Origin of the sequence: Kitasatospora sp. NPDC092039, from assembly GCF_044756065.1 — a bacterium.
GTDB lineage: Bacteria > Actinomycetota > Actinomycetes > Streptomycetales > Streptomycetaceae > Kitasatospora.
Genome location: NZ_JBIVSD010000008.1, coordinates 132,241 through 246,610 on the forward strand (window position 1 = coordinate 132,241; position 114,370 = coordinate 246,610).

The window sequence follows — 114,370 nt, forward strand, 5'->3', positions numbered from 1 at the left end:
TCGAAGAGCATCAGCTTGGGCTTCATGGCCAGCGCGCGGGCGATCGCCACGCGCTGCTGCTGGCCGCCGGAGAGCTGCGAGGGGTAGTTCTTCGCCTTGTCGGCGAGGCCGACCCGCTGCAGCAGGGCCATGCCGCGCTCGCGGGCCTCGGCCTTGCTCTCGCCCTTGACCTGGACCGGCGCCTCCATGACGTTCTCGATGGCGGTCATGTGCGGGAACAGGTTGAAGCGCTGGAAGACCATGCCGATGTCGCGCCGCTTGAGGGCGACCTCGCGGTCCTTGAGCTCGTGCAGCCGGTCGCCCTTCTGGCGGTAGCCGACCAGCTCGCCGTCCACCCAGAGGCGGCCGCCGTTGATCTTCTCCAGGTGGTTGATGCACCGCAGGAAGGTCGACTTGCCGGAGCCCGAGGGGCCGATCAGGCAGAACACCTCGCCCTGCTTGACCTCCAGGTCGATGCCCTTGAGCACCTCGACCAGGCCGTAGGACTTGTGCACGTTCTCGGCGCGCACCATGGGCTCGACGGCCGCCGTGGCGCCGGCGGGGGACTTGGTCAGATCGGTCATACGTGACCACCTCCCTCGAGCCCCGGGACGACGTCGGCGTTCGTCCTGGGGGCGGGCTTCCCGGCGAACAGGCCCCGCAGCCGCTGCAGCGGGGTGGGCGGGAGGGTGCGGTTGGAGCCTCGGGCGTAGTGGCGCTCGATGTAGTACTGGCCGATGGTCAGCACCGAGGTGAAGAACAGGTACCAGAGGCTCACCACGATGAGCAGCGGGATGTTCTGGTAGTTCCGGGAGTAGATGACCTGGCCGGCCCGGAAGATCTCCTCCAGGGAGATCACGGAGACCAGCGAGGTGGTCTTGAGCATCGAGATGGTCTCGTTGCCGGTCGGCGGGATGATCACCCGCATGGCCTGCGGCAGGACGATCCGGCGCATGGTCTGGAACCGGCTCATGCCGAGCGCGTGCGAGGCCTCGCTCTGGCCCTCGTCCACCGACTGGATGCCGCCGCGGACGATCTCCGCCATGTAGGCGGCCTCGTTGAGGCCGAGGCCCAGCAGCGCGGCGACGAAGGTCGGGATCAGCACGTTGGTCTGCTCGGACCAGAACTCCGGCCCCCACGGGACGCCGATCGACAGCTTGGCCCAGATCAGGCCGAGGAAGTTCCAGAACACCAGCTGCACCAGCACCGGGGTGCCGCGGAAGATCCAGATGTAGACCCACGCGACGCCGGCCAGCAGCGGGTTCGGGGACAGGCGCATCACCGCGAGGATGATGCCGCCGACCACACCCATGAGCATGGCGAGCACGGTCAGTTCCAGCGTCACCAGCAGGCCGTGCATGATGCTGTCGTGGAACAGGTACTTCCCGACGACGTCCCACTTGAAGGCGGGGTTGGTGAAGAGGGCGCTCAGCAGCATCGCCGCGAGCAGGGCGATGACGACGGCGCCCGCCCAGCGTCCGGGGTGGCGGACGGGGACGGCCTTGATGGTCTCAGGCCGCCCCTTCTCCGCCGTCCCCTTGTCCAAAGAGTTCACGGTGTGGCCTCGGGGGAGAAGATGAAGCGTACGAGGGTCAGCTGACGGCGCCGTTGACGGCCGACTTTTCGATGGCGCCGGCCTCGACACCCCACTTGGTGAGGATCTGCTTGTAGGTGCCGTCGTCGATCAGCGACTGGACGGCGCCCTGGACGGCCGGGGTGAGCTTGGAGCCCTTGGCCAGGGCGACCCCGTAGGGGGCGGTGCCGTAGGTCTCGCCGACCTTCTCCAGCTGCCCGCCGGACTGCTTGATCGCGTAGTCGACGACCTGGGAGTCGGCCATCAGCGCCTGGTCGCGCCCGGAGACCACCGCGTTGGTGACGTCCGTCTGGAGGTCGAACTTGTCGCCCCCGTTCTGGACGCCCGGCTTGCCGGCCTTGGCGCAGTCCGGGTCGCGGGTGTCCTTGATCTCGTCGGCCTGGGTGGTGCCGGTCTGGACGGCGACCTTCTTGCCGCAGAGGTCCTTCGGGTCGATCTTCTCCGGGTTGCCCTTCTTCACCGCGACGGCGCTGCCGGAGTTGAAGTAGGTGACCATGTCGACGATCTGCTCGCGCTCCTTGTTGTCCGTGAAGGACGACATGCCGAGCTGGAACTTGTTCGCCTGGATGCCGGGGATGATCGCGGTGAAGCCGGAGTCCTGGACCTCGGCCTTCAGCCCGAGCTTGGCGGCGATGGCGTTGGCCAGGTCGACGTCCATGCCGATGATCTTGCCGCTGTCGTCCTTGAACTCGTCCGGCGCGTAGGAGGCGTCCGCGCCGACCACGAGCTTGCCGGCGGCCTTGACGTCGTCCGGAACGAGTGCGGCCAGCTTGGGGTCGGCCTTGACCTCGTTGACGGTGGCGGAGGCGTTGGGCGCGCCGCTCTCGCTCTTGCCGCTGCTGCTGCAACCGGTCAGCACGAGGGAGACGGAGGCGGCGACCACACCGGCTGCGAAGAGCCGGTTGCGCTGCGTACGGGTGGTCATGAGGGGGATCTCCATCCTGGGGGAGAGAGGTCGGGCGGAGCGCGCCGCGGGAGCGGCGCACCGGAACGGCGAGCCGCGCGGCTCGGTACGGGTGCGTGTCGCCGTACGTCGTCGTACGTGCAGGCCGGGTCGTGCAGTGGCCCGGGCGCGGGGGTGAGCCGCCCGGGGTTCTACGAGGTACTGCTTCCGCCACCCTCCGCCGAGGTGGACGTTGACCGAACGACCTCGACCTGTGGCCGGCTCGATCCGAGATGGGGGGAATCCTGCCATCTGATGACAGTCAGATGGCCCTCATCCAGATCAAAATCGGATAACGAGGGGTCGCGCTGTCCGCTATTCGGACTTATCCCGTGCCCCTGTCACTCTGCGCATAAGTATGCAGATCCCTCTGTGCCGGTCCCGGAGGCCCGCCGCCCCGCCGCTCAGATGCCCCCGTTGACCACCGCGTTCTGCGCCGCGCCGGCGTTGACGTTCCACTTGGCCAGGATCTTGTCGTACTCGCCGCTGCGGATCAGCTGGTCGATCGCCTTGGCCAGCGCGTCGCGCAGCTGCTCGTCGTCCTTGCGCAGCGCGATCCCGTACGGGTTGGAGGTGGACTGCCCGCCGGTCACCTCGAAGCGGGCGCCGCCGTCGGTGGTCTTCGCCGCGTAGGCGGCCACCGGGAAGTCGTTCAGCCCGGCCGCGGCCGCGCCGGAGGCGACCTCGGCCAGCGCCTTGGCGTCGGAGTCCAGCTTGCGGGGGGTCAGCGGGCGGCCGGCCCGGGCGCAGACGGCCACCTGGCGGGTGACGACCTCGTCCTGGGTGGTGCCCTGCTGGAGCGAGACGGTCTTGCCGCAGAGGTCGTCCAGGGTCTTGATCCCCTTCGGGTTGCCCTTCGGGACGACGATCGAGGTGCCGGCGATGAAGTAGTCCACGAAGTCCACGCCCGGACCGGTCTTCTTGCCGGCCTCGTCCAGGGCGTCCCGGCGCTGGCGGGTGTCGCTGATCGCCGACATCGCCACGTCGTACTGCTTGGCCTGGAGGTTCGGTATCAGCTTGTCGAAAGGGGTGTCGACGAACTCGACCCGCACGTCGAGGATCCGTCCCAGGGCGGCGGCGAGGTCCGGGTCGAGGCCGGTCGGCTTGCCGTCCGGGCCGCGGAACTCCACCGGGGCGTAGTTGACGTCCATGCCGATCCGCAGCGCGCCGGCCGACCGCTGGGCCTTCGGCAGCTTGTCGCGGAGGTCCTTGACCGGGTCGTCCGAGGCGGCCTGCCCGCCGCCGCAGCCGGTCAGCAGCAGGGCTCCGGCGGTGGCCAGGGCGGCGCCGGCCGGGATCGGACGACGGGCGTGGCGGACGTGAGGCATGAGGGCGACTCCTGTGGGACGGGCGTGCGGCCGCCATGGTGTCGCGCGGGTGTACGCGGCATGGCGGACAAGCGATCCTGCCATCCCGGCCTGCCGGGCCCGGCGGCGGGTGTGTCAGAATTCGTCACCGGGTGACCCCCGAACGCTCGAACCAGACCGACGAGCCCCGACAGGCTCGGGGTGCTCGGGAACGGAAGTCCTCACGCGGCTCCGTATCCGGGGCACCGATTCCCCTTCGATCTGCGTTCACTCCTGTGGGTGCGCGTGCGCTCACGCCGTTGCCGTCGCCGGAGCCCGGTGCTTCCGACGCCGGGCCCTGTGACCCGACAGCGCGGCGATGAACCGTACGTGACGAGGACGAAAAGGCATAGGTGCGATGCCTTTGTCCCACCTACGCTCGGCCCCGAAGCACAACGCGGACAACACAAGACCCCATAAAACCCTCATCCGAGGGCGCCGCCCGACGGCAGCGCCCCGACCCTGACCCCGGGTCCGCTTCGGCGTACCCGGTTTCCGGTTTCCGGCCGGGTCGCCCTGTCCGTCGGCCGCGCGTCCTCGCCAGATCAATGACGAAGAGGTCATCGTGGCAGCGGAGATCATCAGCAGCACCCAGGACACCGACGATCCGGTCGACGCGGTTTTCGCGCTGCACCGCGGCGGCAAGATGGAGATCCGGGCGACCGTCCCGGTGCGCGACGCGGACGACCTGTCCCTCGCCTACACCCCCGGTGTCGCCCGGGTCTGCACGGCCATCGCCGAGCAGCCGGAGCTGGTCAACGACTACACCTGGAAGTCCAACACCGTCGCGGTGGTCACCGACGGCACCGCCGTGCTGGGCCTCGGCGACATCGGCCCGCAGGCTTCGCTGCCCGTCATGGAGGGCAAGGCCATCCTGTTCAAGCAGTTCGGCGGCGTGGACGCGGTGCCGATCGCGCTCGCCTGCACCGGGGTCGACGAGATCGTCGAGACCGTGGTCCGGCTGGCGCCCTCCTTCGGCGGCGTCAACCTGGAGGACATCTCCGCGCCGCGCTGCTTCGAGATCGAGCGCCGGCTCCAGGAGGCCCTGGACATCCCGGTCTTCCACGACGACCAGCACGGCACCGCGATCGTCACCACCGCCGCCCTGTGGAACGCCGCCAAGGTGACCGGCCGTGAGATCGGCTCGCTGCGGGCCGTCATCTCCGGCGCCGGCGCGGCCGGCATCGCCATCGCCAAGATGCTGGTCGCGGCCGGCATCGGCGACGTGGCCGTCTGCGACCGCAAGGGCGTGGTGCACGAGGGCCGCGGCGACCTCACCGACGTCAAGGCCGAGATCGCCGGGCAGACCAACCGCACCGGCCTCAAGGGCTCGCTGGCCGACGCGCTGGCCGGCGCCGACGTGTTCATCGGCGTCTCCGGCGGCACCGTGCCGGAGGAGGTCGTCGCGACCATGGCGGAGGGCGCGTTCGTCTTCGCGATGGCCAACCCCAACCCGGAGATCCACCCCGAGGTCGCGCACAAGTACGCCGCCGTGGTCGCCACCGGCCGCAGCGACTTCCCGAACCAGATCAACAACGTGCTGGCCTTCCCGGGCATCTTCGCGGGCGCCCTCCAGGTCCGCGCCTCCCGGATCACCGAGGGCATGAAGCTGGCCGCCGCCAAGGCGCTGGCCGGCGTCGTGGCCGACGAGCTGACGCCGCAGAAGGTCATCCCCTCGCCGTTCGACGAGCGGGTCGCGCCGGCGGTCACCAAGGCCGTCGCCGAGGCCGCCCGGGCCGAGGGCGTGGCGCGGATCTGACGGTCCGACGGGGGAGCGCGCCGACCTCGTGGCCGCTCCCCCGCGCCTCCCGGCTCCCCCGAGCGCCGGCGACGACGCCCGGCAGCGGGTCGCGGCGCGCGGGGGAAGCGCGGCGGACCCGCGGCCGGGACACGCGTCACACCTTGGCGTGGTTCCCGGTTCCGGCCGTCGCGGCTATCGTCCGGGGCATGTTCGCTGCCTACGCCGCACGTATCGACGCCGCCGACCCGCTGAGCGGGCTGGAGCTGGGCGACCTCCCCGAGCCGCAGGCCCGTCCCGGGTGGAGCGTGGTCACGGTCCGGGCCGCCAGCCTCAACCACCACGACCTCTGGTCGCTGCGCGGGGTCGGCCTGCCCGCCGAGAAGCTGCCGATGATCCTCGGCTGCGACGCCGCCGGCGTCGACGAGCACGGCAACGAGGTGGTGCTGCACTCGGTGATCGGCCAGAGCGGCCACGGGGTCGGCCCGGACGAGCCGCGGTCCATCCTGACCGAGCGCTACCAGGGCACCTTCGCCCAACGGGTCGCGGTGCCCACCTGGAACCTGCTCCCGAAGCCCGCCGAGCTGAGCTTCGAGCAGGCCGCCTGCCTGCCCACCGCCTGGCTGACGGCCTACCGGATGCTGTTCACCAACGCCGGGGTCAAGCCCGGTGACACCGTCCTGGTGCAGGGCGCGGGCGGCGGGGTGGCGACGGCGCTGATCGTCCTCGGCAAGGCGGCCGGCCTGCGGGTCTGGGTCACCGGACGGGACGAGGCCAAGCGCGCCCGGGCGGTGGAGCTCGGCGCCGACGCGGCCTTCGAGAGCGGCGCCCGGCTGCCCGAGCGGGTGGACGCCGTAATGGAGACGGTCGGCGCGGCGACCTGGTCGCACTCGGTGAAGTCGCTGCGCCCGGGCGGCACCATCGTCATCTCCGGGGCCACCTCCGGCGCCGACCCGAGCTCCGTCGAGCTGAACCGGATCTTCTTCCTGGAGCTCAAGGTGGTCGGCTCGACCATGGGCACCAAGGAGGAGCTGGCCGGGCTGCTCGCGTTCTGCGCCAACACCGGCGTCCGGCCGGTGATCGACTCGGTGCTGCCGCTGGCCGAGGCGCGGGACGGCTTCGCCCGGCTCGCCAAGGGCGACGTCTTCGGCAAGATCGTCCTCCAGCCCTGACGCCCCGGCACCCTGACACTGCGGCGAGCTGACGTCCCGGCGAGCTGACGCCCCGACGCGGCCGCACGCGCGGCGGCCCGGCGCCTCCCCCACGGGGGCACCGGGCCGTCACCCGCCGGACCGCCGGTTCAGCCGAGCAGCCGCTTCAGCCGCTCGCCCGCGGCGCCCAGCACCGCGCGGGACTCGGCCAGCTTGTCCGCGCTCACCCCGCCGTCCCGAGCCGCGTCGCGGACCTGGTCGCGGAAGCGGTCGAGCAGCCGCTCCAGCTCGCGGGCCGGGTCCCCGGCCGGGTCGGTACGGGCCCAGGACGGCAGGTCGGCCGGGGTGCCGGTGGCGTCCTCGTCCAGGTCGATCCGGGTCACGGTGACCCGCTCGGCGTTCCCGGCGGGCGGCTCCTGCGCGCCGTGGCCCCAGCGGGCCGCGTCGGCCAGCCCGGCCAGGCCCTTGGTCAGCTCGGACAGGCCCTCGGCCAGCCCGGTCGGCCAGTCGCCCTTCGCGGCGTGCTCGCGCACCTGCTGCTCGACCCGGCGCTTGATCCGCAGCGCCTCCTGCTGGGCGGCGGTGCGGGAGGCCTTGGCCTGCTCGCGCAGCCGGCGGGCCTCCGCCTCGGCGGCCTTCGCCTTGGCCTTGGCGGCCTTCTCCTGCTCCCGGGCGCGCTTGGCCTGCTCCTTGGCCTGCTGCTTGAACTGGGCGAACTCCTCCTTGGCACGCTGCCAGGACTCGTTGTCCCCCCAGGGCCCGGCCCACGGGTCGCCGCCCTCGGCGCGCTCCGGCCGGGGCGCCTGCCGGGCGGCCTGCCACAGCTCCTCGCGCAGGTCCTTGGCGCTGTCCCGGACGTCCTCGCGGATCGCCCCGGCGAGCTGCGCCACGGAGTCGTGGATCTCCACCTCCAGCTCGTCCAACTCGCTCTGCCGGGCTTCGAGTTCGGCGCGCCCGGCGTCGGTCAGCCGGTACACCTTGCGGCCGCCCTCGGTGCTGTGGGTGACCAGGCCCTCCTGCTCCAGCTTGGCCAGCCGGGGGTAGACCGTCCCGGCCGAGGGGGCGTACAGGCCCTGGAACCGCTCCTCCAGCAGCCGGATCACCTCGTAGCCGTGCCGCGGCGCCTCGTCCAGCAGCTTCAGCAGGTACAGGCGGAGCCGGCCGTGGCCGAACACGGGGGTCATCTCAGGCCTCCTTGTTGAAGTTCGGCGTGCCGGGGCCGGCCGGGAGCTCCTTGACGACCACCGGGCCCTCCTCCTCCGAGTCGGGGCGGCGCAGCACCGTGACCGCACCGGAGACGGTGGTGACGTTGAGGCTGCCGCGGCCCTCGCCGAGCCGGCCGGAGATCTTCTTGGCGCCCCAGGTGCTGCTCATCTGCAGCTCCTCGAAGGTGCTGGAGACGTCGCCGCTGGTGGAGCCGGCCTCGACGGTGGCGTCGGCCAGGGAGGGGATCCGGACCACGACCGCGCCGCTGACGGTGTTGACCTTGACGTCGGTCTCGCCGGCCACGTCGAGGTCCAGGGTGACGGCGCCGGTGACGGTGTTGGCCTGGATCCGGTCGGCGGTGCCGGCGATCACGGTGAGCTGCCCGGAGACGGTGTTGACCTTCAGCCGGCCGCCGACGGCCTGGGCGTCCACGTCGCCGGTGACGGTGCCCGCCTCGATCCGGCCGGTCACCCCGGCGAGGGTGGTGTCGCCGTTGGCGCTCTGCACCGAGACGTGCCCGTCGACCCCGCTGACGGTGGCGTCGGCGGACACGGTGCCGACCTTGACCTCGACCGCGGCCGGGACGGTGACCGTCACGCCGGCGATCCGCTTGCGCTTGAAGGAGCCGAAGAGGTCCTTCACCGAGCCGACCGACTTCAGCCGGTCGCCGAACTCGCCCCAGCTGTTGATGTCCTTGTAGGTGACCGTCAGGACGCCGTCCACCAGCGTCACGTGCAGGGGCTCGCCGACCAGTTCGGTGACCTCCAGGCGGGCCGGGCCCTCGGCCGCCACCACGTTCACGGTGCCCTCGATGGTCCGCACGTGCAGCGCGCGCACCGGCTCGTCGAAGGTGATCCTCTCGGTGCCCTCGACCGTCCACTGGCTCATCTCTGCCGCCTCCCGTCGCCGATCGCGATGTATCGCGTTCTCTTCTGAAGACGATATATCGCGTGCTGGCAGAGTCAAGCGTGCCGGCCCCCGATCCCGACCCCGATCCGTCCCCGAGGTCCCCCTACGGGGCTGGGGGGGATCCCGTGCCCGGACACGCGCGAGGCCCGGGAGGCGGTTGCCTCCCGGGCCTCGCGACGGCCGTCACCGGGTCACTCGTCGTCCTCGTCGTCGAGCCGCGCCAGCCAGGTGGCCAGCCGCTCGACCGGGACCTCGAAGTCCGGGTTGAGGTCGACGAACGTGCGCAGCTGTTCGGCCAACCACCCCAGGGTGACCTCCTCCTCGCCGCGCCGGTTCTCCAGCTCCTCGATGCCTCGGTCGGTGAAGTACACGGTTCGCTCCGGTCCGATGGGGATTGACCTGGTCAGGATAGTCCGGTCAGCTGGCCCGCCAGGTGCTGACGGTGACCTTGGCGGCCCCGGTGGTCGGGTCGGCCTGCTCGATCACCAGGACGGCGATGTTGCGGGTGACCCGGTCGCGGACGCACAGCAGGCGGCCGGGCGCGACCCGGTTGTACGAGAGGTCGGTGTCCGGCCGGGAGTCGATCGCGGCGGTGCACTGCTCGGCGGTGACGGACGGCTCGGTGATCACCGCGAAGTCCGACTTGTTGTCGCCGTAGCTGGAGAAGGCGTTGGCCTTGCTGCCGCTGCTGTTGTTGGTGACCCCGAAGCCCCACTTGAGGTCGGTGGAGCGGGGCACCACGGTGCCCGAGTCCAGGTCGATCCGGTAGGCGTCGGAGGAGTACTCGGCGCTGGGGATCGCCAGCGACTTCTTGTCCAGCATCGGGGAGTAGCCGGTCGGCCGGGCCGGGGCCGAGACGGTGCTCTGGCCGGGCTTCGGGGTGGAGGCCGACACCGGGCCCGAGGTGGCGGAGGCGCTGGGACCGGCCGGGGTCTGGGTCGGGGTGGGCGTCGGGGCCGCCGGGCCGCCGGTCGCGGCGTTGTTCTGCGCGGAGGAGTGGCCCTTCTTGTCGCCGTCGTCCAGCTTCTTCACCAGCACCACGCCGCCCGCGGTGCCGCCGACCGCCATCACCAGGGCGACGGTGAGCAGGACCTTCCAGGACACCCCGCCCTTGCGCTTGGGCTCCGGCGCGGGCGTCGGGTCGGCGGTCACCACCGGGCCGGGCGGCGGGGTGTCGTAGGACGGCGGCTCCGGCTGGACCCGGACGGTCGGCGGGGCGGGCAGCACCGGCGCGGTCGGCGACTCGGTGGGCGGCTGCGGGGCGCCGTACGAGCCCACCGGCGGCGGGGTGAAGCCGAGCGGCGGCGCCGGCGGCTGCACCGCGGTGGCCGGGTGCGTCGGGTGCGTCGGGTGAGTCGGCGCGCCGGTCGGTGGCGGGGGAGTGGCCGGCATCGCGGGCAGCGGGGTCGGCGGGGTGGCCGGCGCGGCCGGCAGCGGGGTGGGCGGCGTCTTGGGCAGGTCGGAGCGCCGGGTGATCTCGGTGTTGACCTCGCGCGGCAGCCAGTCGTCGCCGAACCGCAGCTGGCCGCCGACCTCCGGGTGGTTGCGGGCGATCTGGATGATCTCGGCGGGCGTGGGCCGGTCCTCCGGCGACTTGGCCAGGCAGCGCTGGATCAGCTCGCGCAGGTCCGCCGGGACGGCCGTGAGGTCCGCCTCCTCGTGCACCACCCGGTAGAGCACCGCGGTGTCCGGACCGTCGCCGAACGGCGCGGTGCCGCCGGCCACGTACGCGGCCAGGGCGCCGAGCGCGAAGACGTCGGTGGCCGGGGAGACCGGGCGGCCCTGGGCCTGCTCGGGGGACATGAAGGCGGGGGAGCCGATCCGGTAGCCGGTGCCGGTCAGCGCGGTGGCGTCGGCGGCCCGGGCGATGCCGAAGTCGATCACCCGCGGGCCGTCCCCGGCGACCAGCACGTTGGCGGGCTTGAGGTCGCGGTGGACCACCTCGACGCTGTGGATGGCCTGGAGGGCCTCGGCGATGCCGCCCATCAGCAGCAGCACGGTGCGCACCGGCAGCGCGCCGTTCTCGCGCACCACCTGCTGCAGGGACGGGCCGGGGACGTACGCGGTGACCAGCCAGGGGGCGTCGCTGTCCAGGCCGCCGGAGTCGATCACCTGCGCGGTGTAGAGCCCGTGGATGCGCTGGGCGTTGCTGACCTCCTGGGCGAAGCGGCGGCGGAACTCGCCGTCCTCGGCGAACTCCGGGCGCACCACCTTGAGCGCGACCGGGCGCCCGCCCGGGGTGTAGGAGAGGTAGACCCGGCCCATGCCGCCGGCGCCCAGCCGGGCGAACAGCCGGTAGCCGCCGACCTCCCGGGGGTCGTCCGGGAGGAGCGGCTGGAAGACCGGTGGGAGCTTGCCGGCGTCCCTAGGCGTGTCGGCGGTCATGTGGTGATCCCCCTGGGAGTGCGGTGAGGTGGTACGGCCGTGGCGGCCGGACGCGTCGACGGGCGCCGGGCTGCCGGGCGGCGAGGCATAACCTATCGACCCGTCAGGGCCTCGCGCACAGCGGTTCCGGTTTGGTTGCAGAGCTGCGACCTTGGCATGGCAGCGCCGTGGAGCGCGCAACGCCCGCGGCCCCGCCCTCCCGGTGGGGGAGGACGGGGCCGCGGGCGTTACGGGACCGTGGGGCTTCGGCTCGTCAGAGCGCGAAGACCTCCTCGACCAGGGCCTGCTGCTCGGCGGCGTGCCGCTTGGCCGAGCCGACCGCCGGGGACGAGGCCGCCGTGCGGGCGACCCGGCGCAGACGGGCGTCGCCGCCGCTGCGGCCGATGACGACCTGGAGGTGGTCGACCAGGTTCATCGCGATGAACGGCCAGGCGCCCTGGTTGGCCGGCTCCTCCTGCGCCCAGACGAACTGGACGTCGTCGCCGTAGCGGGCCAGCTCCTCCTGGAGCTCGGCCACCGGCAGCGGGTAGAGCCGCTCGACCCGGACGATCGCGGTGTCGGTGACGCCGCGCTCGGTGCGGGCCGCGTCCAGGTCGTAGTAGAACTTGCCGGCGGTGATGACGACCTTGCGGACCTGCGCCGGGTCGACGGTGGTGTCGCCGATGACCGGGCGGAACGAGCCGGACAGGAACTCCTCGGTCGCACTCGCCGCGGCCTTCAGACGCAGCATCGACTTCGGGGTGAAGACGACCAGCGGCTTGTGGTGCGGGTTGTGCGCCTGCCAGCGCAGCAGGTGGAAGTAGTTCGACGGCAGGGTCGGCATGGCGACCGTCATGTTGTTCTGCGCGCACAGCTGGAGGAAGCGCTCCGGGCGGGCGGACGAGTGGTCCGGGCCCTGGCCCTCGTAGCCGTGCGGCAGCAGCAGGGTGACGCCGGAGTGCTGGCCCCACTTCTGCTCGGCGGAGGCGATGTACTCGTCCACCATGGTCTGCGCGCCGTTGACGAAGTCGCCGAACTGCGCCTCCCACATGACCAGCGCGTTCGGGCGGGTCAGCGAGTAGCCGTACTCGAAGCCCATGGCCGCGTACTCCGACAGCAGGCTGTCGTAGACGGTGTAGCGGGCCTGGTCCTCGGTCAGGTACTGCAGCGGGGTGTAGTCCTCGCCGGTCTTGCGGTCGATCAGGACGGCGTGCCGCTGGCCGAAGGTGCCGCGGCGGCTGTCCTGGCCGGCCAGGCGGACCGGGTGGCCCTCCATGAGCAGCGAGCCGATGGCGAGGGTCTCGCCCATCGCCCAGTCGATGGTGTTGTCCTCGACGGAGGCGGCGCGGCGCTGCAGCTGCGGCAGCAGGCGCGGGTGGACGGTCAGCCAGTCCGGCAGGTTGACCTGGGAGGCGGCGATCCGCTTGACCATCTCCTGGGAGATGCCGGTCTGGATGTTGACCGGGAAGTCGGCGACCGGCTTGCCGTTGGTGCCGACGGTCTGCGTCTGGGCCGCGTCGCGGACCTCGGCGAAGACCTTCTCCAGCTGGCCCTGGAAGTCCTGGAGCGCCTGCTCCGCCTCTTCCATGGTGATGTCGCCGCGACCGATCAGGCCCTCGGTGTACAGCTTGCGCACCGAGCGCTTCTTGTCGATCAGGTCGTACATCAGCGGCTGGGTGAACGACGGGTTGTCGGCCTCGTTGTGACCGCGGCGGCGGTAGCAGATGAGGTCGATCACCACGTCCTTGTGGAACTCCTGGCGGAACTCGAAGGCGAGCCGCGCGACGCGGACCACGGCCTCCGGGTCGTCGCCGTTCACGTGGAAGATCGGGGCCTCGATCATGCGGGCCACGTCGGTGCAGTACATCGAGGAGCGCGAGGACGCCGGGGCGGCGGTGAAGCCGACCTGGTTGTTCACGACGACGTGCACGGTGCCGCCGGTGCGGTAGCCGCGCAGCTGCGACATGTTCAGGGTCTCCGCGACGACGCCCTGGCCGGCGAAGGCCGCGTCGCCGTGGATCTGGATCGGCAGCACCGGGAAGGTGGTGCCGCCCTGGTCCAGGATGTCCTGCTTGGCGCGGGCGATGCCCTCGACGACCGGGTCCACGGCCTCCAGGTGGGAGGGGTTCGCGGCGAGCGAGACCTTGATGGTCTCGCCGTCCAGGCCGGTGAAGGTGCCCTCGGCGCCCAGGTGGTACTTGACGTCGCCGGAGCCGTGCATCGACTTCGGGTCGAGGTTGCCCTCGAACTCGCCGAAGATCTTGCCGTACGGCTTGCCGACGATGTTGGCCAGCACGTTCAGGCGGCCGCGGTGGGCCATGCCGATGACGGCCTCGTCGATGCGGTGCTCGGCGGCGGCGTCGATGGTCGCGTCCAGCAGCGCGATCAGCGACTCACCGCCCTCCAGCGAGAAGCGCTTCTGCCCGACGTACTTGGTCTGCAGGAAGGTCTCGAACGCCTCGGCCGAGTTCAGCCGGCGCAGGATCCGCAGCTGCTCCTCCCGCTCGGGCTTCGAGTACGGCTTCTCCAGGCGCTCCTGCAGCCACTTGCGCTGCTTCGGGTCCTGGATGTGCATGTACTCGATGCCGACGGTGCGGCAGTACGTGTTGCGCAGCAGGCCGAGGATGTCGCGGAGCTTCATCATCTTCTGGCCGCCGAAGCCGCCGACCGCGAACTCGCGCTCCAGGTCCCACAGGGTGAGGCCGTGGGTGGTGACGTCCAGGTCGGGGTGCTTGCGCTGCTTGTACTCCAGCGGGTCGGTGTCGGCCATCAGGTGACCGCGGACCCGGTAGGAGTGGATCAGCTCCATGACGCGCGCGGTCTTGTTGACCTCGTCGTCGTGGGTGGTGGCGACGTCGGTGGCCCAGCGGACCGGCTCGTACGGGATCCGCAGCGACTCGAAGATCTCGTCGTAGAAGCCGTTCTCGCCGAGCAGCAGGCGGTGGATCTCGCGCAGGAACTCGCCGGACGCCGCGCCCTGGATGACGCGGTGGTCGTAGGTCGAGGTCAGCGTCATGATCTTGGAGACGCCCAGGCGGGACAGGGTCTCCGGGGCGGAGCCCTGGAACTCGGCCGGGTACTCCATGGCGCCGACGCCGACGATGGTGCCCTGGTTCTGCATCAGGCGCGGCACGGAGTGCACGGTGCCGATGCCGCCGGGGTTGGTCAGCGAGACCGTGACGCCGGTGAAGTCGTCCATGGTCAGCTTGTTGGCGCGGGCCCGGCGGACGATGTCCTCGTAGGCCTGCCAGAAGCCGAAGAAGTCGAGCGTCTCGGCCTTCTTGATGGCCGCGACGACCAGCTGGCGGTCGCCGTTCGGCTTGACCAGGTCGATGGCCAGGCCGAGGTTGACGTGCTCCGGCTTGACCAGGAAGGCCTTGCCGTCCTCCACCTTGTAGCTGTAGTTCATGCCCGGGGCGGCCTTGATGGCCTGGACCAGGGCGTAGCCGATCAGGTGGGTGAAGGAGACCTTGCCACCGCGGGCGCGCTGCAGGTGGTTGTTGATGACGATGCGGTTGTCGATCAACAGCTTCGCCGGCACGGCGCGGACCGAGGTCGCGGTCGGCACCTCCAGCGAGGCGTCCATGTTGGTGGCGACGGCCTTCGCCGGGCCGCGCAGCTGGACCAGCTCGGGGCCGGCGGCGGCGGGCGCGGCCGGCGCCGGGGCGGCGGCCTTGGGGGCCGGAGGCGCGGCGGGCGCGGCGGCGAGCGGAGCCGGAGCGGCAGCCGGGGCCGGGGCCGGAGCGGCCGGGGCGGCGGCGGGCGCGGCCGGAGCGGCAGCGGCGGGCGCGGGGGCAGCGGCAGGGGTCGGCGCGGAGCCGGCCTGGGTCGCGGCCTGGGTCACTGGGGTCACCTCGGTACCGGGCTTGTAGTCGGCGAAAAAGTCCCACCAGGCTCGGTCGACCGAGTTCGGGTCCTGGAGGTACTGCTGGTAGATCTCGTCGACGAGCCACTCATTGGGGCCGAAGCCAGTGGAACTTGCCGAGCTGTTGGGGGTTTCAGGGGACTGTGGCGACACGGCGGCAACCGCCCTCTTCCGCTTCCTTTTGGGATGTTTGGACAGCGGGGATTAAGGCTACGCCCCTGACCAGTGATCGCGCAGTCCCCGGGGCCCAGGCGTCGCCCAGATCACAGTGCTGACCTGCACTTTGGCTGAAAAAGTGCGTTAGAAAGCCGTATCTGAGGGGAACCGATCGACGCCGAACAGGGTCCATACCGGGATCAAACCGGACAAAAGATCGGCCGAATCCTCTAACGATCTTCGTAGGTCGTTGTGTCGGATCTGTGACAAATGTCCTGACCGTCGTCCTGGCGCCACCCGGGCAGCCGGACCTCGATCCGGCAGCCGCGCGGGGACTCGGCCACCGCGATCCGTCCGCCGTGCAGGTCCACCGCCCAGCGGGCGATGGCCAGGCCCAGCCCGGTGCCGCCGTCCGCGCCCGGCCCGGCGGCGGTCGCGGTGCCGCTGCGGCTGAACCGCTCGAAGACCCGGGTGCGGTCGGCCGGCGGGATGCCGGGGCCCTCGTCCTCGACCTCCAGCAGCAGGCCGCCCTCCGCGCCCTCCGGTCTCGCCCGCACCGTCACGGTGCCGCCGGGCGGGGAGTGCTTGCAGGCGTTGTCGACCAGGTTGGCGACCACCTGGTGGAGCCGTTCCGGGTCCGCCACGCCGGTCAGGCCGGTCGGGCTGACCTCCAGGGCCAGCCGGACGTCCCCGCGCCGGGAGAAGGCGCCGCCGGCCGTCGCGCCGTCCACGGTGACCCCGCGCAGCACGCCGTCCAGGAACTCGCGCACCTCGAAGGGGCGGGCGTCCAGGTCGACCACGCCGTCGTCGATCTTGGAGAGGTCGAGCAGGTGGGTGACCAGGCGGCCGAGCCGCTCGGTCTGCTCCAGCGCCGCCCCCAGGGTGGCCGGGTTCGGCTGGACCACGCCGTCCACCACGTTCTCCAGCACGGCGCGCAGCGCGGCGATCGGCGTGCGCAGCTCGTGCGAGACGTTGGCGACCAGCTCGCGGCGGTGCCGGTCGGCGGCCTGGAGGTCGGCGGCCATGGCGTTGAAGGCGGCGGCCAGCTCGCCGATCTCGTCGCGCGAGTTCGCCTCGACCCGGCGGCTGTAGTCGCCGGAGGCCATCGCGCGGGCGGCGGCCGTCATCTCGCGCAGCGGGGCGGTCAGCCCGTGCGCGAGGAACTGCATGAAGAGCAGCGAGGCGATCATGGAGAAGACCATGATGATCCGGATCTGGGTCTCGGACCGGATCGCCACGACCACCATCCCGGTGGCCAGGAAGACGGAGACGATCACGAGCAGGGCGAGTTTGCCCTTGATCGAGCGGACCGGGTCGAGCGGCCGGATGTCGGCCCAGACCCGGCGGGCGGCACGGGTGGCCAGGTTCTGCGGCCGCGCGCCGTCGGATTCCCCGTTGCGTTGCTGTGGAAAGGTCATTGTCCCCTGTGGTCCCCGCGTTGTCCCCCCGCGTGGTGGCACGGCGTCGTCCCGGACACGGGCCCCCCGGTGGCCCGTCGCCCGTGCGGAGCCGGGCCCTAGGAGAGCGGAGCCTCCAGCGCGTAGCCGACGCCGTGGACGGTGCGGATCCAGCTGGCACCGATCTTCCGGCGCAGCGCCTTGACGTGGCTGTCCACGGTGCGCGTACCGGAGGCGTCGGTCCAGTCCCAGACCTCGGCCAGCAGCTGCTCGCGGGTGAGCACGGCGCGCGGCTGGGCGGCCAGGCAGGCGAGCAGGTCGAACTCGGTCGGCGTCAGGTGGACGTCGCCCGAGGCCAGCCGGACCCGGCGCTGCACGTGGTCGATCTCCAGCTCGCCGAACCGCAGGCTGCCCAGCGCGGGCGTGCGGGCGGCCTGCTGGGCGCGCTCGACGCGGCGCAGCAGGACGTTGACGCGGGCGGCCAGTTCGCGCATCGAGAACGGCTTGGTCATGTAGTCGTCGGCGCCCACGCCGAGGCCGACCAGCAGGTCCGTCTCGTCGTCGCGGGCGGTCAGCATCAGCACCGGCACCGGGCGCTGGGCCTGGATCCGGCGGCACACCTCCAGGCCGTCGAATCCGGGCAGCATGATGTCGAGGACCACCAGGTCCGGCTGCCAGGTGTGGAATCCGTCGACCGCGCCGGGGCCGTCGTGGGCCACGGCGACCTTGAAGCCCTCGGCGCCCAGCCGGGCGGCGATCGACTCGGCGATCGTGGGCTCGTCCTCCACCACCAGGACTCTGCGCTGGCTGCTCACAGTGCCACCGGTGTTGTGGTTGTCCTGCTGAATTTCTGTCACGGTCACGCCACCGCCCCCAGGGCTGCGGGCCGGCCACCTGTGGGGATGGCGGGCTCCGCTCGTAGTCTTGTTCCGTCGTGGACTGTGCCGGGTCCGCCGTCCCGTCGCGCGATCGGGAGCCGAGGACGGATGGTCGGCCGCCCACTTCTCCCGCGCACTTCGCAGCGTACGGACAGCGGATGCTTTCCGGCAGGTGGACCGGACGTTTCCGGCCCGCGGGCCGGCTTTCGGGCCGCCCTCGGACCCACTGCACGAGTGGGCACGGGCCGATACCTTACCCGGCGAATTTTCACTGCGTAACGGTACGTATGCAGTCCGGTTCGCACCAAGTCGCCGGTCAGAGGCCCTGTCGCGGCCTTGTCGGGGAGAAGGTCTGGACCAATCCGGGGAATCCCGCAGTCCGCTACGGCGACGGTCTTCACGGGCTTTTCCCAGGTGTCTCCCAGAACCTCGACGTACCGTGGCCACGACAACACCCGACCGGGCGGAATCCGCGGCGCGCGCCGGTACGTTGGGCACCTGGCGGGGAGCCGGTGGCTGCGGCGTGGAGCGGAGGCGGCATGGCGGGACGCGGGCGGGGCGCCGACGGGTTCGGGACCGCGGGGGCGCCGTACGGAATGCTCCGCCTCGGGCTGCGCACCGGGGCCCTGGAGTGGCTGCTGGAACGGGTGCCGACGCCCCGCAGGACGCCCTTCACGCTCGGGTACCTGGCTGTCGTGGGAGCCACCACGACCTTCGCGAGGATCGCCGATCCGGAACTCGTCCAGCGCCTGCAGGAGGCCTCCAGCTCGGACGGGCACAACCTGCTCCAGCACCCTTTGCGCGCCCTTGTGCTGAGCGGGTTCTGGGTGGCCGGCGAGGCGTGGATGCCGTACCTGTGGGGATTCGCCCTCACCATCGCCCCGCTGGAGCGCAGGGTCGGTCCGGCCCGGGCGGCGGCGGTGTTCGCGGCCGGGCACGTCGCGGCGACCCTGCTCTCCCAGGGCGTGGTGATCACCGCGGTGGAGACCGGGCGGATGGCGCCCGAGGTGATGGACCACCTGGACATCGGGGTCAGCTACGGCGTGCTCGCCTGCCTGGGCGCGGTGGCCGGGCTGCTCTCCTGGCGCGGGCGGCTGCTCGCGCTGGGCGGTGCCGGGCTGATGATCGCCGAGCAGATCGCCACCGACAAGGACGTGGTCACCGCGGTGGGGCACCCGGCCGCGGTGCTGGCCGGGGTCGCGCTGTGGCGCTGGCTGCGCCGGGCCGAGCGGCGCCCGCCCCGACCGCGTCCGGCTGCCGTGACGGCCTCCGGCGGTGCGCCCGCGCGGGTGTGGACGGCGCGTTGACGGCGTCGCCCGGTCGGGGGTCTCCCCGGTCCGGCGATCGTTCGCTCAGGATTCTTTAAGGCGCGCTTGGTGTGCTTTTAGGACTCTTTTGACGGGGTCGGTCGAGGCGTCCTTCCGACCGATTCCTGTTCGCTCACAGCGAACTGGGCGTCGGGAACATCCGGCGGCCGTCAGGCCTTAGTCAGGTCGACTCAAGTTCACTGACTAGGGAGAGATCATGGCATCGTCGTCCACACCGCTCACCCTGCCCGTGCTGCCGCTCGACGACGAGGTCGTCCTGCCGGGCATGGTGGTCCCGCTGGACCTGAAGGACACCGAGGTGCGCGCCGCGGTCGAGGCCGCCCGGGCCGCCGCCGGCACCGGCAAGCCGCAGGTCCTGCTGGTTCCGCGGGTGGACGGCTCGTACGCGGCGGCCGGCACGCTGGCCACCGTCGAGCAGGTCGGCCGGCTGGCCGACGGCGACCCGGCCGCGCTGGTGCGCGCCGTGCGCCGGGTCCGGATCGGGGTCGGCACCACCGGCCCCGGCGCCGCCCTCTGGGTGGAGACCACGCCGTTCCGGGAGTCCTCGGTGGGCACCCCGGTGGCCGGCCGGGCCGCCGAGCTGGTCAAGGAGTACAAGGCGCTGTCCACCCAGTGGCTGCGCAGGCGCGGCGCCTGGCAGATCGTCGACCGGGTGGCGCAGATCGAGGGCGTCGGCGAGCTCGCCGACAACATCGGCTACGCGCCCTTCGTCACCGCCGAGCAGAAGCTCAAGGTGCTGCTGGAGGCCGACCAGGTCGCCCGACTGGAGTACGCGCTCACCCTGCTGCGCGACCACCTCGCAGAGGAGGAGGTCAACGACACCATCCGCAAGGACGTCGAGGAGGGCGTGGCCAAGCAGCAGAAGGAGTTCCTGCTCCGCCGCCAGCTGGAGGCCGTCCGCAAGGAGCTGGCCGAGCTGAACGGCGAGGCGGCCGACGAGGAGGGCGACTACCGCGCCCGGGTCGAGGCCGCCGACCTCCCCGAGAAGGTGCGCGAGGCCGCGCTCAAGGAGGTCGACAAGCTGGAGCGGGCCTCCGACCAGTCGCCCGAGGGCTCCTGGATCCGCACCTGGCTGGACACCGTCCTGGAGCTGCCCTGGAACGAGCGCACCGAGGACGAGTACGACATCGCCGGCGCCCGCGCGGTGCTGGACGCCGACCACGCCGGGCTCGCCGACGTGAAGGAGCGGATCGTCGAGTACCTGGCCGTCCGCAAGCGCCGGGCCGACCGGGGGCTCGGGCTGGTCGGCGGCCGCCGGGGCGGCGCGGTGCTGGCCCTGGTCGGCCCGCCCGGCGTCGGCAAGACCTCGCTCGGCGAGTCGGTGGCCCGCGCCATGGGCCGGAAGTTCGTCCGGGTCGCGCTCGGCGGCGTCCGGGACGAGGCGGAGATCCGCGGCCACCGGCGCACCTACGTCGGCGCGCTGCCCGGCCGGCTGGTGCGGGCGGTCAAGGAGGCCGGCTCGATGAACCCGGTCGTCCTGCTGGACGAGATCGACAAGGTCGGCTCCGACTACCGGGGGGACCCGGCCGCGGCCCTGCTGGAGGTGCTGGACCCGGCGCAGAACCACACCTTCCGGGACCACTACCTGGAGGTCGAGCTGGACCTCTCCGACGTCGTCTTCCTCGCCACCGCCAACGTGCTGGAGGCCATCCCCGAGCCGCTGCTCGACCGGATGGAGCTGGTCCGGCTGGACGGCTACACCGAGGACGAGAAGGTCGTCATCGCCCGCGACCACCTGCTCCCGCGCCAGCTGGAGAAGGCCGGCCTGGCCGGGGGAGAGGTCACCGTGGACGAACCGGCGCTGCGCAGGCTCGCCGGGGAGTACACCCGGGAGGCGGGCGTGCGCACCCTGGAGCGCTCGATCGCCCGGGTGCTGCGCAAGATCGCCGCACAGGCCGAGCTGGGCGAGCGCGAGCTGCCCGCCGCGGTCGGCGCGGACGACCTGCGCGCCCTGATCGGCCGCCCGCACCACGTGCCGGAATCCGCCCAGGAGCCGGCCGAGCGCCGCACCGCCGTCCCCGGCGTGGCCACCGGCCTCGCGGTGACGGGCGCCGGCGGCGACGTCCTCTACATCGAGGCCTCGCTGGCCGACGCCGAGACCGGCGGCACCGGGCTGACCCTCACCGGGCAGCTGGGCGACGTGATGAAGGAGTCCGCGCACATCGCGCTCTCCTACTTGCGCTCGCGCGGGGCCGAGCTGGAGCTGCCGGTCACCTCGCTGCGCGACCGCGGCGTGCACCTGCACATCCCGGCCGGGGCCATCCCCAAGGACGGGCCGAGCGCCGGCATCACCATGACCACCGCGCTGGCCTCGCTGCTCTCCGGCCGCAAGGTGCGCACCGACGTGGCGATGACCGGCGAGGTGTCGCTGACCGGGCGGGTGCTGCCGATCGGCGGGGTGAAGCAGAAGCTGCTCGCCGCCGACCGGGCCGGGATCACCACGGTGATCATCCCCAGGCGCAACGAGGCCGACCTGGACGACGTCCCGGCCGAGGTCCTGGAGCGGCTCACCGTCCACCCGGTGGCGGACGTGCGGGAGGTGCTGGAGCTGGCGCTGGAGCCGGCCGCGGCCTCGGTGCTGGTGGCCGCCTGACCGCCGGCTCCGACCGGTTGCCCGGGCCGCCCGCGTGGCGGCCCGGGCGATCCGGCGGCGGTCCGCGGCGCCGGTCCCGGGGCCGGGGACGACCCGCGGGGCCACCGGCGGTCCGCAGGGCCGGCGGCACCCCCGCGTGCGAGACTGCGGAGATGCCGTCCCCCACGCAGCGCGCCCTGGCGCGGGTGCCCGACCGGCTGCGCCCCTTCCTGGTGCGGCACCGCCGGCTGGTGAAGTTCCTGCTGGTCGGGACCGGCTGCTTCGTGCTCACCACGGTGGTCGACTTCGAGCTCAAGTTCACCGTGCTGGAGCACAAACCGGTGGTCGCGCTGACCGTCGCCACCGTGATCGGCACCGCCGTCTCGTACGTGCTGAACCGGCACTGGGCCTTCCGGGCCGCCGGGCGGCAGCGCGAGGCGCTGATGTTCGTCCTGGTCAGCGCGGTGGCGATCGGCGTCAACGACGTACCGCTGGTGGTCTCCCGGTACCTGCTGGACCTGCGCGAGCCGTACGTCGGCGCCTTCCAGCAGGAGGTCGCGGACTTCCTCAGCGGGATGGTCGTCGGCACCTTCACGGCGATGCTGTTCCGCTACTGGGCGATGCGGCGGTGGGTCTTCGCCCCGTCCGCCGGAACGGCCCCGGCCGTTCCGGCACCGACGGCGGCGCCCCCGGAAGCCGGTTACGCTGCACCCGAGATGCCACGGGACGTGCCGTAAAGGGGCGAGGTGAGCCTTATGCACGAGCCGGACCCCGTCCGGACCGGGCCCGCCAGCCAGCAGGGGATGCGCCGGGCCAACCTTGCCCTGGTGCTCGGGACGATCGCCGACGGACCGCGCTCGCGCGCCGAGGTCGCCGCCGGGACCGGGCTGACCAGGGCCGCCGTCTCCTCGCTCGCCGAACAGCTGATCGCCGCCGGCCTGGTGGTCGAGGAGGGCCCCGCCGCGCCCAGCGGCAAGGTCGGCCGTCCCGGCACCGCGCTCGGCCTCAACCCGGCCGGTCCCGGCGGCCTCGGCGCCGAGATCGGGGTGCGGCACCTGGGTGCCTGCGTGGTCGACCTGCGCGGGGAGGTCCGCGCCTGGCGCCGCCGGGAGGTCTCCAACCACGGGCGCGAGCCCGCCGCCGTGCTGGCCGAGCTCGCCGACCTGCTGCACGGGGCCGTCACCGAGTCGGAGCTGCGCCCGGCCGGCCTCACCCTGGCCGTACCCGGGCTGGTCGGCGCCTCCGGCGGGGTGCTCCAGCGGGCCGCCAACCTGGGCTGGCAGGACGTCCCGCTGGCAGCCGTCCTGCGCCCGGCGCTGCGGGCGGCCGGGGGAGGCCTGGGCGAGCTGCCGATCGAGGCGGACAACGAGGCCAACCTCGGCGGACTGGCCGAGCGCTGGCTGGGCGAGGGCCCGGAGGACTTCCTGTACGTCTCCGCCGAGGCCGGGGTCGGAGCCGCGATCGTGGTCGGCGGCCGGCTGCTGCGCGGGGCGGGCGGTTTCGCCGGGGAGTTCGGCCACGTGCCGGTCCACCCCGACGGACCCGGCTGCGCCTGCGGGGCGCGCGGCTGCCTGGAGCAGTACGCGGGCGAGGCGGCGGTGCTGCGGGCGGCCGGCCTGGCCGGCGTTCCGGGCGACTGGGTGACGCTGCTCGCCGAGCGCGCCGGGGCCGGGGACGCGGACGCCCTCTCGGCGCTGGCCGGGGCCGGTGCGGCGCTCGGCACCGCGGCCGCCGGCGCGGTCAACCTGCTGGACCCGGCCCAGGTGGTGCTGGGCGGCGGCTACGCCCGGCTGGCGCCCTGGCTGCTGCCCGCGATGCGGGCCGAGCTGGCCGCCCGGGTGGCGGTGCGCCCGTGGGCCGAGGACCGGCTGACGGTCTCCCGGCTGGGCCGCCGGGGCCCGCTGCTGGGCGCGGCGGTGCGGGTCGTCCGGGCCATCGTGGCCGACCCGGGGCCGCTCGGATAGGGCGTTCCCGCCCGTGCGGCCCCGGGCCGTCCCCACCCGAGCGGCCCCGGAACGCGACCGAGCCCCCGGCCGTGCGGCCGGGGGCTCGGTGACGGTCGGCCGCGGGCGGCCTCAGGCCTCGACGGGGACCGGCTCGCGGTTCTCGGAGCGCCGCATGACGGCCAGCAGGGCGACACCGATGCCGATCAGCGCCCAGACCACCATGACCAGGATCGGCAGCCCCAGGTTGGTGGAGCCGAAGTAGGCGACCGACTTGGCCGCGCTGGTGCCGGCGCCGTTCGGGATCCAGGAGCTGATGGCCCGCCAGAACGGCGGCATCATCGGCGCCGGGTAGACCCCGCCCGCGCTCGGGTTGCCGAGCACGACGAAGACCAGCACCGCGACGCCGATGCCGATGACGTCGAACAGGCACTGGAGCGCCATGGTGAAGGCGCCGACCGAGAACACCACCAGCGCGCCGACGGCGCTCAGGCCGACGATCGAGCCCGGCAGCGCGTCCAGCACCGGCCCGGCGATCAGCGTGCCGAGCAGGCCGGCGCCGACCGAGTACACCGCGAGCACGCCGAGGCGGATCAGCAGGCGGTGGACGTTGGCCGGCTTGGAGCCCGCGCTGATGCCCAGGATGGAGGCGACCAGGTAGCCGCCGACGCACCAGCCGATGACCAGGTAGAACGCGGACAGGCCGTTGGTGTCGCCCTGGGCGAGCGGCACCACGTCCTGGACCTTCACGGTGCGGCCCTGGCCCTGGTCGATCGAGGTGGTGATGGTCTCGGCGGCCTTGGCCGCGGACGGGCCGCGGGCGCCGCCGACCAGCAGGGTGTCCTGAGTGCCGGCCGGGTCCACGACCAGCGCCGCGTAGATCTTCTGGTCCTTGATCTGCCGGGTCGCCGTCTCGGCGTCCGGCGCGGTGACGGCCTTGACGGCGTCCTTCGGCACCGACTCCAGCGCGCCGACCAGCTTGGGGGCGACCTGCGGCGGGGCGACCACCGCGATGGAGAGGTTCTGCGGCGCCGGCTTGTGCAGCGCACCGATGTAGGAGGCGATGAAACCGAGCTGGAGCAGCAGCACGCCGATCACGAGCAGTGCCGCGCGCGGAGTGACCGCGGTCTTCAGTTCGGCGAGGAAACCCTGCTCTGGGGCTGGCATCCACATCTCCTTGCGTATCGGGGAAAAACGGTCCTTCCAGAACCGATACTTCATACCATGAAGTAGTTGGCTTGTCGCACCTTCCGGCAGGGGCCGCGCCGCGTGTCGCTGCGCGATACTGGCGCGGTGAGTGACGAGGAAGCCCTGGTGGCGGTGGAGCGCGAGGTCGCGCTGATGTTCCGGCGGGGCCGGGCCAGAGTGGCGGAACTCTCACGGCGGGTGCACCCCGGGCTGGAGGGGATGGCGTACAGCCTGCTCGGCTACATCGAGCAGGCCGGGCCGGTGCGGGTGACGGACGTAGGCGTGCACTTCTCGGTCGGCAAGGCGACGGTGAGCCGGCAGATCCGGACGCTGGAGGAGCTGGGCCTGGTGGCCCGGGAGACCGACCCGCTGGACCGCCGGGCCGCGCTGGTCTCGCTCACCGAGGACGGCCGGCGGCGCTACCTGGGCGCGCACCACGCCCGGATGCGGCGGGTGCGCGAGGTGATGGGCGGCTGGTCGCCGGACGACGTGACCCGCTTCGCCGAGCTGCTGCACCGCTTCAACGACGTGCTGGAGGAGCCGCCGGCCGAGTGATCCCGGGGGCGTCGGCGGGTGGGCGCGGTCCGCGGGGGGCGGGCTTTACTTTCCCTTGAAGAAAGTTGCCTAATTCAACCATCTGGTCTTATGGTTGCTTACGGCAACGAACTTTCATGATCCGCGTATCCCGCACGCCTCGCCGAAGGACCCAGATGACCGTGACCACCGAGGCCGCGAGCGGAACCGCCGCCGCGACCGACAGTCAACAGATGACGCACCGGCAGGTGATGGAGGCGCTCTCCGGCCTGCTGCTCGGCCTCTTCGTGGCCGTGCTCTCCTCGACCGTCGTCTCCAACGCCCTCCCGCACATCCTGGCCGACCTGCACGGCGGCCAGTCCGCGTACACCTGGGTGATCACCGCCGCCCTGCTCAGCCTCACCGCCTCCACCCCGATCTGGGGCAAGCTCTCCGACCTCGTCAGCAAGAAGCTGCTGCTCCAGATCGCCCTGGTGATCTACATCGGCACCTCGGCGCTGGCCGGCCTGTCGCAGAACACCGGCGAGCTGATCGCCTGCCGCGCGCTCCAGGGCATCGGCGCCGGCGGCGTCGTGGCGCTCGGCCAGATCTGCCTGGCCGCGATGGTCCCGGCGCGCGAGCGCGGCCGGTACAGCGGCTACTTCGGCGCCGTCTTCGCGCTCGCCACCATCGGCGGACCGCTGATCGGCGGCGTCATCGTGGACACCCCCTGGCTGGGCTGGCGCTGGTGCTTCTACGTCGGCATCCCGTTCGCGCTGATCGCGATCCTGGTGGTGCAGCGCACCCTCAAGCTGCCGGTGGTCAAGCGCCGGGCGAAGATCGACTACCTGGGCGCGGTGGTCATCACCGCCTCGGTCAGCCTGCTGATGATCTGGATCACCCTGGCCGGCAAGGACTACGCCTGGCTGTCCTGGCAGACCGCGGCGATGGTCGGCGGCGGCCTGCTGCTGGGCGCCCTGGCCGTCGTGATCGAGCACCGCGCCGCCGAGCCGATCATCCCGCCGGGCCTCTTCAGGTACCGCACCGTCACCCTGGCCGCGCTGGCCAGCGTGCTGGTCGGCGTCGGGATGTACGGCGCGACCACCTTCCTCAGCCAGTACTTCCAGCTGGCCCGCGCCAAGTCCCCGACCGTGGCCGGCCTGATGACCCTGCCGATGATCCTCGGCCTGGCGGTCTCCTCCGCGGTGGCCGGCCGGCTGATCACCAAGTACGGCAAGTGGAAGGCCTACCTGGTCTCCGGCACCGCGCTGCTCGCCGTCGGCTTCGGCCTGCTCGGCACCGCCCGGGCCGACACCGACTACGTGCTGCTCTCCGTCTACATGGCGATCACCGGCGTCGGCCTCGGCCTGACCAGCCAGAACCTGGTGCTCGCGGTGCAGAACACGGTGCCCCGGCACGAGCTCGGCGCGGCCAGCTCGGTGGTCACCTTCTTCCGCACCATGGGCGGCGCGATGGGCGTCTCCGCGCTCGGCGCGCTGATGACCAACAAGGTCGGCCACTACCTGGCCGAGAACCTGGCGGCGGCGCACGTCCCGGCGTCGCCCGCGGCGTCCGGCGGCGGCATCCCGGACCTGTCGAAGCTGCCGGCCCCGATCGTGCCGCTGGTGACGGACGCCTTCGGCCACGGCGTCGGCACCGTCTTCCTGTGGGCCGCCCCGTTCGCGGCGCTGGCCTTCGTCACCGTGCTCTTCATCCGGGAGACCGCGCTGAAGACCACGACCCAGGAGGGCTGACCGGACGGCGAGGCCGGCGGCCGCCGGGATACGCGGAACGGGCCGGGGAGTGTCTCGACACTCCCCGGCCCGTTGCCGTGTGCGCGGTGCGCGGTGCGCGGTGCGCGGTGCGCGGTGCGCGGTGCGCGTGTGGTGCGTGTGGCGTGCGCGGCGGCTACTTGCCGGCGATCAGCGACAGCCCGTAGAGGACGGCCCCGCCGCACAGCGCGAAGCAGACGCAGGCACCGGCCAGGGCGAGCCTGCCGCCGCCCGAGGTGCCGGTGGCGGCCCCGCCCTCGGCGGCGGCGCTCACCGCGGCCTCGCGGCGGGACAGCGCCAGGATGCCGAGCGCGAAGACGGCGACCACGGCGACGGTGACGCCGAAGCTGAGCCCGGCGGTCTGGGCCAGGGCGTTCCACTTGATGTTCATGGTGAGTGCTCCTCAGCCCGCGGTGCTCAGGCCGCGACCGTGGTCGAGGCGGGGGTGGGGGTGTTCGCGGTCCCGGTCGGTGCGACCTCGACCGGGGTGATGTCGACGTCGTTGACGTTGTCCGCGCCGACCGGCTGGCGGCGGGAGATCAGCCACATCGCGGCCGCACCGGCCACCAGCAGGGCGCCGACCAGGGCGACGCCCCAGCTGCCCTGCTCGGCCAGCAGGGCGGCGCCGCCGGAGACCACCGCGGCGGCCGGCAGGGTCAGGCCCCAGGTGTAGACCATGCGGCGGACCAGGCTCCAGCGCAGCTCGCCCTTCGGGCCGCCGAGGCCGGCGCCCATGATGCCGCCGGAGCAGACCTGGGTGGTGGAGAGGCCGAAGCCCATGTGCGAGGACGTCAGGATGACGGTGGCGGCGGCCGACTCGGAGGCGAAGCCCTGCGGCGGGCGGATGTCCGCCAGGCCCTTGCCCATCGAGCGGATGATCCGCCAGCCGCCCATGTAGGTGCCGAGCGCGATCGCGGCGCCTGCGGAGACGATCACCCAGGTGGGCGGCAGCGCGCCGTGCGGCAGGGCGCCGACCGAGACCAGGGTCAGGGTGATGATGCCCATCGTCTTCTGGGCGTCGTTGGTGCCGTGCGCGAGCGAGATCAGCGAGGAGGAGAAGACCTGGCCGGTCTTGAAGCCCTTCTCGGTGGTCGCGGCGTCGCCCTTGCGGGTGATCGCGTAAGCCAGCTTGGTGGCGCCCCAGGAGGCCAGGCCGGCGACGAAGGGGGAGGCGACGGCCGGGATGAGGATCTTGGTGACCACGGTGTCGAAGTTGACGCCGTTCATGCCGACGCCGACGATCGTGGCGCCGATCAGGCCGCCGTACAGCGCGTGCGAGGAGCTGGACGGCAGGCCGCGCAGCCAGGTCAGCAGGTTCCAGAGGATCGCTCCGGCCAGGGCGGCGAAGATGATCTCGGGATGGACGCCGGCCTTCTCGTTGACGATGCCGCCGGAGATGGTGGTGGCGACCTTCACGGACAGGAACGCGCCCGCGAAGTTGAGCAGGGCCGCGATGGTGACCGCGACCTTCGGACGAAGGGCCCCGGTCGCGATCGCGGTGGCGGCCGCGTTGGCGGTGTCGTGGAACCCGTTGGTGAAGTCGAAGGCGAGCGCCGTGATGATCACAACGGCCACCAGGAACGAGATGTGTTCCATACCCAAACAATCGTCGTAGTTGTCGCACGGACGTTGATGACTGTCGCGACCGTAGGTCCGCTTGGTAAACGGAAGGTGAACTGGGCCGGGACTCGTGGTTCCGTTGGTTTACTCGCGGTGACCGTTGTCTTTCATCGGGGTGACTTCGGGCGCTTTGAACTGGACATTAGCGAAGAAGATGACGGTTCGGCCCGGTTTGCTGAGAGCTGTCTCACAGGTCCGTCGAGAATTAACCTCCCGGTCCGCCCGCGCCCTGTTTCCGGCGAGTAACCCGTGGGAGGATCTGCGGGATCCGGGAAGCCGGGACAGGGGCAGTGCGCGGCGGGGAGGACCAGCCATGGGCGGGGCGGTACAGGGAACGGAGACGGCCCGCATACGGCCCTGGGTGCGGGCGGCGCTGCGCTGCGGAGCCGTCCTCGCGGCCGCGGCCCTCGCGCTGCCGGCGGGCGCCCAGGCCGCCTGGGCCGCACCCGACCCGGGCGCCGGCCAGGTCGTCGCGGACCCGCTCGCCGCCGCCAAGGCCACCCTCGGCCCGTTGCTGGACCAGCTGCACGCGCTCTACCAGAGCGCCGAGGCCGCCACCGAGCAGTACAACGGCGCCGTCGCCAAGGCGGCGGACCAGCAGACCTCGCTCACCGACCTCCAGGGCCGGCTGGAGCGCCAGCAGAAGCAGGTCGACGCCGGCACCGACATCGCCTCGCAGCTCGCCGCCGCGCAGTACCGCAACGGCGCCGCCTCGGCCTACGCCGAGCTGCTGCTCTCCAAGGACCCGTACGAGGCGGTCGTCATCGCCGAGCTGCTCGCCTCGGCCAGCCGCTCGCAGTCGGAGTTCCTGGACAAGCTGAAGAGCGACCGGGACGCGCTGGACGGGCTGAAGAAGCAGACCGAGGAGGCGCTGAACACCTCCCGGGCGCTGGTCGCCCAGCAGGACGCGGCCAAGGCCAAGGCGGCTGCCGACCTCGCCGCCGTCGAGCAGGTGGTCTCCTCGCTGACCGGCGCCCAGCGGGCCGAGCTGGAGCAGCTGGAGAAGGCCAAGGCGGACGAGGCGCAGCTCGCGTTCCTCGCCTCCGGAGCGCTCGGCAAGGGGGAGCGCACGCCCTCCCTGCAGGGGCGCGCGGCCATCACCTTCGCGCTGGCGCAGGTGGGCAAGCCGTACCTCTGGGGCGGCACCGGCCCGGACGCCTACGACTGCTCGGGCCTCACCTCCCAGGCCTGGCTGCACGCCGGCAAGCCGATCCCGCGCACCAGCCAGGAGCAGTGGGCGCAGCTGCCGCACGTGGCGCTCGACCAGCTGCGGCCCGGCGACCTGGTGGTGTACTTCCAGGACGCCTCGCACATCGGGATGTACATCGGCGGCGGGCTGATCGTGCAGGCGCCGCGGCCCGGCGCCTTCATCAAGATCTCGCCGATCGGCTCGATGCCGATCCTCGGGGCCGTCCGGCCGGACCCGTCCGGCGCGGCGGACGAGGCCGGCGGCACCTGGAAGGTGCCCGACCTCCCGGCGGGCTGGGACTCCGTCACGCCGATCGCGCCGAGCCCCGCCGGCCAGGTGCCGGCCGCGCCGGCCTCGGGCGGCGCGGTGACGCCGCCGACCGCGCCGGGCACCCCGACCGGGACGCCGGGCACCCCGGAGGGGACCGGCACGCCGACCGGCCCGGGCACGCCGACCGACCCCGGTACGCCGTCCGGCGGCACGCCGAACCCCACCCCGACCGGGACGCCGACCGGGACGCCGACCGGGACGGGCACCCCGACCCCGACCGGCACGCCGGGCACCCCGAGCGGGACCGGCACACCCACCCCGACCGGGACGGGCACCCCGACGCAGGGCCCGAGCGGCACCGGCTCGGCGAGCGCCCCGGCCCCGGGCAGCGCCACGGCCACGCTGCCGCTGGGCACGCCGACGCACTGACCGGGCCCCGCGGAGAACGGGAGGAGGCCGCCCGGCGTCCGGTGACGCGGGGCGGCCTCCGTACTGCCCGGGGGCGGCCGGTCGGCTATTCGCCGCTGTCGGGGGCGAAGCGGATCACGACGGCCTTGGAGGTGGGGGTGTTGCTGATGTCGGCGGTGGAGTCCAGCGGCACCAGGACGTTGGTCTCCGGGTAGTAGGCCGCCGCGCCGCCGCGGGCGACGGGGTAGTGGACGACCCGGAAGTGCGGGGCGCGGCGCTCCACGCCGTCGCTCCACTCGCTGACCAGGTCGACGTACCGGCCGTCGGCGAGCCCGAGCTCGTCGGCGTCCGCGGGGTTGACCAGGACCACCCGGCGCCCGCCCTTGATGCCCCGGTAGCGGTCGTCGAGGCCGTAGACGGTGGTGTTGTACTGGTCGTGCGAGCGCAGGGTCTGGAGCAGCAGCCGGCCCGGCGGGACGTCCGGGGCGGTCAGCGGGTTGACGGTGAAGTTGGCCCGGCCGGTCGCGGTCGGGAAGGTGCGGGTGTCCCGGGGGCCGTGCGGCAGGGTGAAGCCGCCGGGGCGGCGGACCTTCTCGTTGTAGTCCTCGAAGCCCGGGACGACCCGGGCGATCCGGTCCCGCAGGGTGTCGTAGTCGGTGGCGAAGTCCTCCCACGGCACGGTGTCCTGCGGCCCGAGCACGCTGCGGGCGAGCCGGCAGACGATCGCGGTCTCGGAGAGCAGGCCGGGCGCGGGCGGGCGCAGGCCGCCGCGCGAGGCGTGCACCTGGCCCATCGAGTCCTCGACGCTGACGAACTGGGCGCCGCGCGCGGTGACGTCCCGGTCGGTGCGGCCCAGCGTCGGCAGGATCAGGGCGCGGGCGCCGGTGACCACGTGCGAGCGGTTGAGCTTGGTGGAGACGTGGACGGTCAGCCGGCAGCGGCGCATCGCGGCCTCGGTCACCTCGGTGTCCGGGGTGGCGGCGACGAAGTTGCCGCCCATCGCGAAGAACACCCCGATCCTGCCGTCGCGCATCGCGCGGATGGTGTCCACCGAGTCGAGGCCGTGCTCGCGCGGCGGCTCGAAGCCGAACTCCTTGCCCAGCGCGTCCAGGAAGGCGGCGGTGGGGCGCTCGAAGATGCCCATCGTCCGGTCGCCCTGGACGTTGCTGTGCCCGCGCACCGGGCAGACGCCGGCGCCGGGGCGGCCGACGTTGCCGCGCAGCAGCAGGAAGTTGACCACCTCGCGGATGGTCGGCACGGCGTGCTTGTGCTGGGTGAGGCCCATCGCCCAGCAGACGATGATCTTCCTGGAGGCCAGCACCAGCCGGCCGAGCTCCTCGATCTGCTCCCAGGGCAGGCCGGTCGCGGCGAGCACCTCGTCGCGGTCGGTCGCGCGCGCCTGGGCCTCGAACTCCTCGAAGCCGTGGCAGTGTTCGGCGACGAACTCGCGGTCGACGCCGTCCCGCTCCAGGACGATCCGGTTCAGCGCGCGGAACAGCGCGAGGTCGCCGCCGAGCCGGATCTGCAGGAAGAGGTCGGTCAGCTTGGTGCCGTGGCCGACCAGGCCGCGGGCGTGCTGGGGGTTCTTGAACCGCTCCAGGCCCGCCTCCGGCAGCGGGTTGACGCTCACGATGGTGGCGCCGGCCCGCTTGGCCCGCTCCAGCGCGGAGAGCATCCGGGGGTGGTTGGTGCCCGGGTTCTGGCCCGCCACGATGATCAGGTCGGCCTGGTAGAGGTCCTTCAGGCTGACGCTGCCCTTGCCGACGCCGAGCGTCTCGGTGAGCGCCGAGCCGGAGGACTCGTGGCACATGTTGGAGCAGTCCGGCAGGTTGTTGGTGCCGAGCCGGCGGGCGAACAGCTGGTACGCGAAGGCGGCCTCGTTGCTGGTCCGGCCGGAGGTGTAGAAGGCGGCGCCGTCCGGGGTGTCCAGGGCCTTCAGCTCCTCGGCGATCAGCGCGAAGGCGTCGTCCCAGGAGACCGGCGTGTAGTGGGTGGCGCCCTCGTCGAGCAGCATCGGCTGGGTGAGCCGGCCCTGCTGGCCCAGCCAGTAGCCGGAGCGTCCGGCCAGGTCGGCGACCGGGTGGGCGGCGAAGAACTCGGCGCGGACGCGGCGCTCGGTGGCCTCCTCCGCGACGGCCTTGGCGCCGTTCTCGCAGAACTCCGCGGTGTGCGGCCTGTCCGGCTCGGGCCAGGCGCAGCCCGGGCAGTCGAAGCCGTTCTGCTGGTTGACCTTGAGCAGCGTGGCCAGGGTGCGGCGGGCGCCCATCTGCTCGGCGGCCATCCGCAGGCTGTGGCCGACGGCGGGCAGCCCGGCGGCCGCGTGCTGGGGCGCGGACACCTCGGGGGCGTCCTGGGCCGGGTCGCTCTGCGGGGCCTGCTTGGCCATGACCGCTCTCCTCGGGCTCTGCTGGTCCGGGCCGCCGCACCGTCGCGGGGCCCACCCGCCCATCCTTCCACCTGCTCCGTGACGGGGGGAGGGCCGTACCGCGGACGACGGGGAGGCCGGCTCCGCGGCGGCCTTGGCGGTCCCGGCCCCTCCGGCGCTCACGCGGCGAGCGCCGGGACGGCCGGGAGCGCGGCCAGCGCCCGGAGCAGGGCGCGGGCGGCGGCGTCGTTCTGCCGGAAGCCCGGGGCGTCGGTGCGCGGACGGGCGAAGGCGGCGGCCGCGCGCAGGCTGGTGTGCGGGCCGAGGGCGGTGCGGCGCGGGTGCGGGGCGCCGCCGAGGGCCGGGTCGAGCAGCCGGCCGTCGGCGGGGGCGATGGTGACCAGGCCGGAGCGGTGGGTGTAGTCCGGGTCGGTGACCACCTCCTCGACGACCCGTCCGGTGCGGTGCAGCTCCCGCAGCACCGGGTCCAGGGTGCGGGCCAGCGCGTGCGCCGGCTGGTACGCCTCGATCAGCGCCGTCGCGGTGACGCGGTGGCCGGGCACGGTGGCGCCGGAGGCCCGCCAGGTGCCGCTCGCCTCGTCCCGTTCGATCCGTACGTCCGCGCCGAGGAAGCGCACCACCCCGGCCTCGGAGAGGGCGAGCAGCTGGCGCAGCCGGAAGCCGGGCGGGCCGGAGGCGAGGAAGCCGAAGTAGCCGAAGAACCACCCGTCCACCTCCTCGGCGGTCGAACGGGCGGTGAGCCGGCCGCTCGACATCACCCGGGGGAGCTGGCCGAACAGCGAGAGCAGGGCGAGGAAGGCGCCGAGGTCGGCGCTGTGCGCGGGGTCGGCGCGGCGGTCGGCGTCGGCGGCGACGTATGCGCGCAGGTGCGCCTGGAGCTCCTCGTCGGTGCCGAGTTCGAGCCCGGCCAGCGGGCGGTCGAGCCGTTCGAAGTCGAGCCGGTCGGCCGGGTCGGGGACGGCCTCGGCGACCAGGGCGGCGAGGCCGGGGCTGTACCAGCCGTGCCGGTCGTAGCGGGCGAGGAACTCCGGCCACGGCAGGGCGGTGCGCTCGGGGTGGGCGTGGAACAGCTCGTGGTAGTGCCCGAAGCCGACTTCCTTGGCCATCAACGGCCAGAAGTCGCGCCGCAGTTCGAGCGGACCGGGGGTGGCGAGCACGGCGTCCACGGCGGCCTGGTCGAAGTACCGGGGGAGCGGCGCGGGCGGCCCCTGGAGGCGGTAGCCGGTCTTGGAGTGGTACGGGACGCCGCGCCGGGAGCCGAGGTGCAGCACCGGCTCGCGGCCGGACGGGAGGTACCGCAGCGCGGGCCCGTCGCCGGTGGGCTCGAAGCGGCCGCCGCGGCCCTCGGTGAGCAGCGCGACCAGGTCCACCGCGGCGAGGCCGAGGCCGCGCAGCAGCACCGGCTCGCCGGGGGCCGGCCTCGCCAACTCCGCCGCCACGTCGGCGGAGTAGGCGGGCGGCAGGTGGAAGCGGCCGTGCCGGGCGGCGAAGTCGGCGTCGGCGGCGAAGCGCGGGTGCGGGGCGGAGTCGAGGTGGCCGAGGGCGAGCACCACGTGGTCGGCGGTGAGCGTCCGGCCGGTGAGGTGGACGGTCTGCGGGCCGTCGGCCGGGCCCTCGATCCGCCGGACGGTGTCGCGGTGGACGGTGACCGAGACGTGCGGGGGCAGTTCGGCGACGGCGCGGCGGAACACCCAGTCCAGGTAGGCGCTCTGGGCCCGGCGGGTGGGGAAGTCGGTGGGTGCGAGGGTGCGCAGCTCGGCCCGGACGGCCGGGTCGGCGACCTCCCGGTACGGCGCGAACTCCTCCTGCCGCGGCGCCCATTCGGCGAGCGAGGGGCCGGGGCGGACCGGCCCTTCGAGGGTGGAGCGCTCGTCGGTGAACATGGTGACGTCCTCGGCCATCGAGTTCATCCGCAGCAGCGGGGACTGGTCGTGCCGCCAGATCCGGCCCGCGCCCGGCGGGTACGGGTCGACCAGGTGGACCGCCAACGGCCGGTCGGCGGGCAGGAGTTCGGTGGCGTTGGCGGCGATCCGCTCCAGCAGTCCGGTGCCGCGCGGGCCGGCGCCGACGATGACCAGGCGCGTCATGCCCGTACCACCCTGGCGAAGGCCGCGCGGGCCCGTTGCAGCGGGGTGGGCGGCAGGCCGTCGCGGGTGGCGCCCCGGGCGAAGTGCCGCTCCACGTAGTACTGGCCGATGGAGAGCAGGGTGGTGACCACCAGGTACCAGAGGGTGGCGACCATCAGCATCGGGATGACCTGGTACGACTGGAGGTAGACCAGCTGCACCGAGTAGAGCAGGTCGGAGACGGCCAGCACGCTGACGATGCTGGTGCCCTTGAGCGCGCCGATCAGCATGTTCCCGGCGGTCGGCACGATCGCCCGCATCGCCTGCGGCACCACGATCCGGCGCAGCACCCGCCACCGGCCGAGCCCGAGCGCGGACGCCGCCTCCAGCTGGCCGCGGTCCACGGAGAGGATGCCGCCGCGGATCACCTCGGCGGCGTACGCGGTCTCCAGCAGGGTGAGGCCGACGACGGCGGTCAGGGTGGGGCCCATCAGGTTGACGGTCCTGACCGTGACGAACTCGGGGCCGAACGGGATGCCCAGGCCGAGGGTCGGGTAGAGCGCGCCGATGTTGAAGAAGAACAGCAGCTGCACCAGCGGCGGGGTGGAGCGGAACACCCAGACGTAGGCCCAGCTGAGGGTGCGCAGCACCGGGTTGGCGGACAGTCGCATGGTGGCGAGGAGGGTGCCGAACAGGAAGCCGAGGGCGAGGGTGACGGCGGTCAGCCAGAGGGTCAGGGTGAGCCCTTCGAGCACGGACCGGGCGGTGAACCAGTCGGCGACGACGCTCCACTGGAAGGCCCTGTTGCGGACCACCGAGTTGACCGCCATCGCGGCCAGCAGCAGGGCGACGGCGGCGGCCGCCCACTGGCCGGGCTTGCGGCGGGCGACGATCCGGGCCTCGGGAGCGGGTGGCGCGGCGGGCCGGTCGAGTGCGGAGGGGGCGGGCAGGACGTCCTGCGGGGTGGCCATGGCGGCGGCTCCTGGGCGGAGTGCGGGCGGGGAGGGGTACGGCGGTGGTCACGTACGCGGGGCGCGGCCCGTGTCCCTCAACACGGCCGGCGCAGGCACTGCACTCCGCGTCGATCGTACGCATGCGCGATCGACGGCTGTCAAGGGCGACCGGGAGGGCCGGAGCGGTCCTCCGGCGGCCGTCGGAGAAGCGACAGGAGATCGCAACAGTGCGGCAATGATGGATGGTTGACGTACCGATCGGCCGACTGCTCAACTTGAGGCCATGTACGCCGAGCAGCCCCTGGTCAGCCGTGACCACATCGACTTCGGTCGGGTGTGGTCCGCGGCGTGTCGCGGCTGACCCGGCAGCGGGCCGCCCGTCCGGCCTGATCTCCCCGCGGGGAGCCTCCCTCGGTTCGCCCCGTCGCGGCCCGGTCCCGTCCGTCGACGTCCGACGGCACGCCGGGCGTCCGCTGCCGCCGATGACCTCGCACTGCGCTCCGGCAGTCCCCTCCCGCACTCCCCGCGCCCTCACCCCGCTCGACGGCCGCCCCGCCGCGGCCGCCTCCGGGCTGCCCGCCCGCGGCCCGTCGGACTTCCGCCCACCCGAAAGGTTCCGCCATGCCCGTCGAATTCCTCGGCATCGCCGCCACCGGCGACGGTTCGGAGACCACCGCCCGCACCACCGCCGCCTTCGACCGCGACTACACCCTGCGGCTGGCCCGGGCGCACGAGGACCACGGCTGGGACCGGGTGCTCTTCGCGTACGCGGCCGGCGCCCCGGAGCCGGCGGCCGCGGCGGCCTTCCTCGCCTCCCACCTGGACCGGCTGCGGATCCTGCTTGCGCACCGGCCCAACGTCTCGTACCCGACCTTCGCGGCGAAGACCTTCGCGACCCTCGACCGGATCAGCGACGGCCGGCTGACCGTGCACTTCATCACCGGCGGCAACGACCACGAGCAGCAGCGCGAGGGCGACTTCCTGACCAAGGACCAGCGCTACGAGCGCACCCGCGAGTACATCGGCATCGTCAAGAAGGCCTGGACGAGCCGGGAGCCCTTCGACCACGAGGGCCCGTACTACCGCTTCAACGACTTCGTCTCGGACGTCTTCCCGGTCCAGCAGCCGCGTCCGGCGGTGTCCTTCGGCGGCTCCTCGGAGGCGGCGTACGCGGCCGGCGGCGCCGAGGCCGACATCTACTGCCTGTGGGGCGAGCCGCTGGCCCGCACCGCCGAGCAGATCGAGCGGGTGAAGGAGGCGGCCCGGGCCGCCGGGCGCACCGACGTGCCGCGGATCCAGGTGGCGTTCCGGCCGATCATCGCGCCGACCGAGGAACTGGCCTGGGAGAAGGCGCACCGGACGGTGGCCGCGATCCGGGCCCGCCGGGGCGCCGGCCGGCCGGGAGCCGCGCCCGGGGCCGCGCCGCAGACCGCGGCGCCCGAGAACGCCGGCTCCCGGCGGCTGATCGAGATCGCCGAGGCCGGCGAGCGCTACGACCGCGCGCTGTGGACCCCGACCGCCGCGGCCACCGGCGGGGCGGGCAACTCCAACGCGCTGGTCGGCACCCCGGAGACGGTCGCCCAGGCGCTGCTCGACTACTACGACCTCGGCGTGGACATCCTCTCCGCGCGCGGCTACCACCTGCTGGACGACGCGATCGACTTCGGCCGGTACGTCATCCCGATCGTCCGCGAGGAGGTCGCCAAGCGGGACGCCGCCGCGGCCGCCCGGGCCGAGCGGGCCGAGCGCGACCGCCACCAGCTGATCGCGGCGCAGGCGTGAGCGCGGCCGCCCGGTCCGGGTTCCGCACGGTGGCCGCCGACGATCCGCTGGTCGAACCGCTGCTGCGCGAACTCACCCACGAGTACGTCACCCGGTACGGCCCCGAGGGCCGCCAGGAGATGACCCGCTACCCGGCCGAGGCCTTCGCCGAGCCGCACGGAGTGCTGCTGCTCCTGCTGGAGGACGGCGAACCGGTGGCCGGCGGCGCGTACAAGCGCTACGACGGGCACACCGCCGAGGTGAAGCGGATGTGGACCCACTCCGCCCACCGCCGCCGCGGCCTGGCCCGCCGGGTGCTGGCCGAGCTGGAGCGGACGGCGGGCGCGGCCGGCTACACCCGGTTGTACCTCACCACCGGCCCGCGCCAGCCCGAGGCCAGGGGCCTCTACCTGGCGTCCGGCTACACCCCGCTGTTCGACGTCTCGGCCGATCCCCTGACCATCGGCCCGCTCCCGTTCGAGAAGCGGCTGCCCGTGTCCGAGAAGCGCTTGCCCGTGTCCGGGCAGCGGCCGCCCGTGCCCGCGGAGCGCCACCCCGCGAAGCGACCGGCCGCCGGCGGACGGCAGTCGTCCGTTCCGGCCCCGACCTCCTGAAAGGCTCCCCGTGAGAACCAGCACCGCCCGCCGCCTGCTCGCGACCGCCGCCCTGCTGCCGGTCCTGGCCCTGGCCGCCTGCGGCTCGGACCCGAAGATCGCGGGTGCGGCGGGGCCGGCCGGTCCGGCCGCCACCGCCACCGAGGACGTCGTCTCCGGCCTCACCCGCTCGGAGGCCGCCGCCGCACTGCTGCCCGAGGACGTCCGCAGGGCCGGCACGCTGAAGTTCGGCTCGGCCGTCGGCTCGCCGCCCACCGCGTTCCACGCCGACCAGGCGGGCGGGAAGCCGGCCGGGATCGACGTGGACTTCACCGACGCGGTCGCCAGGCTGCTGGGCCTCACCGTGCAGCGCGAGGAGGCCGCCTTCGAGACCATCCTGCCCGCTCTGGACAGCGGGAAGTACGACGTCGGCACCGGCAACTTCGGGGTCACCACGGCCCGGCTGAAGACCATCGACTTCGTCACCTACATCGACGACGGCCAGGGCTTCGCCGTGAAGAAGGACAACACCGCGATCCAGCCGGTCACCGACCTGCTCCAGCTGTGCGGACTGACCATCGGCACCGGCGCCGGCACCACCTTCGAGACCACCCTCAACAGCCGGCGGAACGCCTGCTCCGACGCCGGGCGCAAGCCGTACGAGGTCAAGGCGTTCAGCGAGAGCGGCGCCCTGCTGACCAGCCTCCAGCAGGGCCGGGTGGACGTCGAGATGTCCACCATCAACGGCCTGCGCCACCAGGCCGCGCAGGAGGCCTCCGGCACCCGCTTCCTCGGCGAGTTCCACCGCCTCGACGTCGGCTTCGCCCTGAAGAAGGGCTCCGAGCTCGCCCCGGCCCTCCAGGCGGCGGTCAACCAGCTGATCAAGGACGGGACGTACGAGCGGATCCTGCGCAAGTGGGGGGTCGCCGAGTCGGCGATCAAGGAGTCGCAGATCAGCCCGCCCGAGCACGGCTGAGCGCCGGCCCCTCCGAGGAGACCCGATGACCGTCACCACCGAGACCCCCGCGGCCCCGGCCCGCCGCCCGGCGGCCGTCGCCGCAGACCTCGACCTCGACGCCCTGGACGGCCTGCGGACCGTCCCCGCCCGGCACCCCTGGCGCTGGGCCGCCGGGATCGCCGCCCTGGTCGTGCTCGCCCAGTTCGCCCACGGCCTGGCCACCAACCCCGGCTGGGACTGGGCCACCTTCCGGCTCTACTTCACCGCCGACACCATCCTCCGGGCAATCGGGCGGACCCTCCAACTCACCGTCTACGGCACGGTCCTGGGCTTCCTGCTGGGCACCGTGGTGGCCGCGATGCGGCTGTCCCGCAGCGCGGTCCTGCGGTCCGTCGCCTGGGCCTACGTGTGGGTGTTCCGCTCGATCCCGCTGATCGTCCAGCTGGTGTTCTGGTTCAACCTCTCCTACCTGTACAAGCGGTTCGGGATCGGCGTCCCGTTCGGCCCGACCTTCGGCGACGTCGAGACCGTCGGGGTGCTCGGCGCGCTCGGCGCGGCGGTGCTCGGCCTCGGGCTGCACCAGGCCGCGTTCGCCGCCGAGATCATCCGCGGCGGCGTCATCGCGGTGGACGCCGGCCAGCGGGAGGCCGCCGCCGCGCTCGGCATCCCGCGCTGGCGCCAGGGCTGGCGGATCGTGCTGCCGCAGGCCATGCGGGGCATCCTGCCGGCCGCCGCCAACGAGGTGATCTCGCTGCTCAAGGGCACCTCGGTGGTCTACGTGATGGCCATCGGCGAGCTCTTCTACCAGGCCCAGGTGATCTACGGCCGCACCGGCCGGGTGGTGCCGCTGCTGATGGTCGCCACCGTCTGGTACGTGCTGCTGACCACCCTGCTCTCGATCGGCCAGTACTACGTCGAGCGCCACTTCGCCCGCGGCGCGGAGCGCACCCCGCCGCCCACCCCGTGGCAGCGCGTCCGGGCCTTCGCCCGGAGCCTGTCGGACCGCACCCGGCCCGCCGCCGCCCGTATCCGGCCCGCCGCCGCCCGTACCCCCGGAGGACAGTCGTGACCACCCTGACGAAGCCCGACCCGGCGCCGGCCGGTCCGGCCCCGGCCGCCCCGATGGTGCGGGTCCGCGGCCTGCACAAGAGCTTCGGCCGGCTGGAGGTGCTGCGCGGCGTCGACCTGGACGTCCCGGCCGGCTCGGTGACCGTGGTGCTCGGCCCGTCCGGCTCCGGCAAGTCCACCCTGCTGCGCGCGATCAACCACCTGGAGAAGCTGGACCGCGGCCACGTCGCCATCGACGGCGAGCTGATCGGCTACCGGCGCTCCGGCGACAAGCTGTACGAGCTCAGGGAGCGCGAGGTGCTGCGCCAGCGCACCGGCATCGGCTTCGTGTTCCAGAACTTCAACCTGTTCCCGCACCTCACCGTGATGGAGAACCTGGTCGAGGCGCCGGTCGCCGCGCTGCGCCGCCCCAGGGCCGAGGCCAGGGCGGCGGCGCTGGCGCTGCTGGAGCGGGTCGGGCTGGCCGACAAGGCCGCCGCCTACCCCCGGCAGCTGTCCGGCGGGCAGCAGCAGCGGGTGGCGATCGCCCGGGCGCTGGCGCTGGAGCCCAAGGTGCTGCTGTTCGACGAGCCCACCTCGGCGCTCGACCCGGAGCTGGTCGGCGAGGTGCTGGACGTCATCAAGGACCTGGCCCGCAGCGGCACCACGATGATCGTGGTCACCCACGAGATCGGCTTCGCCCGCGAGGTCGCCGACACCGTGGTCTTCATGGACGGCGGCGTGGTGGTCGAGCAGGGCCCGCCCGCCGAGGTCCTGGACCGGCCGCGGCACGAGCGCACCCGGGCCTTCCTGGCCAAGGTCCTCTGACCCCCGTCTCTCCGAATCCCCTTCACCGAGCAGGAGTTCCGCCATGTCCCTACCCCGTCGTGCCGTCCTGACCGCTGCCGGAGCGCTCGCCGCCGCCCTCGTCCTGGCCGGCTGCGGCAGCGGTGCCACGGGCGCGGCGGCGGAACCCGGCCCGGCCGGGGGCAGCACCGCGCCGGACGGGACGGTGGTGAACCTGTCACCGAACCAGAACCGGGTCACCACGCCCAAAGTCGACGCGATCGCCGCGCTGGTCCCGGAGGAGATCAGGAGGAAGGGGACGCTGAGCGTGGTCGACTCCATCGGCACCACCCCGCCGCTGGACTTCTACGCCGACGACGACCGGACCGTCATCGGCGTCGAACCGGACCTCGCCTCACTGATCGGCGACGTGCTGGGCCTCAGGGTCGAGTTCCACCCGGTCTCCTGGGAGAACATCTTCGTCGGCCTGGACAGCGGCAAGTACGACGTGGGCGTCTCCAACATCACCGTCACCGAGGCGCGCAAGGAGAAGTACGACTTCGCCACCTACCGGCTGGACGTCCTGGGCTTCGAGGCCAGGAAGGGCAGCGGCCTCAGGGTCACCGGCGCCGGGGACCTCGCGGGCCGGTCGGTCGGCGTCGCCACCGGCACCAACCAGGAGAAGCTGCTGGTCTCCTGGAGCGAGGAGAACGTCAGGAAAGGCCTCAAGCCGATCGACATCAAGTACTTCCAGGGCACCGAGTACTACCTGGCGCTCTCTTCCGGCCGGATCGAGGTCTACACCGGCCCCAACCCCAGCGTGGCCTTCCACGCCGTGCGGACCGGCGAGACCGAGGTCGTCGGCACCTACTCGGGCGGCGGCGCGGACGTCCTCGGCAAGATCGCGGCGACCACCAGGAAGGACAACGGGCTGGTCAAGGCGCTGAACGGGGCGATCGACGAGGTGATCCGGAACGGCACGTACGGGCAGGTGCTCAAGCGCTGGGGCCTGGACGGCGAGGCTGTGCGCGGCTCCGAGATCAACCCGCCCGGGCTGCCCAAGCCGTGACGGCGCCGGAGCACACCGGGCCGGGCCCGTTCACCTGTTCGTTCCCGCCCGCCGCTATGGTGACCCGTCCGGCGGCGAACGCCGGGCGGTCGCGGTCGAGTTGGGGGACGGCATGGAGAAGGGCGAGGTGCTCGGCGGTCGCTTCCGGCTGGAGCAGAAGCTGGGCAGGGGCGGTTTCGGCGTGGTCTGGCGGGCGACCGACACGACCATCGACCGGGAGGTCGCGGTCAAGGTGCTGCTCGCGGAGCACGCCACCGACCGGGAGGCGGTCAGCCGGTTCGTCCGCGAGGCCCGGACGGCCGGCGGCCTCAACAACCCGCACATCGTGACCGTGTACGACTACGGCTGGACCGAGACCGGCTCCGGGAGGATCCCGTACCTGGTGATGGAACTGGTCCGCGGCCGGGCGCTGTCCGAAGTGCTCAAGGACAGCCGCCCGGACCATGGGCAGGCGCTGCGCTGGATGCGGCACGTGTGCAAGGCGCTGGAGGCCGCGCACCGCTCGGGGATCGTCCACCGGGACATCAAGCCCGAGAACGTGATGATCGCGGACGAGGGGGAGCGGGCCAAGGTCCTGGACTTCGGCATCGCCCGGCTGGTCACCCAGACCGTCCGGCTCACCTCCACCGGCAACGTGGTCGGCACCGTCCCGTACCTGGCGCCCGAGTGCTGGTCCGGCGGCGCGGTGGACGGCCGGGCCGACCTCTACGCGCTCGGCATCATGCTGTACGAGGTCTGCACCGGCGCGCGCCCGTTCCGCGCCGCCTCGGCCGCCGAGTACATGTACAAGCACCTGGAGGAGGTCCCGTCCCGGGTGCGCAGCAAGGACCCGGCGCTGGCCGGGCTGATCGCCGAACTGCTCGCCAAGCGGCCCGACCGGCGGCCGGCCGGCGCCGCCGAGGTGCTGGAGCGGCTGCGCGGCGTCCGGCCCGGGATGCTGCGTCCGGACGACCCCAGCCCGGAGCAACTGCGCCGGCGGGCCGACCGGGCCTGGCGGCACGGCGAGGCCGGGGAGGCGGCCGAGGCGGTGGAGATCCTCACCGCGCTCGTCCCCGACTTCGCCCGGATCTGCGGCCCGGAGGACCCGCGGACCCTGCGCACCTGCCACGACCTGGCCCTGTGGCTGGCCCGGGACGGCAGCCCGGGCGCGGCCGTCGCCCTGCTGGACGAGCTGGTCCAGGTGCCCGGCGCCAGCCCGGAGGCCCGGGCGGACGCGCGGCGCGACCTCGCGCACTGGCAGCGGGAGGCCGCCCGGCTCGGCCCGGGGCGGGCCCGCGGGGGGCCGACCCTGGCGGTGCTGCTCGGCGGCGGGGCGCAGGGCGACTGAGGCGTCCTCGGCGGCCGGGGCGCCGGGCCGTGCCGCCGTGGTCCCGTGCCGCCGTCGGCCCGCGACGGCGGACGTCCGCCGTCGCCCGACGGGTGTCAACCGTGCGGGCCGCCGAGCCGGCGCCGCGGCCGGCCCGGCAACCGGGAGGATTTCGCCCATCGGGACGGTCTGGTCCCGCCGCCCGGCGCGTTGGTATACCTCGTTGCCGGACTCGGGAGCGGCGTCCGCGCCGCCCCGGTGAGCTGCGACGAAAGGCTGGTGACGGATCGATGAAGCTCCTGCGCGTCGGACCCCGGGGCGCCGAGCGCCCGGTCGTCCTGGGCGAGGACGGCACCGCGTACGACCTCTCGGGGCGGGCCCGCGACCTCGACGGGGCCTTCCTGGCCGGGCTGGACCCGGCCGCGCTGGCCCGGGACGCGGCCGCCGGCCTCCTGCCGGTGGTGGACCTCGACGGCCTGCGGGTCGGCGCACCGGTGCCCCGGCCGGGCAAGGTGGTCGGCATCGGGCTCAACTACCGCGACCACGCGGCCGAGGCCGGGGCCGCGATCCCGGCCGAGCCGGTGGTCTTCCTCAAGCCGGGCTCCACCGTGGTCGGCCCGTACGACGAGGTGCTGGTGCCGCGCGGCGGCGAGAAGACCGACTACGAGGCCGAGCTGGCGGTCGTGATCGGCCGCACCGCCCGCTACCTGGACTCGCACGCCGAGGCGGCGGGGGTGATCGCCGGGTACACGATCGCCAACGACGTCACCGAGCGGGCCTTCCAGTTCGAGCGCGGCGGCCAGTGGGACAAGGGCAAGTCGGCGGAGACCTTCACCCCGCTCGGGCCCTGGCTGGTCACCGCCGACGAGGTGGCCGACCCGCAGGCGCTGACGCTGCGGCTCTGGGTCAACGGCGAGCGGCGGCAGCACGGCAGCACCGCCGAGATGATCTTCCCGGTGCTCGAACTGGTCCGCTACGCGAGCCGGTTCATGGTGCTGGAGCCCGGCGACGTGGTCATCACCGGCACCCCGGCCGGCGTCACCCTGGGCCGCCCCGGCACGCCGTACCTCGCCCCGGGCGACGTGGTCGAGATCGAGATCGACGGGCTCGGCCGCCAGCGCCAGGTGCTCGGCAGGGCCTGACGGCCGAGGCCGCCCCGACCCTTGGCACGGGGGTCGGGAGAGCCTGCGCGGCGCCGCGACGGAGCGCGCCGTTACGACGCGCCGCCCAGCACCGCCCGCAGCCGCGCCGCCCGTTCCGGCCGCGGCCCCTCCAGCGCGAGCACCCCCGCCAGCACCTCCGCCGTCTGCGGGTCGTGCAGCGCCGTCGCCGCCGCCATCGCGGTGAACTGGTCCACCAGCCAGTCGCGCAGCTCCGCCACCGGCAGCGTGCGCCCCTCGTCCAGCCAGCTCAGCGAGGCGCCCTCGACCACCGCGATCCACGAGCGCACCAGCAGCGTCAGCCGCGGCCCGGCCTCCCGCACGCCCAGGTGGCGCAGGGTCCGCCGCAGCGCCGCCCGCCGGACGTCGTCCACGATCGCCGAGGTGCGGGCCGTCTCCACCACCGAACCGCCGCGCAGCAGCGCCGAATAGCCCGCGTCGTGCTCGGCCACGAAGGCGAAGTAGCCGTCCAGCACCGCCGACAGCTGCTCGGATGGCGTCCCGCTCACCGGCACCGCGAAGCGGCTGGTCAGCTCGTCCGCCGCGGTGCGCAGCGCGGCCTCGTACAACTGCTGCTTGCCGCCCGCGAAGTAGCGGTACACCAGCGGGCGGGACGCCCCGGCGGCCTCGGCGACGTCGTCGAGGCCCACCTCCTCCGGCGGCCGGGAGGCGAACAGCTCCAGGGCGACCGCGATCAGCTGCTCGCGCCGCTGCTGGACCGGCAGCCGCCGGTAGCCGGTGCGGCGCGGGCGCAGCTCGGGTACGGCCGGGCCGGGGCCCTGACCGGCGGCCGGAGTGGGGCTGGCTTCCATGGCGGCCAAGCGTAATGGCCGCCGGACGGATCGGATCCTGTCGCGCCGAACGGATTTTCGCAGGCGAACGCCGGTCGCAAAGGGGTTGCAAAGCCGCTGTGCCACGAAATGATGTCCGAATGCGTGAAGAACTGATCACCGCCGACGGCGCCACCCCTCGCCGCATCGCCGACGACCACGTCCGCGAACTGGCCGAGCTCGACCCGCTGACCGCGGTGTACCTCGGCGTCAACCTCGACGACGACCGGCTGCCCGACCTCTCCCCGGCCGGTCCCGAGGCCGTGGCCGACCTCGCCCGCCGCACCCTGGCGAAGCTCGACGAGGCCGAGCGGGCCGGCGCCGCCGAGGACGAGGCGGAGCGCCGCTGCGCCCGCCTGCTGCGCGAGCGGCTGACCGCCGAACTCGCCGTCCACGAGGCGGGGGAGAACTTCCGCTCGCTGCGCAACCTCGGCTCCCCGGTGCACGACCTGCGGGAGTCCTTCACCCTGATGGGCACCGACACCGAGGCCGAGTGGCAGGTGGTCGGCCGCCGCCTGGCGAAGGTCCCGGTGGCGTTCGAGCAGTACCGGCGGACGCTGTCCGAGGGCGTCGAGCGCGGCCTGCTGTCCGGCCCGCGCCAGGTGGCCACCGTGCTCGGGCAGTTCGCCGAGTGGCTGGGCGAGGACGCGCCCGCCGACGAGCGGCTTCCCGGTGCCTGGTTCGGCCAGTTCGTCCAGGGCGCGCCGGAGGCGCTGCACCCCGAGCTGTCGAAGCACGCGGTGGCCGCCGCCGAGGCGCTGGCCGAACTGCGCGACTGGCTGCGCGACGTGTACGGCCCGGCCGCGGCCGGCGCCCCGGACACCGCGGGCCGGGAGCGCTACGTCCGCTGGGTGCGCTACTGGACCGGCGCCGACCTGGACCTGGACGAGGCCTACGCCTGGGCCTGGAGCGAGTTCCACGACCTGCTGGCGCAGATGGAGACCGAGGCCGAGAAGGTCCTGCCGGGCGCGGGCCCGCTGGCGGCGATGCGCTGGCTGGAGACCGAGGGTCCGGCCATCGAGGGCGCCGAGGCCGCCCGGGAGTACCTCCAGGGCCTGATGGACCAGGCCGTCCGGGACCTCCAGGGCACCCACTTCGACCTGGCCGAGCCGGTCACCCGGGTCGAGTCGAAGATCGCCCCGGCCGGCAGCGCCGCCGCGCCGTACTACACCGCGCCCTCGCTGGACTTCAGCCGCCCCGGGCGGACCTGGCTGCCGCTGCTCGGCCGGGACCGCTTCCCGGTCTGGGACCTGGTCTCCACCTGGTACCACGAGGGCGTGCCGGGCCACCACCTCCAGCTCGCGCAGTGGAACTACGTCGCCGACCGGCTCTCCACCTACCAGGTGAGCCTCGGCGGGGTGAGCGCCAACCTGGAGGGCTGGGCGCTGTACGCCGAGCGCCTGATGGACGAGCTCGGCTACCTCACCGACCCGGGCCACCGCCTCGGCTACCTCAACGCGCAGATGATGCGTGCGCTGCGGGTCATCGTCGACATCGGCATGCACGTGGGCATGGAGTTCCCGGCGGACTCCCCGTACAAGCCGGGCGAGCCGGTCAGCCCCGAGTACGCCCGGGAGTTCTTCGGCCTGTACTGCGGGCTGTCCGCGGACTTCCTGGACAGCGAGCTGGTCCGCTACCTGGGCCTGCCCGGCCAGGCGATCGGCTACAAGCTCGGCGAGCGCGCCTGGCTGCGCGGGCGGGCGGCGGCGAAGGCGGCGCACGAGGCGCGCGGCGAGGAGTTCGATCTCAAGGCCTGGCACATGGCGGCGCTCTCGCAGGGCTCGCTGGGGCTGGACGACCTGGTCGAGGAGCTGTCGGCGCTCTGATCCACGACGCGGCGCGGGCCGCGACGAGGGCCGTGGCACCAGGCCCCCGGGACTCGGTCCGGAGTCTCGGGGGCCTGGTCCTTTTGTCCCGGAGGACCGATTTGGTGAGGTTTTTCCTTGCGATCCGTCCGGAGCGGAGTTTCGCTGGAAGGCGACTGCGTGACCTCTCCGCCCCACTCCGGAAAGGCTCCGATCAGTGACTGCGCAAACCGCAACCGGTCACGGTCATGAGGACGCGGACCCTCGCCGCTGGTGGGCGCTGGCGGTCATCGCCACCGCCCAGCTCATGATCGTGCTCGACATCACCATCGTGAACATCGCACTGCCGTCCGCCCAGCGGGACCTGGGCATCTCGGACGCCGACCGGCAGTGGGTGATCACCGCCTACACGCTCGCCTTCGGCGGTCTGCTGCTGCTCGGCGGCCGGCTGGGCGACCTCTTCGGCCGCAAGCGCGTGTTCACCGTCGGCCTGCTGGGCTTCGCCCTCGCCTCCGCCCTCGGCGGCGCGGCGGTAGGCCCGGCCATGCTCTTCGGCGCCCGTGCCCTCCAGGGCGCGTTCGGCGCCCTGCTCGCCCCCTCCGCGTTGGGGCTGCTCTCCACCACCTTCTCCGATCCCCGGGAACGCAGTACGGCCTTCGGCATCTTCGGCGCGATCGCCGGCGGCGGCTCCGCGATCGGCTTCATCGCCGGCGGTCTGCTGACCGAGTACCTGGACTGGCGCTGGTGCCTGTTCGTCAACGTGCCGATCGCCGCCGTCACCGCCTTCGCGGCGTTCACCGTGCTGCACCGCGACCACGTCGGGAAGGGCCGCCGGACCCGGCTGGACCTGCCCGGGGCGCTGCTCGGCTGCGGCGGCCTGCTGGCGATCGTCTACGGCACCTCCGAGGCCGTGACCCGGGGCTGGGGCGACGGCCTGGTGCTCGGCTCCCTGGTCCTGGGCGTGGCGCTGCTCGCGGTGTTCGTGCTGGTCGAGCGGCGCACCGCGCACCCGCTGCTGCCGCTGCACATCGTCGCCGACCGCAACCGCGGCGGCGGCGCGCTCTCGATCGGCCTGGCGATGGTCGGGATGTTCGGCACGTTCCTGTTCCTGACCTACTACCTCCAGGCCATCAAGCACTTCTCGCCGATCATGTCCGGCCTGTCCTTCCTGCCCATGACGGTCGCCATCGTGCTGAGTTCGACGGGCTTCGCGGCCCGGCTGATGACCAGGGTGCCGTCCCGGACCCTGGTCGGCCCGGGTCTGCTGCTCGCCGCGGGCGGCATGGCCTGGCTGACCCAGATGCGGGTGGACAGCCCGTGGGCCGCCATGGTGCTGCCCGCCGAGCTGCTGATCGGCTTCGGCATGGGCCTGGTGTTCATGCCGGCGATGAGCCTGGCCACCCTCGGAGTCGCCCCGAACGAGGCCGGCGCGGCCTCGGCCACCATCAACTCGGCCCAGCAGGTGGGCGGTTCGGTCGGCACCGCGCTGCTGAACACGGTCGCGGCGAGCGCCACCGCGAGCTTCCTGGCCACCCGGGTCGCCGCCGACCCGGCGGTCCAGGCCCAGGGGGCGGTGCACGGCTACGTGGTCGCCACCTGGGTGGCGATGGGCGTGCTGCTGCTGGCCGCGCTGGTCGCGGTGCTGATGATCGACCACCGGCCGGCGCCGGGCGAGGCCACCGGTGTCGAGGGCGGTGCGGCGGAGCCCGAGGCGGCGGCCGTACCCGCCGTGGACGGCCGGCCGACGGGCCTGCGGGAGGCGGCCGCCGCCGACGTCCGGGCCAACGTCCGGCCCGCGAGCGAGGTCCGGGCGGAGACGGGGGCGGAGCGGCCACCGGGCGACTGAGAACGTGCAGCAGGGTCTCGCAGTCAACCTCCGGCGCCTGCTTGATTCCTGGCCACCGTCCGGGGATCAGGCAGGCGCCGCCGTGCAGGCGGTTCTCCTTCTTCGACGGCCGCCACCCCGCAGACCCGCGGCTGCCGCGCGACCTGGCACGTCCACCTGTCCATCACCGGCGTCAACCGGGACGTGTGCGACGGCCTGCACCGCCTCGGCCGCACCACCTCCACCGACCCGCACGACCGGGACGGCGCGGACCCGCGCGGACTGCGCCCGGGCCGGTACGGTGCAGGCGGGGGCGGACGACGGATTTCTCATCGAACTCCGAGGAGCCCGTCACGACCTTTCCAGGCCGAGGCGTCATAGTCGTTGACCGAACGCCGTCCCCGATCGCCCCGGCAGGAGAAACAGGCATGGGCAAGCACCGCCGCCAGAGGTCGCGCCGCCGCGGACTCCTGGCCCCGTCCCTGTTCACCGCGCTGTCCGCGGTGGCGGTCGCCGCCGTGCTGACCGGGACGCACGGGCTGGACCTGTCCGACGCCACGGCCGCCGGGAAGGCGGCCCGCAGCACCCGGGCGGCCGCCGCGCCCGCCCCGGCCGGCGGCCAGGCGGCGGCCACCCCGGTCGCGGCCCCCTCGCCGTCCGCGTCCGCGTCCGCGACCCCGACCGCCGCCCCGGCCGACCCGGCCACCTCGACGGCCACCGCGACGGCCACTCCCGCCGCCCACGACGCGGCCCTCGGCACCACCGGCCCGGCCCCGGCCGGTGACCGCGAGACCGAAACCGTCGGCCCGCTGTTCAGCGGAGCCCTCGCGGCCGGCGACCACTTCTGCACCGCCAGCGTGCTGCACAGCGCCACCGGCAACCTGCTGCTGACCGCCGCGCACTGCCTCGGCGGCACCGACGGCGTCACCTTCGCGCCCGGCTACCGCGACGGCACCGCCCCGTACGGCACCTGGCGGGTGACCGCGATCCACACCACCGACGGCTGGTCCCGCGACGGCGAGGTGGACGAGGACTTCGCGATCCTGGAGACCGCCCCCAGCGACGGCCGCAACGTCGAGGACGTGGTCGGCGGCAACCGGCTGGGCACGGACGAGCCGTTCGACGCGACCGTCCGGCTCTACGGCTACCCCGCCGCCTCCGAGACGCCGCTCCTGTGCACCAACACCACCGCCCGGCAGAGCGAGTACCAGCGGGTCGTCCAGTGCCCGGGCTACCCGTCCGGCACCAGCGGCGGCCCGTGGATCGACACCGCCACCGGCGACGTGATCGGCACGATCGGCGGCTACCAGCAGGGCGGCGACACCGACGACACCTCGTACAGCGCCTTCTTCGACCACACCATCGCGGACCTGTACGCCCAGGCCGAGACGGCCGCCTCCTGAGCCCGCGGGGGCCCGGTCCCGAACCGGGCCCCGACCGGCCGGGACCGGCCCGGCTCCGGTCGGCCCCCATCGGCTCCGACCGGCCCCGGAACATGACGAAGGCCCAGATCCGTGGATCAACTCCACTGATCTGGGCCCTGGTTACACTCTTGCGAAGAGTGCCCCCGGTAGGATTCGAACCTACGCACCCGCCTCCGGAGGGCGGTGCTCTATCCCCTGAGCTACGGGGGCCTGTCGGCCTGTCGGCGGCTCGCGCTTCCGACGTGGAGAACACTACCAGGCTCCGGCCGTGGTCCGTGCACGGGTTTTCCCGGAGACCGCCCGGGCGGTGCCGGCGGGCCTCGGCGGAAGTGCCCAAAGGCCGGACGGGGCGGCGGGGCCGCCGATACCCTCGGTGAGGTGTCGGGAGTGTCCGGGCGGGTCCTCGTGGTGGACGACAGCGAGGTGATCCGCCAGCTGATCAGGGTCAACCTGGAGCTCGAGGGCTTCGAGGTGGTGACCGCCGCCGACGGCGCCGAATGCCTGGAGGTCATCCGCCGGGTGCAGCCCGACGTGGTGACGCTGGACGTGATGATGCCGCGGCTGGACGGCCTGCGGACGGCGGCCCGGCTGCGCGCGACCCCGGACACCAGCCGGCTGCCGATCGCGATCGTGAGTGCCTGCACCCCGGCGGACCTCGACCTGGGGGAGACCGTCGGGGTGGACGGCTACCTCGGCAAGCCCTTCGACCCGGCCGACCTGGTGGCGCTGGTCCGGCGCCTGATGCGGCTCAAGGGCCACCCCGGGGAGCCGTCCGGGGGCCGGGCCGCCGGACACCCCGCCGGGCCGCCCGACGTAGTTCGCCCTGAGCGAACAGAGCGCAGCGATCGCGGCTGAGACCCCGTAACGACGGCGCCCGGGCGTCTCAACCGGTAAACCGGGTGGCGGGCGGGCACCCCGTCTCGCCTACGCTTGGCGTCGTGACCCCCGCAGACCTTTCCCAGGCAATCCAGGCCGCAGTGAGCACCGCCGTCGAGGCGGGCGAGCTGGCCGTCGCCGTGCCCGAGCACGTGACGGTCGAGCGGCCCAAGAACAGGGACCACGGCGACTACGCGACCAACGTGGCCCTCCAGCTCGCCAAGGCGGCCGGCAAGCCGCCGCGAGCCGTTGCCGAGGTGCTGGCCGGCCGTCTGCGAGGGATCACCGGCGTCGCCCGGGTCGACATCGCCGGTCCGGGCTTCCTGAACATCACCCTGGACACCGCCACCGCCGGCGCGCTGGCGCGCACCGTCGTCGAGGCGGGCGAGGCCTACGGCCGAAACGACGCCCTCAAGGGCCTGAAGATCAACCTGGAGTTCGTCTCCGCCAACCCGACCGGCCCGATCCACATCGGCGGCGTCCGCTGGGCGGCCGTCGGCGACTCGCTGGCGCGCGTGCTGCGGGCCTCCGGCGCCGACGTCACCACCGAGTACTACCTCAACGACGCCGGTGTGCAGATCACCAAGTTCGCCGCCTCGCTGCAGGCCGCCGCGAACGGCCGCGAGGTGCCCGAGGGCGGGTACGTCGGCGAGTACATCGTCGACATCGCCAAGACGCTCACCGACGCGATCCCGGGCGTGCTCGACCTGCCCGAGGCCGAGCAGCTGCAGGTCTTCCGCACCGAGGGCCTCAAGCTCATGGTCGCCGAGATCAAGCGCTCGATGGACGAGTTCGGCACCCACTTCGACGTGTGGTTCTCGGAGAAGACGCTGCACGACTCCGGCGCGGTCGAGAAGGCCATCGACCGGCTGCGCGAGCAGGGCCACGTCTTCGAGAACGAGGGCGCGGTCTTCCTGCGCACCACGGACTTCGGCGACGACAAGGACCGCGTCCTGATCAAGGCCGACGGCGACAAGACCTACTTCGCCGCCGACGCCGCGTACTACCTGTCCAAGCGGGACCGCGGCGCCGAGGTCGCGCTCTACATGCTGGGCGCCGACCACCACGGTTACGTCAACCGCCTCAAGGCCATCTCGGCCTGCGCGGGCGACGACATGAACCACAACATCGAGGTGAAGATCGGCCAGTTCGTGAAGATGCTTCGCGACGGCGAAGAGGTCCGCATGTCCAAGCGGGCCGGCAACATCATCACGATCGACGACGTGGTCGAGTGGATCGGCGTGGACGCCGCCCGCTACACCCTGGCGCGCTCCTCCACGGACTCGACGATCACGCTGGACATCAACCTGCTGACCAGCCAGACCAACGAGAACCCGGTCTTCTACGTCCAGTACGCGCACACCCGGATGTGCGGCGTGGCGCGCAAGGCCGCCGAGCTGGGCGTCGACAAGGGCACGGTCGAGCAGTTCAAGCCCGAGCTGCTGGCCACCGAGTGGGAGTCCGACGTGCTCGGCCACCTCGCGGAGTTCCCGCGCGTGCTGGCCACGGCCGGCGAGCTGCGCGAGCCGCACCGGGTCGCGCGCTACCTGGAGGACCTCGCGGGCAAATACCACCGCCTGTACGAGAACTGCATGTTCCTGCCCAAGGGCGACGAGGAGCTCAACGACACGCACCGCGCCCGCCTCTGGCTGGTCGAGGCGACGCGCACCGTGCTCGCCAACGGCCTCACGCTCCTGGGCGTGACGGCGCCCGAGCGGATGTAGGCACCACCCCCAAGCGCACTGCGGGGGCGGCTGACGGTCAACGAGGACCGTCGCCGCCCCTCGCCATAGGTCTCGAAGGAGACTGGGAAGCATGAGTCGTTCCGCACACCCGGCAGGACCCCGGCACGGGGACGTACTGCCGGAGGGCCACTACCAGGCCCCGCCCGCCGACCTGAACGCGCTCGACCCCAAGGTCTGGTCGCGCACCGTCGCCCGGAACGCCGACGGCGTGGCCACCGTCGGCGGCGTCGACGTCCGGCGGCTGGCCGCCGAGTTCGGCACCCCCGCCTACGTGCTGGACGAGGAGGACTTCCGCGGCCGGGCGCGCGCCTGGCGGGACGCCTTCGGCACCGGCGCGGACGTCTACTACGCCGGCAAGGCGTTCCTCTCCAAGGCCGTCGTGCGCTGGCTGCACGAGGAGGGCCTCAACCTCGACGTGTGCAGCGCGGGCGAGTTGGCCGTCGCGCTGGCCGCCGGGATGCCGCCGCAGCGGATCGCGCTGCACGGCAACAACAAGTCGGTGGACGAGCTCGAGCACGCGGTGAAGAGCGGCGTCGGGCACATCGTGGTCGACTCCTACGAGGAGATCGAGCGCCTCGCCTCCATCGCCGCCCACCAGGGCGTGTGCCAGCCGGTGCTGATCCGGATCACCGTCGGCGTGGAGGCGCACACCCACGAGTTCATCGCCACCGCGCACGAGGACCAGAAGTTCGGCCTCTCGCTCAACGGCGGCGCGGCCGCCGAGGCGGTGCGCCGGGTGCTCCGCCACGACAGCCTGGAGCTGCGCGGCATCCACTCGCACATCGGCTCGCAGATCTTCGACATGGCCGGCTTCGAGGTGGCCGCCCGCCGGGTGGTCGGCCTGCTGGCCGGGATCCGCGACGAGCACGGCGTCGAGCTGCCCGAGATCGACCTCGGCGGCGGCCTCGGCATCGCCTACACCAGCGAGGACGACCCGCGCGAGCCGGCCGAGATCGCGGCCGCGCTGGCCGAGATCGTGCGCCGCGAGTGCGCCGCCGCGGACCTGGACACCCCCCGGCTGAGCGTGGAGCCGGGCCGGGCGATCGTCGGCCCGACCGCGTTCACGCTGTACGAGGTCGGCACCGTCAAGCCGCTGGAGGGCCTGCGCACCTACGTCAGCGTGGACGGCGGGATGTCCGACAACATCCGCACCGCGCTGTACGACGCCGAGTACTCGGTGGCCCTGGTGTCCCGCACCAGCGACGCGGAGCCGATGCTGGTGCGGGTGGTCGGCAAGCACTGCGAGTCCGGCGACATCGTCGTCCGGGACGCCTTCCTGCCGGCCGACCTGGCCCCCGGCGACCTGATCGCGGTGCCCGCCACCGGCGCCTACTGCCGCTCGATGGCGAGCAATTACAACCACGCCCTCAAGCCCCCCGTGCTCGCCGTCAGGGACGGTGCGGCGCGGGTGATCGTCCGGCGCGAGACGGGGGAGGATCTCCTGCGTCTGGATATCGGATGACGAAATCCTTGTCTCAGATCATGGAACGACCGTAGATCCGTACGGAAAGTCCCGGAGACTGGTACGGACCGAAGTTCCCGGCGGTCCCGGAAAACCCGCCGGAAATTACCGAAGCAGATGAATGCAGAGCGGAGTCGGATGATGCGTACGCGCCCGCTGAAGGTGGCGTTGCTGGGTTGTGGTGTGGTGGGCTCCGAGGTGGCGCGCATCATGACGACGACGGCCGACGACCTCGCCGCTCGCATCGGTGCTCCGGTCGAGCTGGCCGGGATCGCGGTCCGCCGCGCCGGGCGGACCCGCCCGGGCGTCCCCGAGCACCTGATCACCACCGACGCCGAAGCCCTGGTCAACCGGGGCGACATCGACGTGGTGGTCGAGGTGGTGGGCGGCATCGAGCCGTCCAAATCGCTGATCCTGTCCGCCTTCAAACGGGGTGCGTCGGTGGTCAGCGCCAACAAGGCGCTGCTCGCCAAGGACGGCACCGAGCTGCACGCCGCGGCCGCCGAGGCCGGGGTCGACCTGTACTACGAGGCCGCGGTGGCGGGCGCGATCCCGCTGCTGCGTCCGCTGCGCGAGTCCCTCGCGGGCGACAAGGTCAACCGGGTGCTGGGCATCGTCAACGGCACCACCAACTTCATCCTCGACAAGATGGACACCACCGGCGCCGGCTACTCGGAGGCGCTGGAGGAGGCCACCGCGCTGGGCTACGCCGAGGCCGACCCGACGGCCGACGTCGAGGGCTTCGACGCCGCCGCCAAGGCCGCGATCCTGGCCGGCATCGCCTTCCACACCGAGGTCACCGCGGCCGACGTCTACCGCGAGGGCATCACCGAGGTGACCGCGGCCGACATCGCCTCGGCCAAGGAGATGGGCTGCGTGGTCAAGCTGCTCGCGATCTGCGAGCGGGCCGCCGACGGCGCGTCCGTCACCGCGCGGGTACACCCGGCGATGATCCCGCTGTCGCACCCGCTGGCGTCCGTCCGCGAGGCGTACAACGCGGTGTTCGTCGAGGCCGAGGCGGCCGGCCGGCTGATGTTCTACGGCCCCGGCGCGGGCGGCTCGCCGACCGCCTCCGCGGTGCTCGGCGACCTGGTCGCGGTCTGCCGCAACAAGCTGGCCGGCGCCACCGGCCCCGGTGACTCGCTGTACACGCAGCTGCCGGCCAAGCCGATGGACCAGGTGGTCACCCGCTACCACGTCAGCCTGGACGTGGACGACCGCGCGGGCGTGCTCGCCCAGGTGGCGTCCGTCTTCGCCGAGCACGGCGTCTCCATCGACACCGTGCGCCAGCAGGGCCGCGACGGCGACGCCTCGCTCGTCGTGGTCACCCACCGTGCCACCGACGCCGCGCTGTCGGCGACGGTCGACAAGCTCCGCGCGCTGGACAGCGTGCGGGACGTGGCCAGCATCATGCGGGTCGAAGGGGAATAAGGAACAGCCATGAACGCCGTTGCCGAGAACGTCGTCCGAGGCGCGCACACCCACCAGTGGCGCGGCCTGATCGAGGAGTACCGGGACCGCCTGCCGGTCACCGCGGCCACCCCGGTGGTCACCCTGCTGGAGGGCGGCACGCCCCTGGTCCCGGCCCAGGTGCTCTCCGAGCGCACGGGCTGCGAGGTCTACCTCAAGGTCGAGGGCGCCAACCCGACCGGCTCCTTCAAGGACCGCGGGATGACGATGGCCATCTCCAAGGCCAAGGAGGAGGGCGCGCAGGCGGTCATCTGCGCCTCCACCGGCAACACCTCGGCCTCCGCCGCCGCGTACGCGGTGCGGGCCGGGATGGTCTCCGCGGTGCTCGTCCCGCAGGGCAAGATCGCCCTCGGCAAGATGGGCCAGGCACTGGTGCACGGCGCCAGGATCCTGCAGGTCGACGGGAACTTCGACGACTGCCTCACCCTCGCGCGTGAACTGTCCGAGAAGTACCCGGTGGCGCTGGTCAACTCGGTGAACCCGGTGCGGATCGAGGGCCAGAAGACCGCGGCCTTCGAGATCGTCGACATGCTCGGCGACGCCCCGGACATCCACGTCCTGCCGGTCGGCAACGCGGGCAACATCACCGCGTACTGGAAGGGCTACCGCGAGTACGCCGCCGACGGCATGGCCGCCCGCACCCCGCGGATGTGGGGCTTCCAGGCGTCCGGCTCGGCCCCCATCGTGGACGGCGCGCCGGTGCTCAAGCCGCAGACCATCGCCACCGCGATCCGGATCGGCAACCCGGCCTCCTGGGACTTCGCGCTCGCCGCGCGGGACGACTCGGGCGGCCTCATCGACAAGGTGACGGACCGTCAGATCCTGTCCGCCTACCGGCTGTTGGCCTCGCAGGAGGGCGTCTTCGTGGAGCCCGCCTCGGCCGCCTCGGTGGCCGGCCTGCTGGCCAAGGCGGAGGCCGGCCTGGTCGACCCGGGCCAGCGGATCGTCTGCACTGTGACCGGAAACGGCCTGAAGGACCCGGACTGGGCGGTGGCCGGCGCGCCGCAGCCGCAGGTCGTCCCGATCGACCCGGAGGCGGCCGCCCGCAGCCTCGGACTGCTCGACCGTTAAAAAGGCCTGACGCACCGACGGGCCGACCCTTTCGGGGGTCGGCCCGTCGGAGTTCCCCACTGACACTTTTGTGTCAATCGCGCCGCGCGCGGCAATGCGTTTCCGCCCCCCTCCCCGGCCGGGCGGGGTGTGCATTCCGGCCAGAACGGCAACACACCAGATCGAAGGCCCACGGGGTGTACCGCTCGGGAACCTCTCTTCGATACTCTGGCTTCGGCCGTGTGGCACATGCCCCGGGCCCGGCGGGTCCGGGCCGCGCCGACCGTCGCGACCGCCCGCCCCGGAGGGGCCGCGGTCCGTTCCCCGCCCTCGCACCGACGACGCGCTCCGCGCCGCCCGATTTCCCCAGGAGAGTCCACCGCATGGCCGGTCCCGCGTTCCGTGCCGCCGCCGTCCGGGTCAGGGTTCCCGCGACCAGCGCCAACCTCGGCCCGGGCTTCGACGCCTTCGGGCTCGCGCTGGGTCTGTATGACGACGTGGTCGTCCGGGTCGCCGACTCCGGCCTCTCCGTCGACATCGCCGGCGAGGGTGCCGAGACGCTGCCGCGCGACGAGCGCCACCTGCTGGTCCGCTCGATGCGCGCCGCCTTCGACCGGCTCGGCGGCCAGCCGCGGGGCCTCGAAGTGGTCTGCGCCAACCGGATACCGCACGGCCGCGGCCTCGGCTCCTCCTCGGCCGCCATCTGCGCCGGCATCGTGGCCGCCCGCGCGGTGACCATCGGCGGCCCGTCCGCGCTGGACGACGACGCCCTGCTGGCCCTCGCCTCCGAGCTGGAGGGCCACCCGGACAACGTGGCCGCCTGCCTGCGCGGCAACTTCACCATCGCCTGGACCGACGAGGAGTCGGCCAAGGCCGTCACGCTGGAGCCGTCCGAGCAGGTCGTCCCGGTGGTGTTCGTGCCGGCCGGCGAGGTGCTCACCGAGACCGCGCGCGGACTGCTGCCGAGAACCGTCCCGCTGGCCGACGCGGCCGTCAACGCCGGCCGCTCCGCACTGCTGGTGGAGGCGCTCACCCGGCGCCCCGAGCTGCTCCTCGCCGCCACCGAGGACCGGCTGCACCAGGACTACCGCGCCTCCGCCATGCCGGACAGCGCCGCCCTGGTCGGCGCGCTGCGCGCCGAGGGGTTCCCCGCGGTCATCTCCGGGGCCGGCCCGACCGTCCTGGCGCTCACCGACGAGGCGGGCGCCGACAAGGTTCTGTCCTTCGCCGGGCACCACGGCCACGGCGGCGACCCGGCGTTCGCCGCGCACCGGCTGGACGTCGACCGAGCCGGGGCCGTCGTGCTCCCGCTGGACGTCTGAGCAGCCCGAACGTGCCGTTCGGGGCCCGGCGGCGGCACCCCGCCGAGCCGGCTCCGACGGACACGATTGGCAAGCGCGAGGCTGGGGAATGTCTGAGGGAGTCGGTAGTGTTAACCTCATTGCTGCACCAGGTGCCCTCCGGGGCTAGGTGCGCCGCGTCCCGATCCCAGCGCTCCACGGCAGTGGAGCCCCGGCGATCCACGGGGCGACGATTCTCCGGGAGCCCACCGCAGCGCGTACGCAGCCTGCCTGCGCGACATGCGGCCGCATCCCGAAGCCGTGACGGCACCTGACTCCCACCCGCGGCCTCCCAGCTGGAGGCACAGGACGGGCGGAGCGCGGGCCACCGTCACGCGACGGGGGCCCGGGATTCGCAGGGAGCGTGGGGGTTACGCCCTCAGGGGAGGTCGACACACGACCGGCCCACGCGCCACTCAGCACCACCGTGCTTCACGCACCGCACCTCGTACGTAGCTCTCCCTCGACGGGCTCCCGCCATTCGAGGGACCACCGCCTCGGACCGACGCAGTCGAGCGTTGGTCAGGACAGCACAACCGGTCGCCGAGCCAGACAGGCCGACGTCCGCTCCAGGGAAGGACCCTTAGTGAGCGACTCCACCGATCTGATGGGCGCGCGCCCGGACGCCGATGCGTCGGACGCAGCCGCCGCCCCCGCTGCCCCGGCGCGGCGCCGCCGCAGTGCCGCCGCGGGCCTGGACGGCATGGTCCTGGCCGAGCTCCAGAAGCTCGCCGCGGACCTTGGCATCACCGGTACCGGACGCATGCGCAAGAGCCAGCTGATCGAGACCATCAAGGAGAAGAGCGGCGGGGACCCGCTGCTCGCCGCCGGTGGCGCCGCCCCGGCCGCCAAGCGCGCCGCCGCCAAGGCGGACGCCGAGGCCCCGGCCGAGAAGCCAGCCCGCCGCACCAAGGCCGCCGCCGCCAAGGCGGAGGCCGAGGCCCCGGCAGCCGCCGAGCCGCAGACCCAGATCGAGATCCCGGTCCAGGCCGCCGCCGAGACCGCCGCGCCCGCCCGTGCCGAGCGCACCCGCCGCCGGGCCACCTCGGCCGCCGGAGCGCCCACCGCTCCGGCCGCGGAGGCAGCCACCGAGGCCGCCGGCGTCGCGGTCGCCGAGCCGAAGCAGGCCGAGGGCCGCCCGGCCGAGACCCGCGGCTTCGAGGGCCGTGAGGACGGCCGCGAGAGCCGTCGCGACCGCCGTGAGCGCCGCGAGCGCCGCGACGGCACCGAGCGCACCGACCGCCAGGAGGGCGGCGAGGCCCAGGACGGCGACGGCCGCGAGTCGCGCCGCGACCGCCGCAACCGCCGCGAGCGGACCGACCGCCAGTCCCAGCAGGGCGGCGGCCAGCAGCAGGGCGGCCAGGCCGAGCAGCAGGGCCGCCAGGCCCAGCAGGCCCAGCAGCCGCAGGCCCAGCAGGGCGGCTACGAGGACGACGAGTTCGGCGAGGGCCGCCGCGGCCGGCGCGGGCGCTACCGCGACCGCCGTGGCCGCCGTGGCCGCGACGGCTTCGAGGCCGGCCCCGTCGAGCCGCAGATCGGCGAGGACGACGTCCTGATCCCGGTCGCGGGCATCCTCGACATCCTCGACAACTACGCGTTCGTGCGCACCTCCGGCTACCTGCCGGGCCAGAACGACGTCTACGTCTCGCTCGCCCAGGTCCGCAAGAACGGCCTGCGCAAGGGTGACGCCATCACCGGTGCGGTGCGCCAGCCCCGCGACGGCGAGCGCCGCGAGAAGTTCAACGCCATGGTGCGGCTGGACTCCGTCAACGGCATGGACCCGGAGAGCGGCCGCGGCCGTCCCGAGTTCAACAAGCTCACCCCGCTGTACCCGCAGGAGCGGCTGCGCCTGGAGACCGACCCGGGCGTGCTGACCACCCGGATCATCGACCTGGTGTCGCCGATCGGCAAGGGCCAGCGCGGTCTGATCGTCGCGCCGCCGAAGACCGGCAAGACCATGGTGCTCCAGGCGGTCGCCAACGCGATCACCCACAACAACCCCGAGTGCCACCTGATGGTCGTCCTGGTCGACGAGCGTCCGGAAGAGGTCACCGACATGCAGCGGTCGGTGAAGGGCGAGGTCATCTCCTCGACCTTCGACCGCCCGGCCGAGGACCACACCACCGTCGCCGAACTGGCCATCGAGCGCGCCAAGCGCCTGGTGGAGCTGGGCCACGACGTGGTCATCCTGCTGGACTCGATCACCCGTCTCGGCCGTGCCTACAACCTGGCCGCGCCGGCCTCCGGCCGCATCCTGTCCGGTGGTGTCGACTCGACCGCGCTGTACCCGCCGAAGAAGTTCTTCGGCGCCGCGCGCAACATCGAGAACGGCGGCTCGCTGACCATCCTGGCCACCGCGCTGGTCGAGACCGGCTCGCGCATGGACGAGGTGATCTTCGAGGAGTTCAAGGGCACCGGCAACATGGAGCTCAAGCTCGACCGGAAGCTCTCGGACAAGCGCATCTTCCCGGCCGTCGACGTGGACGCCTCCAGCACCCGCAAGGAGGAGATCCTGCTCGGCAGCGAGGAGTTGGCCATCGTCTGGAAGCTGCGCCGGGTGCTGCACGCGCTCGACTCGCAGCAGGCGATCGAGCTGCTCCTGGACAAGATGAAGCAGACCAAGAGCAACGCCGAGTTCCTGATGCAGATCGCCAAGACCACCCCCGGCTCCGGCGACTGACCGTAGCCGGACGGCTGTCGAAGCACGGAACCCCGGATCGCGCGAGCGGTCCGGGGTTCCGTTGCGTCCGGCCCCGTTTGTTCCAGAGTCGGGACAACTTGGGGGCGTTTGGAGTGCCTTGTCCGATTTACTCTGGACCGTATGGCCGAACACAAGAGGGTCCCGAGTCGCCGCCGCAGGCTCCTGCGGACGGCGGCCTGCGCTTTCGCCGCGCTCGTCGTCCTCGGCGCCGGTGCGGCCCTCTTCGCCTACTTCAGGTTCAACGGCAACATCAGGAGCGTCGACATCGACGCCCGGCTCGGCGACGCCCGGCCGCCGGCCGCCACCGACGGCTCCTTCAACATCCTGGTGCTCGGCTCCGACTCGCGGAACGGCGCCAACGGCTCGATCGCCGGCGGGGACACCGGCGACACCGCCCGCTCGGACACCGCGATGGTGGTGCACATCACCCAGGACCACTCCCGCGCCCAGATCGTCTCGATCCCGCGCGACACCCTGGTCGCCCGCCCCGACTGCACCGACGCGAACGGCCGGACGGTGCCCGGCGCCAAGCGCGCGATGTACAACAGCGCCTTCGAGAGCGGCGGCGCGGCCTGCGCGGTCAGGACCACCGAGCAGCTCACCGGGCTGCGGATGGACCGCTACCTGCAGATCGACTTCGCCGGCTTCGCCCGGGTCGTGGACGCGATAGGCGGGGCCACCGTGACCACCACGGTGGCCATCCACGACAAGGACAGCGGGCTCGACCTGCCGCCCGGCGAGCACCACCTGGACGGACGGCAGGCGCTGGCCTTCGTGCGCACCCGGCACGGCGTCGGCGACGGCAGCGACCTCGGCCGGATCGAGCTCCAGAAGCAGATGGTGCGGTCCCTGCTGAAGCAGGCCGGGGGGAGCGGGCTGCTCACCAACCCGGTCAAGCTGTGGTCGCTCGGCGACACCGTGACCAGGAGCATCACCACCGACTCCGCGCTCGGCTCGGTGAACGCGCTGGTGGGGCTCGCCCAGGAGCTCAAGGGGATAGGCCCGGACCAGCTGAGCATGGTCACCCTGCCGGTGGCGGCGGCCCCCGGCGACCCGAACCGGGTGGTGCCGCAGCAGCCGGAGGCCGGGCAGGTCTGGGCGGCGCTCAAGGCCGACCAGCCTTTTCCCACGGCCGTCGTCTCCGTACAGCCCGAGAACCCCGCTGCTGTTCGCCCGCTCGCCTCCGGGCGCTCTTGACCCGGCGCCGACGGTCGGCGCTCCCTCGCTCCTTCGTCGCTCCCTCGCTTCTCCCTTTCGGCACCGGCGCGCCCTTCGGCTCGGGGCGGGTGCTGCTGTTCGCCCGGTCCCAAGGCCACCGCCGGGCGCTGAGGGGGCCCGGAATATCCCGGAACGCGACCCGGTTTGGGAAGATGCGGCCGGTCCTGGCAGACTGGTCCGTCGGTCCCGGTTCACGTGCGGCGCTCCAGCCGCCGACCCGGTGCCCTCCCGAAACCTAGGAGACCCCCTTGAAGTCCAACGTTCACCCCGAGTACGTGGTCACCCGCGTGACCTGCACCTGTGGCGCCGAGTTCGTGACCCGCTCGACCGAGACCAGTGGCGAGATCCGCGCCGAGGTCTGCTCGCAGTGCCACCCGTTCTACACCGGCAAGCAGAAGATCCTCGACACCGGTGGCCGCGTGGCCCGCTTCGAGGCCCGCTTCGGCAAGCAGCACAGCGCGAAGGCCTAGCGCTCACTCGGCGCCGGTTCCCGGCGCCCCCGTACTGTTGTCGGGGGCGTCGGGGGCCGGCGCCGTTCGCGTCCCCCGCGAGTTCCCCACCCCCCCACACGTTTCCGAGTCCCCGGGAAGAAGGCCACCCCCATGTTCGAGGCAGTCGAAGAGCTCCTCGTCGAGCACGCCGACCTCGAGACGAGGCTGGCCGACCCGTCCGTCCACGCCGACCAGGCCAACGCCCGCAAGCTGGCCAAGCGGTATGCCGAGCTGACCCCGATCACCCGGGTCTACCGGCAGTGGCGACAGGCCGGCGAGGACATCGAGGCCGCGCGCGAACTCGCCGCCGAGGACCCGGAGTTCATCGCCGAGGTGAAGGACTCCGAGGCGCGCCGGGAGGAGCTCACCGAGGAGCTGCGGCTGCTGCTGGTCCCGCGCGACCCGAGCGACGACAAGGACGTCATCCTGGAGATCAAGGCGGGCGAGGGCGGCGAGGAGTCCGCGCTGTTCGCCGGCGACCTGCTCCGGATGTACCTGCGCTACGCGGAGCGGGTCGGCTGGAAGACCGAGATCATCGACTCCAACGAGTCCGACCTCGGCGGCTACAAGGACGTCTCGGTGGCCGTGAAGACCAAGGGCAGCACCGAGCCCGGCCAGGGCGTCTGGGCCCGGCTGAAGTACGAGGGCGGCGTGCACCGCGTGCAGCGCGTCCCCGCCACCGAGTCGCAGGGCCGCATCCACACCTCCGCGGCGGGCGTGCTGGTCACCCCCGAGGCGGAGGAGGTCGAGGTCGAGATCCTCGCCAACGACCTCCGGATCGACGTCTACCGCTCCTCCGGCCCCGGCGGCCAGTCGGTCAACACCACCGACTCCGCGGTCCGGATCACCCACCTGCCGACCGGTATCGTGGCGTCCTGCCAGAACGAGAAGAGCCAGCTCCAGAACAAGGAGCAGGCGATGCGCATCCTGCGGTCGCGGCTGCTGGCCGCCGCGCAGGAGGAGGCCGAGCGGGAGGCCTCGGACGCGCGCCGCAGCCAGGTCCGCACGGTCGACCGCTCCGAGCGGATCCGCACGTACAACTACCCCGAGAACCGCATCTCGGACCACCGCACCGGATTCAAGGCGTACAACCTGGACCAGGTCCTGGACGGCGAACTGAACGCGGTGATCCAGTCCTGCGTGGACAAGGACGCGGCGGCCAAGCTCGCCGCGGCCGCCCAAGAGAACTGAGACCGGCGCGCCCCAGCCCGCGCTTCGCCCGAAGCCGGAGCGCAGAAACAAGAGGTCGTACGGATGAACCTGCTGCTCGCCGAGGTGGCCCAGGCCACCCAGCGGTTGGCCGCGGCCGGCGTGCCGTCGCCGCGCTTCGACGCGGAGGAGCTCGCCGCCTACGTCCACAACGTCAAGCGCAGCCAGCTGCACACGGTGAAGGACGCCGACTTCGACGCCCGCTACTGGGAGGCGGTCTCCCGCCGGGAGGCGCGCGAGCCGCTCCAGCACATCACCGGGCGGGCGTTCTTCCGCTACCTCGAACTGGAGGTCGGCCCCGGGGTCTTCGTGCCCCGGCCGGAGACCGAGACGGTCGTCGAGTGGGCGATAGACGCGGTGCGCGACATGGACGTGGCCGAGCCGCTGGTGGTGGACCTGTGCTCCGGCTCCGGCGCGATCGCCCTCGCCCTGGCCCAGGAACTGCCGCGCTCGACCGTGCACGCCTTCGAACTGGACGAGGGCGCGCTGGAGTACACCCGGCGCAACATCGACGCCAGCCCCGACCGCGCCCGGGTCACCCTGCACGCCGGTGACGCCACCAAGGCCTTCGAGGACGACCGCTCCTGGGACGGCCGCTTCGACCTGGTCATCTCCAACCCGCCGTACATCCCGCTCACCGAGTGGGAGTACGTCGCGCCGGAGGCCCGCGACCACGACCCGCAGATGTCGCTGTTCTCCGGCGAGGACGGCCTGGACACCATCCGCGGCATCGAGCGGGTCGCGGCCCGACTGCTGCGCCCGGGCGGCGCGGTGGTCATCGAGCACGCCGACCAGCAGGGCGGCCAGGTGCCGTGGATCTTCAACGAGGAACACGGCTGGACGGACACCGCCGACCACCGCGACCTCAACAACCGGCCGCGTTTCACGACCGCCCGGAGGGTCGGGTCGTGAACCGTCGAGCGCAGTACGACCGCCCGGAGGGTCGGGTCGTGAACCGTCGAGCGCAGTACGACCGCCCGGAGGGTCGGGTCGTGAACATCGAACGCTGTACGACAGCGCGCAAGGCCGCGCTGTGACCGCAGTGAGGGCCGTAGTGACCGCCATGAGCCACTCCGGAAGGGGACCGCACCGATGAGCCGCCGCTACGACTGTGCCGATGCCGGGGACCGCACCACCGGTCTGCGCGAGGCCGCCTCGGCCATCCGCCGCGGCGAACTCGTCGTGCTGCCCACCGACACCCTCTACGGGGTCGGCGCGGACGCCTTCTCCGCGGAGGCCGTCGGCGAGCTGATGGCCGCCCGCGGCCGCGGCCGCAACACCCCGTCCCCGGTGCTGGTCGGCTCGCCGACCACCCTGCACGGCCTGGTCACCGACTTCTCCGAGCAGGCCTGGGAGCTGGTCGACGCGTTCTGGCCCGGCGGGCTCACCCTGGTCGCCCGGCACCAGCCCTCGCTGCGCTGGGACCTCGGCGACACCCGCGGCACCGTCGCGGTCCGGATGCCGCTGCACCCGGTCGCCATCGAGCTGCTGAACGCCACCGGCCCGCTGGCCGTCTCCAGCGCCAACCGGATCGGCGGGTCCTCCCCGCTGACCTGCGACGAGGCGCAGTCCCAGCTCGGCGACGCGATCTCGGTCTACCTGGACGGCGGGGCGGCCGAGGACTCCGCCACCTCGTCGATCGTCGACGTCACCGGCAAGGTCCCGGTTCTGCTGCGGGCCGGTGCGATCAGCGTCGAGCAGCTGAGGGAGGTCGTCCCCGACCTGGAGGCCGGCAGTTGACGCCCACCGCCTCGCTCCACGCCGGGCCGGGCATAGCGCCGTACCTGAGCGTGGGCCCCAGGCCGCTGGACCACTTCCGGATCCTGTTCGTCTGCACCGGGAACATCTGCCGCTCGCCGATCGCCGAGCGGCTGACCCGGCGTGAGCTGGACACCCGGCTGAGCCCCCGGGTGGCCGGACGGATCCTGGTCGAGAGCGCCGGCACCTGGGGCCACGAGGGCGCGCCGATGGAGGACCACGCCGCGACCGTGCTCGACGAGTACGGCGCCGACAGCGGTGGCTTCACCGGCCGCGAGCTGCTGGACGAGCACGTGGTCGAGGCCGACCTGGTGCTCACCGCGACGCTGGACCACCGCGCCCAGGTGATCTCGATGGGCCACGAGGCGGGGCTGCGCACCTTCACGCTGAAGGAGTTCACCCGCCTGGTGCGGACGATAGACCCGGGCACCCTGCCGGACCCGCGGCGCGGCGCCGACGTCACCGAGCGGGCCCGCGCGCTGGTCCGGGCGGCCGCCGCGCTGCGCGGCTGGCTGCTGGCCGCCACCCCGGAGTCGGACGAGGTGGACGACCCGTACGGGGCGCCGATCGGCATGTTCCGCAACTGCGGCGAGGAGATATTCCACGCGGTCGACCCGGTGGTCACCGCGCTCACCGGCGTGCCCGCGCCGCGCTGACCGAGCCGACGGGGCCCGGCGCCGAACGGGGCCGTCCGGCCGCGGCTCGGCGGGCCGGGCGGCGGCAGCGGTCCTACGCTGGGTGACACAGTCCCCGCAGCGCCCGGGAGCCCCGCCATGACCGTCACCGATGCAGCGACCGACCCGACCGCGACGACCGGACGCCCGTGGGCGCCCGAGGCGCTGCGCCGCGCCGACCCGCAGCTGGCCGACCTGCTGGCCGCGGAGGCCGAGCGGCGTGCCGAGACCATCCAGCTGCTGGCGGGGGAGAACCTGACCAGCCCCGCCGTCCTGGCGGCCCTCACCGGCCCGCTGATCGACAAGTACGCCGAGGGCTACCCGGGCCGCCGGCACCACACCGGCTGCGCGCTGGCGGACGCCGCCGAGCTGCTGGCGATCGACCGGGCCCGCGAGCTGTTCGCCGCCCCGCACGCCAACGTCCAGCCCCGGTCGGCGACTTCGGCGATGCTGGCGACGTACGCGGCGCTGCTGCGGCCCGGGGACGGGGTGCTGGCGATGTCGCTGGAGCACGGCGGCCACCTCAGCTGCGGCTCGCGCGCCAACTTCTCCGGGCGCTGGTTCGACTTCACCGGCTACGGCGTGCGCGAGTCCGACGGGCTGATCGACCTCGACCAGGTCCGCGACCTGGCCCGGCAGCACCGCCCCAAGGCCATCGTGGCGGGCTCGATCTCGCACCCCCGGCACCCCGACTGGGCGGCGTTCCGGGAGATCGCCGACGAGGTGGACGCCTACCTGATCGCCTCCGCCGCGCAGACCACCGGGCTGATCGCGGCCGGGGTGGCGCCCTCCCCGGTGCCGTACGCGGACGTCACGGTGGCGGCCACCCACAAGCTGCTGCGCGGTCCGCGCGGCGGGCTGCTGCTGTGCACCGCGGAGCTGGCCGAGCGGATCGACCGGGCGGTCTTCCCGTTCAGCCAGGGCGGCGCGGCCATGAACGAGGTGGCCGGCAAGGCGGTGGCCCTCGCGGAGGCTTCCGCGCCCGCCTACCGGACGTACGCGCAGCGGACTGTGTCCGGGGCCCGGGCGCTCGCCGCGGGCCTCGCGGAGGCCGGCCTGCGCCCGCTGACGGGCGGTACCGACACCCATCTGGTGACCGCCGACGTGAGCCCGCTCGGCGTGACCGGCGCGGAGGCCGAGCGGCGCTGCGCGGCGGCCGGGCTGCTGCTCGGCAAGTGCGCGCTGCCCTACGACCCGGCGCCGGTCGCCGAGGCCTCCGGGATCCGGCTGGGCACGGGCACGGTGACCAGCCAGGGGATGGGGGAGCCGGAGCTGGCGGAGATCGCCGGATTGGTCGCCCGGGTGCTCACCGGGGGCGCGGCCGCTCCGGCCGCGGCGCGGGTCCGGGAGCTGGCGCTGGCCTTCGCCCGCCCGGCGTGACGGGGCCCGCGCGGGTGTCCGGATCTCCTACCCGGGAGGGCGAACCGCGATGCACGGTCCCGGCGTCCGACTCAATAAGGTGTGTGCCGTGGCGACGCACCTCGAACCCCGGGACGGCAGGGGAGTACCTTCGGTACCTCCCCGTTCGACAGTGATGCAGGAGGCCAGTGGTGCGTGAGTATCTGCTGGTGCTGTTCTGCACGGCCGCCGTCACCTACCTGCTGACCGGCCCGGTCCGGAAGTTCGCCATCGCGGCCGGCGCCATGCCGCCGGTGCGCGCCCGCGACGTGCACCGCGAGCCCACCCCGCGGCTCGGCGGCATCGCGATGTTCGGCGGACTGTGCGCGGGCATCCTGGTCGCCTCGCAGCTCGACAACCTGAGCAAGGTGTTCTCCCAGGGCACCGACATCCGCGCGCTGCTGTCCGGCGCCGGGATCATGTTCCTGCTCGGGGTGCTCGACGACAAGTGGGGCGTGGACGCGCTGGTGAAGCTCGGCGGTCAGATGATCGCCGCCGGTGTGATGGTCTGGCAGGGCGTCACGGTGATCACCCTCCCGGTGCCCGGCGTCGGCCCGGTCGCGGTGAGCCCGACCCAGGGCATGGTGATCTCGGTCGTCCTGGTCGTCGTCATGGTCAACGCGGTGAACTTCATCGACGGCCTGGACGGCCTGGCCGGCGGCATGGTCTGCATCGCCGCGATGGCCTTCTTCCTGTACAGCTACCGGCTCTGGTACGGCTACACGATCTCCGACGCGGCCCCCGCCGTGCTGTTCAGCGTGCTGCTGATCGGCATGTGCCTGGGCTTCCTGGCGCACAACATGCACCCCGCGCGGATCTTCATGGGCGACTCCGGCTCGATGATGCTGGGCCTGATGCTGGCCGTCGCCGCGATCTCCATCACCGGCCGGGTCGACCCGGACCTGATCAGCAACGAGACCGGTTCGCAGACCGCCGCCGTGCACGCCCTGGTGCCGATCTACATCCCGCTGCTGCTGCCGCTGACGGTCATCGCGCTGCCGCTGGCGGACCTGCTGCTCGCGGTGGTCCGCCGGACCTGGGCCGGCCAGTCCCCGTTCGCCGCGGACAAGCGCCACCTCCACCACCGGCTGCTCCAGGTCGGCCACTCGCACAGCCGCGCCGTACTGATCATGTACTTCTGGGCCGCGCTGATCGCCTTCGGCTCGGTGGCGTTCTCGGTGACCAACACCGGCCGCACCGTCGTCCTGGCGCTGGCCGGGCTCTGCCTGGTCGGCCTGGTGGTGCTGCTCATCCCGCGGTTCCGGCCGCGCGCCCCGCGGGCGGTGCAGTCCTTCGTCCCCCCGCGCTACCGCCGGCAGCGGACCGGTCCGATGGCCGAACTGTCGGCGAAGGACAAGCAACTGCTCGGTGAAGCCGGGCGGGACTCCGAGCTGGGCTCCACCGCGGCCGGTTCCCACCACAAGGCCACCGGCCGCCACTGACAAGGGAGTTGGTGCCCCGTCAGAGAGTGTTCACTCGAACGGCGGAACCATTGCGCCGTTGGTGTGACAGGTGCCACACATTCATGGTAAAGCTCTCATCAAATAGTTTGTGATACCGTTCACGAGTACCGAGAACACGCCGAAAGACCTGACAGGTGGATGACTTCCGTCCCTGTCGGTCTCCCTCCCCGGGCCCGCCGTTGCGATGGGCGGCCCGCGGCGATGCCTCGGTCCGGTGTCACCCGCCACCCGTTGTGCCCGTCCCCCCGCCACATCGACATGCCGCCGGAGCTGCCGACATGCCGTCCACCGACGCCCGGATCCTCCGAGGCGCCGCGATTCCCACTGCGGTCGCCGGGATCATCGCCATGGCGATCTCCTTCGCCGTCGCCGGTGGAAAGGGGCTGCTCGGCGCCCTGTTCGGCGCGCTGCTGGTGATGGCCTTCTTCAGCTTCGGCCAGGTCGCGCTCGACCGGCTGACCCGGTCGAACCCGCAGATCATGATGGCCGCGGCGCTGCTCGTGTACACCACGCAGATCCTGCTGGTCGGCATCGTGCTCGCGGTCTTCAAGGACACCGACCTCTTCAACCGGCAGGCGTTCGCCTTCACCCTGCTCGGCTGCGCACTGGTCTGGACGGGCTTCCAGGTGCGCGGCGCACTCAAGGCCAAGACCTTCTACGTCGACCCCGACGCCTCCGAAAAGAAGGGCGACAAGCCCTCCGACAAGGGGCGTCAACAGTGACGAGGCCCGGCTGTCCTCCCAACGAGGGGGGCGGTGTTTATGCCGCGCTGACGGGCTGCTATCGTCCGTCGCAACAACGGAGTACGGGAAGAGGCCAGGTCTGTCCGGACAGCGGACGGATCGCCCCCCTGATCCGCGCAGTCTTCGATGATCCCGCTGTGGTGCAGTGCACCGGCGCGCGGGGTCGGCGAGAAACCCATCAAGTTCCAGTGCCGCTCCGTGGCCTCAGGCCACGCCGACACACCGAGGTTGCCGTATCCATGCGTCACGACGAAGGAGTCCGTGGTGAGTGCTGAACTCACGTCCCTCGCCTCAGGCAGTTGCCACTTCGGGGACGCTGGCTGCGGCTTCCCGGCCCCGGGTCTGAACGAGTTCCAGTTCAAGCCGATCTTCTCGATCGGCAGCGTCGAGTTCAACAAGCCGATGCTGCTGTCGTTCATCGTCGCGTTCCTGGTGGTCGGCTTCTTCTGGGCCGCCTTCGCCAAGCCGCGTCTTGTCCCCGGCAAGCTGCAGCTGGTCGGTGAGATCGGCTACGACTTCGTCAAGCGCTCCATCGTGCTGGAGACGATCGGCAAGAAGGGCGAGAAGTACGTCCCGATGCTCGTCTCGATGTTCTTCTTCATCTGGTTGATGAACATCATGTCGATCATCCCCTTCGCCCAGTTCCCGGTGATGGCGGCGATCGCGTTCCCGGCGGGCCTCGCGGCGATCGTCTGGCTCACCTACATGACGCTGACCTTCAAGAAGCACGGCTTCGTCGGCGGTCTGAAGAACCTCTGCTGGCCCTCGGGCATCCCCGGCTGGGTCATGTTCATCCTGGTGCCGATCGAGTTCTTCTCGAACGTCCTCGTGCGCCCCTTCACGCTCGCGGTCCGAGCCTTCGCGAACATGTTCGCCGGCCACCTGCTGATCGTGATGTTCTCCATCGCCTCCTGGTACCTGCTCAGCCCGACCCTGGGCGCGCTCTACGGCTCGGTCTCCTTCGTGGTGACCATCGCCCTGACCGCCTTCGAGCTGCTGGTCCAGTTCCTGCAGGCCTACATCTTCGTGATGCTGGCCAGCAGCTACATCGCCGGTGCCCTGGAAGAGGCGCACTGAGCCCCGGGGCCGCGGCCCCGCCGAGAACCACCTCCCGGATCGCCCGGTGGCCAATCACCACCGGTTCACCACCCTGCAAAGGACAACGTCAATGAGCATCCTCGCTGAGGGCACTGTCTACGGTTCCGTCGCCTCGCTGGGCTACGGCCTCGCCGCCATCGGCCCCGGCATCGGCGTCGGTCTGATCTTCGGCAACGGTGTCCAGGCCATGGCCCGCCAGCCCGAGGCTGCCGGTCTCATCCGTTCCAACATGTTCATCGGCTTCGCGCTGACCGAGGCGCTCGCCCTCATCGGCATCGTCATGCCGTTCGTCTTCGGCAACAAGTAATCCCGCCGTAGACCCTTTCTGAGGAAGGTCCAGATATGAGCATGGCGATCGTCCAGCTCGCGGCCGAGGAGAAGATGAACCCTCTCCTCCCCGCGTGGCCCGAGATCATCATCGGCCTGCTCTGCTTCTTCATCGTCTTCGGTCTGCTCGGCAAGAAGCTCCTCCCCAGCATCGAGAAGGTGCTGTCGGAGCGCCGGGACGCGATCGAGGGCGGGATGGAGCGCGCCGAGGCCGCCCAGGCGGAGGCCCAGGCCCTGCTTGAGCAGTACCGCGCCGAGCTCGCCGAGGCGCGCCACGAGGCTGCCCGCATCGTCGAGCAGGCTCGCGAGCAGGGTGCCGCCCAGCTCGCCGAGATGCGCGAGGAGGGCCAGCGCCAGCGCGAGGCCATCGTCGCCGCCGGTCACGCCCAGATCGAGGCGGACAAGAAGCAGGCCACTGCCGCCCTGCGTCAGGACGTGGGCTCGCTGGCCACCCAGCTGGCGTCCCGCATCGTGGGTGAGTCCCTCGAGGACCACACCCGGCAGAGCGGCGTCATCGACCGCTTCCTGGACGAGCTGGAGGCCAAGGCCGCCGTTGCTCAGGGTGCGGCCAAGTGATCGGCGCCAGCCGTGAGGCCCTCGCCGCCGGCCGGCAGAACCTGGAGAGCCTGACCGACTCCACCTCGGTGGACGCGGCCAAGCTCGCCGAGGAGCTCACCGCCGTCACGGCCGTGCTGGACCGTGAGGTGTCGCTGCGCCGTGTCCTGACCGACCCCTCCCGGTCGGGCCAGGACAAGGCCCAGCTGGTCACCTCGCTGCTGACCGGCCAGGTCTCCGGCGAGGCCGTGGACCTGGTCTCCGGCCTGGTTCGCTCCCGCTGGTCGGGTTCGCGCGACCTGGTGGACGCGACCGAGGAGCTCGCCGCGTACGCCGAGATCATCGCCGCGGACAAGGCTGGCGCCCTGGACGACGTCGAGGACGAGCTCTTCCGCTTCGGCCGGGTGGTGAGCGGCTCGCACGAGCTGCGCGCCGCGCTGACCGAGCCGAAGGCCGGTGCCGTCGCGAGGGCCGCGCTGATCAGCAAGCTGCTCGGCGGCCGCGCCCACGCCGGCACCGTCCGGCTGGTCACCGCCCTCGTCAACGTGCCGCGTGGCCGTAGCCTGGAGCAGGGTCTCGAGTCCTACTCGAAGCTCGCCGCCGCGCGTCGCGGCCGTGTGGTGGCCCTGGTCACCACCGCGGTGCCGCTGTCGGACACCCAGAAGGAGCGCCTGTCCGGTGCTCTGGCCCGGATGTACGGCCGCCAGGTCCACCTGAACATCGACGTCGACCCCGAGGTCGTCGGCGGCGTGCGGGTGCAGATCGGCGACGAGATCATCAACGGCACCGTGTCGAGCCGCCTCGAGGGCGCTCGCCAGTCGCTCGAAGGCTGAGCACCGAAGCAGCACATCCGACCCTCGGTCGGGAAACCGGCTCCCCAAGGAGCCGGCACATCGTACGGCCGGTTCGGAAGACCCGGCCGAGAGTCGAATACTTGCGGCCCTCAATGGCGGGCCGAGGATCGCAAACTAGGAGAGCAGGGAAGCCTGATGGCGGAGCTTACGATCCGTCCGGAGGAGATCCGGGACGCGCTGGCCGACTTTGTCCAGTCGTACCAGCCGGACGCCGCTTCTGTGGAAGAGGTCGGCACGGTCACTGACGCGGCGGACGGCATCGCGCATGTCGAGGGCCTGCCCTCGGTCATGGCGAACGAGCTGCTGAAGTTCGAGGACGGCACGCTCGGCCTCGCGCTGAACCTCGACACCCGCGAGATCGGTGTCGTCGTCCTCGGTGAGTTCGGCGGCATCGAAGAGGGCCAGACCGTGCGCCGCACCGGCGAGGTCCTCTCGGTTCCGGTCGGCGACGGCTACCTCGGCCGCGTCGTGGACCCGCTGGGCAACCCGATCGACGGCCTCGGCGACATCGCCGCCACCGGTCGTCGCGCCCTGGAGCTGCAGGCCCCCGGCGTCATGGCCCGCAAGTCGGTCAAGCAGCCGCTGCAGACCGGCATCAAGGCCATCGACGCGATGACCCCGATCGGCCGCGGCCAGCGCCAGCTGATCATCGGCGACCGCCAGACCGGCAAGACCGCGGTGGCCGTCGACACGATCATCAACCAGCGTGACAACTGGCGCTCGGGCGACCCGGAGAAGCAGGTCCGCTGCATCTACGTCGCCGTGGGCCAGAAGGGCTCCACCATCGCGTCCGTCCGCGGCGCCCTGGAGGAGGCCGGCGCGCTGGAGTACACCACCATCGTGGCCGCTCCCGCCTCCGACCCGGCCGGCTTCAAGTACCTCGCCCCGTACACCGGTTCGGCCATCGGCCAGGAGTGGATGTACGCCGGCAAGCACGTCCTGATCATCTTCGACGACCTGTCGAAGCAGGCCGAGGCCTACCGCTCCGTCTCCCTGCTGCTGCGCCGCCCGCCGGGCCGCGAGGCCTACCCGGGTGACGTCTTCTACCTGCACTCCCGCCTGCTGGAGCGCTGCGCCAAGCTGAACGACGCCCTGGGCGGCGGCTCGATGACCGGTCTGCCGATCATCGAGACCAAGGCCAACGACGTCTCGGCGTACATCCCGACCAACGTCATCTCCATCACCGACGGCCAGATCTTCCTGGAGTCCGACCTGTTCAACGCCGGCATCCGCCCGGCCGTGAACGTGGGCATCTCGGTCTCCCGCGTCGGTGGCTCCGCCCAGATCAAGGCCATGCGCTCGGTCGCCGGCCGTCTGCGTCTGGACCTCGCCCAGTACCGCGAGCTGGAGGCCTTCGCGGCCTTCGGTTCCGACCTGGACGCGGCCTCCAAGGCCCAGCTGGAGCGCGGTGCGCGCATGGTCGAGCTGCTGAAGCAGGGCCAGTACCAGCCGTTCCCGGTCGAGGAGCAGGTCGTCTCCATCTGGGCCGGCACCAACGGCAAGATGGACGACGTCCCGGTCGCGGAGATCCGCCGCTTCGAGCGGGAGTTCCTGGACCACGTCCGCCTGCAGCACAAGGACCTGCTCGCCGGCATCGTCGAGACCGGTCTGCTGGCCGACGGCACCATCGACGCGCTGACCAGCGCGATCGAGGCCTTCAAGCAGGGTTACCAGACCGCTGACGGCAAGCTGCTCTCCGAGCAGGCCTGAGTCCGGTAGCGAGGGAAAGGACGTAACGACCCATGGGAGCACAGCTTCGGGTCTACAAGCGCCGGATCCGCTCTGTCACCGCGACGAAGAAGATCACCAAGGCGATGGAGATGATCTCCGCGTCGCGCATCGTCAAGGCGCAGCGCGCGGTGGCCGCCTCCACTCCGTACGCCGATGAGCTCACCCGGGCGGTGACGGCGGTGGCCACCCGGTCCAACGCCAAGCACCCGCTCACCACCGAGAACCCGAACGCCAAGCGCGCCGCCGTCCTGCTGATCACGGCGGACCGCGGCCTGGCGGGCGGCTACTCGACCAACGCCATCAAGGCCGCCCAGACGCTCACCGAGCGCCTGAAGGCCGAGGGCAAGGACGTGGTGACGTACGTCGTCGGCCGCAAGGGCGTCTCGTACTACACGTTCCGCGGTCTGGCGATCGCGGACTCGTGGACGGGGTTCTCGGACAAGCCGACCTACGGTGACGCGAAGACCGTGGCGGCCGACCTGATCGCGGCCTTCACGGCCGAGACGGGCGGCGTGGAGGAACTCCACCTGATCTCGACCGAGTTCGTGTCCATGCTGACGCAGAACGCGGTCGAGGCGCGGCTGCTGCCGCTGAAGCTGGACGAGGTCCAGCTCAGCGACCAGACGCCGGCCAAGGCGGAGATCTTCCCGCTGTACGACTTCGAGCCGTCGGCGGAGGGCGTCCTGGACGCGCTGCTGCCGCGGTACGTCGAGAGCCGGATCTACAACGCGATGCTGCAGTCGGCCGCTTCCGAGCACGCCGCTCGTCGGCGTGCGATGAAGAGCGCGACGGACAACGCCGGCGAGCTCATCAAGTCGCTCACGCGGCTTGCCAACTCGGCCCGCCAGGCCGAGATCACCCAGGAAATCAGCGAGATCGTCGGTGGCGCCAACGCGCTGGCCGACGCCAGCCGCGGGAGCGAATGAGTATGACCACCACTGTTGAGCCGACCACGGCGACGGGCCGCGTCGCGCGGGTCATCGGCCCGGTCGTCGACGTGGAGTTCCCCGTCGACGCGATTCCGGACATGTACAACGCCCTGCACGTCGAGGTGGACAACCCCGACGGCACGGGCAGGAAGACCCTGACCCTCGAGGTCGCCCAGCACCTCGGCGACGGCATGGTCCGCGGCATCTCGATGCAGCCGACCGACGGCCTGGTCCGCGGTTCGCAGGTCACCGACACCGGTGCCGCGATCTCCGTCCCGGTCGGCCAGATCACCAAGGGCAAGGTCTTCAACGCCCTCGGCGACGTGCTGAACGTCGACAAGGACGAGTTCGAGTCGCAGGTCCAGGTCCGCTGGCCGATCCACCGCAAGGCCCCGGAGTTCAAGGACCTCGAGTCCAAGACCGAGATGTTCGAGACCGGCATCAAGGTCATCGACCTCCTCACCCCGTACGTCACCGGTGGCAAGATCGGTCTGTTCGGTGGCGCCGGTGTCGGCAAGACCGTTCTGATCCAGGAGATGATCTACCGCGTCGCCGAGAACTTCGGTGGTGTGTCGGTGTTCGCCGGTGTCGGCGAGCGCACCCGTGAGGGCAACGACCTCATCGACGAGATGGTCGACTCGGGCGTCCTGGACAAGACCGCGCTGGTCTTCGGCCAGATGGACGAGCCGCCGGGCACCCGTCTGCGCGTCGCGCTGTCCGCGCTGACCATGGCGGAGTACTTCCGTGACGTCGAGAAGCAGGACGTGCTCCTCTTCATCGACAACATCTTCCGGTTCACCCAGGCCGGTTCCGAGGTGTCGACCCTGCTCGGCCGCATGCCCTCCGCGGTGGGCTACCAGCCGAACCTGGCCGACGAGATGGGCCTCCTGCAGGAGCGCATCACCTCGACCCGCGGTCACTCGATCACCTCGATGCAGGCGATCTACGTCCCCGCGGACGACCTGACCGACCCGGCGCCGGCCACCACCTTCGCCCACCTGGACGCGACCACCGTTCTGTCGCGTCCGATCTCGGAGAAGGGCATCTACCCGGCCGTCGACCCGCTGGACTCCACGTCCCGCATCCTCGACCCGCGGTACATCGCGCAGACCCACTACGACACGGCCATCCGTATCAAGGGGATCCTGCAGAAGTACAAGGACCTCCAGGACATCATCGCGATCCTCGGTATCGACGAGCTGTCCGAGGAGGACAAGATCACGGTGCACCGCGCCCGTCGCATCGAGCGCTTCCTCTCGCAGAACACCTACGTGGCGAAGCAGTTCACCGGTGTCGAGGGTTCGACCGTGCCGCTGTCGGAGACCATCGAGGCCTTCAACGCGATCGCGGACGGCAAGTACGACTCCGTCCCGGAGCAGGCCTTCTTCATGTGCGGTGGCATCGAGGACCTCGAGAAGAACGCCGCCGAGCTGGCGAAGAAGTAATCGCGGCCGGTAGCAGCTGTGCGTGACCGTGAGGGGTGGCCCCCGAGCCTGGGGACCACCCCTCGCGTCGCATCGGCTGTGATTCCGGTCAAATCCGTGCCGCCGGTTTCATGCCGGAGGCGCGGGGCCGTTATTCTTACCGAAACTCCCGAGTAATCGGGCGTTGCATGAGCCTAGGAGCCCACGTTGGCTGAGCTGCACGTCGAGCTGGTCGCAGCCGACCGCAAGGTGTGGTCCGGTGCGGCCACCATCGTCGTCGCCCGTACGGCCTCCGGTGACACCGGCATCATGCCGGGCCACACCCCGGTGCTGAGCGTGCTGGAGACCGGTCCGGTCACCATCCGCACGGTGGACGGCGGCACCGTGATCGCCGCGGTGCACGGCGGCTTCATCTCCTTCGCCGACAACAAGCTGTCTCTGCTCGCGGAGATCGCCGAGCTGGCGGACGAGATCGACGTCGCGCGTGCCGAGCGCGCACTGGAGAAGGCCAAGTCGGACCTGGACGAGCACGCCGAGCGGCGCGCCGAGGTCCGTCTGTTCGCGGCGCGCGGCCTCAAGGCCCACGCCTGAGTGCGCCGGACCCCGGCTTAGCGGGGTCGACCGACGGTCCCGGGGACGCGTGAGCGTGACCCCGGGACTGTCGTCGTAGTTGGTAGGTCAGCGCGGTCGCTTGATACGACCGCTACGGGGAACGCGGGTAGCGAGGAGGTGGGTGAGCATGGTCCTCGCGCTTGTGGTGTGTGCGGCGGTCGTGGCCCTGGGTGTGATCGGGCTGATGGCCTTCGCCGTCAGGCGCCGCCTGATCCAGCGGGTCGGCGGCACCTTCGACTGCAGTTACCGGCTGAAAATGCCCGCCGACGCCTCGACGCAGCCCGACCTCGACGAGAACGGCAAACCCACCTCCGCCCCGGTCCCCCCGACCGACGGCAAGGGGTGGGTTTTTGGTATCGGCCGGTACAGCGGTGACTCGATCGAGTGGTTCCGGGTCTTCTCGTACGCCCCGCGGCCGCGCCGGACGCTGCCGCGCCGGGAGATCGAGGTGCTCGGCCGGCGCTACCCGGAGGGCCAGGAGGAGCTGGCGCTGCTGTCCGGCTCGGTGGTGCTGCGCTGCCTGCACAACGGGGCGCCGCTGGAACTGGCGATGAGCGAGGACGCGCTGACCGGCTTCCTGGCCTGGCTGGAGGCGGCTCCGCCCGGCCAGAGAGTCAACGTCGCGTAGCGACGAGACTCTCGGGATGGGGGCACCCCCGGCCGGAGGCTGGGGGAGGGTCAACGTCGCGTAGCGACGGGACTCCCGGACGGGGTACCCCGTCCGGAGGCCGGGTGGGGGTCAATGTCGCGCAGCGGTGTTCCGAGACGGGGTTAACGCCGCCTAACCCGGCGGCTAGTCTGGCCGCATGGTCAATCTGACGCGCATCTACACCCGTACCGGCGATGACGGCACCACCGCGCTCGGCGACATGAGCCGGACCAGCAAGACCGACCCGAGACTGATCGCCTACGCGGACGCCAACGAGGCCAACGCCGCGATCGGCGTGGCCCTGGCCGTCGGCGAACTGCCGGAGGACATGACTGCGGTGCTCGTCCGGGTCCAGAACGACCTGTTCGACGTCGGCGCCGACCTGTCCACCCCGGTGGTGGAGGACCCGAAGTACCCGCCGCTGCGGGTGCTGGAGTCCTACATCGACCGGCTGGAGGCGGACTGCGACGAGTACCTGGGACGGGTGGAGAAGCTGCGCAGCTTCATCCTGCCCGGCGGCACGGCCGGGGCGGCCCACCTGCACCTGGCCTGCACGGTGGTGCGGCGGGCCGAGCGCTCGACCTGGTCGGCGATCGCGGAGCACGGCGACAGCGTCAACCCGCTGACCGCGAAGTACCTCAACCGGCTGTCCGACCTGCTGTTCATCCTGGCCCGGGTGGCCAACAAGGAGCGCGGCGACGTGCTCTGGGTCCCGGGCGAGAACCGCTAGAACGCGTCGAAGGGCCCGCCGCCGGGCTCCTCCCCCGTGGGAGTCCGGCGGCGGGCCCTCCGTCGTCTCAGGGCCGGTCGGCCGGGGTGCGGCCGGGGGTGCTGCCGACGAGGGGCTTCCCGGTGACCACCCGGCCGTTCTCGACCTGCACGCCGGCCGGCGGCTCCTTGGGCCAGATCGAGTAGCAGGCGGCCACGGCCACGTTGACGGCGGCCGCGATGCCCAGCTTGAGGTACCACTGGGTGAAGGTGCCGAAGTGCGCCGAGCCGGCGGAGAGCGGGACGAGCAGGGTGATCAGGCTCAGCGTGATCGCCGCCGACACGACGGTCCGGCCGGCGACCTGCCACTCGTACCTGGTCCGCTCCGGCCCGTACTTGGGCGAGGGCAGCGGCTTGGGACCGCCGGCGAAGCGGTGCAGGAAGTGCCGGTCGGCCCAGCGGACCAGCGAGGGGCCGTAGCCGATCGAGAAGCCCGCGTAGCTCGCGGCCAGGGCGTGCGTCCAGCTCGGGACGGCGCCGCCGCGCAGGTCGAGGACGGTGAGCGCGTACAGGGTGAGGTCCACCACCGGCAGGCCGACCAGCAGCGCGGTGCTGGTGCGGCGCCACCGGAGCAGGTAGCGGGTGGTGAGGCCGAGGCCGAGCAGGATCCAGAAGGAGACCTCGGCCGCGACGATGAGAGTGACGATCACGTTCTGCTCCCGGACGTTTCGGTGGTGCTTCCAGCCTCGTGCGGCGGCGCGCCGGTGTCGTCGTCGCGCGGTGCCGTCCGGTGCTGCACCTTTCGATGTAGCGGGCTCCTCCGTGGACCGGAGCCGGGCGGGTGCCGGGGATGGTGAGATGGGGAGCGTGCCCCTCCCGTTCCCCGCGCTCTCCCCGCGCCGCCAGGACCAGCTGATCGCCCTCTGCGGGCTGCTCGGCGGCGCGGTGCTGATCGTCTTCAAGGCGTACGACCAGGCCGGCCGGGTGCCGCCGTGGGCGGTGGTGCCGCCGCTGCTGGTGATGGCGGGGCTGGAGCTGGTCCGGCGGACCAGGACGGTGCTGGCGGTGTCGGTCGGCGGGCTGGTCTTCGTGGCGAGCGTGTTCCTCGGCAACCTGGCGGCCACGCTGATCATGTACACCGACCTGCTGTACGCGGCGGTGATCTACGGCAGCCCGCGGATGTCCCGGGTGCTGCACCTGACCGGCGGGGCGACCGTGCTGGCGCTCTCCGCCCTGGCGGCGGTCTACGGCGGCACCTCCTTCGCGCTGCTGGTGGTGGTGATCAGCGCGCTGGTCTTCCTGGGCCCGGTGTGGACCGGCGACGTGGTGCGCAAGCACCGTCAGCAGGCGGAGGCGGAGCGGCTGCGCGCGGAACAGACCGCGCTGCTCTCGGAGATGGACCGGCGGGAGGCCATCGTCGCCGAACGGGCCCGGATGGCAAGGGAGTTGCACGACGTGGTGGCCAACCACCTGTCGGCGATCGCGATCCACGCCACCGGTGCCCAGTCGGTGGCCCGACGCCGGAACCTGCCCGCGGACGATCCGCTGGTGGAGGTGCTGGCGGTGATCCGGGAGAACAGCGTCCAGGGATTGGCCGAAATGCGTCGCATGATCGGACTGCTCCGGGACAGCGGCGGGGGCGAGGTGGACGAGTCCTACGCGGCGCCCGACCTGGCCGCGGTGGACGCCCTGCTGGCCAAGGCCCGGGCGGCCGGCCGGGACGTCGGGCTGGACTTCGAGCTGGAGGAGCGCGGCGAGCGCGGCGAGGTGCCGGTGCCGGTCGGGCTGGCCGCCTACCGGATCGTCCAGGAGTCGCTGACCAACGCGCTCAAGCACGCCGGGCCCGGACTGGTCAGCCTGCGGCTGGAGTTCGCGCCCGGGGAACTGCGGATCGCCGTCGACAGTCCGTACCGGGGCGGGCCGGGCCGCGAACTGCCCGGCGCCCGGGCCGGACTGGTGGGCATGGCGGAGCGGGCCGGGCTGCTCGGCGGCAGCTTCGAGGCCGGGCCGCAGGACGGGTGTTGGAGCGTGCGCGCGGTGCTGCCGCGCGCCCAGGGGAACGAGGGACGGGCATGACGATCCGGGTGCTGGTGGCGGAGGACCAGGCGGCGGTACGGGCGGCGCTGGTGATGATCCTGCGCGCCGAGCCGGAGTTCGAGGTGGTCGGGCAGGCCGCCGACGGAGAGGAGGCCGTCCGGCTGGCGCTGGAGCTGCGGCCGGACGTGGTGCTGATGGACGTCCAGATGCCCCGGCTGGACGGCGTCTCGGCGACCCGCGAGGTGGTCGCGGCCGGGGCCGGCCAGGTGCTCGTGCTGACGACCTTCGACCTGGACGAGTACGTCTACGGCGCGCTGCGGGCCGGCGCCTCCGGGTTCCTGCTCAAGGACCTGGAGGCGGACACCCTGGTCGAGGGCATCCGCACGGTGGCGCGCGGGGACGGGATGCTGGCGCCCTCGGTGACCAAGCGGCTGATCGGCGCCTTCGCCCGCCCCGAGCGGCCGGTCGGACCGGAGGCCCGGGCCGCGGTGGGGGCGCTGACCGGCCGCGAGCGGGAGGTGCTGGCCTGCATCGGGGCGGGGATGTCCAACGGGGAGATCGCGACCCGGCTGGAGATGGCGGAGGCGACCACCAAGACGCACGTCAGCCGCATCCTGGCGAAGCTGCGGCTGCGCAGCCGGGTGCAGGCGGCGATCCTGGCCCAGGACCTCGGGCTGACCGTCTGACCTTCCGACCGTCCCGCGATCCGACCGTCCGACCTTCCGACCTTCCGAGCTCGGTCCGACCGTCCGGCGTCGCCTGTTCGGCCGCCTGACCAGGTCGGTTGCAGATCACACTCTCGATTGCTACTGCACGGGGGATTTGGGCATTAGAGTCCGGCCAGAGCGACGCGGCTCTTCGGCGGTGACCCCTGCCCTGAGCCGCCTTCAGGGCCCGCCCGCGAGGCGGCGACGGCATCGGGAGACCCAGCCATGAGCAATGCGTCCAGCAAGCAGATCGCCGTGATCGGTGCCGGCCTGATGGGCGCCGGCATCGCCCAGGTCTCCGCGCAGGCCGGCCACCCGGTGGTGCTGCGGGACGTCACCGAGGAGGCGCTGCAGCGCGGCCTCGCGGGCATCCGCGCCTCGTACGAGAAGTTCGTCTCCAAGGGCAAGCTGACCGCCGAGGACGCCGAGGCCGCGCTGGGCCGGATCACCACCACCACCGACCTGGGCGCCGTCGCCGAGGCCGACATCGTGGTCGAGGCCGTGTTCGAGAAGCTTGAGGTCAAGGAGGGCGTCTTCCGCGAGCTCGACAAGCTCGCCAAGGACGGCGCCGTGCTGGCCTCCAACACCTCCGCCATCCCGATCACCCGGATCGCCGCCGCCACCCAGCGCCCGGAGTCGGTCGTCGGCGTCCACTTCTTCTCGCCGGTCCCGATGATGAAGCTGGTCGAGCTGGTCCGCGGCTACAAGACCAGCGACGAGGCGCTGGCCGCCGCCCGCGCCTACGCCGAGGGCGTCGGCAAGGAGGTCGTGGTGGTCAACCGCGACATCGCCGGCTTCGTGACCACCCGCCTGATCACCGCGCTGGTCGTCGAGGCCGCCCGGCTGTACGAGACGGGCGTGGCCACCGCCGAGGACATCGACACCGCCTGCCGGCTCGGTTTCGGCCACGCGATGGGCCCGCTCCAGACCGCCGACCTGACCGGCGTGGACATCCTGCTGCACGCCGCCCGCAACATCTACACCGAGACCCAGGACGAGAAGTTCGCCGCCCCGGAGATCATGGCCCGCATGGTCACCGCCGGTGACCTGGGACGCAAGAGCGGCCGCGGCTTCTACCCGTACGAAGGCAAGTGAGCCGGCAGGCCGAACGACCGGCGGGCCGTGCGATCGGAGCATCGTACGGCCCGCTCCACCGGGTCGGGTGAGTTTCCTCACGCCCGGTGCCGCAGACGGGTGATTTGGGCGGGAATCGAGCGTAGGTGTGGGGCCGACCTGCGTATATTCCCTCGGACGGGTGAAGTTGCCTCAGATCTGGCCGGAACCAGCAACCTGCGGAGCCGGTTGACCGTCAGATGAGGGAACCCGGCATTCCGCCCGGGTCCGGACGTGGGGCCGCGGCCCTCCCGGATGCACCCGCCACTCCCGCACCCGGCACGGCCGGGGCGGACCCGCCCCGCACCAGGCCGTCCAGGCGAAGGAGGAGAGCATGCGCATCACCGGCGACCACACGGCGCTGGCCATCGAAGGCCGCCTCGACGTGCGCACCGCCGCCGACGCGCGGTCCCGACTGCACCAGGCCGTGGACGGCGGCCTCGGCGACCTCGTACTCGACCTCGCCCGGCTGGAGTTCTGGGACGCCACCGGCCTCGGCGTGATCATGGGCACCCACCGGCGGGCCGGCCGGATCGGCCGCCGGCTGGTGCTGCGCTCCGTCCCGGCCCAGCTCCAGCGGCTGCTGGTGGCCACCAAGCTGCACCGCATCCTGGCCGTCGACGGAGTCACCGGCGTCGTCGGCGTCACCGAGGCGCACGGGGTCGTTCTCTAGACCTCTCCGGCCTCTCCACGCCGCGCGCAACCGGCCCGCGCGCCTGCGCACCCCGGCCCGGCCCGCGCAACGTCGCTGGTCAGCGCCGCCGAGCGGCCGTCCGCCGTGGACCCCTCTGCACGGCCGGGGCCGAATGTGCGAGAGTCTGCCCGTCAGAAGACGGCCGCCGGGGCTGCCTCCAGCCCGGCCGCGGCCGCTACCGGGACGTCAGCCGGGCGGCGCGGGGCGCCGCCGGCCGAGCACGATGCGGAGCAGAACGTGGCACAGCCATCCGGGGAGTTCCGGCAGGAGGCCGTCCGCACCCGTGGCGGCGAACTGGTCTCCGGCGGCCTGCTGGTGGGCGTCGGCGCCCCGGACGGCTCCGAGGCCCGGACCTGTCCCGAGGAGTGGCGGCCGCGTCCGCGCCGGATCGAACGCAGCGAGCCCGCCCGCGGCCCGGTCGGCGGCGTCGGCCGCGCGGTCGGCCCGCTGGCGCTCGGCGCCGGGCCCGCCGACCTGCCGATGCTGGACCGCGAGGCGGACATCGCCGAACTGCTCGGCCTGCTCGCCGAGGGCCGCTCGATACGCCTGGTCGGCCAGGCCGGCTCGGGCCGCAGCACGCTGCTGTCGGCCGTCGCCGCGGCCGCCGCCGACCTCGCCCCCGGCGGCGTCGTGCAGCTCTGCGGCCACCGCCGGACCGTCCCCGACCTGCTCCAGGACCTCTTCGCGGCCACCCACCACGCCCCCGGCTACCGCCCCGACCCCGGGCAGTTGGCCGCCCACCTCGCCGACGTCGGCGCGATCGTGGTGATCGACGCCGCCGAGCCGTCGGGCGCCGAACTGGAGCAACTGCTCGCCGCCGCCCCCGGCTGCGCCTTCCTGGTCTCCGTCGCCCCGGGCAGCCCGCCGCTGCCGGCCGGCTCCCGGCTCCAGGACCACCTGGTGGCCGGGCTCTCCCGCTCCGCCTGCCTCGCCCTCACCGCCCGGCTGGCCGGGCGGCCGCTGGACGTCGACGAGAAGGCCTGGGCGGTGGACCTCTGGTTCGAGTCCGAGGGCCTGCCGCTGCGCTTCGTCCAGGCCGCCGCGCTGCTGCGCCAGCGGGACGTCTCGGTGGACGCCCTGGTCGCCGCCGAGGACGACCGGCTGGACGTCTTCGGAGCCGTCGCCGAGCCCCGCCACGACCCGGACCCGGCGATCCGGGAGAACGCGCTGCGCGGCACCGTCCCGCTGCCCTCGGTGGCGGAGACCGCCTCGCCCGCGGTCCGGCTCGCCGAGGGGCTGAGCGAGCCCGCGCAGGCCGTGCTGCGGCTCGCCGTCGCACTCGGCGGCGAGTGCCCCACCGCGCCGCACCTGCCGGCGCTGATCGACGTCGGGCAGGGCGAGGCCGCCCTCGCCGAACTCGCCGACGCCGGACTGGCGGTGTCCATCGGCGGGCACCACCGGCTGACCGCCGGCGCGCTCGAACTGCTCATACCGCACTGGCCCGCCCGCGGCTGCGTCGACGGTGCCGCCCAGCACTTCGCCTGGTGGGTCGGGCACAGCTCGGTGACGCTGGATCAGATCGCCGCCGAGGCCGAGGTGATGATCGGGGTGCTGCTCGCCGACCGCACCGCCGGGCGGCACGACGCGGTGGTCCGGCTCGCCCGCGCCGCCGCGCCCGCACTGGCGCTGTCGCTGCGCTGGGGCGCCTGGGAGCGGGTGCTCCAGCTCGGTCTGGAGGCTGCCCGCCGCACCGGCTCGGCGGTCGACCAGGCCTGGTTCCACCACGAGGCGGGGGTGCACGCGATCTGCGTCCAGCAGCCGTCCCGGGCCATCGCCGAACTGGAGACCGCGCTGACCCTGCGGAGCACGGCGGGGGAGCAGCGCGGGGTGGCCGCCGCCCGCCGGATGCTCGACCTGCTGCGCGCCGAGGGCCGGCAGCTGTCGGCCGCCGCACCCGCGGCGGCGGCGCCCGGCCGCGCGCCGGTGATCCGCAAGATCGCGGCCCGGGTGCCGGCCCGGCTGAAGTCCAGCAGGCGGCGCCGGGCGGCCGTGGTCTCCACGGCGGTGCTGACCCTGGGGGTGCTCGGTACGGCGGTGGCGATGAGCTTCAGCGGGCCGGAGGAGGTCAAGGGGAGGGACCCGCACAGCGGCCGGCTGGACGGCGGCGGCACCCAGGACCCGCCGTTCCCGCAGTCCTCCGGCAGCGCCGGGCCGGGAACGGCCGGTGCCGGGCCGGCCAGTCCGGCGGCGGGGCAGGGGAGCAGCCCGGAGCCGTCCGCGAGCGGCAGCGCCTCGCACTCGCCGAGCGCCTCGCCGACGAGGAAGCCGAGTTCCTCGCCGGGGGCCGGCGGGTCGACGGCCCCGCAGCAGCCGCAGCCGCCCGCGCCGGGCCAGCCGCAGCCGCCGGTTCAGCCGCCGGGCCAGCCGCAGCAGCCTCAGCCGACCGGGCAGCAGCCGCAGCCGCCGCAGCCGAGCCACAGCCCGACGTCCACGGCGACCACCCCGACGTCGCCGACCACGTCCGGATCGCCGACGACCCCGAGCGGGACGGGCAGTCCGACCACCCCGGGGCCGTCCTGAGCGGTCAGAACAGCTTGAGCTTGTCGTCGTCGATGCCGCGCAGCTCGTCGTAGTCCAGCACCACGCAGCCGATGCCGCGGTCGGTGGCCAGCACGCGGGCCTGCGGCTTGATCTCCTGCGCGGCGAAGACGCCCTTGACCGGGGCCAACAGCGGGTCCCGGTTGAGGAGTTCGAGGTAGCGGGTGAGCTGCTCGACGCCGTCGATCTCGCCGCGGCGCTTGATCTCGACGGCGACCGTGGCGCCGTCGGAGTCGCGGCAGAGGATGTCGACCGGACCGATCGCGGTGGGGTACTCGCGACGGATCAGCGACCAGCCGGCACCGAGCACCTCCATCCGGTCCGCGAGCAGCTCCTGGAGGTGGGCCTCCACGCCGTCCTTGATCAGGCCCGGGTCGACCCCGAGCTCGTGGGACGAGTCGTGCAGCACCTCCTCCAGCGTGATGATGAGCTTCTCGCCGGCCTTGTTCTCCACCGTCCAGACCCCGTCGGCCTCCTTGAGGGCGCACGGCGGGGACATCCAGTTGAGCGGCTTGTAGGCGCGGTCGTCGGCGTGGATGCTGACGCTGCCGTCGGCCTTGACCAGGATCAGCCTGGTGGCGGAGGGCAGATGGGCGGAGAGCCGACCGGCATAGTCGACTGAGCAGCGGGCAATTACGAGACGCACGGTCGACCACGCTAGCCCACCAGGGCCAGTTGATGCGATTCCGCGACGGCAGGGTGAAGAAACCGCGAACCCGGCCAACATTGAGGTCCTGTGGTCCCGCCGCCGCCCCGTCGAGGTCTGGCGCCCCCACCCACGAGTCGCTACGGTGTGTGACGGCACGCTCGCGGGATCGCTGTCAACGGGGATGGAGACTTCAGATGAACGATCCGACGGGATCCGGCCAATCTGGTGCACCGCAACATATTTCCCAAGCAATCCGAAGGAATGACCGGCCTGCCACGCCGTTGACTGCCACGCTGTTCTGAGCGCGTTCGGTGTCCAGGGCGTCACGTCCCGTGGTGCCACCGCGGTCGCGAAGGCGCCGGAAACCCCTGTCCCTCGGTGTTCCGGACGCCCCACGCGCATTCGCCACCCTCACTGTGAGCTTGACCTACGCACGACCACCCGGGCGCCGCGCGGGTGGACCGCGAGAGGAGAATCCATGTCGCTCGACGTCTCACCGGCCCTGCTGGAAAAGGCCGAGCGGGGCGAGGTCGACGAGCGGGAATTCGTCGACTGCGTCCGCGTCTCGCTGCCGTACGCCTGGGACCTGATCAGTTCCCTGGTCGCCCAGGCGAAGGTCGACGGCACCGACTTCGCCGACAACCAGGTACCACCGCCCAGCGAGCAGGCCCGCGGCCAGCTGCTGCGCGCCCTCGCCAGCGACGCCATCCGGGGCGCCCTCCAGCGCCACTTCGGGGTCCGGCTGGCCTTCCAGAACTGTCACCGGGTGGCGGTGTTCCTGCCGTCGGAGCCCAACGAGGCGCGGTACGACCGCTTCACCTCGGTCCGGGAGCAGCTGCTCAACCAGTCCGAGGAACTGCGGGACTGCTGACCCCGCTGCGGCTCCGGCCGCCCCCGTCCCCCGGTCAGGGGGGAGGGGCGGCGGCCCGGGCCCGCGCCCGCTCGCTCAGCCCAGTTGCGGCAGCACCTCGGAGCCGAGCCGGGCGATGTTGTGCAGGGTGGCCTCCTGGTCGCCGCTGCCCTCCGCGAGCAGCGCGAAGCGGCGGATGCCGGTGCGCTCGGCGGTGGCCAGCAGCCGGTCGGCGCACTGCCGCGGGGTGCCCACCGCGTGCAGGTCGCAGAGCAGTTCGGTGTACTGGCGCGGGTCGCGCATCCTGCGCTCGCGGCCGTCCACGGTGCGGTGGGCGCCGAGCCCGTACTCGAACCAGCCGGGCATCGCGCCCAGCAGCGTGGACCGGGCCGCCGCGGCGCGGTCGTCGACCTGGGCCACGCCGGCCGCGACGTGCTGGCGGGCGATCCGGCGCAGCTGCTCCTCGCCGCGACCGGCGGCCAGCCAGGCGGTCCGGTACAGCTCCAGCATCCGCAGCTTGTCGTCGTCCCCGGAGTGCATGCCGAGCAGCATCGGCAGGCCGCGCTCGGCGGCCAGCCGCACCCCGCCCGGCGAGGTGCAGGCGACCACCACGGGCGGGCCGGCCACCGGCAGCCCGGCGGCGGTGAGCTCCTCGCCGAGGCCCTCGTCGTCCCGGCGCTGGCGCGGGAAGCGCACCGGGCCGGACCGTTCGCCGAGGCCGAGCCAGCTGCTCAGGCCGGGCCGCCGCACCGGTTCGGCGGCCCGGGGCACCACCGCGACCTCGGGGAAGGCGAACTGCGGGCCGTCCGCGCCCACCCGGGAGCCGCGCAGCCAGCGCAGCAGGAGGTCCAGCCGCTCCGGGAAGCCGTTCTCGAAGGCGTCCACCCCGCCGCCGAACACGTCCAGGTCGATCCACGGCCCGCCGCGCCCCACTCCGAGCGTGAACCGCCCGCCGGAGGTGAGGTGCAGCAGCGCGGCCTGTTCGCCGAGGCCCACCGGGTGGCGGGTGGAGAGCACGCTGACCGCCGTGCCGACGCCGATCCGGCGGGTGCGGCCGAGCAGCATCGCGGCCAGCGTCGCGGCGTCCGGGCACACCCCGTACGGCACGAAGTGGTGCTCGGCCAGCCAGACGCTGTCCAGGCCCGCGCGTTCGGCCTCGACGGCGGAGCGGACGGTGCGCTCCAGCGCCTCGCCGTGGCTCTGCCCGGGGAACTGCGCGGACAGCTGGAACAGTCCGACCCGCAGCGGGCCGGTGGCCGGGGGCAGCGCGCCCGCCCGCTGGGTCGCCGGCAGCGGCTCGCCCGCCACGGCCGTCACCGGGGGGACGGCGGTCAGCGTCGGACCGGGGGCGGGTGGCCGGACCCCGACGGGCCGGCCGCTCTCGGCGCGGGCGCTGGTCTCGCTCATCGTTGGTCCTCCTCGGGTGCGCGCAGGGTCTGCGGGCCCCGCCTTCTCCCCTTGTGGGTATCCGATGTCATGTGCCAATGGCACGCGGAACCCCGGATTTCCCCGATGATCGGGTGGATCTCGGCAAAAACCCCGGAGCGTCGGACGGGGCCGTGGTAGTGGCCGTGCGGTAGCCCGGCCGGCCGTAGGCTGGAACGATCCAGAGCCCAGGAGGAGAGGGAGTCCGCCGTGTCGCCGCGCCGCAACCGGATCAAGAGCGCCGCCCCCCGCGAGAGCGTGGAGCCGGCCGCCCCGCTCGGCGGTTCGCTGCGCCGCACCGAGAGCTACCAGGGCGACGACTGGGTGGTCCAGACGGTGGCCGGGACGGCGGGGCGGTTCTACCGCTGCCCGGGCTGCGACCAGGAGATCCCGCCGGGGACGGGCCACGTGGTGGCCTGGCCGATGCACGGCGCGGGAGTGGACGACCGGCGGCACTGGCACCGGGCCTGCTGGGGAGCGCGGGAGCGCCGGGCCTCCAACGTGCTGCGGGGCCGCGGCGCTCCGCGGTACTGACGGTCCTTCCGCCGGGCCGGCTACGCGTCGCGCCTCCCGAGCACCAGCGCGCCGCCGACCAGCGCCGCCGCCGTCCAGGCGAGGCAGATCAGGAAGCCGGTCCACGGCCCGTACGGCTGGCCGTGCTGCTCGTACACCAGGAGCATCCGCGAGCCCGCGTAGTCGGGGAAGTAGTGGGCCAGGGTCTTGACCTTCGGCACCGCCGAGAGGATCGGCGAGAGCAGGAAGAAGAACGGCACCAGCACGCCGAGCGCGAGCGTCTGGTTGTGCAGCATCGTGGTGACGCCCGCCGAGAACAGGCAGAGCATCGTCAGGTACAGCGCGGCCCCGAACACCGCCCGCAGCACGTTCGGCTCGCCGATCGTGGTGGAGTGCGAGCCGAGCAGCGCCTGGCCGACGAAGAAGGTGACGAAGGCCGTCACCAGCGAGACCGCCAGGGCCAGCGCGCCGAGCACCGCCGCCTTGCCGGTGAGCAGGGTGGCGCGCTGGGGAACGGCGGCCAGGGTGACCCGGATCATGCCGGTGCTGTACTCGTTGCCGATCGCCAGCACGCCGAAGACGATGATCGCCAGCTCGCCGAGCATGATGCCGGAGAAGGACGTCCCGGTGGCGTCGAACGTGGACTGGTCGTTCCGGCGGAACTCGCCGAAGTTGTTGTTGGTGAGCAGGGACAGCAGCGCGCCGATGCCGACCGTGACGACGAAGGTCAGCGCGAGCGTCCAGACCGTCGAGCGGACGCTGCGGATCTTCGTCCACTCGGAGCGCAGGATCGCCGGGAAGGACGTCATGTCAGTTCTCCTCCTGCCGTGCCGTGCCCGTCTTCCGGGTACTGTCCGCCTTCCAGCCGGCGCCCCACTCGGCGGCCGCGCCGGCCGCGTCCCGGCCCGGTCCGTCGCCCGCGTGGTACTCCACCGAGTCGGCCGTCATCTGCATGAACGCCTCCTCCAGCGAGGCCTGCTGCGGGCTGAGCTCGTGCAGCACCACGCCGTTCCCGGCGAACAGTTCGCCGAGCCGCGCGATGTCCCCGTCGACCACCTCGTAGGAGCCGTCCGGGCCCGGCTCGTGCCGCAGGCCGGCCTCGGCCAGCACGTCCAGCAGCCGCTCGGGCTCCGGGCTGCGCAGCCGTACGGCGGAGCGGGAGTTGCGCCGGATGAAGTCCGGCATCGACAGGTCGGCGAGCAGCCGGCCCCGGCCGATGACCACCAGGTGGTCGGCGGTGACGGCCATCTCGCTCATCAGGTGGGAGGAGACGAAGACGGTGCGGCCCTCGGCGGCGAGGCGCTTCATCAGGTTGCGGATCCAGAGGATGCCCTCCGGGTCCAGGCCGTTGACCGGCTCGTCGAACATGACGATCTCCGGGTCGCCGAGCAGGGCGGAGGCGATGCCCAGGCGCTGGCCCATGCCGAGGGAGAAGCCGCGGGCCCGCTTGCGGGCCACCGGGGTGAGGCCGACCAGGGCGAGCACCTCGTCCACCCGGCGCTCGGGGATGCGGTTGCTCTGGGCGAGCCAGAGCAGGTGGTCCCGGGCGGTGCGGCCGGGGTGGACGGCCTTGGCCTCCAGCAGCGCGCCGATGTACTTGAGGGGCTCGCGGAGCTGCCCGTAGCGCTTGCCGTCGATGGTGACCCGGCCGGCGGTCGGGCGGTCGAGGTCGAGGATCATGCGCATGGTGGTGGACTTGCCGGCGCCGTTGGGGCCGAGGAAGCCGGTCACCACGCCCCGGGGCACCTGGAAGCTGAGCCGGTCCACCGCGAGCGTCTTGCCGTAACGTTTTGTCAGGTCGTGCAACTCGATCATTCGCGCTCCCTCAGTTCCCTGCCAGGCTAGGACATGTCCGACATCCGGCGGCGGATCAGCGCGGGCCCCGGCGGGAATTGCCGGGCGGCGCTCGGGACAAAGGGGGTATCGCGGCCCGCTGAGTGGGCCCGCCGGGCGTGCCGGAATAGGTTGGGCGCATGAGCGAGCGGAGCGAGCGAATCATCGAGAGGCGCGCGTGGGCGAATGCCCCTGCCGAGCGAGGCGAGGTGGGCGCATGAGTGAGCGGAGCGAGCGAATCGTCGAGAGGTGCGCGTGGGCGAATGCCCCTGCCGAGCGAAGCGAGGTGGGCGCATGAGTCGGCTCCCCTCCGCAGTGTCGGTCCGCGAGAGCGGTACCGGAACACCACTCCTGCTGCTGCACGCCTTTCCGTTGAACGCCTCGATGTGGTCGTCCCAACTGGACGCGCTGCCCGGCCTGACCGGGGACGAAGCGCGGGTGCTCGCCCCGTACCAGCGGGGGTTCGGCGGCACCGCGCTGGGCGACGACGAACCCTCGCTGGACCGGGTCGCGGACGACCTCGCGCTGCTGCTGGACGCGGCCGGGATCGGGCGCGCGGTGGTCGGCGGGCTCTCCATGGGCGGCTACGTGGCGCTGGCCTTCGCCCGCCGCCACCCCGACCGGCTGTCCGGCCTGCTGCTGGCCAACACCCGGGCCACCGCCGACACCGACGCGGCGCGGGCCAACCGGGAGCGGATCGCCGCCGCCGTCACCGCGCGGGACAGCGTGCGGCTGCTGCTGGACGAGCACGTCGCGGCCGGACAGCTCGGACCGGACTCGCAGCACCTGGTGGAGCGGGTGGAGGCGATGGTCGCCGCCGCGCCGCCGGCCGCCGTCGCCTGGGCCCAGCGGGCCATGGCGGCCCGCCCGGACTCCCTGGACGTGCTGGCCGGGCTGCGGGTGCCGGTCGCGGTCGTGGCGGGCGCCCAGGACGCCCTGGTGGCGCCGGAGGAGGCCGCCACGATGCTGCGGGCCCGCCCGGACGCCGAGCTGACCGTGCTGCCCGGGGTGGGCCACCTGAGCGCCCTGGAGGCGCCCGAGGCCTTCGACGCCGTCGTGCGCACCCTGCTCGCCCGGGCGGCCGCCGGATGAGCCAGGAGAGCCAGGACGCGGCGGCCTGGGACTTCTCGGCGCTGGAGGTGACCGGCCGGATGCCGCTGACCAACCGGGGCGAGGGGCTGCTCGAACTGACCCTCGAACCCCTCGGCGAGGACTACTGGATGCGCCCGGGGGAGACCTTCATCGTCACCTCGTACGGCGACTACGGGCCCGGACACCCCTTCGAGGTGCAGTACTGGCCGGACTCGGTGTCGGTCTGGTGCACCTCCTGGTTCGGCACCGTCTCGGACGACGAGGGCAACCAGCTCAGCAGCGGGCACCAGCGGCCGGACGGCGCCTACCCGCGGTAGGGCCCCCTCCTCGGCGGGCCGCAGAAGTGCCCGAGGTGATGACGGGGCGACAGCCGACAGGCCCTCACCCGGGCGGGTGAGGGCCTGTGGTGCTGCCGCGCGGTCCTGCCGGCGTCAGCGCGACTGCTGGGCGGGCACGCCCATGGTGTCGTCGTTCGGCAGCGAGGCGGCGGCCACGGCCGCGCCGGTCAGCGTCGCCAGCATCTCGCGGACGTTGGTCAGCTGGGCGTTGATGCTGTCGCGGCGGTTGGTGAGCGCCGCCAGTTCGCGCTCGGACTCGCTGCGGATGCGGTCGGCCTTGGCGTTGGCGTCGGCCACGATGTCCTCGGACTGGCGCTGGGCCGTCTCGACGGTCTGACGGGCGCGGCGCTCGGCGTCGGTGCGCAGCTTCTCCGCCTCCAGGCGCAGCTGCTCGGCCCGGTGCTCGATCTCGGCCAGGCGCTTCTCGGCCTTGGCCTGACGGGCGGCGAGGTCGCGCTCGGACTGCTCGCGGCGCTTGGCCAGGTTGGTCTCGAACTCCAGCGCGGCCTGGGCGGCCTTGGTACGGGTGTCCTCGAAGAGGGCGTCCGCCTCCTCGCGCTTGTTCTGGGCGTCCTTGTTGGCCTCGGCGCGCAGCTGGGCGGCGTCGCTCTTGGCCTTGTCGACGATCCGCAGCCCCTCGTCCTCCGCCTTGGCCTTGCGGTCCTTGGCGTAGTTCTCGGCCTCGGTGCGGACCTGCTGGGCGGCGGCCTCGGCGAGCTCGCGGTGCTGCTCGGCGGCGCGGTGCGCCTCGTCGCGCAGGTCCTTGGCCTCCTCCTCGGCGAGCCGCAGGATCTTCTCGACCCGGGCGCCGAGACCGGCGTAGGAGGGCTCGGCCTCGACGACCGCCGCCTGAGCGGTCTGGGTCTCCAGGTGGAGTTCCTCGATGCGCTTCTCCAGCGCGCTGATCCGGGTCAGGGCACTGTCACGGTCGGCCACCAGCTTGGTGATCCGCTCGTCGACCTGGGCGCGCTCGTACCCACGGCGCACCAGGTCGAAGCCGTGAGGGGAGTGACTGTCGCTCATGGGGTTCTGGGCTTCCTGTCGTCAAACCGCTGAGGTGGTTGAGGGAATCCTGACACGGTACCGGAGTGTCGACGGCTGTACGCCGTTCTCTCACGGACAATGACCGCCAATGTCCGCTCAATCGGGTGGTGAGCTCTTGGAGCGATTGCCACCCGACCGGGGGGAGCCAACTCCGGCACCGGCCTTGGCACCCCCGTCCTTCTTGGTGTTGCTTCCCCCGTTGGCCTGGGCGACCGGTGACGGTGCCTCGAACGCCTCCAGGGCGGACAGCACGTCCTGGACCCTGGAGATCTCGGTGTTGATGTCCTTGCGGCGGCGCACCAGTTCGTCCAGCTCGCGCCGGCCCTCGTCGGTGACCCGCTTCGCCTCGGCCTTCGCCTCGGCGAGCAGCCGCTCGGCCTCCGCCTTGGCCAGCTCGACCTGCTCGTCCGCGGCCTCGTCGGCGTCCCGCAGCCGCTTCTCCGCCTCGGCGGCGGCCCGGTCCAGCCGCTCCTCGGCCTCGGCCTCGGACGACCGCAGCTTGGCCTCGGCCTTGACGATGAGCGCCTCGGCGCGGCTGGTGGAGTCGGCGAGCTTGGTCTCCGCCTCCTTCAGCAGGCCCTCGGCCTTGCGGACGGCGGAGATCCGGACCTTGCTCGCCTCCGCGGAGGCCTCCGACGTCAGCTCGGCCGCGCGGTCCTCGGCCGCGGCGACCAGGGCCGCCGCGCGGTCCTCGGCCTCGGCGACGGTGGCCACCGCCTGCTCCTCGGCCTCGGTCAGCTGCTCCTGGGCGGCCGTCACCAGCGCGTCCACCCGCTCGCCGGCCGACTTCATGGCCGCCGCGTTCTCCTTGCGGGCGCGCTCGTGCAGGGCCTCGACCTCGGCGTCGGTGCGCTCGCGCAGCTCCTCGGCGCGCTCGCGGATCGCGGTGGCGTCCCGGCGGGCCTCGGCGAGCAGGGCGTCCGCGTCGGAGCGGCCCTTCTCGACCTCGGCCTGACCGGCCGCCTCGCCGGCGGCGACCAGCCGGTCGGCCTCCTTGCGGGCGGCGGCGACCATCGCGTCCGCCTGCTCCTCCGCGGCGGCGGTGGTCGCCAGCGCGGTGGTCTGGGCGTCCTCGCCGAGCGCCTCGGCGTCCGCGAAGGCCTTCTCCAGAACGGACTTGGCCTGTTCGCGGGTGGCCTTGTCGAACTGCTCGGCGGCCTCCCGGGTCTCCGCGTCGTAGGCGTCGGCGCGCGCGTGGGTGGCGGAGTCGTACTCGTCGGCCAGGGTGCGGGTGGCGAGGGCGTACTCCTCGGCCTCGGCGCGCAGACCGGCCGCCAGCTCCTCGGCGTCGGCGATGCTGCGGGCGCCCTGGGCCTCGGCCTCGGCGACCGTACGGGCGGCCTGCGCCTCGGCGTCGGCGCGCAGCTGCTCGGCGGCCTCCTGGGCGGCGCGCAGCTCGGCCTCGGCGTCCGCGCGCAGCTGCTCGTCGTAGGCCCGGGCCTCGGCGCGGCGGCGGCCGAGCTCGTTCTCGACGGCCTCCCGCTCGGCGGCCAGCTCCAGCTCGGTCTGCTCGCGCAGGGCGGTGGTCTCGGCCTCGGTGCGGGCGCGCAGGTCGGCGGTCTCGCGGTCGACGAGCTCGCGCTGCTCGGTGGTCTCGCGCTCGACCAGGGCGCGCAGCTCGGTGACGTACGCGTCGGCGGCCTCGCGCTGCTCGGTGGTCTCGCGCTCGGCGAGGACGCGCAGCTCGGTGGCGTCCTGCTCGGCGGCCTCGCGGACCTCGGCGGCCTCCTGCTCGGCGGCGGCCCTGAGCGCGGCGATCTGCTCGGCGGCGGCCTCGTGCATGCCGGCCACCGACTGGCGGACCTCGGCGGCCTCCTCCTCGGCGGCCGCCACCAGCTCGGCGCCCTCGGCCTTGGCGGCGGCGATCAGCTCGGCGCGGTCGGCCTTGGCCTGCTCCAGCTCGGCGGCGGCCTCGGCGCGGATGCCGTCGGCGGTGGCGCGGGCCTCGGACAGCTCGCGGCCGGCCTCCGCCCGGACGGTCCCGGCCTGCTCGTTGGCCAGGGCCAGTTCGGCGGCGGCCTTCTCGCGGGTGGCCTTGGCGTCCTTGGCGGCCTCGGCGCGGCGTTGCTCGGCGGTCGCCTCGGCGCGCGCCAGCACCTCGTCGGCGGCGGTGCGCTGCTCGGCGGCGTAGGCGTCGACGGCCTCGCGGACCTGGACGTTGTAGGCGTCGGCCTGCTCGCGGACCTCGGCGCTGTAGGCGTCGGCGGCCTGGCGGACCTCGGCGGTCTCCACCGCGGTGCGTTCGGTGAGGTCGGTGGCCTGCTGTTCGGCCTCGGTGCGGACGCGGTCGGCGTAGGCCTCGGCGGCCTCGCGCTGCTGGGTGGTCTCGCACTGGGCGAGGGCCCGCAGCTCCTCGGCGGCCTGCTCGGCCTCCGCCCGGGTCTCCGCGGCGTAGGTGTCGGCGGTGGTGCGCTGCTCGGCGGCGTAGGCGTCGACGGCCTCGCGGACCTGGACGTTGTAGGCGTCGGCCTGCTCGCGGACCTCGGCGCTGTAGGCGTCGGCGGCCTGGCGGACCTCGGCGCTGTGCTGGTCGGCCGCCTCGCGGACCTCGGCGCTGTGCTGGTCGGCCGCCTCGCGGACCTCGGCGGTCTCCGCCGCGGTGCGTTCGGTGAGGTCGGTGGCGTGCTGTTCGGCCTCGGTGCGGACGCGGTCGGCGTAGGCCTCGGCGGCCTCGCGCTGCTGGGCGGTCTCGCGCTGGGCGAGGGCGCGCAGTTCCCCGGCGGCCTGCTCGGCCTCCGCGAGGGTCTCCGCGGCGGCCCGCTCGGCCTGCTCGCGGGCGGCCTCGGCGGCGTCCAGGTGTTCGGCGGTCTCCTCGCGCTCCCGGCGCAGCCCGTCGGCGGCCTCCTCGCGCTCGCGCCGGCTCTCCTCGCGCAGCGCGTCGGCGGCCGCCTCGGCCTCGGCCCGGGTCCGGGCGGCCTCGGTGTCGGCCTCGGTGCGCACCCGCTCGGCGTCGGCCACCGCGGCGTCCCGGACGGCGTTCGCCTCGGCCTGCGCCTCGGTGGTCAGGGCCTCCGCGGCGGCGGTCGCCTCGGCGCGCACCCGCTGGTCGAACTCGGTTGCTTCGCGCCGGAGTTCGGCGGTCTCACGCTCGGCGGCGGCCCGGTTCTCGGCGGCCGCGGCCTTGGCGGCGGCGAGCGCGTCCTGGCCCTGCTGCTCGGCGGCCTCGGTGATCTTCCCGGCCTCGGCGCGGGCCCGGGCCAGGGTCTGCTCGGCCCGGCCCTGGGTCTCGGCGGCCTGCTCCTGGGCCTGCGCGCGCAGCCGCTCGATCTCCCCGGCGGCACCCGCGCGCAGCTCGTCCGCGTCGGCCTTGGCCTTGGTGAGCAGCTCCTCGGCGTTCTTCGCCGACTCCTCGATCTGGACCACGGCCTGGCGGCGGGCCTCGCCGCGCACCCGGTCGGCCTCGGCGGCGGCCTGGGCGCGCAGCTCCTCGGCCTCGGCGCGCAGCCGGGCCGCCTCGTCCTGCATCCGCTCGATCCGCTCGCGGATCGCGGCGGCGTCGTCCAGGGCGGCGTTCTGCGCCTGCTCCACGGCGGCCTGGGCCTGCTCGCGCAGCCGCTGCGCCTCGGCGGCGGCCTCGGCGCGGATCCGCTCGGCCTCGGCGGCGGCCTCGCTGCGCGCGGTCTCGGCGTCCTGGTTGGCCCGGCCGAGCACCTCCTCGGCGGTCTTGGCGGCCTTGGCGAGGTGGACGGTGGCGTCCTTGGCGCCGGCCGCCCGGCCCGCCTCCTCGGCCTCGCCGCGCAGCCGCTGGGCGTCGGCCCGGGCCTGCGCGCGCAGTTCGGCGACGTCCCGTTCGGCCAGGGCGCGCAGTTCGGCGATCGCCGCCTCGGCCTCGGCCTTCAGCTCGGCGGCCACCGATTCGGCGGTGGCCCGCAGCCGCTCGCTCTCCTCGGCCGCGGCGGCCTTGGCGGCGTCGGCCTCGGCCTGCTTGGTGGAGGCCTCCGCGCGGACGGCCTCGGCCTCGGCGCGGATCGCCGAGGCCTCCTTGGTGGCCTGGGCGACCATCCGGGCGACCTCGGCCCGGGCGGTCTGCGAGCGCTGCTCGTTGGCGGCCTCGCCGTCGGCGACCTTGCGTTCGGCGGCGGCCTCGGCGTCGGCCTGGAGCTGCTCGGCGGCCCGCTCGGCCTGGGCGCGCAGCTCGGCGGCCTCGCGGCGGGTGCGCTCCGCCTCGGCGATCGCCTCGGCGCGCAGCCGCTCTATCTCGGCCTTGGCCGCGGCGAGCTGCTGCTCGGCGCGGGCCTGCTCGGCGGCGGCCTGGGTCTTGAGCCGGCCGATCTCGGCCTGGGCGGCGGCCAGCTGTCCCTCGGCGGCGGCGTGCGCGGCGGCCAGCTGCTGCTGGGCCTCCCCGCGGGCGGCGTCCACGTCGGCGGCGGCCTGGGCGCCGGCCTGCTGGGCCTGCTCGGAGGCGGCGCGCAGCAGCCGCTCGGCGTCGCTCTGGGCCCGCTGCAGGGCGGCCTCGGCGGCGGCGTGGGCCTCGCCGCGGGCGGCGTCCACGTCGGCGGCGGTCTGGGCGCGGGCGTGGTCGGAGAGGGCGACGGCCTCCGCGCGGGCGGCGGCGACCATCCGCTCGGCCTCGGCGCGGGCCTCCTGGAGCAGCCGCTGGGCCTCCTGCTCGGAGCCGACCCTGGTCTGCTCGGCCCAGCCGTTGACGTGCTGCTCGGCGGAGCGGCGCAGCTCGGCGAGCTCGTCCTCCAGCTGGCGGCGGCGGGCTGCGAGGTCGGCCTCCAGCCGGGCGGTGCGCTCGGCGGCCTCGGCCATGATCCGCTGGGTGGCGGCCTGGGAGTCGCGCAGCTGGCGCTCGGCGTCGGCGCGCAGCTGCTGGGCCTGCATCTCGGCGGTGCGGAGCATCTGCTCGGCCTGGCCGGAGACGGCGTCGAAGGCGCGCGGCTGGGCGAGCATGCGGCGGGACTCGTGCAGCTTGGCCCGCAGCACCTCCACCTGGTAGGCGAGGTCCTCGGCATGCTCGACTGCCTTGTCCCGCTCCTTCCGAGTCCGACCCATCTCGGCCTCGAACTGGGAGAGGTGATCGTCAACCTCGTAGCGGTCGTTGCCCCGCACTCCGCGGTCCCATCCATCTCCTGGTCGCGTCCTCGACCCGACCGGTGCCGGGCTCCCGATACCCGGGTGCCGGTCCGACTGGTCCTTGCATCCACGGCTGGTGGACGGCTCCCCGTGGTGTCGGGGCCGCCCGCCGCGGTCGTCGGAATCCGGGGCGCGGGAGCGCGGGGGTGCCGCGTTCCCCCGTCCGAGTGGACTCCTGGGCGAACTCTTGCCTTGTGGAGAATGGTGACAGATCCGTCTTGCGACTGTTCAGCCGTGCCCGCGTTGTGGACTCCCCTTGCGACGGGCCGACCACCGGAAGGGCGGACGGGCCTGTCTTCGGCCGTGCCCGTCGCCTCCGTCCCCCGGAGCCTTCGCGCACCTGGGCATTGTAGTGGGAGCGCACTGCGGGGGAATGGCCGCAGGGGTGTTTTCCGGCTCTTCCCGCCAGGTTACTGACGGGTCATGACCGACGGGGCGTCGGCTGCCGCCGGGGCGCGCGGCGCCCCGGGGCGGTCCGGACGGGGATCAGTGCTCGTCGTGGCCCTGCCGCGCGGAGGTGACCAGCTCGGTCAGCACGCCGCCGCAGTCCTTGGGGTGCAGGAAGGTGATCCGCGAACCCATCGAGCCGATCCGCGGCTCGTCGTAGAGGACCCGGACGCCCTTGTCCCGGATGGCGGCGGCGTCGCCGTCCACGTCCGCGGTGCCGAAGGCGATGTGGTGCACGCCCTCGCCGTTCTTCTCCAGCCACTTGGCCACCGTGGAGTCGGGCCGGGTGGGCTCCAGCAGCTGGAGGTAGGAGGCGCCGCCGTCGTCGGTGCCGTTGATCCGGAGCATGGCCTCGCGGACGCCCTGCTCCTCGTTGACCTCGGAGTGGAAGACCTCGAAGCCGTAGGTGGCGCGGTAGAACTCGACCGTCTTGTCGAGGTCTCGGCAGGCGATGCCGATGTGGTCGATTCGGGTCAGCACGACGGCCTCCGGGTGATGGGGGGAAGGGTGCACCCAGTGCAGCGCATGCCCCGCGACGGACGCCAGTGCCGGACGTGCGAGCCTGCTCACACGGCGGGCGGTTCACCCGGAACGGGTCGGCACGGTGTTGACTGGACGGTGCCAGTGCGCTCGATCACACCGTCGCTCCGGTGACGGGCGGGTAACAGGTCAGTACATTGAGCGCATCCTCACCTGGCCACGACGTGCGAAGGGGCCCGTCCCATGACCAACACCACCTCTGTGATCGTTGCCGGTGCGCGGACCCCGATGGGCCGCCTGCTGGGTTCCCTCAAGGGCTTCTCCGGTGCCGAGCTCGGCGCCGTCGCGATCAAGGCGGCCCTGGAGCGGGCCGGGATCACCGGCGAGCAGGTCCAGTACGTGATCATGGGCCAGGTGCTCCAGGCCGGCGCCGGCCAGATCCCGGCGCGCCAGGCCGCCGTCAAGGCCGGCATCCCGATGAACGTCCCGGCGCTGACCGTCAACAAGGTCTGCCTCTCCGGCCTCGACGCCATCGCGCTGGCCGACCAGCTGATCCGGGCCGGTGAGTTCGACATCGTGGTGGCGGGCGGCCAGGAGTCGATGACCAACGCCCCGCACCTGCTGCCGAAGTCCCGCGAGGGCTTCAAGTACGGCGCGATCGGGATGCTCGACGCGATGGCCCACGACGGCCTCACCGACGCCTACGAGAACATTCCGATGGGCGAGTCCACCGAGAAGCACAACACCCGCCTGGGCATCCCGCGCGAGGTGCAGGACGAGATCGCCGCCGCCTCCCACCAGCGGGCCGCCAAGGCGCAGGCCGACGGGGTCTTCGACGCCGAGATCGTCCCGGTCGCCATCCCGCAGCGCAAGGGCGAGCCGGTGCTGTTCAGCCAGGACGAGGGCATCCGCGCGGACACCACCGTCGAGGGCCTCGCCAAGCTGCGCCCGGCCTTCACCAAGGACGGCACGATCACCGCCGGCACCTCCTCGCAGATCTCCGACGGCGCCGCCGCCGTGGTCGTGATGAGCAAGGCCAAGGCCGAGGAGCTGGGCCTGACCTGGATCGCCGAGATCGGGGCGCACGGCAACGTGGCCGGCCCGGACAACTCGCTGCAGTCGCAGCCGTCCAACGCGATCAAGCACGCGCTGGCCAAGGAGGGCCTGGAGGTCGCCGACCTCGACCTGATCGAGATCAACGAGGCCTTCGCGGCGGTCGCCCACCAGTCCATGAAGGACCTGGGCGTCTCCTCCGACATCGTCAACGTCAACGGCGGCGCCATCGCGCTCGGCCACCCGATCGGGATGTCCGGTGCCCGCGTGGTGCTGACCCTGGCGCTGGAGCTGCAGCGCCGCGGCGGCGGGGTCGGCGCGGCCGCGCTGTGCGGCGGCGGCGGCCAGGGCGACGCGCTGATCGTGCGCGTCCCGAAGGCCTGACCGGCCGATCCGACCTCCAGGGCTACGGACCGCCACCAGCGGTCCGTAGCCCCTTTCGGCATCTGCGTCTGCGCTAGGAGCTCCTGATGATCGATGTCGCCACGCTGGTCGAGCAGGCCCGGGAGGGCCGGCCGCGGGCGGTCGCCCGGCTGATCACGCTGGTCGAGAACGCCGCGCCGCAGCTGCGGGAGGCGATGGCCGCGCTCGCGCCGTACACCGGGCGGGCGTACACGGTGGGCCTGACCGGCTCGCCCGGGGTGGGCAAGTCCACCTCCACCTCGGCGCTGGTCTCCGCCTACCGGCGGCTCGGCAAGCGGGTCGGGGTGCTGGCCGTCGACCCGTCCTCGCCGTTCTCCGGCGGGGCGCTGCTGGGCGACCGGGTCCGGATGCAGGACCACGCCACCGACCCCGAGGTGTTCATCCGCTCGATGGCCACCCGCGGCCACCTCGGCGGGCTCTCCTGGGCGGCGCCGCAGGCGCTGCGGGTGCTGGACGCGGCCGGCTGCGAGGTGATCCTGGTCGAGACCGTCGGGGTCGGCCAGTCCGAGGTCGAGGTCGCCGCCCAGGCCGACACCACCGTGGTGCTGCTGGCCCCCGGGATGGGCGACGGCATCCAGGCCGCGAAGGCCGGGATCCTGGAGATCGGCGACCTCTTCGTGGTCAACAAGGCCGACCGGGACGGTGCCGACGCCACCGCGCGGGAGCTCAACCACATGCTGGGCCTCGGCGAGGCCCGGGAGCCGGGGGACTGGCGCCCGCCGATCGTCAAGACCGTCGCGGCCCGCGGCGAGGGCGTGGACGAGGTGGTCGAGGCGCTGGAGAAGCACCGCGCCTGGCTGGAGGAGCACGGTGAGCTCGCTGCGCGCCGCCGCCGCCGGGCCGCCGAGGAGATCGTGGCGATCGCGCTGGCCGAACTGCGCGCCCGGATCGGCGACCTGCGCGGGGACCGGCACCTGGCGGCCCTGGCCGAGCGCGTGGCCGACGGCGCCCTCGACCCGTACGGCGCGGCCGACGAACTGGTCGCCGGCTTGACCGCGAGCTGAGCCCGCGCGCGGGAAGTCGGCCGGGCCGGCCTGACCGCGCGCGGGAACGACGAAGGGCCGGTCCCGGGGGACCGGCCCTTCGGTGCGGCAGGGCCTACGGCTTGCCGCGGAGGCCGCGGAGGTGCTCGGCGATGGGGGCGAGGGCCTCGTACATCTCGTCGAGCTGCTCCGGGGTGAAGCGGTCGATGAAGTGGGCCCGGACGCTGCGCACGTGGTCCGGGGCGACCTGCTGCATGGTCTCCCAGCCGTGCTCGGTGAGGTGGGCGTAGAGGCCGCGGCGGTCGCCGGGGCACTCCTGGCGCAGGACGAGGCCGGCGTTCTCCATCCGGGTGATCTGGTGGGAGAGGCGGCTCTTCGACTGGAGGGTGGCGGTCGCGAGGTCGGTCATGCGCATCCGGCGGTCCGCGGCCTCGGAGAGCACGACCAGGATCTCGTAGTCGTTGATCGCCAGGTTGTGCGGCTGGAGTTCACGGCTGAGCTGGTACTCCAGCAGCTTGGAGACCTCCAGATGGGCGCGCCACATCCGCTGCTCCCTGGCGGTCAGCCAGGGGGTCTCCTCCCCGGGCTGCGACGGCGGGTCGTCCGCAGTGTCGATCGTGTGCGTATCCATGGGACCCAGCATAGCCGATATAGTTCAATCTTGTACAAGTTTACAGGCCGAAACGTCGGCCGAGGTCGCCCAGGTTACCGAGGCCCGGCAGGTTCGGATTCCCGCCGCCGTGCCCGCCCGGCTGGGTCGGCACCCCGCCGACCGGCACTCCCGCCTCGGCGCCGACCTGTCCGACCGGCTGCTCCGCCATCAGCTTTTCACTCGATTGCAGCAGCACCTGGCCGGCGCCGATGAACTCGAACTGGTGCTCCTCGCCGGAGGCGCCGCCGAAGCCGGTCAGCCGCCGCAGGCCGCCGATCAGCCCGTGCATGTAGTCGTGGTCGTAGTGGTGGCACGGCGCCGGGCAGTCCGCCCAGCCGACCAGCGCCTGCGGGTCCACCCGGATCGGCGGCTCGACGAAGTGCACCGGGCCGTTGGAGGCGGCCACGAAGCGGCCGGTGCCGATCAGGGTCAGGAAGCCCGGGATGATCGACTGCTTGAGCCGCAGCGTCGGGTCGAAGGCCAGCAGGTTGCCGGAGCGGACGGTCAGGTTGCCCTCGGCCAGGTCGTACGAGTTGAGGTCGAACGCCCGGTCGGCCAGCAGCAGCTTGCCGCGGCCCTCGGCGATCACCCAGTCCGCCGCGTGCATCGGCGAGTTGAAGTGCTGCCCGAGCATCCGGTCGATCGCCCCGGCGCCGACGCCCCGGAAGGAGATGTCGCCGTAGTAGGCGACCATCTTGCCCTTCTGGAGGAAGTACGAGCCGTTCAGGTCGACCGAGAAGGCGTACGGGTTGACGTTGTCCCCGGCCGGCAGGCTGTGGGCGTCCCACACCACCGGGCCGGCGTCGCCCCCGCCGGTCGGCAGCGGGGCCACCGGTCCGCCGAACTGCTCCTGGGCGTACGGCTGTTGCTGGCCGTACGGCTGCTGGGGCTGCTGGGCCGGCGGGGGCGGCGGGTAGCCCTGCTGGGGGTGGCCGCCGGGCGGCGGCGGGTAGCCCTGCGGCGGGCCGTAGTTCGGCGGGGGCGGCGGGACCGCGAAGCCGGGCTGGGTCGGCTGGTTGTGCGGCGAGCCGTACGGGGGCTGCGGCGGGTAGGACATCAGAGCTTCTCCTCGCTCGCCTGGACGTACACCGCACCCTGCCCGGACAGTTCCAGCTGGAACGCCTCGCCCGAGCCGCGGCCGATCATGTCGCGCCACCCCAGCGCGGTGGACAGCTTGTTGCGGACGTCGCCGCGGTGCGCCACGTACGCCTGCGGGTCGACGTGCACCGGCTGGCCGGGGACGATCGGCAGCTCGAAGACGCCGCCGTGGGCCATCACCGCGACCGCGCCCTGGCCCTCCAGCTTGGTGGTGAACAGGCCCTGCCCGGTGACCTGGCCGCGGACCATGCCCATCACCCCGCCCTGCGAGCCCATGAACATGGTGGACTGCCGCAGCGTGCCCTCGAAGGCGAGCAGCCGGTCCGCCTCGACGTACAGGGTGTCGCCGAACAGGTCGATCACGTGGACGTGGTGGCCGCCGTGGCCGAACATCACCCGGCCCTGGCCCTCGACGGTCATCAGCGGGGTGTCCTCGTTGGCCACCCGGCGGCCGATCATCGACATCACGCCGCCCTGCCCGCCGGTGATGTTCGGCGTGAAGCGGACGTCGCCGCTGTACGCGAGCATCGCGCCGCGCTGGCTGAACAGCCGCTGCCCGGGCACCACCTGGGCCTCGACCATCTTGCCGTTGATCTTCGTGAAGCCCATCAGACGTCGCCCCCGACGGTGACCTTCTCGGAGGGCTGGACGTACACCAGGCCCTCCCCGGTGAACTCGATCTGGACGGCCTCGCCGCCGCCCTCGCCGATGACGGTGGTCCAGCCGGCGCCCGACTTCAGGCTGCGCTGCAGGGTGCCGGTGTGCGCCACGTACGCCCCCGGGTCGACCCGCAGCGGCATGCCCTTGTCGACCCGCAGGATGACGGCGGGGCCGTTGGAGGTGACGGCCGCCCAGCCGTGGCCCTCCACCTTGGTGGTGAACAGGCCGTTGCCGGAGGACATGCCGTTGAGCCCGGTGAAGCTGGTGCCGGTGTGCAGGGTGCCCTCGGTGCAGAGCAGGTTGTCCGCCTCGACGTACAGCGTCTCGCCGTTCAGCCGGACCAGATTGATCTCGGTGGCCTTGTCGGCGAAGTAGCAGGTGCCCTGTCCCTTCACCTCCATGACCGTCATCTTCTCGCCGGTCAGCCTGCGGGTCACCATGCCGCGCAGGCCGTCCCCGCCGCCGGTCAGCTTCTTGAAGGCCATCTGCCCGGTGTAGGCGACCATCGAACCGTTTCGCGCCTTGACGGCGTCCCCGCCCAGCTCGACTGCGAGCACGCGGGATCCCTGGAGTCTGAACTGAGCCACGGCCGCAATCTAGCCGCTGCGGGCGTGACCCGGGGAGAGTGCGCGGGACAACTGGTACCGGGCTGCGACAAACGCGCCGGTCAGACTCCGGCGCGCGCCCCCCGTCCGGAGTGCGGAACGGTGCCGGCCGCCTGCTCGACCTCCAGCAGCGAGGCCGAGTGGCGCTCCGCCTCGAAGGCCGCCACGCCGCCGCGCAGCCCGAACAGGCGCTTGGAGAGCATGATCCAGAGCACCGCCGCGATGTTCAGCACCAGGGTGCAGACCTTCAGCGCGCTGACGTGGTGGCTCAGCTCGTAGCCCTCCAGCGGCAGGAAGGCCGCGGTGGCGACCACCGTCAGGTACTCGGCCCAGCGCTTGTTCAGCCAGAGGCCGACCGCCTCGACGATCTCGACCACCGCGTAGACGATCAGCGCGCCCGCGACGATCAGCAGGGTGCTCTTCCTGAACTCGAAGGTCTTGCGGATGGTCTCGACGACCGGGGCGTGTTCGAGGTCCCAGTGGAAATGGTCGGTGACCGGCTTGAAGACCGTGAGGTTCTCGTCGAACACCCGGTGCACCGCGTCCTGGCTGTTGGAGAACTTCCACACGGCCCAGGCGACCACGATGATCAGCAGTCCGCGCAGCACCCGCTCGACGGCCAGGAAGCGAAGGATGAACAGGTCCCGCAGCGCCTTGCCGCGCGGCACCAGCGGCGCGTCCCCGGCCGGGCCGGAGCCGTGCGGGTCGCCCAGCGCGAAGTCGCCGCAGCGCAGGCAGCGCCAGGCGTCGCCGAGGGCGGTCGTGGCGTGCAGCCGGGAGGCCAGCTCGGGCTCCGTCGGCGCGTAGGTGATGTGACCGCGCCTGGCGCAGGTCCTGCGGTCCCAGTCGAGCTCGAACATCTGCGGCTACCCCCGTGTGCGACGCGTCGGCGCCCGGATCGGTGGGCGCGCGGGCAGCAGGATAGGGGTTCCCGGCGGTCGGCGGCCGCGCTCGGCGGCGTTCCGGCACACAGCTGTGACAGGGCGGCCGGGCTCTGTGAGATGCGGCACGGAGGCCACCCCCGGCCGGGGGGCCGCACATGTGCTCGGTGATAATGGGCCGGAAGGCTTGTGAGTCGCTTCACAAGCGCGTCCGCGCCGCCGACCCCCGTATCGAGGTATCCAATCGTGAACAGCAGCGCCGTCCACCGCCTGCGCCTGGTCTCCGGCCCCGAAGGGGTCTCCTTCATCCTGCTGCTGATCTGCTCGGTGCTGAAGCGGACCACCTCGTTCGACGCCGTCCCGGTGATGGGCATGGTCCACGGCGTCCTGTTCATCCTGTACGTGGTCTTCTGGATCCAGGCCTGGCAGGCGCAGAAGTGGGACGCCAGGCGCGGCGTCCTGATGTTCGTGCTGGCGGTGCTGCCGACCGGCGGCTTCTTCGCCGAGCGGATGCTCGGCCGCGAGGAGCGGGGCGAGCCGAAGCCCGCCGCCGCCTGAGCCCCGGCTCCATCGTGGACGGTCGACAGGCTGCCACGGCCTCCTCTCCCAAAGGGCCGCGGCAGCCTGTCGCCGTTTCTTACCGGGGGTGGCTCGTCCCCTACCGGGGTGCCGTGCGGTGGGCGGCTAGTTGACGTTCACCGCGCTCCAGGCCGCCGCGACCGTCTTGTACTCGGTGCTGGTCGCGCCGTACAGGTCGGTGGCCGCCTTCAGGGTCGCCGCGCGGGCGGCCTTGTAGTTGGTGGTGGAGGTCATGTAGACGGTCAGCGCGCGGTACCAGATCGCGGCCGCCTTGGTCCGGCCGATGCCGGTCACCGTCGAGCCGTTGGAGGTCGGGCTGTTGTAGCTGACCCCGTTGATGACCTTCGCGCCGCTGCCCTCGGAGAGCAGGTAGAAGAAGTGGTTGGCGACGCCCGAGGAGTAGTGGACGTCCTTGTTGCCGACCGTGGAGGACCAGTTGTCGGCCGACGCGCCGTCCTTGGAGGGCTTGTCCATGTAGCGCAGCGGGGTGCCGTTGCCGTTGATGTTGAGCTTCTCGCCGATCAGGTAGTCACCCGGGTCGACGGACAGGTTGGCGGACCACTCGACCATGGTGCCGAAGATGTCCGAGGTGGCCTCGTTGAGGCCGCCGGACTCGCCGGAGTAGATCAGGCCGGCGGTGGCCGAGGTGACGCCGTGGCTCATCTCGTGGCCGGAGACGTCGATGGCGGTCAGCGGGTGGGTGTTGCTCGCGCCGTCGCCGTACGTCATGCAGAAGCAGGAGTCGTCCCAGAACGCGTTGACGTAGTTGGTGCTGTAGTGCACCCGGCTCGCGGCGCCGACCCCGTTGTTCTTGATGCCGTTGCGGCCGAAGGTGTTCTTGTAGTAGTCCCAGGTGGCCGCCGCGCCGAACTGGGCGTCCACGGCGGCGGACTCGCGGTTGGAGGGCAGGCCGTTGCCCCAGGAGTTGGTGGTGTTGCTGAACAGCGTGCCGCTGCCCGAGGTGCCGCCCTTGAGGTCGGTGGTGGACTGGTTGCCCCGGGAGGCGTCCTTCAGCTGGTAGGAGCTGCCGCTCTGGGTGGTGGTCAGCGTGACGGTGCCGACGTTGACGCCCTTGCCGGTGCCGGTGGCGGTCTGCACCTTCTCGTCGCTGGCGAGCAGCCCGCCGGTGGCGGCGTCGGTGATCACCTCCTGGCGGCTGGGGGTGCCGTCCGCGCGCTGGCCCTCGACCACGGTGCGGTGGGCGAGCCGCGGGGTGCCGTCGGCGGCCCAGACGACCAGCTCGGGCGCGCCGGCGCCGTCGATCCGGCTGAGCGCCGCCTCGTCCCGGTCGGCGGCGACGCCGACGGTCGCGCGCACCGCGGCGGTGGCCGCCTCGGCGGCCTGGGACGCGGCGAGGCCCGGAGTCAGGCTGGTCACCGCCAGCTGCCCGGCGAAGGCGCGGTCGACGGACTTCACCGAACCGTCGGCCTTCTGGTGGACGACCAGGTCGCCGCCGATCACGGGCAGGCCCGCGTAGGTCCGGTCGTACCGCAGGTGGCGGGTGCCGTCCCGGTCCACCACCACGTCCTTGGGCACCAGCTTCTCCTGGTCGCCGAGGGCGAGGGCCCGGGCGACGGGGGCGCTCTGCCCGGTGGCCAGCGCGAGCAGCGCGGACTGCTGCTGCGCCGGCGAGGGGGCGGCGGCCTGGGCGGGGACGGCGGCGATCTGGATGACGCCGGCCAGCAGGGCGGTGGCGGAGAGTACGGCTCCGACAGTCAGCTTTCGCTTCACGTGCGGGGGTTCCTTCCACGAGACCCGCGGGTGCGATGCGGGTGCGCCGCGTACCGGGGCGCCGGGGTTGGCACCTTGGGGGCGGTAGGGCGCGGACGTGCCGGTCCCGTGCGGCTTCTGAGACTCCGCCGGATGTGGGTGGGGCGGCGGAGGATCGGACGGGACTTGGTCAGAAGCATGACAATTGTCGGCAGGGATGGACAGGGCGCCTCCCGGATTGGCCAGGAACCGCCAGCGCCGGTACGGATGGTTCGGCTGCCGCCCGTTGCCCGGTTTCCGGTGGTTCGTCCCCCCTGGCGGGACTCCGCCAGCCGGACGGCCTTGACAGCCGTCGGGGACCGCGGACGGCCTCCGGCGGGGAACGGGCGGACGCCCGGGCCCTCCCTCGGGAGGCCCCGGGCGTCCGGTGCGCCGGTGCGGTGCGTCAGTTGACGTTGACGGCGGCCCAGGTCGCGGCGACCGCGTTGTACTCGGCGCTGTTCGCGCCGTACAGGTCCGTCGCCGCCTTGAGGGTGGCGGTGCGGGCACCCGCGTAGTTGGTGGTCGAGGTCATGTAGACGGTCAGGGCCTTGTACCAGATCTGCGCGGCCTTGTCCCGGCCGATGCCCGTGAGCGTCGAGTTGTTGTAGGTCGGGCTGTTGTAGCTGACGCCGTTGATGGTCTTGGCGCCGCTGCCCTCGGCGAGCAGGTAGAAGAAGTGGTTGGCGACGCCCGAGGAGTAGTGGACGTCCAGGCCGCCGACCGAGGACGACCAGTAGTCGGCCGAACGGCCGTCCTTGGACGGCTTGTCCATGTAGCGCAGCGGGGTGCCGTTGCCGTTGAGGTCGATCTCCTCGCCGATGAGGTAGTCCGGCTTGTCCGTGGAGAGGTTGGCGTAGAACTCGACCATGGTGCCGAAGATGTCCGAGGTGGCCTCGTTGAGGCCGCCGGACTCGCCCGAGTAGTTCAGGTTGGCGGTGGCCGCGGTGACGCCGTGGCTCATCTCGTGGCCGGCCACGTCCAGCTCGGTCAGCGGGTGGGTGTTGCTGGCGCCGTCGCCGTACGACATGCAGAAGCACTGGTCGGACCAGAAGGCGTTGACGTAGTTCTTGCCGTAGTGGACCCGGCTGGCGGCGCCGACGCCGTCGTTGCGGATGCCGTTGCGGCCGAAGGTGTTCTTGTAGAAGTCCCAGGTGGCCGACGCGCCGAACTGGGCGTCCACGGCGGCCGACTGGCCGTTGGCGACGGTGCCGTCGCCCCAGGCGTTGTCCGCGTCGGTGTAGAGCGTGCCCGAGCCGGAGGTGCGGTTCTTCATGTCGCTGGTGGACTGGCCGCCGCGGGAGGCGTCCTTCAGCGAGTAGCCGCCGGACACCTGGGTGGTGGTCAGGGAGACGTTGCCGACGAAGACGCCGTTGCCGGAGCCGGCCGCGGTCCGGACCTGCTCGTGGGCGGAGAGCACCTGGCCGGTCGCGGCGTCGGTCACCAGCAGCTGGCTGCTCGGGGTGCCGTCGGCGCGCAGGCCCTCGACCGTGGTCTGGTACGCCAGGCGCGGCGAGCCGTCGGCGGCCCAGACCACCAGCTTGGCGGCGCCGGTCTGGTGGACCTCGGTCAGCGGCGACTCGTCCTCGTCGACGGCGATGCCGACGGTGGACTGCACGGCGCCGGTCGCCTGGGCGGCGGCCTTGTCGGCGGGGATCTGCGGGGTGAGGCTCGGCAGGGCGATGGTGGCGCCGGTGGCCTTGTCCACGGAGGTGGTCGAGCCGTCGGCGCTCTGGTGCACCACCAGGTCACCGCCCAGGACCGGGAGGCCGGCGAAGGTGCGCTCGTAGCGGAGGTGGCGGGTGCCGTCGGCGTCCACCACGGCGTCCTTGGCCACCAGCTGCTCCTGGCCGCTCAGGGCCAGGGCGTGCGCCACCTTGCCGGCCTGGCCGTTGGCCAGGGCGATCAGGTCGGCGCGCTGCTGCGCGGCCCGGGAGTGCGGGGCGGGGTCCGCGACGGCCGCGGTGCTCACCTGGACGACACCGGTGAGCAGGGCGGTGGCGGAGAGTACGGCGACTGCGGCGAGCTTTCGCTTCACGAACGAGTCCTTCCGGGAAACCGCGAGCAGGCGCGGTCGCGCGGCGTTCCGGGGGCCGGGGCGGCACCTGAGGGGCGGAACGGGCGCTGACGTGCAGGCCCCGTGCGGTCGAAGCGGCTTCGCCACCGGTGGGTGGGGGTGGTGGCTGTCGAACGGGGTTGGCCGAAAGCATGACAATCGAGCACATTAAATGACAGGTCTTGCTCACGAATTGGCCAAGGTCCGCCAAGGCGAGGGCATGTGAACGGGCTGACAAAAGGGATGAATCGCTCGCCCTTGCAGCGGGTTACCGTCCGAACCGAAGCCTGGTGACGCGGCGCCGGGCCGATCCGGGGTCAACCCCGCCGCGACCGGGGCCCGTTGCCGAGCGTTCACACCACCGCAATGTCCTGGTATGGACCTGGCCGTCCGGTTGGCGGGTTCTCGCCACCTGCCGCGCTTGTCCACCATCAGGGACGCCTGGTACCGCGAACCCCCTGCGCCGGTACGGTAAGGAGGTGGCCAAGCCCCTCGCTCTCGACTTCGACCCGATCGCCCGCGCCGACGAGCTGTGGACCCGCCGTTGGGGCGGGGTCCCCTCGATGGCGGCGATCACCTCGATCATGCGCGCCCACCAGATCCTGCTGTCCCGGGTGGACGCGGTGCTCAAGCCGTACGGGCTGACCTTCGCCCGCTACGAGGCGCTGGTGCTGCTGACCTTCAGCCGGACCGGCGAGCTCTCGCTCTCCAAGGTCGGCGAGCGGCTCATGGTCCACCCCACCAGCGTCACCAACACCGTCGACCGCCTGCAGCGGGCCGGCCTGGTCGCCCGCCGCCCCAACCCGCTCGACGGCCGCGGCGTGCTGGCCGCGATCACCGACCGCGGCCGCGAGGTGGTCGAGGAGGCGACCCGGGAGCTGATGGCGATGGACTTCGGGCTGGAGGAGTACGACGCCGAGCAGTGCCGCCAGGTGTTCGATCTGCTCAGGCCGCTGCGGATCGCCGCGGGGGACTTCGCCGAGCGGGCCGAGGGGGCTGCGAAGCGGAGGAGGTGAAGGCGGCTACCCTCGTGTGAGCGGTGCGCGGATCCGGGCGTACCGGCCGATACTGCCGAGCGACGCGAGGAAGATCATGAAGGCGACCCCCCTGCTGGGCTGGTACCGGGGCCTGGCCGTTGCGACCGGTCTGGCACTGCTGGTGTTCTGCGGCTTCATGGTCGCGAAGTACGGCTTCGAGACCGCCGAGGGCGTGACCACGTACGTCGCGATGCTGCACGGCTACCTCTACATCGGGTACTTCGTGGTGACCTTCATGCTCGGGCAGAAGCTGAAGTGGCCGATGGGCCGGCTGGTGCTCACCCTGGCGGCGGGCTGCATCCCCTTCCTCTCCTTCGTCTTCGAGCGCAAGGTGGCCCGCGAGGCTGCCGAGAAGCTCCCGGCGGGCGCCGGCGCCCGCCAGCCGGCCGGGGTCTGAGCCCCGCCGCCCGCGCCTTCCGGAGCGCCCCTGCCCCGACCGGGGGAGGGGCGCTCCGGCGTTTGCGCGGCCGCTCCGCCGTGGGCGGCGGCCCGCGCTTCCCATCCGCGCTTCCGTCCGCCTGTGGCGACTGCGGCCCGGCTGCCATCGACAAGTAGTAGGACGTCCGAGTAAATTGTTAGGACGTCCTACTAGCTGTGCCGCCCCGTCGCCGTGGCGGCCGTACGGAGCGGAGTTCGGGGTCATGGACGCCGAGGAGATCGAGCGCGGCCGGCAGCGCTGGCAGCAGCGGTACGACAAGGCCCGCAAGCGCGACGCGGACTTCACCACCCTCTCCGGCGACGAGGTCGAGCCGGTCTACGGCCCGCCCGCCGGGCAGGCCTACGAGGGTTTCGAGCGGATCGGCTGGCCGGGCGAGTACCCGTACACCCGCGGTCTGCACCCGACCGGTTACCGGGGCCGCACCTGGACCATCCGGCAGTTCGCCGGCTTCGGCAACGCCCGGCAGACCAACGAGCGCTACCGGATGATCCTGGACGCGGGCGGCGGCGGCCTCTCGGTCGCCTTCGACATGCCCACCCTGATGGGCTACGACTCGGACGACGCCAAGTCGCTCGGCGAGGTCGGCCACTGCGGCGTGGCCATCGACTCGGCCGCCGACATGGAGGTGCTGTTCGACGGCATCCCGCTCGGCGAGGTCACCACCTCGATGACGATCAGCGGCCCGGCCGTGCCGATCTTCTGCATGTACCTGGTCGCCGCCGAGCGCCAGGGGGTGGACCCGGCGGTGCTCAACGGCACCCTCCAGACGGACATCTTCAAGGAGTACATCGCGCAGAAGGAGTGGCTCTTCGCCCCCGAGCCGCACCTGCGCCTGATCGGCGACCTGATGGCCTACTGCGCCGAGGGCATCCCCGCGTACAAGCCGCTGTCGGTCTCCGGCTACCACATCCGCGAGGCCGGTGCGACGGCCGCGCAGGAGCTGGCGTACACCCTCGCGGACGGCTTCGGCTACGTCGAGCTGGGCCTGTCCCGCGGCCTGGACGTGGACGTCTTCGCGCCCGGCCTGTCCTTCTTCTTCGACGCGCACCTGGACTTCTTCGAGGAGATCGCCAAGTTCCGCGCCGCGCGCCGGATCTGGGCCCGCTGGATGCGCGACCGCTTCGGCGCCAAGACGGACAAGGCGCAGTGGCTGCGCTTCCACACCCAGACCGCCGGCGTCTCGCTGACCGCGCAGCAGCCGTACAACAACGTGGTCCGCACCGCCGTCGAGGCGCTGGCCGCGGTGCTCGGCGGCACCAACTCGCTGCACACCAACGCCCTCGACGAGACCCTGGCGCTGCCCTCCGAGCAGGCCGCCGAGATCGCCCTGCGCACCCAGCAGGTGCTGATGGAGGAGACCGGCGTCGCCAACGTGGCCGACCCGCTGGGCGGTTCCTGGTACGTCGAGGCGCTGACCGACCGGATCGAGCAGCAGGCCGAGGCGATCTTCCAGCGGATCCTGGACAAGGGCCGCGAGGACCACGAGATCGGCCCGATCACCTCCGGCATCCTGCGCGGCATCGAGGAGGGCTGGTTCACCGGGGAGATCGCCGAGGCGGCCTTCCAGTACCAGCAGGGCGTGGAGAAGGGCGAGAAGCGCGTGGTCGGCGTCAACTGCCACCCGCGCAGCGTCACCCCGGAGCTGGAGATCCTGCGGGTCAGCCACGAGGTCGAGCGCGAGCAGGTCCGGGTGCTCAAGGAGCGCAAGGCGGCCCGTGACGAGGCGGCCGTCCGGGCCGGGCTGGACGCCATGCTGGCAGCGGCGCGCTCGGGCGAGTCGATGATCCCGCCGATGCTGGACGCGGTGCGCGCCGAGGCGACGCTGGGCGAGATCTGCAACGCGCTGCGGGAGGAGTGGGGGACGTACCGGGAGAACGCGGCGTTCTGATCCGCTGGCCCGCTGACCTGACCCGCTGACCCGCTGACCCGCGCAGGCCGCCCGTACGGGATTCCGTACGGGCGGCTCCGCCGTGCCCGGGCGGTCAGCCGGCGATGAGCGGGCCGAGCAGCAGGTCGGTGAAGCGGCGGGTCCACTCGGCGGTGATCGGCTCGCCGCTGACCAGGACGCGGTGCTCGACGGTGCCCGCGATGGTGTCGAAGATGATGTCGACCTCCTCGCGGGCCGCCGCGGCGTCGGTGTCCGCGTCGAGCTCGCCGCGCGCCTGGGCGGCCGCCCGGCCCTGGCGGACCAGCCGCTTCTGCGGGTCCACGATGGACTCCCGGATCCGGCGCCGCAGCTGCCGGTCCCGGGTGCCCTCGGCGAACAGCGCGAGCAGCGCGGCCTGGGTCTCCGGGCGGGCCAGCAGGTCGGCGAACTGGGTCACCACGGCCTCGATGTCGGCCCGCAGGCTGCCGAGGTCGGGCATCTCCAGCTCGTCGAAGAGGCTGGCGACGGCGTCCACCACGAGCTCGTTCTTGGACGGCCAGCGGCGGTAGAGGGTGGTCTTGGCGACCCCGGCGCGGCTCGCCACGTGGCCCATGGTCAGTCCGCCCCAGCCGAGTTCGGCCAGCGCCTCGCGGGTGGCGTCGAGGA

95 protein-coding genes and 1 tRNA gene (2 of these 96 running past the window's edge) are annotated in these 114,370 nt (G+C 72.8%); 61 read left to right on the top strand and 35 right to left on the bottom strand.

The genetic code is table 11. The annotated features are described in order from the left end of the window. The 4 genes from ACIQI7_RS17975 to ACIQI7_RS17990 all read right to left on the bottom strand — a co-directional run. Positions 1–563, bottom strand: the 5' portion of a protein-coding gene (locus tag ACIQI7_RS17975) for an amino acid ABC transporter ATP-binding protein (RefSeq protein ID WP_401110734.1). The gene continues 241 nt to the left of window position 1, outside the view; only the first 563 of its 804 coding nucleotides appear in the window; it begins with the start codon at positions 561–563; its stop codon lies off the left edge, out of view. Continuing rightward, positions 560–1,534 (bottom strand): amino acid ABC transporter permease, encoded by a 975-nt coding sequence (locus ACIQI7_RS17980; protein ID WP_401110737.1) that lies wholly within the window; start codon positions 1,532–1,534, stop codon positions 560–562. The genes ACIQI7_RS17975 and ACIQI7_RS17980 overlap by 4 nt, the downstream gene beginning before the upstream one ends. Before the next feature lie 37 nt (positions 1,535–1,571). Then, on the bottom strand, positions 1,572–2,498 hold the full coding sequence (locus ACIQI7_RS17985) for an ABC transporter substrate-binding protein (RefSeq protein ID WP_401110740.1): 927 nt from the start codon (positions 2,496–2,498) through the stop codon (positions 1,572–1,574). A 422-nt stretch (positions 2,499–2,920) separates the two neighbouring features. Further along, the gene (locus tag ACIQI7_RS17990) at positions 2,921–3,844 is read right to left on the bottom strand and encodes an ABC transporter substrate-binding protein (RefSeq protein ID WP_401110743.1); all 924 of its coding nucleotides are present in this window, start codon (positions 3,842–3,844) and stop codon (positions 2,921–2,923) included. 583 nt (positions 3,845–4,427) lie between these two features. Between ACIQI7_RS17990 and ACIQI7_RS17995 the strand changes: the two genes are divergently transcribed. Continuing rightward, complete coding sequence (locus ACIQI7_RS17995) at positions 4,428–5,621, top strand: NADP-dependent malic enzyme (protein WP_387750181.1); 1,194 nt, start codon at positions 4,428–4,430, stop codon at positions 5,619–5,621. A 188-nt stretch (positions 5,622–5,809) separates the two neighbouring features. After that, a complete protein-coding gene (locus ACIQI7_RS18000) occupies positions 5,810–6,772 on the top strand; it encodes a zinc-binding dehydrogenase (RefSeq protein WP_401110744.1) in 963 nt (320 codons plus the stop codon). Positions 6,773–6,900: 128 nt separating this feature from the next. On the opposite strand, the gene ACIQI7_RS18005 is transcribed toward ACIQI7_RS18000, so the two are convergent. From ACIQI7_RS18005 to ACIQI7_RS18035, 7 genes are all read right to left on the bottom strand, one after another. Next, the gene (locus ACIQI7_RS18005; RefSeq protein ID WP_401110745.1) at positions 6,901–7,935 is read right to left on the bottom strand and encodes a helix-turn-helix transcriptional regulator; all 1,035 of its coding nucleotides are present in this window, start codon (positions 7,933–7,935) and stop codon (positions 6,901–6,903) included. A gap of 1 nt (position 7,936) precedes the next feature. Continuing rightward, positions 7,937–8,845, bottom strand: a complete 909-nt coding sequence (locus ACIQI7_RS18010; RefSeq protein ID WP_401110748.1) for a DUF4097 family beta strand repeat-containing protein — start codon at positions 8,843–8,845, stop codon at positions 7,937–7,939. 212 nt (positions 8,846–9,057) lie between these two features. Beyond that, positions 9,058–9,237, bottom strand: a complete 180-nt coding sequence (locus tag ACIQI7_RS18015) for a DUF6104 family protein (RefSeq protein ID WP_049649445.1) — start codon at positions 9,235–9,237, stop codon at positions 9,058–9,060. Between the two features lie 46 nt (positions 9,238–9,283). Then, positions 9,284–11,251 (bottom strand): protein kinase, encoded by a 1,968-nt coding sequence (locus ACIQI7_RS18020; RefSeq protein ID WP_401110750.1) that lies wholly within the window; start codon positions 11,249–11,251, stop codon positions 9,284–9,286. 253 nt (positions 11,252–11,504) lie between these two features. After that, on the bottom strand, positions 11,505–15,248 hold the full coding sequence (locus ACIQI7_RS18025; RefSeq protein WP_401110753.1) for a multifunctional oxoglutarate decarboxylase/oxoglutarate dehydrogenase thiamine pyrophosphate-binding subunit/dihydrolipoyllysine-residue succinyltransferase subunit: 3,744 nt from the start codon (positions 15,246–15,248) through the stop codon (positions 11,505–11,507). A 233-nt stretch (positions 15,249–15,481) separates the two neighbouring features. Next, entirely contained in the window at positions 15,482–16,669 is a 1,188-nt protein-coding gene (locus tag ACIQI7_RS18030; RefSeq protein WP_401110756.1) for a sensor histidine kinase, read from the bottom strand. Between the two features lie 98 nt (positions 16,670–16,767). Beyond that, complete coding sequence (locus ACIQI7_RS18035; protein ID WP_030057574.1) at positions 16,768–17,505, bottom strand: response regulator transcription factor; 738 nt, start codon at positions 17,503–17,505, stop codon at positions 16,768–16,770. 560 nt (positions 17,506–18,065) lie between these two features. Between ACIQI7_RS18035 and ACIQI7_RS18040 the strand changes: the two genes are divergently transcribed. The 4 genes from ACIQI7_RS18040 to ACIQI7_RS18055 all read left to right on the top strand — a co-directional run bounded on the left by ACIQI7_RS18040 (position 18,066) and on the right by ACIQI7_RS18055 (position 23,390). Further along, the gene (locus ACIQI7_RS18040; RefSeq protein ID WP_401110758.1) at positions 18,066–18,833 is read left to right on the top strand and encodes a rhomboid-like protein; all 768 of its coding nucleotides are present in this window, start codon (positions 18,066–18,068) and stop codon (positions 18,831–18,833) included. Positions 18,834–19,050: 217 nt separating this feature from the next. Continuing rightward, the gene (gene lon, locus ACIQI7_RS18045) at positions 19,051–21,447 is read left to right on the top strand and encodes an endopeptidase La (RefSeq protein ID WP_401110761.1); all 2,397 of its coding nucleotides are present in this window, start codon (positions 19,051–19,053) and stop codon (positions 21,445–21,447) included. A 152-nt stretch (positions 21,448–21,599) separates the two neighbouring features. Beyond that, positions 21,600–22,163: a GtrA family protein gene (locus ACIQI7_RS18050; protein ID WP_401110763.1), complete on the top strand. Its 564-nt coding sequence runs from the start codon at positions 21,600–21,602 to the stop codon at positions 22,161–22,163. Positions 22,164–22,181: 18 nt separating this feature from the next. Beyond that, positions 22,182–23,390, top strand: a complete 1,209-nt coding sequence (locus ACIQI7_RS18055) for an ROK family protein (protein WP_401110766.1) — start codon at positions 22,182–22,184, stop codon at positions 23,388–23,390. A 111-nt stretch (positions 23,391–23,501) separates the two neighbouring features. Here the strand turns inward: ACIQI7_RS18055 and ACIQI7_RS18060 are convergent, their stop codons facing one another. Beyond that, entirely contained in the window at positions 23,502–24,536 is a 1,035-nt protein-coding gene (locus ACIQI7_RS18060) for an ABC transporter permease (RefSeq protein ID WP_401110769.1), read from the bottom strand. A 126-nt stretch (positions 24,537–24,662) separates the two neighbouring features. Here ACIQI7_RS18060 and ACIQI7_RS18065 point away from each other — a divergent pair, with 126 nt between their 5' ends. Both ACIQI7_RS18065 and ACIQI7_RS18070 read left to right on the top strand, forming a co-directional pair. Beyond that, the gene (locus tag ACIQI7_RS18065) at positions 24,663–25,112 is read left to right on the top strand and encodes a MarR family winged helix-turn-helix transcriptional regulator (protein ID WP_387750211.1); all 450 of its coding nucleotides are present in this window, start codon (positions 24,663–24,665) and stop codon (positions 25,110–25,112) included. Between the two features lie 155 nt (positions 25,113–25,267). Next, positions 25,268–26,824 carry an MDR family MFS transporter gene (locus tag ACIQI7_RS18070; RefSeq protein WP_401110772.1) on the top strand — a complete coding sequence of 519 codons (1,557 nt, stop codon included), beginning with the start codon at positions 25,268–25,270 and terminating at the stop codon, positions 26,822–26,824. A 154-nt stretch (positions 26,825–26,978) separates the two neighbouring features. On the opposite strand, the gene ACIQI7_RS18075 is transcribed toward ACIQI7_RS18070, so the two are convergent. Continuing rightward, entirely contained in the window at positions 26,979–27,233 is a 255-nt protein-coding gene (locus ACIQI7_RS18075) for a hypothetical protein (protein ID WP_401110775.1), read from the bottom strand. A 26-nt stretch (positions 27,234–27,259) separates the two neighbouring features. Continuing rightward, the gene (locus tag ACIQI7_RS18080; protein WP_401110777.1) at positions 27,260–28,438 is read right to left on the bottom strand and encodes an anion permease; all 1,179 of its coding nucleotides are present in this window, start codon (positions 28,436–28,438) and stop codon (positions 27,260–27,262) included. A 337-nt stretch (positions 28,439–28,775) separates the two neighbouring features. On the opposite strand from ACIQI7_RS18080, the gene ACIQI7_RS18085 reads away from it, so the two are divergent. Continuing rightward, positions 28,776–30,350 carry an NlpC/P60 family protein gene (locus tag ACIQI7_RS18085; protein WP_401110780.1) on the top strand — a complete coding sequence of 525 codons (1,575 nt, stop codon included), beginning with the start codon at positions 28,776–28,778 and terminating at the stop codon, positions 30,348–30,350. Positions 30,351–30,435: 85 nt separating this feature from the next. Here the strand turns inward: ACIQI7_RS18085 and ACIQI7_RS18090 are convergent, their stop codons facing one another. The 3 genes from ACIQI7_RS18090 to ACIQI7_RS18100 all read right to left on the bottom strand — a co-directional run bounded on the left by ACIQI7_RS18090 (position 30,436) and on the right by ACIQI7_RS18100 (position 35,752). After that, complete coding sequence (locus ACIQI7_RS18090; protein ID WP_401110782.1) at positions 30,436–32,715, bottom strand: FdhF/YdeP family oxidoreductase; 2,280 nt, start codon at positions 32,713–32,715, stop codon at positions 30,436–30,438. 158 nt (positions 32,716–32,873) lie between these two features. Beyond that, positions 32,874–34,802, bottom strand: a complete 1,929-nt coding sequence (locus ACIQI7_RS18095) for an FAD/NAD(P)-binding protein (protein WP_401110785.1) — start codon at positions 34,800–34,802, stop codon at positions 32,874–32,876. Further along, positions 34,799–35,752, bottom strand: a complete 954-nt coding sequence (locus tag ACIQI7_RS18100) for an amino acid ABC transporter permease (protein WP_401110788.1) — start codon at positions 35,750–35,752, stop codon at positions 34,799–34,801. Before ACIQI7_RS18100 ends, ACIQI7_RS18095 begins: the two co-directional genes overlap by 4 nt. Positions 35,753–36,355: 603 nt before the next feature. Here ACIQI7_RS18100 and ACIQI7_RS18105 point away from each other — a divergent pair. From ACIQI7_RS18105 to ACIQI7_RS18140, 8 genes are all read left to right on the top strand, one after another. Beyond that, positions 36,356–37,516: an LLM class flavin-dependent oxidoreductase gene (locus tag ACIQI7_RS18105; protein ID WP_401110791.1), complete on the top strand. Its 1,161-nt coding sequence runs from the start codon at positions 36,356–36,358 to the stop codon at positions 37,514–37,516. Then, positions 37,513–38,109 carry a GNAT family N-acetyltransferase gene (locus tag ACIQI7_RS18110; RefSeq protein ID WP_401110794.1) on the top strand — a complete coding sequence of 199 codons (597 nt, stop codon included), beginning with the start codon at positions 37,513–37,515 and terminating at the stop codon, positions 38,107–38,109. Before ACIQI7_RS18105 ends, ACIQI7_RS18110 begins: the two co-directional genes overlap by 4 nt. 10 nt (positions 38,110–38,119) lie before the next feature. Next, positions 38,120–39,064, top strand: coding sequence for an ABC transporter substrate-binding protein (locus ACIQI7_RS18115; protein WP_401110796.1), 945 nt, complete (start codon positions 38,120–38,122; stop codon positions 39,062–39,064). A gap of 25 nt (positions 39,065–39,089) precedes the next feature. Then, positions 39,090–40,115 carry an amino acid ABC transporter permease gene (locus tag ACIQI7_RS18120; RefSeq protein ID WP_401110798.1) on the top strand — a complete coding sequence of 342 codons (1,026 nt, stop codon included), beginning with the start codon at positions 39,090–39,092 and terminating at the stop codon, positions 40,113–40,115. A gap of 53 nt (positions 40,116–40,168) precedes the next feature. After that, complete coding sequence (locus tag ACIQI7_RS18125) at positions 40,169–40,921, top strand: amino acid ABC transporter ATP-binding protein (RefSeq protein WP_401111057.1); 753 nt, start codon at positions 40,169–40,171, stop codon at positions 40,919–40,921. Positions 40,922–40,964: 43 nt separating this feature from the next. Beyond that, positions 40,965–41,948, top strand: a complete 984-nt coding sequence (locus ACIQI7_RS18130; RefSeq protein WP_401110801.1) for an ABC transporter substrate-binding protein — start codon at positions 40,965–40,967, stop codon at positions 41,946–41,948. 112 nt (positions 41,949–42,060) lie between these two features. Beyond that, positions 42,061–43,275 carry a serine/threonine-protein kinase gene (locus ACIQI7_RS18135; protein ID WP_401110804.1) on the top strand — a complete coding sequence of 405 codons (1,215 nt, stop codon included), beginning with the start codon at positions 42,061–42,063 and terminating at the stop codon, positions 43,273–43,275. A 269-nt stretch (positions 43,276–43,544) separates the two neighbouring features. Beyond that, the gene (locus ACIQI7_RS18140) at positions 43,545–44,396 is read left to right on the top strand and encodes a fumarylacetoacetate hydrolase family protein (RefSeq protein WP_401110807.1); all 852 of its coding nucleotides are present in this window, start codon (positions 43,545–43,547) and stop codon (positions 44,394–44,396) included. A 71-nt stretch (positions 44,397–44,467) separates the two neighbouring features. On the opposite strand, the gene ACIQI7_RS18145 is transcribed toward ACIQI7_RS18140, so the two are convergent. After that, the gene (locus ACIQI7_RS18145; RefSeq protein ID WP_401110810.1) at positions 44,468–45,226 is read right to left on the bottom strand and encodes a TetR/AcrR family transcriptional regulator; all 759 of its coding nucleotides are present in this window, start codon (positions 45,224–45,226) and stop codon (positions 44,468–44,470) included. Between the two features lie 119 nt (positions 45,227–45,345). On the opposite strand from ACIQI7_RS18145, the gene ACIQI7_RS18150 reads away from it, so the two are divergent. The 3 genes from ACIQI7_RS18150 to ACIQI7_RS18160 all read left to right on the top strand — a co-directional run bounded on the left by ACIQI7_RS18150 (position 45,346) and on the right by ACIQI7_RS18160 (position 50,277). Continuing rightward, positions 45,346–47,070, top strand: a complete 1,725-nt coding sequence (locus ACIQI7_RS18150) for a DUF885 domain-containing protein (RefSeq protein WP_401110811.1) — start codon at positions 45,346–45,348, stop codon at positions 47,068–47,070. 196 nt (positions 47,071–47,266) lie between these two features. After that, positions 47,267–48,895, top strand: coding sequence for an MFS transporter (locus tag ACIQI7_RS18155; protein WP_401110814.1), 1,629 nt, complete (start codon positions 47,267–47,269; stop codon positions 48,893–48,895). A gap of 407 nt (positions 48,896–49,302) precedes the next feature. Next, on the top strand, positions 49,303–50,277 hold the full coding sequence (locus tag ACIQI7_RS18160) for a trypsin-like serine peptidase (RefSeq protein ID WP_401110816.1): 975 nt from the start codon (positions 49,303–49,305) through the stop codon (positions 50,275–50,277). A gap of 159 nt (positions 50,278–50,436) precedes the next feature. On the opposite strand, the gene ACIQI7_RS18165 is transcribed toward ACIQI7_RS18160, so the two are convergent. After that, positions 50,437–50,508 (bottom strand) — tRNA-Arg (locus tag ACIQI7_RS18165). A 177-nt stretch (positions 50,509–50,685) separates the two neighbouring features. On the opposite strand from ACIQI7_RS18165, the gene ACIQI7_RS18170 reads away from it, so the two are divergent. The 26 genes from ACIQI7_RS18170 to ACIQI7_RS18295 all read left to right on the top strand — a co-directional run bounded on the left by ACIQI7_RS18170 (position 50,686) and on the right by ACIQI7_RS18295 (position 78,805). After that, complete coding sequence (locus ACIQI7_RS18170; protein WP_401111059.1) at positions 50,686–51,153, top strand: PleD family two-component system response regulator; 468 nt, start codon at positions 50,686–50,688, stop codon at positions 51,151–51,153. Positions 51,154–51,236: 83 nt separating this feature from the next. Further along, on the top strand, positions 51,237–52,898 hold the full coding sequence (gene argS / locus ACIQI7_RS18175; RefSeq protein ID WP_401110819.1) for an arginine--tRNA ligase: 1,662 nt from the start codon (positions 51,237–51,239) through the stop codon (positions 52,896–52,898). 91 nt (positions 52,899–52,989) lie between these two features. Next, positions 52,990–54,381 (top strand): diaminopimelate decarboxylase, encoded by a 1,392-nt coding sequence (gene lysA / locus ACIQI7_RS18180; protein WP_401110821.1) that lies wholly within the window; start codon positions 52,990–52,992, stop codon positions 54,379–54,381. Between the two features lie 138 nt (positions 54,382–54,519). After that, positions 54,520–55,812: a homoserine dehydrogenase gene (locus ACIQI7_RS18185; protein WP_387750269.1), complete on the top strand. Its 1,293-nt coding sequence runs from the start codon at positions 54,520–54,522 to the stop codon at positions 55,810–55,812. A gap of 9 nt (positions 55,813–55,821) precedes the next feature. Next, positions 55,822–56,922 carry a threonine synthase gene (thrC, locus tag ACIQI7_RS18190; RefSeq protein ID WP_387750271.1) on the top strand — a complete coding sequence of 367 codons (1,101 nt, stop codon included), beginning with the start codon at positions 55,822–55,824 and terminating at the stop codon, positions 56,920–56,922. A 362-nt stretch (positions 56,923–57,284) separates the two neighbouring features. Next, the gene (gene thrB / locus ACIQI7_RS18195; RefSeq protein WP_401110825.1) at positions 57,285–58,223 is read left to right on the top strand and encodes a homoserine kinase; all 939 of its coding nucleotides are present in this window, start codon (positions 57,285–57,287) and stop codon (positions 58,221–58,223) included. A 604-nt stretch (positions 58,224–58,827) separates the two neighbouring features. Further along, positions 58,828–60,921 carry a transcription termination factor Rho gene (gene rho, locus ACIQI7_RS18200; protein ID WP_401110827.1) on the top strand — a complete coding sequence of 698 codons (2,094 nt, stop codon included), beginning with the start codon at positions 58,828–58,830 and terminating at the stop codon, positions 60,919–60,921. A gap of 141 nt (positions 60,922–61,062) precedes the next feature. Then, a complete protein-coding gene (locus ACIQI7_RS18205) occupies positions 61,063–62,139 on the top strand; it encodes an LCP family protein (protein ID WP_401110829.1) in 1,077 nt (358 codons plus the stop codon). A gap of 269 nt (positions 62,140–62,408) precedes the next feature. Further along, positions 62,409–62,630, top strand: a complete 222-nt coding sequence (gene rpmE, locus ACIQI7_RS18210; protein WP_329927982.1) for a 50S ribosomal protein L31 — start codon at positions 62,409–62,411, stop codon at positions 62,628–62,630. Between the two features lie 132 nt (positions 62,631–62,762). Continuing rightward, positions 62,763–63,842: a peptide chain release factor 1 gene (prfA, locus tag ACIQI7_RS18215; RefSeq protein WP_401110833.1), complete on the top strand. Its 1,080-nt coding sequence runs from the start codon at positions 62,763–62,765 to the stop codon at positions 63,840–63,842. Between the two features lie 63 nt (positions 63,843–63,905). Further along, entirely contained in the window at positions 63,906–64,772 is an 867-nt protein-coding gene (gene prmC, locus ACIQI7_RS18220; RefSeq protein WP_401110835.1) for a peptide chain release factor N(5)-glutamine methyltransferase, read from the top strand. A 180-nt stretch (positions 64,773–64,952) separates the two neighbouring features. Beyond that, positions 64,953–65,600, top strand: coding sequence for an L-threonylcarbamoyladenylate synthase (locus ACIQI7_RS18225; RefSeq protein ID WP_401110838.1), 648 nt, complete (start codon positions 64,953–64,955; stop codon positions 65,598–65,600). A gap of 32 nt (positions 65,601–65,632) precedes the next feature. Further along, on the top strand, positions 65,633–66,274 hold the full coding sequence (locus tag ACIQI7_RS18230) for a low molecular weight phosphatase family protein (RefSeq protein WP_049658080.1): 642 nt from the start codon (positions 65,633–65,635) through the stop codon (positions 66,272–66,274). 117 nt (positions 66,275–66,391) lie between these two features. Further along, positions 66,392–67,672, top strand: coding sequence for a serine hydroxymethyltransferase (gene glyA / locus ACIQI7_RS18235; protein WP_401110840.1), 1,281 nt, complete (start codon positions 66,392–66,394; stop codon positions 67,670–67,672). 170 nt (positions 67,673–67,842) lie between these two features. Next, positions 67,843–69,132 carry an MraY family glycosyltransferase gene (locus tag ACIQI7_RS18240; protein ID WP_401110843.1) on the top strand — a complete coding sequence of 430 codons (1,290 nt, stop codon included), beginning with the start codon at positions 67,843–67,845 and terminating at the stop codon, positions 69,130–69,132. Between the two features lie 299 nt (positions 69,133–69,431). After that, entirely contained in the window at positions 69,432–69,875 is a 444-nt protein-coding gene (locus ACIQI7_RS18245) for a hypothetical protein (RefSeq protein WP_387750297.1), read from the top strand. Between the two features lie 285 nt (positions 69,876–70,160). Then, complete coding sequence (gene atpB / locus ACIQI7_RS18250; protein WP_317620169.1) at positions 70,161–70,973, top strand: F0F1 ATP synthase subunit A; 813 nt, start codon at positions 70,161–70,163, stop codon at positions 70,971–70,973. A gap of 91 nt (positions 70,974–71,064) precedes the next feature. Further along, positions 71,065–71,301: an ATP synthase F0 subunit C gene (gene atpE, locus ACIQI7_RS18255; RefSeq protein ID WP_031074289.1), complete on the top strand. Its 237-nt coding sequence runs from the start codon at positions 71,065–71,067 to the stop codon at positions 71,299–71,301. 35 nt (positions 71,302–71,336) lie between these two features. Continuing rightward, positions 71,337–71,897, top strand: coding sequence for a F0F1 ATP synthase subunit B (locus ACIQI7_RS18260; RefSeq protein ID WP_387750302.1), 561 nt, complete (start codon positions 71,337–71,339; stop codon positions 71,895–71,897). Then, the gene (locus tag ACIQI7_RS18265; protein WP_387750305.1) at positions 71,894–72,709 is read left to right on the top strand and encodes a F0F1 ATP synthase subunit delta; all 816 of its coding nucleotides are present in this window, start codon (positions 71,894–71,896) and stop codon (positions 72,707–72,709) included. The genes ACIQI7_RS18260 and ACIQI7_RS18265 overlap by 4 nt, the downstream gene beginning before the upstream one ends. Positions 72,710–72,865: 156 nt before the next feature. Beyond that, a complete protein-coding gene (gene atpA, locus ACIQI7_RS18270) occupies positions 72,866–74,440 on the top strand; it encodes a F0F1 ATP synthase subunit alpha (protein WP_387750308.1) in 1,575 nt (524 codons plus the stop codon). Between the two features lie 32 nt (positions 74,441–74,472). After that, positions 74,473–75,387, top strand: a complete 915-nt coding sequence (locus ACIQI7_RS18275; protein WP_387750311.1) for a F0F1 ATP synthase subunit gamma — start codon at positions 74,473–74,475, stop codon at positions 75,385–75,387. Between the two features lie 2 nt (positions 75,388–75,389). Beyond that, complete coding sequence (atpD, locus tag ACIQI7_RS18280; RefSeq protein WP_387750314.1) at positions 75,390–76,835, top strand: F0F1 ATP synthase subunit beta; 1,446 nt, start codon at positions 75,390–75,392, stop codon at positions 76,833–76,835. Positions 76,836–77,021: 186 nt separating this feature from the next. Then, positions 77,022–77,405, top strand: a complete 384-nt coding sequence (locus tag ACIQI7_RS18285; protein WP_030057524.1) for a F0F1 ATP synthase subunit epsilon — start codon at positions 77,022–77,024, stop codon at positions 77,403–77,405. A 148-nt stretch (positions 77,406–77,553) separates the two neighbouring features. After that, positions 77,554–78,054 carry a DUF2550 domain-containing protein gene (locus ACIQI7_RS18290; RefSeq protein WP_387750317.1) on the top strand — a complete coding sequence of 167 codons (501 nt, stop codon included), beginning with the start codon at positions 77,554–77,556 and terminating at the stop codon, positions 78,052–78,054. 178 nt (positions 78,055–78,232) lie between these two features. Then, a complete protein-coding gene (locus ACIQI7_RS18295) occupies positions 78,233–78,805 on the top strand; it encodes a cob(I)yrinic acid a,c-diamide adenosyltransferase (RefSeq protein WP_401110849.1) in 573 nt (190 codons plus the stop codon). A 67-nt stretch (positions 78,806–78,872) separates the two neighbouring features. On the opposite strand, the gene ACIQI7_RS18300 is transcribed toward ACIQI7_RS18295, so the two are convergent. Next, the gene (locus tag ACIQI7_RS18300) at positions 78,873–79,493 is read right to left on the bottom strand and encodes a hypothetical protein (RefSeq protein ID WP_401110850.1); all 621 of its coding nucleotides are present in this window, start codon (positions 79,491–79,493) and stop codon (positions 78,873–78,875) included. Between the two features lie 148 nt (positions 79,494–79,641). Here ACIQI7_RS18300 and ACIQI7_RS18305 point away from each other — a divergent pair, with 148 nt between their 5' ends. From ACIQI7_RS18305 to ACIQI7_RS18325, 5 genes are all read left to right on the top strand, one after another. Continuing rightward, positions 79,642–80,859 carry a sensor histidine kinase gene (locus tag ACIQI7_RS18305; RefSeq protein ID WP_401110852.1) on the top strand — a complete coding sequence of 406 codons (1,218 nt, stop codon included), beginning with the start codon at positions 79,642–79,644 and terminating at the stop codon, positions 80,857–80,859. After that, entirely contained in the window at positions 80,856–81,506 is a 651-nt protein-coding gene (locus ACIQI7_RS18310; protein WP_401110856.1) for a response regulator, read from the top strand. Before ACIQI7_RS18305 ends, ACIQI7_RS18310 begins: the two co-directional genes overlap by 4 nt. Positions 81,507–81,752: 246 nt before the next feature. Next, on the top strand, positions 81,753–82,622 hold the full coding sequence (locus ACIQI7_RS18315; RefSeq protein WP_401110859.1) for a 3-hydroxyacyl-CoA dehydrogenase family protein: 870 nt from the start codon (positions 81,753–81,755) through the stop codon (positions 82,620–82,622). Between the two features lie 352 nt (positions 82,623–82,974). Then, positions 82,975–83,313: an STAS domain-containing protein gene (locus ACIQI7_RS18320; protein ID WP_387750332.1), complete on the top strand. Its 339-nt coding sequence runs from the start codon at positions 82,975–82,977 to the stop codon at positions 83,311–83,313. Positions 83,314–83,571: 258 nt separating this feature from the next. Further along, positions 83,572–85,854 carry an ATP-binding protein gene (locus ACIQI7_RS18325; protein WP_401110862.1) on the top strand — a complete coding sequence of 761 codons (2,283 nt, stop codon included), beginning with the start codon at positions 83,572–83,574 and terminating at the stop codon, positions 85,852–85,854. Positions 85,855–85,858: 4 nt separating this feature from the next. Here the strand turns inward: ACIQI7_RS18325 and nucS are convergent, their stop codons facing one another. After that, the gene (gene nucS, locus ACIQI7_RS18330; protein ID WP_030057515.1) at positions 85,859–86,518 is read right to left on the bottom strand and encodes an endonuclease NucS; all 660 of its coding nucleotides are present in this window, start codon (positions 86,516–86,518) and stop codon (positions 85,859–85,861) included. Positions 86,519–86,999: 481 nt separating this feature from the next. Between nucS and ACIQI7_RS18335 the strand changes: the two genes are divergently transcribed. Continuing rightward, complete coding sequence (locus ACIQI7_RS18335) at positions 87,000–87,392, top strand: SCO5389 family protein (RefSeq protein WP_387750338.1); 393 nt, start codon at positions 87,000–87,002, stop codon at positions 87,390–87,392. Between the two features lie 75 nt (positions 87,393–87,467). On the opposite strand, the gene ACIQI7_RS18340 is transcribed toward ACIQI7_RS18335, so the two are convergent. Further along, positions 87,468–88,616, bottom strand: a complete 1,149-nt coding sequence (locus tag ACIQI7_RS18340) for an LLM class flavin-dependent oxidoreductase (protein ID WP_401111062.1) — start codon at positions 88,614–88,616, stop codon at positions 87,468–87,470. Positions 88,617–89,006: 390 nt separating this feature from the next. On the opposite strand from ACIQI7_RS18340, the gene ACIQI7_RS18345 reads away from it, so the two are divergent. Next, a complete protein-coding gene (locus ACIQI7_RS18345; RefSeq protein WP_401110865.1) occupies positions 89,007–89,330 on the top strand; it encodes an ATP/GTP-binding protein in 324 nt (107 codons plus the stop codon). 20 nt (positions 89,331–89,350) lie between these two features. On the opposite strand, the gene ACIQI7_RS18350 is transcribed toward ACIQI7_RS18345, so the two are convergent. Both ACIQI7_RS18350 and ACIQI7_RS18355 read right to left on the bottom strand, forming a co-directional pair. After that, positions 89,351–90,118, bottom strand: coding sequence for an ABC transporter permease subunit (locus tag ACIQI7_RS18350; RefSeq protein ID WP_401110868.1), 768 nt, complete (start codon positions 90,116–90,118; stop codon positions 89,351–89,353). Position 90,119: 1 nt separating this feature from the next. Further along, positions 90,120–91,124 carry an ABC transporter ATP-binding protein gene (locus ACIQI7_RS18355; RefSeq protein WP_401110871.1) on the bottom strand — a complete coding sequence of 335 codons (1,005 nt, stop codon included), beginning with the start codon at positions 91,122–91,124 and terminating at the stop codon, positions 90,120–90,122. Positions 91,125–91,436: 312 nt separating this feature from the next. Here ACIQI7_RS18355 and ACIQI7_RS18360 point away from each other — a divergent pair, with 312 nt between their 5' ends. Continuing rightward, positions 91,437–92,234 carry an alpha/beta fold hydrolase gene (locus ACIQI7_RS18360; protein WP_401110874.1) on the top strand — a complete coding sequence of 266 codons (798 nt, stop codon included), beginning with the start codon at positions 91,437–91,439 and terminating at the stop codon, positions 92,232–92,234. Continuing rightward, the gene (locus ACIQI7_RS18365) at positions 92,231–92,551 is read left to right on the top strand and encodes a hypothetical protein (protein ID WP_387750350.1); all 321 of its coding nucleotides are present in this window, start codon (positions 92,231–92,233) and stop codon (positions 92,549–92,551) included. The genes ACIQI7_RS18360 and ACIQI7_RS18365 overlap by 4 nt, the downstream gene beginning before the upstream one ends. Before the next feature lie 114 nt (positions 92,552–92,665). Here the strand turns inward: ACIQI7_RS18365 and ACIQI7_RS18370 are convergent, their stop codons facing one another. From ACIQI7_RS18370 to mce, 3 genes are all read right to left on the bottom strand, one after another. Then, a complete protein-coding gene (locus ACIQI7_RS18370) occupies positions 92,666–93,595 on the bottom strand; it encodes a cellulose-binding protein (RefSeq protein ID WP_387750353.1) in 930 nt (309 codons plus the stop codon). Between the two features lie 117 nt (positions 93,596–93,712). Then, positions 93,713–98,671, bottom strand: coding sequence for a hypothetical protein (locus ACIQI7_RS18375; protein WP_401110876.1), 4,959 nt, complete (start codon positions 98,669–98,671; stop codon positions 93,713–93,715). Between the two features lie 510 nt (positions 98,672–99,181). Beyond that, positions 99,182–99,622, bottom strand: coding sequence for a methylmalonyl-CoA epimerase (mce, locus tag ACIQI7_RS18380; RefSeq protein WP_401110879.1), 441 nt, complete (start codon positions 99,620–99,622; stop codon positions 99,182–99,184). 243 nt (positions 99,623–99,865) lie between these two features. Between mce and ACIQI7_RS18385 the strand changes: the two genes are divergently transcribed. Together ACIQI7_RS18385 and meaB are read left to right on the top strand one after the other, a co-directional pair. Beyond that, positions 99,866–101,059 (top strand): acetyl-CoA C-acetyltransferase, encoded by a 1,194-nt coding sequence (locus ACIQI7_RS18385; RefSeq protein ID WP_387750361.1) that lies wholly within the window; start codon positions 99,866–99,868, stop codon positions 101,057–101,059. Between the two features lie 86 nt (positions 101,060–101,145). Beyond that, a complete protein-coding gene (gene meaB, locus ACIQI7_RS18390; RefSeq protein WP_387750364.1) occupies positions 101,146–102,102 on the top strand; it encodes a methylmalonyl Co-A mutase-associated GTPase MeaB in 957 nt (318 codons plus the stop codon). 94 nt (positions 102,103–102,196) lie between these two features. Here the strand turns inward: meaB and ACIQI7_RS18395 are convergent, their stop codons facing one another. The 5 genes from ACIQI7_RS18395 to ACIQI7_RS18415 form a co-directional block, all read right to left on the bottom strand. After that, positions 102,197–102,712, bottom strand: a complete 516-nt coding sequence (locus ACIQI7_RS18395; protein ID WP_387750366.1) for a MarR family winged helix-turn-helix transcriptional regulator — start codon at positions 102,710–102,712, stop codon at positions 102,197–102,199. Positions 102,713–102,752: 40 nt separating this feature from the next. Beyond that, a complete protein-coding gene (locus tag ACIQI7_RS18400; RefSeq protein ID WP_401111065.1) occupies positions 102,753–103,565 on the bottom strand; it encodes an AIM24 family protein in 813 nt (270 codons plus the stop codon). A gap of 224 nt (positions 103,566–103,789) precedes the next feature. Then, positions 103,790–104,440 (bottom strand): AIM24 family protein, encoded by a 651-nt coding sequence (locus ACIQI7_RS18405; RefSeq protein ID WP_401110884.1) that lies wholly within the window; start codon positions 104,438–104,440, stop codon positions 103,790–103,792. Further along, on the bottom strand, positions 104,440–105,078 hold the full coding sequence (locus tag ACIQI7_RS18410; protein WP_401110886.1) for an AIM24 family protein: 639 nt from the start codon (positions 105,076–105,078) through the stop codon (positions 104,440–104,442). Before ACIQI7_RS18410 ends, ACIQI7_RS18405 begins: the two co-directional genes overlap by 1 nt. 80 nt (positions 105,079–105,158) lie before the next feature. Next, positions 105,159–105,956 carry a DUF2127 domain-containing protein gene (locus ACIQI7_RS18415; RefSeq protein ID WP_401110889.1) on the bottom strand — a complete coding sequence of 266 codons (798 nt, stop codon included), beginning with the start codon at positions 105,954–105,956 and terminating at the stop codon, positions 105,159–105,161. Positions 105,957–106,220: 264 nt separating this feature from the next. On the opposite strand from ACIQI7_RS18415, the gene ACIQI7_RS18420 reads away from it, so the two are divergent. Next, positions 106,221–106,535, top strand: a complete 315-nt coding sequence (locus ACIQI7_RS18420; RefSeq protein WP_401111067.1) for a DUF3817 domain-containing protein — start codon at positions 106,221–106,223, stop codon at positions 106,533–106,535. Positions 106,536–106,661: 126 nt separating this feature from the next. Here ACIQI7_RS18420 and ACIQI7_RS18425 read toward each other — a convergent pair whose 3' ends face one another. Next, on the bottom strand, positions 106,662–108,287 hold the full coding sequence (locus ACIQI7_RS18425; protein WP_401110891.1) for a M4 family metallopeptidase: 1,626 nt from the start codon (positions 108,285–108,287) through the stop codon (positions 106,662–106,664). A 424-nt stretch (positions 108,288–108,711) separates the two neighbouring features. Continuing rightward, entirely contained in the window at positions 108,712–110,343 is a 1,632-nt protein-coding gene (locus ACIQI7_RS18430) for a M4 family metallopeptidase (RefSeq protein WP_401110893.1), read from the bottom strand. A 497-nt stretch (positions 110,344–110,840) separates the two neighbouring features. Here ACIQI7_RS18430 and ACIQI7_RS18435 point away from each other — a divergent pair, with 497 nt between their 5' ends. From ACIQI7_RS18435 to ACIQI7_RS18445, 3 genes are all read left to right on the top strand, one after another. After that, positions 110,841–111,377 carry a MarR family winged helix-turn-helix transcriptional regulator gene (locus tag ACIQI7_RS18435; RefSeq protein WP_401110896.1) on the top strand — a complete coding sequence of 179 codons (537 nt, stop codon included), beginning with the start codon at positions 110,841–110,843 and terminating at the stop codon, positions 111,375–111,377. A 76-nt stretch (positions 111,378–111,453) separates the two neighbouring features. After that, positions 111,454–111,795 (top strand): DUF3817 domain-containing protein, encoded by a 342-nt coding sequence (locus tag ACIQI7_RS18440; protein ID WP_401110899.1) that lies wholly within the window; start codon positions 111,454–111,456, stop codon positions 111,793–111,795. A gap of 244 nt (positions 111,796–112,039) precedes the next feature. Beyond that, positions 112,040–113,725, top strand: coding sequence for a methylmalonyl-CoA mutase (locus ACIQI7_RS18445; RefSeq protein ID WP_401110901.1), 1,686 nt, complete (start codon positions 112,040–112,042; stop codon positions 113,723–113,725). 94 nt (positions 113,726–113,819) lie between these two features. On the opposite strand, the gene ACIQI7_RS18450 is transcribed toward ACIQI7_RS18445, so the two are convergent. After that, positions 113,820–114,370, bottom strand: the 3' portion of a protein-coding gene (locus ACIQI7_RS18450) for a TetR/AcrR family transcriptional regulator (RefSeq protein WP_387750611.1). 49 nt of this gene lie beyond the right edge of the window; only the last 551 of its 600 coding nucleotides appear in the window; the start codon falls outside the window, past its right edge; the stop codon is at positions 113,820–113,822.

What these genes read in the sequence shown, in the direction of transcription:
- ACIQI7_RS18315 (WP_401110859.1), top strand. Translation starts at nt 81,753, where the DNA reads ATGAGCAATGCGTCCAGCAAGCAGATCGCCGTGATCGGTGCCGGCCTG.
- ACIQI7_RS18120 (WP_401110798.1), top strand. Translation starts at nt 39,090, where the DNA reads ATGACCGTCACCACCGAGACCCCCGCGGCCCCGGCCCGCCGCCCGGCG.
- ACIQI7_RS18205 (WP_401110829.1), top strand. Translation starts at nt 61,063, where the DNA reads ATGGCCGAACACAAGAGGGTCCCGAGTCGCCGCCGCAGGCTCCTGCGG.
- ACIQI7_RS18320 (WP_387750332.1), top strand. Translation starts at nt 82,975, where the DNA reads ATGCGCATCACCGGCGACCACACGGCGCTGGCCATCGAAGGCCGCCTC.
- thrB (WP_401110825.1), top strand. Translation starts at nt 57,285, where the DNA reads ATGGCCGGTCCCGCGTTCCGTGCCGCCGCCGTCCGGGTCAGGGTTCCC.
- ACIQI7_RS18305 (WP_401110852.1), top strand. Translation starts at nt 79,642, where the DNA reads ATGGGGAGCGTGCCCCTCCCGTTCCCCGCGCTCTCCCCGCGCCGCCAG.
- ACIQI7_RS18355 (WP_401110871.1), bottom strand. Translation starts at nt 91,124, where the DNA reads ATGATCGAGTTGCACGACCTGACAAAACGTTACGGCAAGACGCTCGCG.
- ACIQI7_RS18105 (WP_401110791.1), top strand. Translation starts at nt 36,356, where the DNA reads ATGCCCGTCGAATTCCTCGGCATCGCCGCCACCGGCGACGGTTCGGAG.
- ACIQI7_RS18030 (WP_401110756.1), bottom strand. Translation starts at nt 16,669, where the DNA reads ATGACCTTTCCACAGCAACGCAACGGGGAATCCGACGGCGCGCGGCCG.
- ACIQI7_RS18060 (WP_401110769.1), bottom strand. Translation starts at nt 24,536, where the DNA reads ATGCCAGCCCCAGAGCAGGGTTTCCTCGCCGAACTGAAGACCGCGGTC.
- ACIQI7_RS18245 (WP_387750297.1), top strand. Translation starts at nt 69,432, where the DNA reads ATGCCGTCCACCGACGCCCGGATCCTCCGAGGCGCCGCGATTCCCACT.
- ACIQI7_RS18415 (WP_401110889.1), bottom strand. Translation starts at nt 105,956, where the DNA reads ATGTTCGAGCTCGACTGGGACCGCAGGACCTGCGCCAGGCGCGGTCAC.
- ACIQI7_RS18090 (WP_401110782.1), bottom strand. Translation starts at nt 32,715, where the DNA reads ATGGCCAAGCAGGCCCCGCAGAGCGACCCGGCCCAGGACGCCCCCGAG.
- ACIQI7_RS18150 (WP_401110811.1), top strand. Translation starts at nt 45,346, where the DNA reads ATGCGTGAAGAACTGATCACCGCCGACGGCGCCACCCCTCGCCGCATC.
- thrC (WP_387750271.1), top strand. Translation starts at nt 55,822, where the DNA reads ATGAACGCCGTTGCCGAGAACGTCGTCCGAGGCGCGCACACCCACCAG.
- ACIQI7_RS18290 (WP_387750317.1), top strand. Translation starts at nt 77,554, where the DNA reads ATGGTCCTCGCGCTTGTGGTGTGTGCGGCGGTCGTGGCCCTGGGTGTG.
- ACIQI7_RS18140 (WP_401110807.1), top strand. Translation starts at nt 43,545, where the DNA reads ATGAAGCTCCTGCGCGTCGGACCCCGGGGCGCCGAGCGCCCGGTCGTC.
- ACIQI7_RS18075 (WP_401110775.1), bottom strand. Translation starts at nt 27,233, where the DNA reads ATGAACATCAAGTGGAACGCCCTGGCCCAGACCGCCGGGCTCAGCTTC.
- ACIQI7_RS18145 (WP_401110810.1), bottom strand. Translation starts at nt 45,226, where the DNA reads ATGGAAGCCAGCCCCACTCCGGCCGCCGGTCAGGGCCCCGGCCCGGCC.
- ACIQI7_RS18295 (WP_401110849.1), top strand. Translation starts at nt 78,233, where the DNA reads ATGGTCAATCTGACGCGCATCTACACCCGTACCGGCGATGACGGCACC.
- ACIQI7_RS18365 (WP_387750350.1), top strand. Translation starts at nt 92,231, where the DNA reads ATGAGCCAGGAGAGCCAGGACGCGGCGGCCTGGGACTTCTCGGCGCTG.
- ACIQI7_RS18185 (WP_387750269.1), top strand. Translation starts at nt 54,520, where the DNA reads ATGATGCGTACGCGCCCGCTGAAGGTGGCGTTGCTGGGTTGTGGTGTG.
- ACIQI7_RS18135 (WP_401110804.1), top strand. Translation starts at nt 42,061, where the DNA reads ATGGAGAAGGGCGAGGTGCTCGGCGGTCGCTTCCGGCTGGAGCAGAAG.
- ACIQI7_RS18085 (WP_401110780.1), top strand. Translation starts at nt 28,776, where the DNA reads ATGGGCGGGGCGGTACAGGGAACGGAGACGGCCCGCATACGGCCCTGG.
- meaB (WP_387750364.1), top strand. Translation starts at nt 101,146, where the DNA reads ATGATCGATGTCGCCACGCTGGTCGAGCAGGCCCGGGAGGGCCGGCCG.
- ACIQI7_RS18100 (WP_401110788.1), bottom strand. Translation starts at nt 35,752, where the DNA reads ATGGCCACCCCGCAGGACGTCCTGCCCGCCCCCTCCGCACTCGACCGG.
- lon (WP_401110761.1), top strand. Translation starts at nt 19,051, where the DNA reads ATGGCATCGTCGTCCACACCGCTCACCCTGCCCGTGCTGCCGCTCGAC.
- ACIQI7_RS18070 (WP_401110772.1), top strand. Translation starts at nt 25,268, where the DNA reads ATGACCGTGACCACCGAGGCCGCGAGCGGAACCGCCGCCGCGACCGAC.
- ACIQI7_RS18095 (WP_401110785.1), bottom strand. Translation starts at nt 34,802, where the DNA reads ATGACGCGCCTGGTCATCGTCGGCGCCGGCCCGCGCGGCACCGGACTG.
- ACIQI7_RS18125 (WP_401111057.1), top strand. Translation starts at nt 40,169, where the DNA reads ATGGTGCGGGTCCGCGGCCTGCACAAGAGCTTCGGCCGGCTGGAGGTG.
- ACIQI7_RS18055 (WP_401110766.1), top strand. Translation starts at nt 22,182, where the DNA reads ATGCACGAGCCGGACCCCGTCCGGACCGGGCCCGCCAGCCAGCAGGGG.
- ACIQI7_RS17990 (WP_401110743.1), bottom strand. Translation starts at nt 3,844, where the DNA reads ATGCCTCACGTCCGCCACGCCCGTCGTCCGATCCCGGCCGGCGCCGCC.
- ACIQI7_RS18385 (WP_387750361.1), top strand. Translation starts at nt 99,866, where the DNA reads ATGACCAACACCACCTCTGTGATCGTTGCCGGTGCGCGGACCCCGATG.
- ACIQI7_RS18260 (WP_387750302.1), top strand. Translation starts at nt 71,337, where the DNA reads ATGAGCATGGCGATCGTCCAGCTCGCGGCCGAGGAGAAGATGAACCCT.
- ACIQI7_RS18405 (WP_401110884.1), bottom strand. Translation starts at nt 104,440, where the DNA reads ATGGGCTTCACGAAGATCAACGGCAAGATGGTCGAGGCCCAGGTGGTG.
- ACIQI7_RS18440 (WP_401110899.1), top strand. Translation starts at nt 111,454, where the DNA reads ATGAAGGCGACCCCCCTGCTGGGCTGGTACCGGGGCCTGGCCGTTGCG.
- ACIQI7_RS18350 (WP_401110868.1), bottom strand. Translation starts at nt 90,118, where the DNA reads ATGACGTCCTTCCCGGCGATCCTGCGCTCCGAGTGGACGAAGATCCGC.
- glyA (WP_401110840.1), top strand. Translation starts at nt 66,392, where the DNA reads ATGACCGTCACCGATGCAGCGACCGACCCGACCGCGACGACCGGACGC.
- ACIQI7_RS18310 (WP_401110856.1), top strand. Translation starts at nt 80,856, where the DNA reads ATGACGATCCGGGTGCTGGTGGCGGAGGACCAGGCGGCGGTACGGGCG.
- ACIQI7_RS18130 (WP_401110801.1), top strand. Translation starts at nt 40,965, where the DNA reads ATGTCCCTACCCCGTCGTGCCGTCCTGACCGCTGCCGGAGCGCTCGCC.
- ACIQI7_RS18020 (WP_401110750.1), bottom strand. Translation starts at nt 11,251, where the DNA reads ATGACCGCCGACACGCCTAGGGACGCCGGCAAGCTCCCACCGGTCTTC.
- ACIQI7_RS17985 (WP_401110740.1), bottom strand. Translation starts at nt 2,498, where the DNA reads ATGACCACCCGTACGCAGCGCAACCGGCTCTTCGCAGCCGGTGTGGTC.
- atpA (WP_387750308.1), top strand. Translation starts at nt 72,866, where the DNA reads ATGGCGGAGCTTACGATCCGTCCGGAGGAGATCCGGGACGCGCTGGCC.
- ACIQI7_RS18395 (WP_387750366.1), bottom strand. Translation starts at nt 102,712, where the DNA reads ATGGATACGCACACGATCGACACTGCGGACGACCCGCCGTCGCAGCCC.
- prmC (WP_401110835.1), top strand. Translation starts at nt 63,906, where the DNA reads ATGAACCTGCTGCTCGCCGAGGTGGCCCAGGCCACCCAGCGGTTGGCC.
- ACIQI7_RS18445 (WP_401110901.1), top strand. Translation starts at nt 112,040, where the DNA reads ATGGACGCCGAGGAGATCGAGCGCGGCCGGCAGCGCTGGCAGCAGCGG.
- ACIQI7_RS18005 (WP_401110745.1), bottom strand. Translation starts at nt 7,935, where the DNA reads ATGACCCCCGTGTTCGGCCACGGCCGGCTCCGCCTGTACCTGCTGAAG.
- ACIQI7_RS18275 (WP_387750311.1), top strand. Translation starts at nt 74,473, where the DNA reads ATGGGAGCACAGCTTCGGGTCTACAAGCGCCGGATCCGCTCTGTCACC.
- ACIQI7_RS18040 (WP_401110758.1), top strand. Translation starts at nt 18,066, where the DNA reads ATGGCGGGACGCGGGCGGGGCGCCGACGGGTTCGGGACCGCGGGGGCG.
- prfA (WP_401110833.1), top strand. Translation starts at nt 62,763, where the DNA reads ATGTTCGAGGCAGTCGAAGAGCTCCTCGTCGAGCACGCCGACCTCGAG.
- atpD (WP_387750314.1), top strand. Translation starts at nt 75,390, where the DNA reads ATGACCACCACTGTTGAGCCGACCACGGCGACGGGCCGCGTCGCGCGG.
- ACIQI7_RS18225 (WP_401110838.1), top strand. Translation starts at nt 64,953, where the DNA reads ATGAGCCGCCGCTACGACTGTGCCGATGCCGGGGACCGCACCACCGGT.
- ACIQI7_RS18370 (WP_387750353.1), bottom strand. Translation starts at nt 93,595, where the DNA reads ATGAGCGACAGTCACTCCCCTCACGGCTTCGACCTGGTGCGCCGTGGG.
- lysA (WP_401110821.1), top strand. Translation starts at nt 52,990, where the DNA reads ATGAGTCGTTCCGCACACCCGGCAGGACCCCGGCACGGGGACGTACTG.
- ACIQI7_RS18335 (WP_387750338.1), top strand. Translation starts at nt 87,000, where the DNA reads ATGTCGCTCGACGTCTCACCGGCCCTGCTGGAAAAGGCCGAGCGGGGC.
- ACIQI7_RS18360 (WP_401110874.1), top strand. Translation starts at nt 91,437, where the DNA reads ATGAGTCGGCTCCCCTCCGCAGTGTCGGTCCGCGAGAGCGGTACCGGA.
- atpE (WP_031074289.1), top strand. Translation starts at nt 71,065, where the DNA reads ATGAGCATCCTCGCTGAGGGCACTGTCTACGGTTCCGTCGCCTCGCTG.
- ACIQI7_RS18160 (WP_401110816.1), top strand. Translation starts at nt 49,303, where the DNA reads ATGGGCAAGCACCGCCGCCAGAGGTCGCGCCGCCGCGGACTCCTGGCC.
- ACIQI7_RS18000 (WP_401110744.1), top strand. Translation starts at nt 5,810, where the DNA reads ATGTTCGCTGCCTACGCCGCACGTATCGACGCCGCCGACCCGCTGAGC.
- ACIQI7_RS18010 (WP_401110748.1), bottom strand. Translation starts at nt 8,845, where the DNA reads ATGAGCCAGTGGACGGTCGAGGGCACCGAGAGGATCACCTTCGACGAG.
- ACIQI7_RS18080 (WP_401110777.1), bottom strand. Translation starts at nt 28,438, where the DNA reads ATGGAACACATCTCGTTCCTGGTGGCCGTTGTGATCATCACGGCGCTC.
- ACIQI7_RS18050 (WP_401110763.1), top strand. Translation starts at nt 21,600, where the DNA reads ATGCCGTCCCCCACGCAGCGCGCCCTGGCGCGGGTGCCCGACCGGCTG.